This is a genomic window from Quatrionicoccus australiensis, assembly GCF_020510425.1.
Lineage (GTDB): Bacteria > Pseudomonadota > Gammaproteobacteria > Burkholderiales > Rhodocyclaceae > Azonexus > Azonexus australiensis_A.
Genome location: NZ_JAHBAH010000001.1, coordinates 3,241,830 through 3,356,718, shown reverse-complemented (window position 1 = coordinate 3,356,718; position 114,889 = coordinate 3,241,830). Strand labels below are relative to the sequence as shown.

Annotated in this window: 104 protein-coding genes (2 of these 104 only partly in view); 65 read left to right on the top strand and 39 right to left on the bottom strand. The window is 61.8% G+C overall.

Annotated features, from left to right (window positions below; all coding sequences use genetic code 11):
- Positions 1-276, top strand: partial view of an RDD family protein gene (locus KIG99_RS16110; protein ID WP_226461068.1) — the 3' portion only. Its footprint begins 141 nt before the window's first position; the window shows 276 of its 417 coding nt (coding positions 142-417); its start codon lies beyond the left edge, outside the window; it ends in the stop codon at positions 274-276.
- Here the strand turns inward: KIG99_RS16110 and lptG are convergent, their stop codons facing one another.
- Complete coding sequence (lptG, locus tag KIG99_RS16105; RefSeq protein WP_226461067.1) at positions 277-1,362, bottom strand: LPS export ABC transporter permease LptG; 1,086 nt, start codon at positions 1,360-1,362, stop codon at positions 277-279. It lies immediately after the preceding gene.
- Positions 1,362-2,444 carry an LPS export ABC transporter permease LptF gene (gene lptF / locus KIG99_RS16100; RefSeq protein ID WP_226461066.1) on the bottom strand — a complete coding sequence of 361 codons (1,083 nt, stop codon included), beginning with the start codon at positions 2,442-2,444 and terminating at the stop codon, positions 1,362-1,364. Before lptF ends, lptG begins: the two co-directional genes overlap by 1 nt.
- Before the next feature lie 71 nt (positions 2,445-2,515).
- Here lptF and KIG99_RS16095 point away from each other — a divergent pair, with 71 nt between their 5' ends.
- The 5 genes from KIG99_RS16095 to KIG99_RS16075 all read left to right on the top strand — a co-directional run bounded on the left by KIG99_RS16095 (position 2,516) and on the right by KIG99_RS16075 (position 8,389).
- Positions 2,516-4,012: a leucyl aminopeptidase gene (locus KIG99_RS16095; RefSeq protein ID WP_226461065.1), complete on the top strand. Its 1,497-nt coding sequence runs from the start codon at positions 2,516-2,518 to the stop codon at positions 4,010-4,012.
- Entirely contained in the window at positions 4,009-4,431 is a 423-nt protein-coding gene (locus KIG99_RS16090; RefSeq protein ID WP_226461064.1) for a DNA polymerase III subunit chi, read from the top strand. The genes KIG99_RS16095 and KIG99_RS16090 overlap by 4 nt, the downstream gene beginning before the upstream one ends.
- 8 nt (positions 4,432-4,439) lie before the next feature.
- The gene (locus KIG99_RS16085) at positions 4,440-4,853 is read left to right on the top strand and encodes a hypothetical protein (RefSeq protein WP_226461063.1); all 414 of its coding nucleotides are present in this window, start codon (positions 4,440-4,442) and stop codon (positions 4,851-4,853) included.
- A gap of 200 nt (positions 4,854-5,053) precedes the next feature.
- Positions 5,054-7,897 (top strand): valine--tRNA ligase, encoded by a 2,844-nt coding sequence (locus tag KIG99_RS16080; protein ID WP_226461062.1) that lies wholly within the window; start codon positions 5,054-5,056, stop codon positions 7,895-7,897.
- A gap of 15 nt (positions 7,898-7,912) precedes the next feature.
- The gene (locus tag KIG99_RS16075) at positions 7,913-8,389 is read left to right on the top strand and encodes a hypothetical protein (protein ID WP_226461061.1); all 477 of its coding nucleotides are present in this window, start codon (positions 7,913-7,915) and stop codon (positions 8,387-8,389) included.
- A 75-nt stretch (positions 8,390-8,464) separates the two neighbouring features.
- Here the strand turns inward: KIG99_RS16075 and pabB are convergent, their stop codons facing one another.
- The 3 genes from pabB to KIG99_RS16060 all read right to left on the bottom strand — a co-directional run bounded on the left by pabB (position 8,465) and on the right by KIG99_RS16060 (position 11,916).
- Positions 8,465-10,090 carry an aminodeoxychorismate synthase component I gene (pabB, locus tag KIG99_RS16070; protein ID WP_226461060.1) on the bottom strand — a complete coding sequence of 542 codons (1,626 nt, stop codon included), beginning with the start codon at positions 10,088-10,090 and terminating at the stop codon, positions 8,465-8,467.
- A gap of 110 nt (positions 10,091-10,200) precedes the next feature.
- Positions 10,201-10,428: a sulfurtransferase TusA family protein gene (locus KIG99_RS16065; RefSeq protein ID WP_226442937.1), complete on the bottom strand. Its 228-nt coding sequence runs from the start codon at positions 10,426-10,428 to the stop codon at positions 10,201-10,203.
- Positions 10,429-10,467: 39 nt separating this feature from the next.
- The gene (locus tag KIG99_RS16060; protein WP_226461059.1) at positions 10,468-11,916 is read right to left on the bottom strand and encodes a beta-barrel assembly-enhancing protease; all 1,449 of its coding nucleotides are present in this window, start codon (positions 11,914-11,916) and stop codon (positions 10,468-10,470) included.
- A gap of 55 nt (positions 11,917-11,971) precedes the next feature.
- Between KIG99_RS16060 and moaC the strand changes: the two genes are divergently transcribed.
- Genes moaC through soxZ form a run of 3 tightly spaced genes read left to right on the top strand, consistent with a single transcriptional unit; the run spans position 11,972 to position 13,269 of the window.
- On the top strand, positions 11,972-12,463 hold the full coding sequence (gene moaC / locus KIG99_RS16055; RefSeq protein WP_226461058.1) for a cyclic pyranopterin monophosphate synthase MoaC: 492 nt from the start codon (positions 11,972-11,974) through the stop codon (positions 12,461-12,463).
- A gap of 21 nt (positions 12,464-12,484) precedes the next feature.
- Complete coding sequence (gene soxY, locus KIG99_RS16050; RefSeq protein ID WP_226461057.1) at positions 12,485-12,955, top strand: thiosulfate oxidation carrier protein SoxY; 471 nt, start codon at positions 12,485-12,487, stop codon at positions 12,953-12,955.
- A 2-nt stretch (positions 12,956-12,957) separates the two neighbouring features.
- Positions 12,958-13,269, top strand: coding sequence for a thiosulfate oxidation carrier complex protein SoxZ (soxZ, locus tag KIG99_RS16045; protein ID WP_226461056.1), 312 nt, complete (start codon positions 12,958-12,960; stop codon positions 13,267-13,269).
- An 82-nt stretch (positions 13,270-13,351) separates the two neighbouring features.
- Here soxZ and KIG99_RS16040 read toward each other — a convergent pair whose 3' ends face one another.
- Positions 13,352-13,555, bottom strand: a complete 204-nt coding sequence (locus KIG99_RS16040; RefSeq protein ID WP_226442932.1) for a cold-shock protein — start codon at positions 13,553-13,555, stop codon at positions 13,352-13,354.
- A gap of 274 nt (positions 13,556-13,829) precedes the next feature.
- Between KIG99_RS16040 and clpS the strand changes: the two genes are divergently transcribed.
- The 4 genes from clpS to aceA all read left to right on the top strand — a co-directional run bounded on the left by clpS (position 13,830) and on the right by aceA (position 18,617).
- Entirely contained in the window at positions 13,830-14,138 is a 309-nt protein-coding gene (gene clpS, locus KIG99_RS16035; protein WP_226461055.1) for an ATP-dependent Clp protease adapter ClpS, read from the top strand.
- Positions 14,138-16,396 carry an ATP-dependent Clp protease ATP-binding subunit ClpA gene (gene clpA / locus KIG99_RS16030; RefSeq protein ID WP_226461054.1) on the top strand — a complete coding sequence of 753 codons (2,259 nt, stop codon included), beginning with the start codon at positions 14,138-14,140 and terminating at the stop codon, positions 16,394-16,396. The genes clpS and clpA overlap by 1 nt, the downstream gene beginning before the upstream one ends.
- A gap of 65 nt (positions 16,397-16,461) precedes the next feature.
- Entirely contained in the window at positions 16,462-16,953 is a 492-nt protein-coding gene (rraA, locus tag KIG99_RS16025) for a ribonuclease E activity regulator RraA (protein WP_226442929.1), read from the top strand.
- Between the two features lie 365 nt (positions 16,954-17,318).
- A complete protein-coding gene (gene aceA / locus KIG99_RS16020) occupies positions 17,319-18,617 on the top strand; it encodes an isocitrate lyase (protein WP_226461053.1) in 1,299 nt (432 codons plus the stop codon).
- A gap of 120 nt (positions 18,618-18,737) precedes the next feature.
- Here the strand turns inward: aceA and KIG99_RS16015 are convergent, their stop codons facing one another.
- The gene (locus KIG99_RS16015) at positions 18,738-19,640 is read right to left on the bottom strand and encodes a LysR family transcriptional regulator (protein WP_226461052.1); all 903 of its coding nucleotides are present in this window, start codon (positions 19,638-19,640) and stop codon (positions 18,738-18,740) included.
- 75 nt (positions 19,641-19,715) lie between these two features.
- On the opposite strand from KIG99_RS16015, the gene KIG99_RS16010 reads away from it, so the two are divergent.
- Complete coding sequence (locus KIG99_RS16010; RefSeq protein WP_226461051.1) at positions 19,716-20,423, top strand: haloacid dehalogenase type II; 708 nt, start codon at positions 19,716-19,718, stop codon at positions 20,421-20,423.
- A 49-nt stretch (positions 20,424-20,472) separates the two neighbouring features.
- The gene (gene aceB / locus KIG99_RS16005) at positions 20,473-22,071 is read left to right on the top strand and encodes a malate synthase A (protein WP_226461050.1); all 1,599 of its coding nucleotides are present in this window, start codon (positions 20,473-20,475) and stop codon (positions 22,069-22,071) included.
- A gap of 149 nt (positions 22,072-22,220) precedes the next feature.
- On the opposite strand, the gene KIG99_RS16000 is transcribed toward aceB, so the two are convergent.
- Both KIG99_RS16000 and KIG99_RS15995 read right to left on the bottom strand, forming a co-directional pair.
- A complete protein-coding gene (locus tag KIG99_RS16000) occupies positions 22,221-23,216 on the bottom strand; it encodes an aldo/keto reductase (RefSeq protein ID WP_226461049.1) in 996 nt (331 codons plus the stop codon).
- A 12-nt stretch (positions 23,217-23,228) separates the two neighbouring features.
- A complete protein-coding gene (locus KIG99_RS15995) occupies positions 23,229-23,996 on the bottom strand; it encodes an SDR family NAD(P)-dependent oxidoreductase (protein ID WP_226461048.1) in 768 nt (255 codons plus the stop codon).
- 111 nt (positions 23,997-24,107) lie between these two features.
- Between KIG99_RS15995 and KIG99_RS15990 the strand changes: the two genes are divergently transcribed.
- The 6 genes from KIG99_RS15990 (at position 24,108) to KIG99_RS15965 (ending at position 31,451) form a co-directional block, all read left to right on the top strand.
- Entirely contained in the window at positions 24,108-25,019 is a 912-nt protein-coding gene (locus tag KIG99_RS15990) for a LysR family transcriptional regulator (protein WP_226461047.1), read from the top strand.
- A 275-nt stretch (positions 25,020-25,294) separates the two neighbouring features.
- Positions 25,295-27,157 carry a diguanylate cyclase gene (locus KIG99_RS15985; RefSeq protein WP_226461046.1) on the top strand — a complete coding sequence of 621 codons (1,863 nt, stop codon included), beginning with the start codon at positions 25,295-25,297 and terminating at the stop codon, positions 27,155-27,157.
- Between the two features lie 137 nt (positions 27,158-27,294).
- A complete protein-coding gene (locus KIG99_RS15980; protein ID WP_226461045.1) occupies positions 27,295-27,654 on the top strand; it encodes a CidA/LrgA family protein in 360 nt (119 codons plus the stop codon).
- Complete coding sequence (locus KIG99_RS15975; RefSeq protein WP_226461044.1) at positions 27,651-28,376, top strand: LrgB family protein; 726 nt, start codon at positions 27,651-27,653, stop codon at positions 28,374-28,376. The genes KIG99_RS15980 and KIG99_RS15975 overlap by 4 nt, the downstream gene beginning before the upstream one ends.
- A gap of 122 nt (positions 28,377-28,498) precedes the next feature.
- On the top strand, positions 28,499-30,850 hold the full coding sequence (locus tag KIG99_RS15970; protein WP_226461043.1) for a PAS domain S-box protein: 2,352 nt from the start codon (positions 28,499-28,501) through the stop codon (positions 30,848-30,850).
- Positions 30,843-31,451 carry a response regulator transcription factor gene (locus KIG99_RS15965; protein WP_226461042.1) on the top strand — a complete coding sequence of 203 codons (609 nt, stop codon included), beginning with the start codon at positions 30,843-30,845 and terminating at the stop codon, positions 31,449-31,451. Before KIG99_RS15970 ends, KIG99_RS15965 begins: the two co-directional genes overlap by 8 nt.
- Positions 31,452-31,529: 78 nt before the next feature.
- On the opposite strand, the gene KIG99_RS15960 is transcribed toward KIG99_RS15965, so the two are convergent.
- Positions 31,530-31,862, bottom strand: a complete 333-nt coding sequence (locus tag KIG99_RS15960; RefSeq protein ID WP_226461041.1) for a hypothetical protein — start codon at positions 31,860-31,862, stop codon at positions 31,530-31,532.
- Positions 31,863-31,984: 122 nt separating this feature from the next.
- Between KIG99_RS15960 and KIG99_RS15955 the strand changes: the two genes are divergently transcribed.
- Entirely contained in the window at positions 31,985-33,301 is a 1,317-nt protein-coding gene (locus tag KIG99_RS15955; protein ID WP_226461040.1) for an MFS transporter, read from the top strand.
- Here the strand turns inward: KIG99_RS15955 and KIG99_RS15950 are convergent.
- The gene (locus KIG99_RS15950) at positions 33,295-34,236 is read right to left on the bottom strand and encodes an ankyrin repeat domain-containing protein (RefSeq protein ID WP_226461039.1); all 942 of its coding nucleotides are present in this window, start codon (positions 34,234-34,236) and stop codon (positions 33,295-33,297) included. The genes KIG99_RS15955 and KIG99_RS15950 overlap by 7 nt on opposite strands.
- On the opposite strand from KIG99_RS15950, the gene KIG99_RS15945 reads away from it, so the two are divergent.
- Positions 34,205-34,903 (top strand): energy transducer TonB, encoded by a 699-nt coding sequence (locus KIG99_RS15945; RefSeq protein WP_226461038.1) that lies wholly within the window; start codon positions 34,205-34,207, stop codon positions 34,901-34,903. The two genes, KIG99_RS15950 and KIG99_RS15945, sit on opposite strands and share 32 nt — an antisense overlap.
- Positions 34,904-35,023: 120 nt before the next feature.
- On the top strand, positions 35,024-36,652 hold the full coding sequence (locus tag KIG99_RS15940; RefSeq protein ID WP_226461037.1) for a methyl-accepting chemotaxis protein: 1,629 nt from the start codon (positions 35,024-35,026) through the stop codon (positions 36,650-36,652).
- Between the two features lie 32 nt (positions 36,653-36,684).
- On the opposite strand, the gene KIG99_RS15935 is transcribed toward KIG99_RS15940, so the two are convergent.
- Positions 36,685-37,884 carry a CaiB/BaiF CoA transferase family protein gene (locus KIG99_RS15935; RefSeq protein ID WP_226461036.1) on the bottom strand — a complete coding sequence of 400 codons (1,200 nt, stop codon included), beginning with the start codon at positions 37,882-37,884 and terminating at the stop codon, positions 36,685-36,687.
- Position 37,885: 1 nt separating this feature from the next.
- Complete coding sequence (gene murI / locus KIG99_RS15930; RefSeq protein WP_226461035.1) at positions 37,886-38,674, bottom strand: glutamate racemase; 789 nt, start codon at positions 38,672-38,674, stop codon at positions 37,886-37,888.
- 214 nt (positions 38,675-38,888) lie between these two features.
- On the opposite strand from murI, the gene KIG99_RS15925 reads away from it, so the two are divergent.
- Together KIG99_RS15925 and KIG99_RS15920 are read left to right on the top strand one after the other, a co-directional pair.
- Positions 38,889-39,107, top strand: coding sequence for a hypothetical protein (locus KIG99_RS15925; RefSeq protein WP_226442910.1), 219 nt, complete (start codon positions 38,889-38,891; stop codon positions 39,105-39,107).
- 70 nt (positions 39,108-39,177) lie between these two features.
- Complete coding sequence (locus KIG99_RS15920) at positions 39,178-40,833, top strand: B12-binding domain-containing radical SAM protein (protein ID WP_226461034.1); 1,656 nt, start codon at positions 39,178-39,180, stop codon at positions 40,831-40,833.
- Positions 40,834-40,945: 112 nt separating this feature from the next.
- On the opposite strand, the gene icd is transcribed toward KIG99_RS15920, so the two are convergent.
- Both icd and KIG99_RS15910 read right to left on the bottom strand, forming a co-directional pair.
- A complete protein-coding gene (gene icd / locus KIG99_RS15915) occupies positions 40,946-42,190 on the bottom strand; it encodes an NADP-dependent isocitrate dehydrogenase (protein WP_226461033.1) in 1,245 nt (414 codons plus the stop codon).
- Positions 42,191-42,359: 169 nt separating this feature from the next.
- Positions 42,360-44,597 carry an NADP-dependent isocitrate dehydrogenase gene (locus KIG99_RS15910; protein ID WP_226461032.1) on the bottom strand — a complete coding sequence of 746 codons (2,238 nt, stop codon included), beginning with the start codon at positions 44,595-44,597 and terminating at the stop codon, positions 42,360-42,362.
- 207 nt (positions 44,598-44,804) lie between these two features.
- On the opposite strand from KIG99_RS15910, the gene aceK reads away from it, so the two are divergent.
- The 3 genes from aceK to KIG99_RS15895 all read left to right on the top strand — a co-directional run bounded on the left by aceK (position 44,805) and on the right by KIG99_RS15895 (position 48,397).
- Positions 44,805-46,577 carry a bifunctional isocitrate dehydrogenase kinase/phosphatase gene (gene aceK, locus KIG99_RS15905; RefSeq protein ID WP_226461031.1) on the top strand — a complete coding sequence of 591 codons (1,773 nt, stop codon included), beginning with the start codon at positions 44,805-44,807 and terminating at the stop codon, positions 46,575-46,577.
- Between the two features lie 100 nt (positions 46,578-46,677).
- Positions 46,678-48,078 carry a class II fumarate hydratase gene (gene fumC / locus KIG99_RS15900; RefSeq protein WP_226461030.1) on the top strand — a complete coding sequence of 467 codons (1,401 nt, stop codon included), beginning with the start codon at positions 46,678-46,680 and terminating at the stop codon, positions 48,076-48,078.
- 79 nt (positions 48,079-48,157) lie between these two features.
- Positions 48,158-48,397: a DUF2789 domain-containing protein gene (locus KIG99_RS15895; RefSeq protein ID WP_226461029.1), complete on the top strand. Its 240-nt coding sequence runs from the start codon at positions 48,158-48,160 to the stop codon at positions 48,395-48,397.
- A gap of 15 nt (positions 48,398-48,412) precedes the next feature.
- On the opposite strand, the gene dut is transcribed toward KIG99_RS15895, so the two are convergent.
- Positions 48,413-48,862: a dUTP diphosphatase gene (gene dut, locus KIG99_RS15890; RefSeq protein WP_226442903.1), complete on the bottom strand. Its 450-nt coding sequence runs from the start codon at positions 48,860-48,862 to the stop codon at positions 48,413-48,415.
- The gene (gene coaBC, locus KIG99_RS15885) at positions 48,849-50,051 is read right to left on the bottom strand and encodes a bifunctional phosphopantothenoylcysteine decarboxylase/phosphopantothenate--cysteine ligase CoaBC (protein ID WP_226461028.1); all 1,203 of its coding nucleotides are present in this window, start codon (positions 50,049-50,051) and stop codon (positions 48,849-48,851) included. Before coaBC ends, dut begins: the two co-directional genes overlap by 14 nt.
- 46 nt (positions 50,052-50,097) lie before the next feature.
- Between coaBC and radC the strand changes: the two genes are divergently transcribed.
- The 3 genes from radC (at position 50,098) to rpmG (ending at position 51,281) form a co-directional block, all read left to right on the top strand.
- A complete protein-coding gene (radC, locus tag KIG99_RS15880; protein WP_226461027.1) occupies positions 50,098-50,778 on the top strand; it encodes a RadC family protein in 681 nt (226 codons plus the stop codon).
- A gap of 82 nt (positions 50,779-50,860) precedes the next feature.
- The gene (rpmB, locus tag KIG99_RS15875; RefSeq protein WP_226442900.1) at positions 50,861-51,094 is read left to right on the top strand and encodes a 50S ribosomal protein L28; all 234 of its coding nucleotides are present in this window, start codon (positions 50,861-50,863) and stop codon (positions 51,092-51,094) included.
- Positions 51,095-51,113: 19 nt separating this feature from the next.
- On the top strand, positions 51,114-51,281 hold the full coding sequence (rpmG, locus tag KIG99_RS15870; protein ID WP_226416658.1) for a 50S ribosomal protein L33: 168 nt from the start codon (positions 51,114-51,116) through the stop codon (positions 51,279-51,281).
- 52 nt (positions 51,282-51,333) lie between these two features.
- Here rpmG and KIG99_RS15865 read toward each other — a convergent pair whose 3' ends face one another.
- Complete coding sequence (locus tag KIG99_RS15865; protein WP_226461026.1) at positions 51,334-51,825, bottom strand: disulfide bond formation protein B; 492 nt, start codon at positions 51,823-51,825, stop codon at positions 51,334-51,336.
- Positions 51,826-51,944: 119 nt separating this feature from the next.
- Between KIG99_RS15865 and KIG99_RS15860 the strand changes: the two genes are divergently transcribed.
- From KIG99_RS15860 to KIG99_RS15840, 5 genes are all read left to right on the top strand, one after another.
- Positions 51,945-52,649, top strand: a complete 705-nt coding sequence (locus KIG99_RS15860) for a winged helix-turn-helix domain-containing protein (protein WP_226461025.1) — start codon at positions 51,945-51,947, stop codon at positions 52,647-52,649.
- Positions 52,636-54,072 carry an ATP-binding protein gene (locus KIG99_RS15855; protein ID WP_226461024.1) on the top strand — a complete coding sequence of 479 codons (1,437 nt, stop codon included), beginning with the start codon at positions 52,636-52,638 and terminating at the stop codon, positions 54,070-54,072. The genes KIG99_RS15860 and KIG99_RS15855 overlap by 14 nt, the downstream gene beginning before the upstream one ends.
- A gap of 109 nt (positions 54,073-54,181) precedes the next feature.
- Entirely contained in the window at positions 54,182-54,331 is a 150-nt protein-coding gene (locus KIG99_RS15850; RefSeq protein ID WP_226461023.1) for a hypothetical protein, read from the top strand.
- A complete protein-coding gene (locus tag KIG99_RS15845; protein WP_226461022.1) occupies positions 54,331-54,510 on the top strand; it encodes a hypothetical protein in 180 nt (59 codons plus the stop codon). The genes KIG99_RS15850 and KIG99_RS15845 overlap by 1 nt, the downstream gene beginning before the upstream one ends.
- A 195-nt stretch (positions 54,511-54,705) precedes the next feature.
- Positions 54,706-54,852 (top strand): hypothetical protein, encoded by a 147-nt coding sequence (locus tag KIG99_RS15840; RefSeq protein ID WP_226461021.1) that lies wholly within the window; start codon positions 54,706-54,708, stop codon positions 54,850-54,852.
- 39 nt (positions 54,853-54,891) lie between these two features.
- On the opposite strand, the gene KIG99_RS15835 is transcribed toward KIG99_RS15840, so the two are convergent.
- The 6 genes from KIG99_RS15835 to KIG99_RS15810 are packed head-to-tail and all read right to left on the bottom strand — an operon-like array spanning position 54,892 to position 60,453.
- Positions 54,892-56,160 carry a mechanosensitive ion channel family protein gene (locus tag KIG99_RS15835; protein ID WP_226461020.1) on the bottom strand — a complete coding sequence of 423 codons (1,269 nt, stop codon included), beginning with the start codon at positions 56,158-56,160 and terminating at the stop codon, positions 54,892-54,894.
- Positions 56,157-57,419, bottom strand: a complete 1,263-nt coding sequence (locus tag KIG99_RS15830; RefSeq protein WP_226461847.1) for an RsmB/NOP family class I SAM-dependent RNA methyltransferase — start codon at positions 57,417-57,419, stop codon at positions 56,157-56,159. The genes KIG99_RS15835 and KIG99_RS15830 overlap by 4 nt, the downstream gene beginning before the upstream one ends.
- 60 nt (positions 57,420-57,479) lie before the next feature.
- The gene (locus KIG99_RS15825) at positions 57,480-58,457 is read right to left on the bottom strand and encodes a DUF3108 domain-containing protein (RefSeq protein ID WP_226461019.1); all 978 of its coding nucleotides are present in this window, start codon (positions 58,455-58,457) and stop codon (positions 57,480-57,482) included.
- 6 nt (positions 58,458-58,463) lie between these two features.
- Complete coding sequence (gene purN / locus KIG99_RS15820) at positions 58,464-59,111, bottom strand: phosphoribosylglycinamide formyltransferase (RefSeq protein WP_226461018.1); 648 nt, start codon at positions 59,109-59,111, stop codon at positions 58,464-58,466.
- Entirely contained in the window at positions 59,108-59,812 is a 705-nt protein-coding gene (locus KIG99_RS15815; protein ID WP_226461017.1) for a hypothetical protein, read from the bottom strand. Before KIG99_RS15815 ends, purN begins: the two co-directional genes overlap by 4 nt.
- Entirely contained in the window at positions 59,812-60,453 is a 642-nt protein-coding gene (locus tag KIG99_RS15810; protein WP_226461016.1) for a DedA family protein, read from the bottom strand. The genes KIG99_RS15815 and KIG99_RS15810 overlap by 1 nt, the downstream gene beginning before the upstream one ends.
- Before the next feature lie 171 nt (positions 60,454-60,624).
- Here KIG99_RS15810 and KIG99_RS15805 point away from each other — a divergent pair, with 171 nt between their 5' ends.
- The 3 genes from KIG99_RS15805 to KIG99_RS15795 all read left to right on the top strand — a co-directional run bounded on the left by KIG99_RS15805 (position 60,625) and on the right by KIG99_RS15795 (position 63,645).
- Positions 60,625-61,431: an alpha/beta fold hydrolase gene (locus tag KIG99_RS15805; RefSeq protein ID WP_226461015.1), complete on the top strand. Its 807-nt coding sequence runs from the start codon at positions 60,625-60,627 to the stop codon at positions 61,429-61,431.
- Between the two features lie 151 nt (positions 61,432-61,582).
- On the top strand, positions 61,583-62,305 hold the full coding sequence (locus tag KIG99_RS15800) for a L,D-transpeptidase family protein (RefSeq protein ID WP_226461014.1): 723 nt from the start codon (positions 61,583-61,585) through the stop codon (positions 62,303-62,305).
- Between the two features lie 95 nt (positions 62,306-62,400).
- Positions 62,401-63,645 carry a nucleoside recognition domain-containing protein gene (locus KIG99_RS15795; protein ID WP_226461013.1) on the top strand — a complete coding sequence of 415 codons (1,245 nt, stop codon included), beginning with the start codon at positions 62,401-62,403 and terminating at the stop codon, positions 63,643-63,645.
- Positions 63,646-63,732: 87 nt separating this feature from the next.
- On the opposite strand, the gene KIG99_RS15790 is transcribed toward KIG99_RS15795, so the two are convergent.
- On the bottom strand, positions 63,733-70,719 hold the full coding sequence (locus KIG99_RS15790; protein ID WP_226461012.1) for a hemagglutinin repeat-containing protein: 6,987 nt from the start codon (positions 70,717-70,719) through the stop codon (positions 63,733-63,735).
- Between the two features lie 8 nt (positions 70,720-70,727).
- On the bottom strand, positions 70,728-72,458 hold the full coding sequence (locus KIG99_RS15785; protein WP_226461011.1) for a ShlB/FhaC/HecB family hemolysin secretion/activation protein: 1,731 nt from the start codon (positions 72,456-72,458) through the stop codon (positions 70,728-70,730).
- Positions 72,459-72,795: 337 nt separating this feature from the next.
- Here KIG99_RS15785 and KIG99_RS15780 point away from each other — a divergent pair, with 337 nt between their 5' ends.
- From KIG99_RS15780 to KIG99_RS15760, 5 genes are all read left to right on the top strand, one after another.
- On the top strand, positions 72,796-73,485 hold the full coding sequence (locus tag KIG99_RS15780; RefSeq protein ID WP_226461010.1) for a response regulator: 690 nt from the start codon (positions 72,796-72,798) through the stop codon (positions 73,483-73,485).
- Positions 73,478-75,406: a sensor histidine kinase gene (locus KIG99_RS15775; protein WP_226461009.1), complete on the top strand. Its 1,929-nt coding sequence runs from the start codon at positions 73,478-73,480 to the stop codon at positions 75,404-75,406. Before KIG99_RS15780 ends, KIG99_RS15775 begins: the two co-directional genes overlap by 8 nt.
- Positions 75,407-75,501: 95 nt before the next feature.
- On the top strand, positions 75,502-75,681 hold the full coding sequence (locus tag KIG99_RS15770; RefSeq protein ID WP_226461008.1) for a hypothetical protein: 180 nt from the start codon (positions 75,502-75,504) through the stop codon (positions 75,679-75,681).
- Positions 75,682-75,955: 274 nt separating this feature from the next.
- Entirely contained in the window at positions 75,956-76,831 is an 876-nt protein-coding gene (yghU, locus tag KIG99_RS15765; RefSeq protein WP_226461007.1) for a glutathione-dependent disulfide-bond oxidoreductase, read from the top strand.
- Between the two features lie 39 nt (positions 76,832-76,870).
- Positions 76,871-77,194, top strand: a complete 324-nt coding sequence (locus KIG99_RS15760; RefSeq protein ID WP_226461846.1) for an ADP-ribosylglycohydrolase family protein — start codon at positions 76,871-76,873, stop codon at positions 77,192-77,194.
- Here the strand turns inward: KIG99_RS15760 and KIG99_RS15755 are convergent.
- The 3 genes from KIG99_RS15755 to KIG99_RS15745 are packed head-to-tail and all read right to left on the bottom strand — an operon-like array spanning position 77,141 to position 81,247.
- A complete protein-coding gene (locus tag KIG99_RS15755) occupies positions 77,141-78,688 on the bottom strand; it encodes a DHA2 family efflux MFS transporter permease subunit (RefSeq protein ID WP_226461006.1) in 1,548 nt (515 codons plus the stop codon). The genes KIG99_RS15760 and KIG99_RS15755 overlap by 54 nt on opposite strands.
- A 9-nt stretch (positions 78,689-78,697) precedes the next feature.
- Positions 78,698-79,834, bottom strand: a complete 1,137-nt coding sequence (locus KIG99_RS15750) for an HlyD family secretion protein (RefSeq protein ID WP_319002399.1) — start codon at positions 79,832-79,834, stop codon at positions 78,698-78,700.
- A gap of 21 nt (positions 79,835-79,855) precedes the next feature.
- Complete coding sequence (locus tag KIG99_RS15745) at positions 79,856-81,247, bottom strand: efflux transporter outer membrane subunit (RefSeq protein ID WP_226461005.1); 1,392 nt, start codon at positions 81,245-81,247, stop codon at positions 79,856-79,858.
- Between the two features lie 155 nt (positions 81,248-81,402).
- On the opposite strand from KIG99_RS15745, the gene KIG99_RS15740 reads away from it, so the two are divergent.
- From KIG99_RS15740 to ybaL, 4 genes are all read left to right on the top strand, one after another.
- Complete coding sequence (locus KIG99_RS15740) at positions 81,403-82,011, top strand: TetR/AcrR family transcriptional regulator (protein WP_226461004.1); 609 nt, start codon at positions 81,403-81,405, stop codon at positions 82,009-82,011.
- A gap of 131 nt (positions 82,012-82,142) precedes the next feature.
- Positions 82,143-83,990: a DNA mismatch repair endonuclease MutL gene (gene mutL, locus KIG99_RS15735; RefSeq protein WP_226461003.1), complete on the top strand. Its 1,848-nt coding sequence runs from the start codon at positions 82,143-82,145 to the stop codon at positions 83,988-83,990.
- Between the two features lie 18 nt (positions 83,991-84,008).
- Positions 84,009-86,711 carry a bifunctional diguanylate cyclase/phosphodiesterase gene (locus tag KIG99_RS15730; RefSeq protein ID WP_226461002.1) on the top strand — a complete coding sequence of 901 codons (2,703 nt, stop codon included), beginning with the start codon at positions 84,009-84,011 and terminating at the stop codon, positions 86,709-86,711.
- 130 nt (positions 86,712-86,841) lie between these two features.
- On the top strand, positions 86,842-88,530 hold the full coding sequence (gene ybaL, locus KIG99_RS15725; RefSeq protein ID WP_226461001.1) for a YbaL family putative K(+) efflux transporter: 1,689 nt from the start codon (positions 86,842-86,844) through the stop codon (positions 88,528-88,530).
- A gap of 25 nt (positions 88,531-88,555) precedes the next feature.
- Here ybaL and KIG99_RS15720 read toward each other — a convergent pair whose 3' ends face one another.
- The 3 genes from KIG99_RS15720 to KIG99_RS15710 are packed head-to-tail and all read right to left on the bottom strand — an operon-like array spanning position 88,556 to position 90,540.
- Positions 88,556-89,053 carry a TPM domain-containing protein gene (locus KIG99_RS15720; RefSeq protein ID WP_226461000.1) on the bottom strand — a complete coding sequence of 166 codons (498 nt, stop codon included), beginning with the start codon at positions 89,051-89,053 and terminating at the stop codon, positions 88,556-88,558.
- Positions 89,054-89,926, bottom strand: a complete 873-nt coding sequence (locus tag KIG99_RS20685; protein ID WP_264180424.1) for a TPM domain-containing protein — start codon at positions 89,924-89,926, stop codon at positions 89,054-89,056.
- A gap of 8 nt (positions 89,927-89,934) precedes the next feature.
- Complete coding sequence (locus KIG99_RS15710) at positions 89,935-90,540, bottom strand: LemA family protein (protein WP_226460999.1); 606 nt, start codon at positions 90,538-90,540, stop codon at positions 89,935-89,937.
- Between the two features lie 162 nt (positions 90,541-90,702).
- On the opposite strand from KIG99_RS15710, the gene miaA reads away from it, so the two are divergent.
- Positions 90,703-91,647, top strand: a complete 945-nt coding sequence (gene miaA / locus KIG99_RS15705; protein WP_226460998.1) for a tRNA (adenosine(37)-N6)-dimethylallyltransferase MiaA — start codon at positions 90,703-90,705, stop codon at positions 91,645-91,647.
- Here miaA and KIG99_RS15700 read toward each other — a convergent pair.
- From KIG99_RS15700 to KIG99_RS15680, 5 genes are all read right to left on the bottom strand, one after another.
- A complete protein-coding gene (locus KIG99_RS15700; RefSeq protein WP_226460997.1) occupies positions 91,637-92,764 on the bottom strand; it encodes a response regulator in 1,128 nt (375 codons plus the stop codon). The two genes, miaA and KIG99_RS15700, sit on opposite strands and share 11 nt — an antisense overlap.
- Positions 92,765-92,850: 86 nt before the next feature.
- Positions 92,851-93,495 carry a septal ring lytic transglycosylase RlpA family protein gene (locus KIG99_RS15695; protein WP_226460996.1) on the bottom strand — a complete coding sequence of 215 codons (645 nt, stop codon included), beginning with the start codon at positions 93,493-93,495 and terminating at the stop codon, positions 92,851-92,853.
- Between the two features lie 28 nt (positions 93,496-93,523).
- Positions 93,524-94,564 (bottom strand): phosphoribosylformylglycinamidine cyclo-ligase, encoded by a 1,041-nt coding sequence (purM, locus tag KIG99_RS15690; protein ID WP_226460995.1) that lies wholly within the window; start codon positions 94,562-94,564, stop codon positions 93,524-93,526.
- Between the two features lie 205 nt (positions 94,565-94,769).
- A complete protein-coding gene (locus KIG99_RS15685) occupies positions 94,770-95,330 on the bottom strand; it encodes a cobalamin-dependent protein (RefSeq protein ID WP_226460994.1) in 561 nt (186 codons plus the stop codon).
- A 108-nt stretch (positions 95,331-95,438) separates the two neighbouring features.
- On the bottom strand, positions 95,439-96,875 hold the full coding sequence (locus KIG99_RS15680) for a sensor histidine kinase (protein ID WP_226460993.1): 1,437 nt from the start codon (positions 96,873-96,875) through the stop codon (positions 95,439-95,441).
- A 115-nt stretch (positions 96,876-96,990) separates the two neighbouring features.
- Here KIG99_RS15680 and creB point away from each other — a divergent pair, with 115 nt between their 5' ends.
- The 5 genes from creB to tyrS all read left to right on the top strand — a co-directional run bounded on the left by creB (position 96,991) and on the right by tyrS (position 104,411).
- Positions 96,991-97,698, top strand: a complete 708-nt coding sequence (gene creB, locus KIG99_RS15675) for a two-component system response regulator CreB (RefSeq protein ID WP_226460992.1) — start codon at positions 96,991-96,993, stop codon at positions 97,696-97,698.
- A 7-nt stretch (positions 97,699-97,705) separates the two neighbouring features.
- Entirely contained in the window at positions 97,706-99,133 is a 1,428-nt protein-coding gene (creC, locus tag KIG99_RS15670) for a two-component system sensor histidine kinase CreC (RefSeq protein WP_226460991.1), read from the top strand.
- Between the two features lie 174 nt (positions 99,134-99,307).
- Positions 99,308-100,564 carry an ABC transporter substrate-binding protein gene (locus KIG99_RS15665; protein WP_226460990.1) on the top strand — a complete coding sequence of 419 codons (1,257 nt, stop codon included), beginning with the start codon at positions 99,308-99,310 and terminating at the stop codon, positions 100,562-100,564.
- A 10-nt stretch (positions 100,565-100,574) separates the two neighbouring features.
- A complete protein-coding gene (locus KIG99_RS15660) occupies positions 100,575-102,959 on the top strand; it encodes a response regulator (RefSeq protein ID WP_226460989.1) in 2,385 nt (794 codons plus the stop codon).
- A 177-nt stretch (positions 102,960-103,136) separates the two neighbouring features.
- Positions 103,137-104,411: a tyrosine--tRNA ligase gene (gene tyrS / locus KIG99_RS15655; protein ID WP_226460988.1), complete on the top strand. Its 1,275-nt coding sequence runs from the start codon at positions 103,137-103,139 to the stop codon at positions 104,409-104,411.
- Positions 104,412-104,461: 50 nt separating this feature from the next.
- Here the strand turns inward: tyrS and KIG99_RS15650 are convergent, their stop codons facing one another.
- Positions 104,462-104,842, bottom strand: coding sequence for a VOC family protein (locus KIG99_RS15650; protein ID WP_226460987.1), 381 nt, complete (start codon positions 104,840-104,842; stop codon positions 104,462-104,464).
- 152 nt (positions 104,843-104,994) lie between these two features.
- On the opposite strand from KIG99_RS15650, the gene KIG99_RS15645 reads away from it, so the two are divergent.
- A complete protein-coding gene (locus KIG99_RS15645) occupies positions 104,995-105,339 on the top strand; it encodes a cupin domain-containing protein (protein WP_226460986.1) in 345 nt (114 codons plus the stop codon).
- 4 nt (positions 105,340-105,343) lie between these two features.
- On the opposite strand, the gene KIG99_RS20905 is transcribed toward KIG99_RS15645, so the two are convergent.
- Entirely contained in the window at positions 105,344-105,856 is a 513-nt protein-coding gene (locus tag KIG99_RS20905) for a diguanylate cyclase domain-containing protein (protein WP_404817909.1), read from the bottom strand.
- Between the two features lie 438 nt (positions 105,857-106,294).
- Here KIG99_RS20905 and KIG99_RS20900 point away from each other — a divergent pair, with 438 nt between their 5' ends.
- From KIG99_RS20900 to KIG99_RS15600, 9 genes are all read left to right on the top strand, one after another.
- On the top strand, positions 106,295-107,041 hold the full coding sequence (locus KIG99_RS20900) for a hypothetical protein (RefSeq protein ID WP_404817889.1): 747 nt from the start codon (positions 106,295-106,297) through the stop codon (positions 107,039-107,041).
- 165 nt (positions 107,042-107,206) lie between these two features.
- The gene (gene creD / locus KIG99_RS15635; RefSeq protein ID WP_226460984.1) at positions 107,207-108,538 is read left to right on the top strand and encodes a cell envelope integrity protein CreD; all 1,332 of its coding nucleotides are present in this window, start codon (positions 107,207-107,209) and stop codon (positions 108,536-108,538) included.
- A gap of 9 nt (positions 108,539-108,547) precedes the next feature.
- The gene (locus tag KIG99_RS15630; RefSeq protein WP_226460983.1) at positions 108,548-110,017 is read left to right on the top strand and encodes a glycoside hydrolase family 3 N-terminal domain-containing protein; all 1,470 of its coding nucleotides are present in this window, start codon (positions 108,548-108,550) and stop codon (positions 110,015-110,017) included.
- Positions 109,905-110,546 (top strand): DnaA regulatory inactivator Hda, encoded by a 642-nt coding sequence (hda, locus tag KIG99_RS15625; RefSeq protein WP_226461845.1) that lies wholly within the window; start codon positions 109,905-109,907, stop codon positions 110,544-110,546. The genes KIG99_RS15630 and hda overlap by 113 nt, the downstream gene beginning before the upstream one ends.
- Complete coding sequence (locus KIG99_RS15620) at positions 110,543-111,217, top strand: histidinol-phosphatase (RefSeq protein ID WP_226442858.1); 675 nt, start codon at positions 110,543-110,545, stop codon at positions 111,215-111,217. Before hda ends, KIG99_RS15620 begins: the two co-directional genes overlap by 4 nt.
- The gene (locus KIG99_RS15615) at positions 111,217-112,740 is read left to right on the top strand and encodes a mechanosensitive ion channel family protein (RefSeq protein WP_226460982.1); all 1,524 of its coding nucleotides are present in this window, start codon (positions 111,217-111,219) and stop codon (positions 112,738-112,740) included. The genes KIG99_RS15620 and KIG99_RS15615 overlap by 1 nt, the downstream gene beginning before the upstream one ends.
- A gap of 83 nt (positions 112,741-112,823) precedes the next feature.
- The gene (pcnB, locus tag KIG99_RS15610) at positions 112,824-114,161 is read left to right on the top strand and encodes a polynucleotide adenylyltransferase PcnB (RefSeq protein WP_226460981.1); all 1,338 of its coding nucleotides are present in this window, start codon (positions 112,824-112,826) and stop codon (positions 114,159-114,161) included.
- Complete coding sequence (folK, locus tag KIG99_RS15605; RefSeq protein ID WP_226460980.1) at positions 114,158-114,634, top strand: 2-amino-4-hydroxy-6-hydroxymethyldihydropteridine diphosphokinase; 477 nt, start codon at positions 114,158-114,160, stop codon at positions 114,632-114,634. Before pcnB ends, folK begins: the two co-directional genes overlap by 4 nt.
- Positions 114,635-114,702: 68 nt before the next feature.
- Positions 114,703-114,889: the 5' portion of a DMT family protein gene (locus KIG99_RS15600; RefSeq protein WP_404817908.1), read on the top strand. The gene runs 104 nt beyond the window's last position; only the first 187 of its 291 coding nucleotides appear in the window; its start codon is at positions 114,703-114,705; the stop codon falls past the right edge of the window.

Here is a 114,889-nt window from a genome sequence, read left to right as displayed (position 1 = left end):
GTACTCATGTTGCACATCTGGCTGTTGCTGATGTTTTATTTCGTCTGGTCCTGGCTGAATGGCAGCCAAACCTTGCCAATGAAGACCTGGAAGCTCGCCCTGAGCACGGCCGACGGCAGCAGCCTGCGCCCGACCCAGGCACTGCTCCGCTATCTGGCGGCCTGGCCCAGCATTGGCTTCTTCGGAATCGGCATCATCTGGGCCGTGTTCGACAAGGATCGCCAGTTCCTGCACGACCGGATCGCCGGCACCCGCATCATCTCGACAAACAGCTGATCAGCGCCGCTCCACCCACCAAAGCATCCCGGTTGCTGCCAGCAGGAACAAGGCTGACGGCGCCGTGGCGCTGGCAAACGGCGGCCAGGAGTTGATGGTGCCCAGGTTCGAAAAAAGACCATTCAGGGCGTAGAACAGCATGCCCATCATCACACCGGCGAAGATCTTCAGACTCACTCCACCCACCCGGCTGTGCGAATAGCCGAAAGGCAAGGCGAGCGCCACCATCACCAGGGTTGCCAGTGGATAAACCAGCTTCTTCCAGATGGCAATTTCGTAGCGCTCTGTCTTCTGGTGATTTTCCAGTAGATGCCGCGTGTAATTGATCAACCCGTACAAGGACATGCGTTCGGGTGCGACCATCAAAACCGACAACAAATCCGGGTTGACCGCTGAATTCCACTCGCCGCTGGGCAAACGCTCAACACGCGAGGTATCGCCCTCCAGTACCGTTCTCACGACTGTCTTTAGCAACCAGTGTCCGGGCGGTACAAAGCTGGCCTCCTCGGCATCGGTGACCGACTCCAGTGCGCCAGCATCGTCAAACTTGTAGATTCTGACTCCCTGCAGCCTGGCATCCGGTGTCGCCTGGCGAATATTGACGAAGCTGCGCCCGTCCTTGACCCACAAACCCGACTCGAATCCCTGCTGGGCAATGACTTCGCTCATGGCCCGCGCCTTCATTTCCTGGGCAACACGTTCGGAAAAAGGCACCAGGGCTTCACCCACGAGAAAGATCAGCAGGGCGAGCAAGCCGGCAACCCGGAACAGCGTCATCAGCAAATCCCGCGTCGCCAGCCCGGAAGCGCGCAGCACGGTAATTTCGGAATGGCGCGCCAGTGTAGACAAGGCGTAAAGCGTCCCGATCAAGGCGGCAATCGGGATCAACTCGTAAACCAGTCCGGGCAGACTGAGGGCGACAAAGAACATTGCCTGATAAAGCTGGTAGCCATTTTTGCCGATGCTGCGCAGTTCGTTGATCAGGTCAAAAAAGGCAAAAAGGGAAATAAAGGCAAGCAGCACGAGAAAGATCGCAGCAAAGATCTCGCGCATCAAATACCGCTGGTACAGATCAAGGCGGAACATCAGGCAATTCTCCGCTGCCAGGGCAGACGCAAGGCGATCCGCCGGTAAAAGAGCAAAAGCAGCGGCAATAGCATCAGCGCATGCACCGCCCAGACGCCAATCCAGAAGGAGAGCTTGCCCTGGGCCACCCAGGCCTGACTGACTGAGAGCAGGTTGCTGTAGGTTGCATAGATCAGAACCGCGATCAGCATGTTGGCCGAACGCCCGGCCCGCGGATTGACGTAGGAAAGCGGTATCGCCAGCAAGGCAAGGATCAGCGCCGAGAGTGGCATGCCAATTCGCCACAGCAATTCGCCGCGCGCCTGATTGCTGTCGTCAAAAATCAACTCGGTGATCGGCAGACGGGTTGGCGAACGCTCGGCGGGCGCCGCCTCTTTTTCTTCGGTGCGTACCCGGTAACGCTCGAATTCCATAACCTTGAACTCCGGGCTGCCCGGCTCGACCTCATAGCGACGGCCATGCTCGAGCACAACGAAACGATCGCCATTCGCTGCAACTTCCTGATGCCCCGAGTTCGACATCACGACCCCCAGCTTGCCCCCCTGAACCGAAGCAACGAAGACATTGCCGACCTGGCTTGCATCCTCGGCCAACGCCTCAACGAAGAAAACGCGCAAACCGTTTTTTGCCTCACGGAATGTTCCGGGCGAAACCTGGGAAACATCGCTGCGGGCAGCCATTTTCTGCCGGTATTCGGCGGTGTTGTAATTCGCCCAGGGCGACAGGAAACCTGAAAAGAGCGCAATCGCCAGGACGACCGGCAAGGAGAAGCGCAGCACAGGCCGCACCCAGGCAGTCAGCGGCAGACCACTGGAAAACCAGACAACCATCTCGGAGTCGCGATAGGCGCGCGTCAAAGTGAGCAGAATTGACACGAAAAGCATCAAAGTCAGCAACAGGGGCATCAGATTCAATATTGCCAACCCGAGCATCGAGGCGACCGCTTCAGGCACGATGCGTCCGCCGACTGCTTCTTTGAGCATGCGGAGCAACAATATGGAAGCCAGGATAGCCAGCAGGGCAACATTGATGCCCACGGCTGCCTGAGCGAACTCGCGGCGTACGGCGCGCTCGAATATCATGCTTTGACGAAACCAAAAAAATACGAGGATAATCCCTCGAATACTGATATTTCCCTGAACAGGAGCAGCCTGTGGAATTTAGCATAAAAAGCGGTAGCCCGGAAAAACAACGCAGCGCCTGCGTCGTTGTCGGCGTCTTTGAACCAAGAAAGCCGACGCTTTCAGCGGAATTGCTGGATAAAGCTGCCAACGGCTACATTTCCGACATCATCCGGCGCGGCGACATGGAAGGCAAAGCCGGCAGCACCCTGCTCCTGCACAACGTCCCCGGCACACTCTGCGACCGGGTCCTGCTGGTCGGTCTGGGCAAGGAAAAGGATTTCCGCGAAAAGGAATTCATCAACGCGGCCCGTCTTGCGATCAAGACACTGAATGAAACCGGCGCCTTCGACGCCACGATCTTCCTGACCGAACTTGCGGTCAAGAAACGCAGCATCGCCTGGCGCGTACGCCAGACGGCAATGATTGCGCAGGACGTCACCTACAAGTTCGACCAGTTCAAGAGCAAGAAGGACGAAGTCCGCCGCCCCTTGCGCAAACTGACCATCGGCGTCGAACGACGCAACGAACTGGGTCTGGCTGAAGAAGCCCTCAACCAGGGCCTGGCCATCGCCGAGGGGGTCACGCTAGCCAAGAATCTTGGCAACCTGCCGCCCAATGTCTGCCATCCGACCTACCTGGCTGAACAGGCGCGCAACATGGCCGCCGAATTCGCGCTCGATTGCGAAATTCTCGAACGTGCCGACATGGAAGCGCTTGGCATGCACTCGCTGCTGTCGGTTGCGCGCGGCTCGCATCAGCCCCCCAAACTGATCGTACTCCGCCACAAGGGTGGAAAAAGCAACGAAAAGCCGCTGGTTCTGGTCGGCAAGGGCGTCACCTTTGATACCGGCGGCATTTCACTGAAGCCGGGCGCCGACATGGATGAAATGAAGTACGACATGTGCGGCGCAGCCAGCGTTCTTGGTGCGATGCAAGCCGTCGCCCGGATGGCCCTGCCGATCAACCTGACCGTGATCGTCCCCGCCACCGAAAACATGCCTGGCGGCAACGCCAGCCGTCCCGGCGACATCGTCAGTTCAATGTCCGGCCAGACCATCGAGATTCTCAACACCGATGCCGAAGGTCGTCTGATCCTGTGCGACGCCCTGACCTACGCCGAACGCTTCGAACCCGACACCGTGATTGACGTCGCCACCCTGACCGGCGCCTGCGTCGTTGCCCTCGGCGATGTCGCCAGCGGCCTGTTCGCCAACAAGGACGGACTGGCCCGCGATCTGCTCGACGCCGGCGAGGAAGCTCACGACCGCGCCTGGCACATGCCGCTCTGGGATGACTACCAGGACCAGCTGAAAAGCCCGTTTGCCGACATGGCCAACATTGGCGGCCGTCTGGCCGGCGCCGTCACGGCCGCCTGCTTCCTGTCCCGCTTCACCAAGAAATTCGAGTGGGCCCACCTCGATATCGCCGGTACCGCATGGAAGTCCGGCAGCAACAAGGGCGCCACCGGCCGCTCGGTGCCGCTGCTCACGCATTACTTGTTGCAACGCGCCGGCAAACTCAATTGACCCAGGTCTTTTTCTATCACGGCGCTGCGGACAGGATCGCCGCTGCCTGCGCCCTGCTCGGCGGTGCCTATGCCAAGAAAAAGCCGATGCTGGTGTTTGCGCCGGAAAAAGAGGTCGCCGGCAGCGTCGACCGTATGCTGTGGACGCACCCGGCGCTCGGCTTTGTTCCGCACTGCCGTGCCGACTCGCCGTTGGCGGCGGAAACGCCGATCCTGATCGCTGACTCGCTGGAAACCATCGCCCAGGACGAACGCCTGATGAATCTCAGCCAGGCCATTCCGCCCGGATTCTCGCGCTTTGCCAGCCTGATTGAAGTGGTCGGCCAGGATGATGCCGACCGCGAAGCTGCCCGCGACCGCGTCAAGTTCTACAAGGACCGCGGCTACGAAGTGCGTTACTTCGATCTCAGCGAGCGCTAGGAGAACCGGTGCCCAGCCCCATCATTGCCCGCGCCGACGCCCTGATGCAGAAGCGTCGCCAGAACCTCGCCGGCGCGGACGAGGTTCCCGTCCTGATTGATGCCCTCGACGACGAGGACATCCCCATCCTGCTTCTGGTCGATACACCAGCGCCGGTGGCAGAGCTGGCAAGCAGCCTTGCCGAAACCCGGGAAAACCGGCCGGACCAGCCCGATGACGTCGCCCCCCCACCAACAGCAGCGCCACCGGAACTGATGGCAACAGCGGATCAAGACGCAAGCCACGACGAACACCTCGTGCGCGAACTGACCCGGCGCATCGAAGCCCGCCTGAGCGCCGAACTGCCGGCCATCATCGCCGCCACCGTGCGCGACTTCCTGGCCGAACAAAAAACAGCCGAAGAGCCGCCAAAATCCACATAAACAAGGCTTGCCATCAAACCCAATGGCAATCCGATGGCACTGGCATGCCTGCAAAGCCGCCCCGCGCACGCAATGGCTTCCCGCCACCTTGCACGACACCCAGCGCCAGCACTGCTGGCAATACTGCCGACCAACACCACAGGATCGGTGAGGCGGTCGACCGGGTATAATTGCCGGTTTTCCCCTACGCCGACACCCCCATGGAACTCGCCAAAGCCTTTGAACCAGCCGATATCGAACGCCGCTGGTACCCCGAATGGGAATCCCGCAACTACTTCGCTGCCGGCGTAGACAGCAGCAAGGCCCCGGACGAAAATTTCTGCATCCTGCTGCCGCCGCCCAACGTCACCGGCACGCTGCACATGGGCCATGGCTTCAACCAGACGATCATGGACGCGCTGACCCGCTACTACCGGATGCGCGGCCACAACACGCTGTGGCAGCCGGGCACCGACCACGCCGGTATCGCGACGCAGATCGTCGTCGAACGCCAGCTGGATGCGCAAGGCATCAGCCGCCACGACCTCGGCCGCGAAAAGTTCCTGGAAAAGGTCTGGGAATGGAAGGAATACTCCGGCAACACCATCACCAAGCAGATGCGCCGCATGGGCACCAGCCCGGACTGGAAGCGCGAGCGCTTCACGATGGATGCCGGCCTCAACAAGGTCGTCACCGAAACCTTCGTCCGACTCTTTAACGAAGGCCTGATCTACCGCGGCAAGCGCCTGGTGAACTGGGATCCGAAGCTGAATACCGCCGTGTCCGACCTCGAAGTCGTGCAGGAGGAAGAAGACGGCTTCATGTGGCACATCCGCTACCCGCTCGCCGATGGCAGCGACAGCCTGGTGGTCGCCACCACCCGTCCGGAAACCATGCTCGGCGACACCGCCGTGATGGTGCATCCGGAAGACGAACGCTACAAGCACATGATCGGCAAGATGGTGAAACTGCCGCTGACCGGGCGCGAAATCCCGATCATCGCGGATTCCTACGTCGATCTCGAATTCGGCACGGGCTGCGTCAAGGTCACGCCGGCGCATGACTTCAACGACTATGCCGTCGGTCAGCGCCACGGTTTGCCGATGATTTCCATCCTGACCCTGGATGCAAAGATCAACGATGAAGCCCCGGAAAAATACCGCGGCCTCGACCGCTTCGACGCCCGCAAGGCCGTTGTTGCCGACCTCGAAGAACAAGGCATTCTGGTCAAAACCGACAAGCACAAACTCAAAGTGCCACGCGGCGACCGGACCAATGTCGTCATCGAGCCGATGCTTACCGACCAGTGGTTCGTTGCCATGTCCAAGCCCGGCGAAGACGGCAAGTCGATCACCGAGAAGGCGCTCGACGTCGTGCATTCCGGCGAGATCAAGTTCTACCCGGAAAACTGGGTCAATACCTACAACCAGTGGCTGAACAATATCCAGGACTGGTGTATTTCCCGCCAACTGTGGTGGGGCCACCAGATTCCCGCCTGGTACGGCGACGACGGCCAGATTTTTGTCGCCCACAACGAGGAAGAAGCCCGCACCGAAGCCGCCAAGCAAGGCTACAGCGGCGCCCTCAAGCGTGACGACGACGTCCTCGACACCTGGTTCTCCTCCGCCCTGTGGCCGTTCTCGACCCTGGACTGGACCGGCGACGCGGCACTCGACGCGGCCAACCCGATTTTGCAGCAATATCTGCCGTCGACCGTGCTGGTCACCGGTTTCGACATCATCTTCTTCTGGGTGGCGCGCATGGTCATGATGACCAAGCAGATCACCGGCCAGATTCCGTTCAAGCATGTTTACGTGCATGGTCTGATCCGCGACGGCGAAGGTCAGAAGATGTCGAAATCCAAGGGCAACGTGCTCGACCCGATCGACCTGATCGATGGCATCGACCTCGAAAAGCTGATCGAAAAGCGCACCACCGGCCTGATGAACCCGAAGCAGGCGGAAAGCATCGCCAAGAAGACGAAGAAGGAATTCCCGGAAGGCATCGCCGCCTTCGGCACCGACGCGCTGCGCTTCACCTTTGCCTCGCTCGCCTCGCCGGGTCGCGACATCAAGTTCGACCTCGGCCGTTGCGACGGCTACCGCAATTTCTGCAACAAGCTGTGGAACGCGACGCGCTTCGTGCTGATGAATGTCGAAGGCCATGACCTGGCGCTCGACCACCAGCAGTTGCAAGGCGGCGCCTGCAACGTGCCGAGCGGTGAACCGCGCCTCAAGTTCAGTTTTGCCGACCGCTGGATCGTCAGCCAGCTGCAGCGCGTCGAACAGGAAGTCGAGCGTCACTTCACCGACTACCGTTTCGACCTGATCGCCCAGGCCATCTACAAGTTCGTCTGGGACGAGTTCTGCGACTGGTACCTGGAAATCGCCAAGGTCGAGATCCAGACCGGCGACGAAGCGCAGCAGCGCGGCGCCCGCCGGACCCTGATCCGTACGCTGGAAGCCGTGCTGCGCCTGGCGCATCCGCTGATTCCGTTCATCACCGAAGAACTGTGGCAGACCGTGGCGCCGATCGCCGGGCGCAAGACGCACGACTCGATCATGCTCGCCGCCTACCCGCGCGCCGACCTCGCCCGCCTCGACCCGGCCTCCGAAGCCAAGGTCGAGCGCCTCAAGGCCCTGGCCTACGCCTGCCGCAACCTGCGCGGCGAGATGAACGTCTCGCCCGCCTTGCGCATGCCGCTGCTGGTTGCCGGTGGCGGCGACGAGATGGCCGACTTCGCGCCCATCCTGCAAGCTCTGGGTAAGCTGTCCGAGGTACAACTGGTGGACGACATGCCGGCTGATGCCATGGCGCCGGTCGCCGTGGTCGGCGAAACCCGGCTCATGCTCAAGGTCGAGATCGACGTCGCCGCCGAAAAGGTTCGCCTGGCCAAGGAAATCGAGAAGCTGGAAAAGCAGATTTCGATCGCCCAGGGCAAGCTGGACAACGAAGGCTTCGTCGCGCGCGCCCCGGCTGCCGTGATCGATCAGGAAAAGCAGCGGGTTGCCGACTTCACGGCGACGCTGGAAAAACTCAAGCCGCAGCTCGCCAAGCTCGGCTAAACGCAAAGGAAATCCATGTCCGAAGACAAACGCGGCCTTCTCGCCAAGTTCTTTTTCACCGTGATGCTGTTCAGCGCCGTCGTCTGGATCTGGGCGGTCGGCATCATCATGGCCTGGCCATGGGACAAGGACGGTGCCTGGAAGCCGGAATTCCGCGTTGCCGCCGTTTGTGCAGAGAATGAAATCTGCAGCATTCCCTACGGTGAACTCGCCCAGGCCAAGGAAAAAGGCCTGTACAGCACGCTGGCGATTCCCGGCGATGCTGGCGAAGTCATGGAAAAGGACGGCTGGATCCAGTGGAAGAAGGTCAATGACCTGATCGAGCTGAAATTCTCGTCCTGGCACTTCCAGACCGTGATCCGCTACAAGCTGGAAAACGAGGTGCCGGTTCTCGTCGAAGCGCAGGACGTCACGGTCAAGGCGCTGTATTACGCCCTGGCCGGCGCCGGCTTGACCCTGCTCGGCTTCTGGCTGCGCAAGTTCCGCAAGTAAGTTGCGAAGAGGTTTTCCGGCCGCCCGGCCGGAAAACCCGTCGGCCAGCGGTCGACACCTCAAAAAACCCGAAAATCAGACCAGCTCGACCGGCATCAGGCCGCGCAGGGCATTGCCCAGCCAGAAGCCATCCTTGAGATCGGCCGGATAAAGCACCGCCTCGCAAGCCTTGCCCCTGGCCAGCAACTCGGCTCGCAAGACGCCGGGCAAGGCACCGCTCGCCAGCGGTGGCGTCAGCAACATGCCGTCGCGCTCGACAAAGACATTGCTGCGTGCGCCCTCCGCCACTTCGCCGTGTTCGTTGAGAAAAACCATGTCGAAAACCGGTGAGCTGGCCGGCAGGCCGGCCAGCGCCGCGTCGTAAAGCTGGCGCGCCGTCGTCTTGTGGCGGCGCAGGGGATCGTTCGATTCGATACGTTCAGTCGCCAGCGCAGCCTGGCGCAGCACCGGTGGCGCCGCATCGAGCGGAAAGGACTGGACGACCATTGCGCCCGCCTTGTCCAGCGTCAGGCGCACCCGCCAGGTGCCGCTGCGCGGCTGCGCGCCGAGCTCCCGGAACAGCACCTGCTCGTCCAATGGAAAACCCAGCCACTCGGCAGAACGGCGCAGACGGGCGAGATGACCGGTCCACATCGGATAAATGCCGTTTTCCCGGCGCAGGGTTTCAATCAGTTGCAGGCCAGGATCGCAATCGCGCAGGAAGCCCGCCTTCAGCTGGCATTCGCGCCATTCGGCAGCCGGCTCGGAGTCGGCGACAATGCCGCTGCCGATGCCGAGCTTGCCACTACCATCGGCCGCCAGTTCGAGCGTGCGGATTGCCACGTTGAGGCGGAAGTCGCCATCCGGCGCCAACCAGCCGAGCGCACCGGTGTACAGGCCGCGCGGCCCGTTTTCCAGTTCATTCGCGATCTGCATGGCGCGGATTTTCGGCGCGCCGGTAATCGAACCGCAGGGAAACAGCGCCGGCAGAATTTCAGCGAAACTACGCCCGGCGACGTCGGCCGAGACTTCCGAGACCATCTGCCAGACGCTCGGGTAATCCTCGATCTCGAACAGCTTGTCGACGCGGACGCTGCCATTGCTTGCGACGCGACCGAGGTCGTTGCGCAGCAGATCGACGATCATCAGGTTCTCGGCACAATCCTTGGCCGAGTTGCGCAGCGTCTCGGGCGGCGCACTGCGCGGCGCCGTGCCCTTCATCGGCCGGGTCAGCAGGCGGTCGCCGCGCCGCTCGAGAAACAGCTCGGGCGACAGGCTGACCACGGCTTGCGTCGCATCGCCAATGAAGCCGCCGTAACGCACCGGCTGGCGCTGGCGCAGGCGGGCATAAAGCGCCAGCGGCGAGCCGAACCAGTCGAAATGCAGCGGAAAGGTGAAATTGACCTGGTAGCAGTCGCCGTCGGAAATGTAGCGTTTTATCCGGTCGACCGCTGCGCAATACTGTTTTTCATCAAATGCCGGCCGGCAGCCACCGATCCCGGCTGCAGTCTCTTCCTGTTGCGCCAGTAACCAGGCATCGGCTTCTGCGGCATCCAGCCGGCGACACTCGGCGAAGCGCCAGAAGCGGGCGAGCGGACGTTCCAGCCCCGATTGCCAGCCAGGCGGCGCTGAACGGGGTTCGAGCACATGCCCGAGCTCGTAGTCGAGCGCCATCACCGTCCAGCCCGGCTCGGCCTGCAGGCGGGCCAATACGGCGCTCAAACTGCGCGCATCGTGCGCGCTCAGGCAATCGATCGGGTCGGAGAAAAGCCAAGCGGCGGGTTCGCCCGAGGGCGCCCGCCGATCTTCAAAAAATGCGTGGAACGGGGTGCTTATTTGCGCTTCAGGAAAAACTCGAAGACGCGATTTTCTTCGCTCTGCGCCAGCAACTCGTTACCGGTCTGCTTGGCAAAAGCGGGAAAATCCTTGAGCGAGCCGGCATCGGTGGACAGCACGCGCAAGACCTGGCCGGTTTCCATCTCGGCCAGCGCCTTCTTGGTGCGCAGGATGGGCAGCGGGCAATTCAAGCCTTTTACATCGAGATCGCGATCAAATTCCATGGTCGATAGGCCAGTTAAACAAGACGAGGGATTTTACCCTTAATTGCGTTTTTCCTTGAGTTCCTCAAGGCGACGCTGTTTCAACTCGCGCAGACGGGTGTCGATAACCGACATTTCGTAGAAATTGCCGTCGCCGGCCTGCTGCGCGAACAGCAACTGATTCACCGCTGTCTCCGTCTGGCCCTGCAGCGCAAAAGCCTCGGCCAGCGCGAGGTGCTGCTGGGCCCGCCGACCGAGACCGGCATAGCTCTCGGCGCGCAGGCGATGCAGGCGAATATCCTGGGCATAGTTCTGCAACTGGTTTTCGGCAAAGCGCAAGGAATCGGCAAAGCGCCGCGCCTTGACCAGCGCGTCGCCATAGCCGTAAACCAGCGCCAGATTCATCGGGAAGCGCACCATCGCATCGCGATAGATCTTCAGACCGCCGTCGATATCACCGGTCGCGATGCGCGTTTCGGCAAACTGCCGCTCCAGCATGGGCGAGGAAAGCCTTCCCTGGCGTGCAGCCCGCAGTTCGCGCTCGGCCCCGACCCAGTCGCGGGCGCGGAACAGCGCGCAGGACAGGCCGTAGCGCGTTGCCGCCTCGGAGGTGTATTTACCTTCCCGCAACAAGGTCTCGAAATCCTTGACCGCCTCCGCCGGAATCCCCTGCAAGGCACGCAGACGGGCCCTCACCAGCAGGAAGTCGGCACTGTCGGCAACCTGCCGGTAACTCGCCGTCTGCTCGCGGTTTTGCATGTCGGTGAGACGTTCACCGGTGAGCGGGTGGGTGCGCAGATAAGCCGTCGCATTGTTCTCGTAGAGGCGGACAGCCTGCTGCAAGCGGACAAAGAAATCCGACATGCCGCGCACTTCGTAACCCGACTTGCGCATGATCTCGAAGCCCTGGCGATCGGCCTCGCGCTCGAAGTCGCGCGAATAGGCGAGTTGCGCCGACAGGCTGCCGGCCTGTGCGGTGACGATCGCCGCCCCCGCCACCTGGCCGTTCGAGCGCGCCGCCAGCAGCGCCAAGCCCATCGCCACCATGGAGGCAATCCCCAACTGCTTCGACTGGTAGAGCTGGCGCGCGATGTGGCGTTGCGTGACGTGCGATATTTCATGCGCCAGCACGCCGGCCAGCTCCGACTCGCTCTGCGCCGACAGGATCAAGCCGCTATGCACGCCGATGAAACCGCCCGGCATCGCAAAGGCGTTGATGCTCGGATCGTTGATCCCGAAGAAATAGAAACCCATGCCGGGATCGTTGCTGAAGGCAACCAGGCGACCGCCCAGCTGGTTGAGATAGGCTTCGACATCCGGATCATCAAGGTAAGCCGCTTCCCGCCAGCGAATCTCGTGCATGATCTGCTGCCCGATTTTTTTCTCCGTCGACAGCGACAATTCGTTGCTCGCGACATCGCCGAGCTCCGGCAGATCGTCGGCCCGCAAGGGCTGGACAACCAGGGAAAAGGCCAGGAGGCCGGCGGCAAAACGCTGCAAAACAGGCATGGTGCTATGATAACGCAGCCGTTCCGGGCCTTTCCGGGCGGAATCGTAACCAATCGTGACCATCGTGACCCAGAACCCCCTTACCCATTTCGACAGCACCGGCCAGGCCCACATGGTCGACGTCGGCAGCAAGGCCGAAACCGCCCGCGTTGCCCGTGCCGGCGGCAGCATTTTCATGCAGCCGGCGACGCTGGCACTGATCCGCGACGGCTCGGCCAAGAAAGGCGATGTTATCGGCATTGCCCGCATCGCCGCCATCCAGGCATCGAAACGCACCGGCGACCTGATCCCGCTCTGCCATCCGATCGCCCTGACCCGCGTTGCGGTCGACTTCGTCGTCGATGAAGCCCAAAACGCCGTGCATTGCGAAGTCATTGCCGAATGCCACGGCAAGACCGGCGTCGAAATGGAAGCCCTGACCGCCGCCAGTGTCGGCCTGCTCACCATCTACGACATGTGCAAGGCGGTCGACCGCGGCATGCGCATCGAAAACCTCCGACTGCTCGAAAAATCCGGCGGCAAGTCGGGACATTGGCTGGCCGAATAACCCCTTTTCCCGGAAAACGACATGCAAGAACTCCGCCGCACATGGCTCAAGGGCGGCAGCGCCATGCTGCTCTCACCTTTGCTCGGCAGCAGCCTGCTCCTGCCGCAGGCCGCTCGCGCCGCCGAATGGAATCGCCCGGCTTTCACCGCACGCACCATCAACGAGGCCTTGAAGGCCTACGGCGCTCCCGCCACCGGCGAGGCACGCGACATCCAGATCACCGCCCCGGAAATTTCCGAAAATGGCGCCAAGGTCGATATCGAGATCAGCAGCAACCTCGCCAACACGCGCAGCCTGGCCGTTTTCGCCGACAAGAATCCGCTGCCATTGTGCGCCGCACTTGATTTCTCCGGCCCGGTCCTGCCCTACGCCAAGCTGCAACTGAAGCTGGCCGAAAGCACCCGGATCCGCGTCGTCGCCAAAACGGCCGATGGAAAAACTCACGTCGCCTGGCGCGACATCAAGGTCACCCTCGGTGGCTGCGGAGCATGACGATGGCTGAGCAGATCAAGATCCGCGCACTACTTCAGGGCGAAATTGCCGACATCCGCATCCTGATGCAGCATCCGATGGAAACCGGACAGCGCCGCAACGAGCAGGGGCAACTGCTGCCCAGTCATTTCATCCAGAACTTTACGGTCAACCTCAATGGCAAGCCGATTATCGACGGTCAGCTCAACACCTCGATAGCGAAGAATCCACTCTTCACGTTCCGCAGTCGCGGCATCAAGGCCGGTGACAAGCTGAGCGTGGCATGGACAGACAATCTGGGCGAAAAGCGACAGGACGAAGTCACCGTTGGCTGATTGCCGACAATTTCGGAGCTACCCAAATGAAAAAAGCCCGTCTGAATTCAGACGGGCTTTATAAATTACGGCTATCCGTTGCTCAGACGCTCTGGATATTGGATGCCTGCTTGCCCTTGGGGCCTTGCACGACATCGAAGGAAACTTTTTGGCCTTCCTTCAGGGTCTTGAAACCATTCATGTTGATGGCGGAGAAATGTGCGAAGAGGTCTTCGCTGCCATCATCAGGAGTGATAAAACCAAAGCCCTTGGAATCATTGAACCACTTGACAGTACCGATTGCCATGTTTGCAACTTTCATACAAAAAACGAACAAATTTACGGGTCTCCCCGACTCCCTGTTTGAACTCAGTGACCCGGTGCATTGCGGCAACCTTGACACAGTTTGAAGCCAAACACGATTGCTTTCTACGCGAGTTGAAATATGCCGTCAACAAGTATCGATGCGGCAGCGCAGCAAAATTCAGGCAAGAGAATTGCTTTGTTTTATCATCAGGAAGGATGTCTCCTGATCATTTTTCCCGGTTGCACATTGGACCGAACTGTTTAGAATCGAACGCATGGCTACGAAGTTTAAGGAAGACGGGCTGCTTGAAGCACAACGCACCAAGCCGCAACCGCCGAAAATGTACAAGGTGATGTTGTTGAACGACGATTTCACGCCGATGGATTTCGTCATTACCGTTCTTCAACGTTTTTTTTCTCTCGATACTGAACAAGCGACGCGAATCATGCTCAAAGTTCATAACGAAGGTCGCGGTGTCTGCGGAATCTTTTCGCGGGATATTGCTGCGACCAAGGTTGAACAGGTGAGCGCATTTGCCCGCCAGCATCAACATCCGCTTGCTTGCATCATGGAGGAAAACTGATGATTGCCCAGGAACTCGAAGTCAGCCTGCACATGGCCTTTGTCGAGGCGCGTCAAAAACGCCACGAGTTCATTACCGTCGAGCACCTGCTGCTCGCGCTGATCGACAATCCGTCGGCCGCCGATGCGCTGCGTTCCTGCGGCGCCAAGCCTGATGCATTGCGCAAGGACCTGACCAACTTCATCATCGAGCACACGCCGACCGTTTCCGGCGAGGATGACATCGATACCCAGCCGACCCTCGGCTTCCAGCGGGTCATCCAGCGCGCCATCCTGCATGTGCAATCGTCCGGCAAGAAGGAAGTCAATGGCGCCAACGTGCTGGTCGCCATATACGGCGAGAAGGATTCGCACGCCGTTTATTTCCTGCAGAAGCAGGGCATCACGCGCCTTGATGTGGTGAATTACATCTCGCACGGCATCAGCAAGGTGCCGCAGCCCAAGACCACGACCGAGGGCGAAGCCGAGCACGATGGCGAACAGCAGCAGGCCGGCCCACTCGAGCAATACACGATCAACCTGAATGCGCTGGCGCTGCAGGGCAAGATCGACCCGCTGATCGGCCGCGACAAGGAGCTGGAGCGCGTCATCCAGACGCTGTGCCGCCGGCGCAAGAACAATCCGCTGCTGGTTGGCGAAGCCGGCGTCGGCAAGACGGCGATCGCCGAAGGCCTGGCGCGCAAGATCGTCGAATGCGAGGTGCCGGAAATCCTCGCCAAGGCCAATGTTTACTCGCTGGACATGGGTTCGCTGCTGGCCGGCACCAAGTATCGCGGCGATTTCGAGCAACGCCTGAAAGGTGTCCTCAAGGCGCTGCAGGAAAATCCGCACGCGATCCTGTTCATTGACGAAATCCATACCCTGATCGGCGCGGGCGCCGCTTCGGGCGGCACGCTCGATGCCTCCAACCTGTTGAAACCGGCGCTGTCCTCCGGCCAGTTGAAGTGCATCGGTGCGACGACCTACACCGAGTTCCGCGGCATTTTCGAGAAAGATGGCGCGCTGTCCCGCCGCTTCCAGAAAATCGACGTCAACGAACCCTCGGTCGCCGAAACCATCGAAATCCTCAAGGGCCTCAAGGCCCGCTTCGAGGCCCACCACGGCATCAAGTACTCGGCCACGGCGCTGACCTCGGCGGTCGAGCTGTCGGCGCGCTACATCACCGACCGGCACCTGCCGGACAAGGCGATCGACGTCATCGACGAAGCCGGTGCCGCACAGCGCATCCTGCCCAAATCGAAGCAGAAGAAGGTCATCAACAAGACCGACATCGAGGAAATCATCGCCAAGATCGCCCGCATCCCGTCGCAGCATGTCACGCTCGACGATCGCGGCGCGCTGAAGAACCTCGATCGCGACCTGAAGGCGGTCGTCTTCGGCCAGGACAAGGCGATTGATGCGCTGGCCAAGGCGATCAAGATGGCCCGCTCCGGCCTTGGCAATCCGGGCAAGCCGATCGGCTCCTTCCTGTTCAGCGGCCCGACCGGCGTCGGCAAGACCGAAGTCGCCAAGCAACTGGCTTACTGCCTTGGCATCGAGCTGACCCGCTTCGACATGTCCGAGTACATGGAGCGGCACGCCGTTTCCCGCCTGATCGGCGCACCGCCGGGCTATGTCGGCTTCGAACAGGGCGGACTGCTCACTGAGGCCGTCACCAAGAAGCCTTACTGCGTGCTGCTGCTCGACGAAATCGAGAAAGCGCATCCGGACATCTACAACATCCTGTTGCAGGTCATGGATCACGGCACGCTGACCGACAACAACGGACGCAAGGCCGACTTCCGCAACGTGGTCATCATCATGACGACCAATGCCGGCGCCGCCGACCTGCAGAAATCGAGCATGGGCTTCACCAACTCGAAGCAGACCGGCGACGAAATGGCCGAGATCAAGCGCCAGTTCACGCCGGAATTCCGCAACCGTCTGGATGCGACGATTTCCTTCGGGCCGCTTGAGCGCGAGGTCATCCTGCGTGTGGTCGACAAGTTCCTGATGCAGCTTGAAGAACAGTTGCACGAGAAGAAGGTTGACGCCCACTTCACCGACAAGGTCAAGGAAATGCTCGCCGACAAGGGCTTCGACCCGCTGATGGGCGCCCGTCCGATGGCACGCTTGATCCAGGACACCATCCGCTCGGCGCTGGCCGATGAGCTGTTGTTCGGCAAGCTGGCCAGTGGCGGTCACGTAACGGTCGACCTCGATAAAGAAGGCAAAATCAGGCTCGACTTCGAGGAAGAAAAGAGCGAAGCCGTCGTCTGACGATTGCCAGCTCCCCCGAAAGCCGTGCAAGATTGCACGGCTTTTTTATTTCCGGAGACAAAACCATGAGTTTCAAGACCCCCGACCTGTGCGATGAATTCGAAGGCGAAATCGGCAAGAGCCTGCGCATCGTGGCCCCGATGTTCCAGCGCTACGGCGCCCGCACTGCATTTTGTGGCGAGATCGTCACCCTGAAAATTTTCGAGGACAACTCGCTGGTCCGCACCGCCTTTGCCGAGGATGGCAAGGGCAAGGTCCTGGTCATCGACGGCGGCGGCTCGCTGCGCTGCGCCCTGGTCGGCGACCAGCTCGCCATCCTGGCGCAGAAAAACGGCTGGGAAGGCGTCGTGGTTTACGGCTGCATCCGCGACTCGGGCGACATCAACGGCATCGATATCGGCGTGCGCGCCCTCAACACGCATCCGCAAAAGAGCATCAAGAAAAACGTCGGCGATCGCGACATCGCGGTCACCTTCGGCGGCGTCACCTTCAACCCGGGTGAATGGCTCTATGCCGACGAAGACGGCGTGCTGGTCAGCAGTCGCCCGCTCAACTGAGCAGGCAATCAATAACGGCGCCGCGCGGCGCCGTTTTTACGTCTGCGCAACGCGAAGAAAGAAGGAGGTGCAAGCTCGTCCTACGATAAGATGAACAACAATCGGCCCAAGCCAGACGCTTTGCCCCCACCGCAATGCGGCACTGCGACAGGTTTTCATTTCACAAAAACAAATAGCTTTTCATATCGTGAAATAGAAGACTCAACCAACTGATTTTAAACAATAAAAAATTGTCTTATGTCTTATATAAGACTGTTGCTGCCCTGCAAGAAAAAACCTATACTTCTTCCATCGATCGGCGCTTCGGCAAGTTCTCCAGAGCGACATCGAGTCACCCAACAACAGCCAACTTTCGAGGAACAGACATGAGCACTCGCGAACAGCAAATCGCCGAACTGGAAAAAGACTGGGCAACCAACCCCCGCTGGAAGGGCATCAAGCGCGGCTACACCGCTGCTGACGTCGTCCGTCTGCGTGGCTCCTTCCAGGTTGAACACACCCTGGCCCGTCGCGGTGCCGAAAAGCTGTGGGATCTGGTCAACAACACCCCCTACGTCAACTGTCTGGGCGCCCTGACCGGCGGTCAAGCAGTTCAGCAAGCCAAGGCTGGCATCAAGGCCATCTACCTGTCTGGCTGGCAAGTTGCTGCCGACAACAACGAATACGCCGCCATGTACCCGGACCAGTCGCTGTATCCGGTTGACTCCGTGCCGAAGGTTGTCGAGCGCATCAACAATGCCTTCAACCGTGCTGACGAAATCCAGTGGTCCAAGAACATCAACGCTGGTGATGCCGGCCACGTCGAATACCACCTGCCGATCGTCGCTGACGCTGAAGCCGGTTTCGGCGGCGTGCTCAACGCCTACGAACTGATGAAGGCCATGATCCGCGCTGGCGCTGCCGGCGTGCATTGGGAAGACCAGCTGGCTTCCGTCAAGAAGTGCGGCCACATGGGCGGCAAGGTTCTGGTTCCGACCACCGAAGCCATCCAGAAGCTGATCGCTGCCCGTATGGCTGCCGACGTCTATGGCGTGCCGACCCTGGTCATCGCCCGTACCGATGCCGAAGCCGCTGACCTGCTGACCTCCGACTACGACGAGAACGACAAGCCGTTCCTGACTGGCGAGCGCACTGCCGAAGGCTTCTACAAGACCAAGAAGGGTCTGGACCAGGCCATCTCCCGCGCCATCGCTTACGCCGACTACGCCGACCTGGTGTGGTGCGAAACCGGTACGCCGGATCTGGAATTTGCCCGCAAGTTCGCCGAAGCCGTGCATAAGGTTCATCCGGGCAAGATGCTGGCCTACAACTGTTCGCCTTCCTTCAACTGGAAGAAGAACCTCGACGACGCCACCATTGCCAAGTTCCAGAAGGAACTGGGCGCCATGGGCTACAAGTACCAGTTCATCACCCTGGCTGGCATCCACAACATGTGGTACCACATGTTCGACCTGGCTCAGGACTACGCCAAGCGCGGCATGTCGGCTTACGTCGAGAAGGTTCAGGAGCCGGAATTCGCTGCCCGCGACCGTGGCTACACCTTCGTGTCGCACCAGCAGGAAGTCGGTACCGGTTACTTCGACGATGTCACCACCGTGATCCAGGGTGGCAAGTCTTCCGTGACCGCCCTGACCGGCTCGACCGAAGAAGAACAGTTCCACTAAGAACTCACCGCTTTGAATTGCCGCCCGACCGGGTGGCAAAGGAAGGCCGACCCTCACGAGGGGTCGGCCTTTTTCATTTTGCCTGCTGCCGGACGGTCGACCGTTACAGCGAGCCGTTTTTCAGCGCAACTCCCAGTAGCTTGCGCGGCTATAGGTTTCCTTCAGCAAATCGATAAACAAGCGCACCCGCAAGGGCAAATGCCGGCGCTGCGGGAACACTGCGTAGATACCCATAGGCGGCGCCTGCCAGGCGTCGAGTACCGAAGTCAGCCGGCCTTCCTTCAGATCCTGCCCGACCTCCCACAGCGAACGCCAGGCCAGCCCCTGGCCGGCCAGCGCCCATTCATGCAGGACGGCACCATCATTGCATTCGAAAACACCGCCCACCTTCAGCGTATCGACCACGCCGCTTTGCGGATCGCGGAACACCCAGCCGCGCTGCTGGCCGAGCGACAAACAATTGTGTTGCGCCAGATCAGCCGGTTCGCGCGGCACGCCATGCGCCACCAGATAAGCGGGGCTGGCGACCACCATGCGTCGCATCTCGCCGAGCCGCACGCTGATCAGGCTGGAGTCGGTGAGTTCGCCGATGCGGATTGCACAGTCAATATTTTCATTGAGCAAATCAACCAGACGGTCGCTGAGATTCAGATTGACCCGCACCTCGGGATTGGCCTGCATGAACTCACCAACCAGCGGCGCGACATGCCGGCGACCAAAGCCGGAGGGTGCCGACACGCGCAACTGACCACTGGCTTGCACGCTACCCAGCGATACTGCGGCCTCGGCATTGGCCAGATCGTTCAAAACCTTCTGGCAATCCTCAAGGAAGGCCTGCCCTTCGAAGGTCAGTGTCAGCTTACGCGTCGTACGAATCAGCAATTTGACACCGAGCCGCGCCTCCAGCGCATCCAGGCGGCGGCCGATGATGGCCGGCGTCACATTTTCGCTGCGCGCCGCCGCCGACAGGCTGCCACGCGTCGAAACGTTTACAAATGCCGAAATCTGTTTGAAAGTATCCATGGATTCATTACTTTTAGTAAAAGAATAAACGCCTAGTTCGCCACTTATCTTATCTTATTAGTAACAATAAACTCCATGTCCATGATGTCTTCACCAGCCACCTCTCCGATCAAAGCCATTGCCTTCGACGCCTACGCGACGCTGTTCGACGTCTATTGCATGGAAGCGCTGGCCGAGGAATATTTTCCCGGCCAGGGCACTGATTTGACCGTGCAGTGGCGGCTCAAACAGATCGAGTACACGCGGGTGCGCAGCATGAGCGGCCAGTTCAAGACTTTCTGGGAGGTCACCCGCGATGCCCTGGTGTACGCGGCACGCCGCCTGGATATCGCAATGAGCGATACGCAGCGCCAGCATCTGATGAACCAGTACGCCTGCCTGCGCCCCTTCCCGGAAAACCTGGCGACGCTCGATGCCCTCAAGGCGATGGGTTTTCCGCTCGCCATCCTGTCGAACGGTACGCATTCGATGCTCGACATCGCCATCAAGTACAACGACATGAACCACCTGTTCAGCCACATTCTCTCCGCCGACAGCGTGCAGAAATTCAAGACCTCGCCCGAGGTCTACCAACTGGCGGTCGACGCATTCAAAGTGCCGAAAAACGAGATTCTCTTCGTTTCGGCCAACGCCTGGGATGCCTGCGCCGCCACCTGGTTCGGCCTCACGACCTTCTGGGTCAATCGCAACAACCAGCCCGAGGAAGTCCTCGACATTGCCCCGACCGCCAACGGTCGCCAGCTTTCCGACGTACTGGCCTACGTCGGCGGCCTGCAGGGCTGAACGATTTCACTTTCAACCTTCAACCTTCAACCTTAACCAAGGAGTTTCCATGAGCCTCAACCTGCCCCAAGGCGTGCAAATCACCGGTGCTATCAAGCCGGGTTACGAATCCGTCCTCACCTTCGAAGCCCTCGAACTGGTCGCCAAGCTGCACCGCGCCTTCGAAGCCCGTCGCCAGGAACTGCTCAAGGCCCGCGTTGCCCGCCAGGCCCGCATCGACGCCGGCGAAATGCCGGACTTCCTGCCGGAAACCAAGGCCATTCGCGAAGGCGACTGGAAGATTGCCCCGCTGCCCAAGGCGCTGGAGTGCCGTCGCACCGAAATCACCGGCCCGGTCGAAGCCAAGATGATCATCAACGCCTTCAACTCCGGCGCTGACTCCTACATGACCGACTTCGAGGATTCCAACTCGCCGAACTGGGACAACCAGATCCAGGGCCAGATCAACCTGTACAAGGCAATCCGCCGCGAACTCTCGTTCAAGAACGAGAACGGCAAGGAATACAAGCTCAATGACAAGATCGCCACCCTGCAGATCCGTCCGCGCGGCTGGCACCTCGACGAAAAGCATGTGCTGGTTGACGGTCAACGCGTCGGCGGCGGCATTTTCGACTTCGCCGTGGTCTTCTTCCACAACGCCAAGGAACAGATCGCCCGCGGCGCCGGCCCGTTCTACTACCTGCCGAAGATGGAAAGCCACCTCGAAGCCCGCCTGTGGAACGACATCTTCGTCATGGCCCAGGATCACATCGGCCTGCCGCAAGGCACCATCAAGGCCACCGTGCTGATCGAAACCATCCTCGCCACCTTCGAGATGGAAGAAATCCTCTACGAACTGCGCAACCACTCGTCCGGCCTCAACGCCGGCCGCTGGGACTACATCTTCTCGTGTATCAAGAAGTTCAAGAAGAACAAGGACTTCTGCCTGGCCCAGCGCAGCGCCATCACCATGGAAGTGCCCTTCATGCGCGGCTACGCCCTGGCTCTGGTCCAGGCCTGCCACAAGCGCGGCGCCCCGGCCATGGGCGGCATGTCGGCCCTGATCCCGATCAAGAACGACCCGGTGGCCAATGAAAAGGCCCTGGCCGGCATCCGCCACGACAAGACCCGCGACGCAAACGACGGCTTCGACGGCGGCTGGGTGGCTCACCCGGGCCTGGTGCCGATCGCCATGGAAGAGTTCGTCAAGGTCCTCGGCGACAAGCCGAACCAGTGGGAAAAACAGGTTTCCGGCAACTTCGGCCCGGCCCAGTGGCTGGACTTCCAACCGGAACAGCCGATCACCGAAGCCGGCCTGCGCAACAACATCAACGTCGGCATCCACTACCTCGGCTCCTGGCTGGCCGGCAACGGCTGCGTGCCCATCCACAACCTGATGGAAGATGCGGCCACCGCTGAAATCTCCCGCTCGCAGGTCTGGCAGTGGGTGGTTTCGCCGAAGGGCATTCTCGACGATGGCCGCAAGGTCACCGAAGAGATGGTCCGTCCGATGATCGCCGAGGAACTGGCCAAGGTGAAGGCAACGGTTTCCGCCCAGGGCGAAGACACCGCGACCTACGACCAGGCTGCCGTGATCTTCGACAAGATGTCCCTGACCCCGGACTACCCGGAATTCCTGACCCTCCCGCTGTACGAAGCGATGGAATAAGCAGCACCCGGAAAAAGGCGCAAAGACGCCCGACTCCGACAGAGAAGCTGGAAAAAAAGCGCCGGGGAGACCCGGCGCTTTTTGTCGACCCGGACACGCTTAAAAGCCAACTCCGTTCGCGACTTGGTGAGAGTAAACCGAGCCGCTTCCTATGATTCAAGCCCCACCATACCGGCATCCGGATAACGCTGGCCGGCGACCTGTAGCGGATCGAAAAGCAGATCAAGCCCGGCGATTTCCGACGAGCTCAAAGTCAGGTTGGCGGCAGCTGCATTTTGTTCGAGGTAGGCGATACGCCTTGTGCCTGGAATGGGGATGACGTGGGAGTGTTTGGAGAGAAGCCATGCCAGGGCGACCTGGGCATTGCTCAGGCCACGCGCCGAGGCGAAGGCAGCAAGTTGTTCAACAAGCAGCCGGTTGGCATGTTCGGCTTCGCCCTGAAAACGCGGATTGCTTTTGCGGAAATCATTGTCGGCCAGTTCCTCCGGCTTGACCGTACCGGTCAGAAAAGCACGACCAAGCGGGCTGTAAGCGACAAAAGTCGTGCCCAGCTCGGCGCAGGTGGCTAGCATGTCGCGCTCGGGTTCGCGCGTCCATAAGGAATATTCGCTTTGCACGGCGGCAATAGGATGCACTGCGCTGGCTTGCCGCAGCGTCCTGGCCGAGACTTCGGAAAGGCCGATCTGGCAGACTTTCCCGGCCGCGACCAACTGGGCCATGGCACCCACCGTTTCCTCAATCGGCACTTCCGGGTTGCGGCGATGGCAGTAATAGAGGTCGATCTGCTCGACGCCGAGACGTTGCAGCGAGGCCTCGCAGGCTTGCCGGATGTAGGCCGGGCTGTTGTCGATGCGCCGTTCGTACTTGCCCTGCTCGCGGACAATGCCGAACTTGCTGGCAATCACCACCTGCTGCCGGCGCGCCGGACCACCCTTCTTGAGAAACCGGCCAATCAGGCTTTCGTTGTGACCGAAACCGTAGGTGTCGGCAGTGTCAAAAAAGTTGATACCGAGTTCAAGGGCGCGCGCCAGCGTCGCCAGCGACTGCCGGTCATCGCTGGCCCCATAGAACTCGCTCATCCCCATGCAGCCAAGGCCGATGGCGGAGACCGGCTGCTGTTGCAGACCAAGAAGACGTGTTTGCATGTTGATGGCCCTTTACTGAACCGTATAGCCGCCGTCGATGGCGAAGCCCTGACCGTTGATATAGCTGGCCGCCGAAGAGAGCAAGAAGAGCACGGGGTTGGCGATTTCCTCGGGCTGACCGGGACGCCCGGCCGGGCTGGTCTTGAGCGAGGCTTCCAGATTATCCAGACCACCGAAACCGATTTCGGCCATCGGCGTAACGATCGGGCCGGGATTGACCGCGTTGACCCGGATGCCCTGCTGGAAACCTTCGAGCGCCGCACTGCGGGTCAGCCCAAGGACGGCGTGCTTGCTGGCCGTGTATGGCGAAAAATTGGCGAAGCCGATCTGGGCGACGACGGAGGCGGTATTGACGATGGACCCGCCGCCGGTTTTCAGCATCGCTGCCATTTCGTACTTGAGCGCCCAGAACACGCCATATACGTTCGCCTGCATGACTTCGGCGAAATCGGCGCTGGTCAATTCATGGATGGGCGCCACCTTGCCAAGTACACCGGCGTTGTTGAAGGCGCCGTCCAGCCTACCAAAGTGGGCGACGGTCGTCGCCACGGCATTCTGGATATCGGCTTCGACAGTGACATCAGTCCGGATGGCGATGGCGTCGCCACCGGCAGCACGAATCTGCATCACCAGGTTTTCAAGCGCATCCAGACGGCGGGCGGCCAGCGCCACCTTGGCCCCGGCCCGACCAAGCGCCAGGGCGGTGGCGGCGCCGATGCCGGACGAAGCGCCAGTGACGAGGATGGTTTTGCCCGACAGGTCGGCCAGAATATTTTGCATGTTGTTCTCCGTTGCAGGGTTGGGGATATGACAGAAAGCAGCCTACTCCCGGGCCAACCGTGCAACAATCCGCATACTGTTTGATGAGCTATTGAGCTATTCTCATCAATCATGACCCCCGCCAGCCTTGCCGATCTCCAGTCATTTGCCGCCGTGGCCCGCTTGCGCAGCTTTCGCAAGGCGGCCACCGAACTCGGCGTTTCACCGTCGGCCCTCAGCCATGCCTTGCGCAGTCTGGAGGCCCGACTCGGCGTCCGCCTGCTCAACCGGACAACGCGCAGCGTGGCGCCGACCGAGGCCGGCGAGCGCCTGCTCGACCGCCTCTCGCCGGCCCTGCAGGACATCCACGGCGCGCTGGACGAAGTCAATGCCTTTCGCGACTCGCCACTCGGCACGCTGCGCATCAACGCGCCGCGCGCTGCTTGCGAGCTGGTCCTGGCGCCGATGCTCGGACGCTTTCTGGAGGCCAACCCCGGCATGCGCATCGAATTGGTGGCTGAGGATGCCTTCGTCGATATCGTCGCCACCGGCTTCGATGCGGGCGTTCGCTTCGGCGAAAGTCTGCAGCAGGATATGGTCGCCGTACCGCTCGGCCCGGCCCAGCGTTTTGTCGTGGTTGCCTCACCCGATTATCTGGCGGCGCACGGCACACCCGTTTGCCCGCGTGAATTACCTCAGCACCGCTGCATACGCATCCGTTTCCCCAACGGCAGTTTTTATCGCTGGGAATTCGCCCGCGGCAGCGAGCAGTTTGAAATCGAGGTCGACGGGCCGGTTGCCGTCGGCCAAATGCCGCTGATGATCGCGGCCGCAGAACAAGGCCTCGGGCTGGCCTATGTTTATGCCCAGTATGCGGCGGTGCCGCTAGCCGACGGCCGGCTGAAAACAGTGCTTGACGACTGGTGCCCGGAAATTCCCGGCTTTTACCTGTACTACCCGAGCCGCAAGCTGATGCCGGCCGGCTTGAAAGCCTTTGTCGAGATGCTGCAAGATCGCTCTGCCCCTGCCCGCTCAGTCCCTTGATCCATTCCGCCCCCTCGCCCTACGACGGCAAGGGTAGACATCCATGGGCCCGAGGAATATTCGCGACACAGATAGCAAATCGCCACGACCAAGCGAAAAATACCAAAAAACAGGTAATGCACTGCAAGAAAGCCTCGATTACCCCGAAAAGGGATTTGACCTTGGTCAAATGATCCGCTATCTAGCCTTTGTTTTCAGCACATTAGCTTGGTCCGGGCAAAGCCGATCGGACATAATGGCGCTCTTCAAAAACAGTGTTTCCGGAGAGCAATCCCGTGAATCTGAACGCCAAGGTCACCCTCTTTTTCATCAGCATCGCCGCAGCCTTGCTGGCCGTGCTGGTGGCCATCAGTCTCTACGCTTTTCGCAGTTTTTCGATTGCCTCGGCAACCGATCATATCCGTACGGCTGGCGAAATCGTGCGCGTGCATCTGACCGAGTCGATGATCAACGGGGTCATCGACAAGCGCGAAAGCTTCCTTAAGCGCATGCTGGAAGTCCAGGGGCTGAAATCGGCCCGGGTCATCCGCTCACCCGAAGTCGAAAAGCAGTTCGGCAAGGGCTTGAGCGTCGAATCGGTGGCGGATGACAGCGAGCGCCAGGTGCTCAGGGAAGGCAAACCGCGATTCGAAGTCATCGATACCGGTGAAGAAACCGTGTTTCGCGGCACGATTCCCTACATTGCCTCCGCCAGCGGCACACCCAATTGCCTGCAGTGCCATCAGGTCGAGGAAGGTGCGGTGCTGGGTGCTGTCAGCATGACCATGTCGATCGACGGATTGCGCCAGAAGGCCCTGTTCACGGTGGCCGGCATTGCCGGTGCCGTCGCTTTCTTCGTACTGCTCGTCATCGTCCTGCTGCGCCGCCTGCTGCGCCCGATTTCCGACACCGCCAACGCCGTCGAGGATGCCGTGCAGCATGCGCTGCGTGGCGACTTCAAGGTGCATGTCGAGAAAAAGACCAACGACGAGATCGGCCAGATCGCGACCGACATGAACCGTCTGCTGACCTTCCTTGACGACGGCCTGAACCGGATCGGCAGCAATGTCGCCCGCCTCACCGACCGCACACCGGCCGCCGGTGAAAACCTGCTGACCGCAACCATCGACATGGTCGAAGGCCTGACCAAGGCCGCGCACTTCAAGCAGGCGATCGAGGAAGACGAAGTCAAGGTCGAGATTTACCAGCGCTTGTCGACCACGCTGCAACAGGAGTTCGCGCTGCACGAATTCTCGCTTTACGAAGTCAGCAGCAACAAGAAACAGATGCGCAGCATCATGGTCGATGGCGCGATGGCCGACACCTGCCGCTGGTGCGACCCGGAAATCATGATCCGCCCGGAAGCCTGCCGCGTCCGCCGTACCGGCCATATCGTCGATGGCATCAGCAATCCGGATATCTGCTACTCCTTCCGGCCGCCGGCCGAACTCGGCGAACGCCGCCATGTCTGCTTCCCGATCATCCAGTCAGGTTCGGTGGGCAGCGTCGTCCAGTTGCTGACGACGCCGGGCGAGCAGGAAAAGCTCCTGGCGCAGGTGCCCTATATCAACGTCTATCTGCGCGAAACCGCGCCGGTGCTGGAAACCAAGCGCCTGATGGAAAGCCTGCGCGACTCGACCCTGCGCGACCCGATGACCGGCCTCAACAACCGCCGCTTCCTCGAGGAATACGTCGAAACCCTGGTCGCCAGCGTGCAGCGCAAGCGCACCCACGTCGCCATCCTGATGCTCGATCTCGACTACTTCAAGATGGTCAACGACACCTACGGCCACGATGCCGGCGATGCCGTACTGAAGTCGCTCTCGAATGTGCTCAAGCAGTCGGTGCGCGCCTCCGACCTGGTCATCCGTTACGGCGGCGAAGAGTTCCTGATCATTCTGGTCGATAGCGAAAGCACCGCCGCCGAACGCGTTGCCGAGAATATCCGGGCGGCTGTCGAAGCGCTCAAGGTACAGGTGTCGGGGATCGTGTTGCAAAAGACCATCTCGATCGGCATTTCCGACTTCCCGACCGACAGCGATACCTTCTGGCAGGCCGTCAAGTTCGCCGACGTGGCGCTCTACCAGGCCAAGGAACAGGGCCGCAACCGGGTGATCCGCTTCAACCCGGAAATGTGGTCGGACACCAAGGAATATTGAGCCGTAGCGGTCGACCGGCAAAAAAAGGGCAAATTGCCGGTCGATACCTCCAGTCAATAATAAATAGACGAATCGCCGGCTATTACTGACCGGAAAGAGCAAATACACTGCAATCCTTGCCAACGAAGGATTGCCGCATGCTCGCCGCCCTCACCCAACTATTGATCTTCCAGCTCGCCGGCGAAGTGATCGCCCGTGGTCTGGATCTACCCGTGCCCGGCCCGGTGCTTGGCATGCTGCTGCTCTTCATCTCGCTGTTGCTGCGCGATGGCCCCGGCCACGAGTTGCAGACCACCAGCCAGAACCTGCTGCAACACCTGTCGCTGCTCTTCGTGCCGGCCGGCACCGGCGTCATGCTGCACATGCACCGCATTGCCGACGAATGGCCGGCCCTGCTCGTGTCGCTGCTGTTCAGCACGCTGGCGACGCTGGTCGTCACCGCTCTGGTCATGAAGCTCTGTCAGCGCCCGGCGAAAGCCGATGGGGAAAGCGCATGACGCCGCGTCTCAACGAAATCTGGGTCTATCTCGCCGCCTCGCCGCTGCTCGGCCTGACCGTGACCCTGCTCGCCTACCAGGCTGCTTTCTGGCTCTACCGGCGCTCGGGCAGCCATCCGCTGGCCAATCCGGTGCTGATCGCGGTGAGCATTTTGGTGCTTTTATTGACGTTGACCGGTACGAGTTACCAGACCTACTTTTCTGGTGCCCAGTTCGTGCATTTCCTGCTCGGCCCGGCCACCGTGGCGCTCGCCATTCCCCTCTACACGCAGTTCCGCCGCGTACGCGCGATGCTGTTGCCGGTCGTCGCCGGACTGCTCGCCGGCAGCCTGACCGCCATCCTCTCGGCCGTCGCGATCGGCCGCCTGCTTGGTGCCAGCCTGCCGACGCAGCTGTCGCTCGCGCCCAAGTCGGTGACGACGCCGATCGCCATGGGCATCGCCGAGCGCATCGGCGGCATTCCGTCATTGACCGCCGTGCTGGTCATCGTCACCGGCATCATCGGCGCGGTGGGCGCCCGTTACGTGTTCGATGCGATGAAGCTGCGCGACCCGGCCATCCGCGGCTTCGCGATCGGCATCGCCTCGCACGGCATCGGCACAGCCCGCGCCTTCCAGGTCAATGAGCAGAGCGGCGCCTTTGCGGCGCTGGCGATGGGCCTGAACGGTGCGCTGACCGCGCTGTTGCTGCCCTTCATCGCACCCTGGCTGGGCGCCGTTTGATGCTTTTCCCGGCGGTCGACCGCCGGTAAAGCACAAAAACGCCGGCCGCCTGTTTTTGCCGCCCTGTCCAGTTAGGGTAAGTACCTATGGTCGGCAAGGCAGGCGCAGCGAAGAATCAGACCATGTTCATACGACCTCCACCCAGCCAGCCGAAACAACCCTGGCTGTGGTTCGCCCCCTACGTCGCGATCGGCATTTTTGCCGTCGCCATGCTCGTTCTCACCGCCCTGCTCCAATGGCGGGAACAGGATACAGCCCGCTCGGCGCTCGAAGGCGACATGCACTGGGCCGAGCGCACCATCGAAAGCCGCCTGCACGCGCACCAGGACTTTCTCGGCGAACTTGGCCGCGAACAGGAGTTCAAGCAGCTCACCTACGAATCCTTCCAGGTTCGCGCCACGCGCTACGTCCAGGAAAACCCGGAAATCCTCGCCATCGTCTGGGTCGATACCGACGGCAAGGTGGAATGGGTGTCGCCCAACGAGTCGAACGTCACCTTCGTCGGCGAACAACTGACCGGGCAGCGCCTGGCCACCCTGCAGGAAGCCCTGCGCGTGCGCCGCACGATCTTTTCGCCCGACTATACCGATGCCTACCAGCAACACAGCAACGACCTGATCCAGCCGGTGCAGCGCAGCAGCAGCGACATCGGAGCCTTCGTCGCACTGCAGTCGCTGGAAACCCTGCTGCGCGCCACCTTGCCCACGGTGTTCACCGCCCGTTACAGCCTGAGCGTGGTCGATGCGCAGAATCGCGAGGTTTTCAGCAACTCCTCGATCAAGCCGACCGACCGCCAGATCTCGGGCACGATCAGCCTCGACCTGCCGGGCAACCGCCTTGGCCTCAACATCGTCGCCTATCGCGGCGGCGGCGCCTGGCTGCCTGTCCTGCCCGCGGCCCTGATCGTCATCCTGACCCTGATCGCTGCCGGCACCCTGGTCCAGCTGCGCCGACATGCCCAACGCCGCGCCGAGACGGAAGAAAAGCTGCGCGATGCCTACGCCTTCCGCCAGGCCATGTCGCAATCGCTGATCACCGGCATGCGCGCCATCGACCTGTCGGGACGCATCACCTTCGTCAACGCGGCGTTCTGCCGCATGACCGGCTTCGACGAAGCCGAACTGGTCGGCATTGCCCCGCCCTACCCCTACTGGCCGCCCGAAGAGTTCGACCGCCTGCAGCACAACATCGATACCGCCCTGGCAGGCCAGGCGCCAGCCAGTGGCTTCGAGATGCGCATCATGCGCAAGAACGGCGAGCGTTTCGACGTCCGCCTGTACTTCTCGCCGCTGATCGACACCAACGGCCAGCAGATCGGCTGGATGGCGTCGATGAACGACATCACCGAACCGAAGCGCGTGCGCGTCGAGCTGGAGCGGGCACATGAGCGCTTCGTCACCGTCATCGACGGTCTCGACACGGCGGTGCATGTGGCGGCGGTCGATAGCGGCGAAATCCTGTTCGCCAACCGCGCCTTCCAGAACATTTTCGGCTTCGACACGGTCGGCCGCGATTCGGCGCTGGTCACCGCCGCCTGCCGGCCACCGCCGGAAGCCCTGCATGCCGACCCGACCGAACTGTCGGTCGACGAACTGCCCTGCGAGATTTTCGATGGCGAAATCCAGCACGCCTTGTCCGGCCACTGGTATCACCTGCACGAACGCGCCATCCGCTGGGTGGACGGACGCACCGTGCGCGTCCAGATCGCCGCCGACATCACCGACCGCAAACTGATCGACGAAGTCAATCTGCAGCAGCAAAAGCGCCTCGAACAGACCTCGCGCCTGATCACCATGGGCGAGATGGCCTCGTCGCTGGCACATGAACTGAACCAGCCATTGTCGGCCATTGCCAATTACTGTGCCGGCTGCGTCAAGCGCATGCAGGCCGGCAACTACCGCTTCGAAGACCTGCTCGCCGCGATGCAGAAAGCCTCCGACCAGGCCGAGCGCGCCGGCAAGATCATCCGCCGCATGCGCGACATGGTGAAGAAGAGTGATCCCAACCGGCAACCGGTGGCACTCGCCGACATCGTGGACGAAGCACGCGCCTTTGCCGACATCGAGGCGCAGCGAACCGGCACGCAAATCAGCGTCGAATTGCCGGAAAACTTGCCGCGCATCGTCGTCGACCGCATCATGATCGAACAGGTGCTGCTCAACCTGGTGAAAAACGGTATTGAAGCCATGCACGACATTCCCTTCGACCGGCGCCGGCTGTTCATCAAGGCCTGCCTCGCCGACGAAAGAATGCTCGAAATCGCCGTGCGCGACCAGGGTCACGGACTGGCCGAGGAAGACATCGAAAAGATCTTCGCGCCCTTCTACACAACCAAGGCGGAAGGCATGGGCATCGGGCTGGCGATCTGCCGCTCGATCATCGAGTTTCACCAGGGGCGGCTGTGGGTTGAACCGCAGCGCGAGGGCGGCACCGTGTTCCGTTTCACCGTACCGATAGAGGAAGAAAATGAGTGAGCTGACGCAAACCATCTACGTCGTCGATGACGACGAGGCCATGCGCGACTCGATGAACTGGCTGCTCGAGGGCGAAGGCTACCGCGTCGCCTGCTTCGACTCCGGCGAGAGCTTTCTCTCCGCCCGCCGCGACGACATGTCGGGCTGCATCGTGCTCGACGTGCGCATGCCGGAAATGAGCGGCCTCGAACTGCATGAAAAACTCGATGCGCTCGGCTCGCAACTGCCGATCATCTTCGTCACCGGCCACGGCGACGTGCCCATGGCAGTTGGCGCCCTGCAACGCGGCGCCTGCGATTTCATCGAAAAGCCCTTCCACAACGAAGACCTGCTGTCGCGCATCCGCCGCGCCCTCGAACTCGATGCCGAACTCGCCGCCCGTCGCCACCGCGACGGCGCCATCACCCATCGTCTCGAACAGCTGACCCTGCGCGAAAAGGAAGTCATGCAACTGGTCGTCGCCGGCAAACTGAACAAGCAGATCGCCGACCAGCTCAGCATCAGCATGAAGACCGTAGAAGCCCACCGCGCCCGCGTCATGGAAAAAATGGGGGTGCGCACCCTGGCCGAACTGGTCAAGGCGGTGATGAGCCTGAAATAGGCCGAAAAATGCTGGTCGACCGATAAAAAAATGCCGCTTCGTGAAGCGGCATTTTTTCGGGCAGAACCGGGCAACAACTCAGAGGGGAATCAGGTCATCCCCACCGGAACCCATGGTGCCTTCGTAGTTGGTCAACTCGCGCACTTCCTTGCGGCGCAGCAGCTTTTCCTGGACCTTGGGCGGCAGATCGGTGAACAGGATGATTTCCTTGGAAATCAGCAACTCGATCGTATCCTCGATGACGCGCACGAAGTCGCGGTCAAGCTCGGTGAGCTGGCTTTCCCGCCAACGCTCGTGAATGAACTGCAGAACCTCCGGATTATCCGCAGTCAATTCCTCCTGAGCATTGCCGACCGGCATCGGATGCAATTCGCAAATTAGTCCTTTGCCGTCCCTGGCCACATAAAGCATGCCTACCCCTCCACATAATGATTTTCGCAGTCTGCATCAGCTTCGTCTGCTTTGCAATTGGACCAAAGGCCGAAGCGGGCGATAATCTCTGGCTTTCCTGCATACCGTTCACCACCAGCCCCATGACCCCAAGCGAAACACCGCAAACGATCCAGAAAAAAGTGGTCATTGCCGCCTGCTTTGGCACCTTTCTCGAATGGTATGACTTCCTGACCTTTGCCTCGCTGGCAACCTATTTCAGCGTCCTTTTCTTTCCCTCCGACGACCCCGTCGCGGCGCTGCTGGCCAGTCTCGCCACTTTCGGCATCGGCATGATCGTCCGCCCGCTTGGCGCCGCGCTGTTCGGTTCGCTCGGCGACCGCCACGGACGGCGCACCATTTTCCTCGCCACCATTGTCCTCATGGGCCTGTCGACCATCCTTGTCGGACTGTTGCCAACATACGAACAGATCGGCCTGCTCGCGCCAGCGCTGCTCCTCATCCTGCGCATGCTGCAAGGATTGTCAGTCGGTGGCGAAATCGGCGGCGCTGCCGTCTATCTCACCGAACATGCGCCAGAAGGCCGGCGCGGCCTCTACACCAGCGTATTGCAACTGATGGGGCCGCTGGGCATGATGGCCTCGACGCTGCAGATCGTCGTGCTGCAACACTTTCTCAGCGACGCCGACTTCAAAACCTGGGGCTGGCGCATTCCCTTCCTGCTCTCGGCGCTGCTGCTTGCCATCTCGATCAAGAGCCGCCTCAACCTGCACGAATCGCCGGTCTTCCGGCATCTGCGCGAGAAAAACGGACTGGCCAAGACACCGTTGCGCGAATGTTTCCGCGATCGCCATACGCTCGGCCGCATGGCCTTGCTGTTTTTCTGCATTTCGGCCGGCGGTTCGCTGATTTTCTTCTCGGCCCAGGTGTACACCACGGTCTTCCTGAAAACCATCGTCAAGCTGCCCGGCGCCCAGGCCAGCAGTTTGGTAATGATTGCCACCCTGGCACTCTTCCCGGCCACCCTGTTCTGCGGCTGGCTTTCCGACCGCATTGGCCGCCGCCCGGTGCTGCTGACTGGCCTGATCAGCGGCGCCATGGCCATCTTCCCTGTATTCCAGGGCTTGCTGTACTACGGCAGCCTACCGACCCCGGACAGCACCATGATCACACTGCTCCTGCTTGTCCTCGTCGTCCCCCTGGCCTGCATCACCGGGCCGCAGACGGCGACCCTGCCCGAACTCTTCCCGGCGCGCACCCGCTACACCGCCGTCGCACTGCCACACAACCTGTCGGCCGGCTGGATCGGCGGCATGTCGCCGCTCATGGTGACCTGGCTCAGCGTGCATTTCGCCAACCCGCTGGCCGGCCTGTGGTACCCCACCGGCCTGCTCATCCTGGCCAGCATCATCGGGCTGCTGTTCCTGCCCGAGGTTAGAAACCAGCCACTCGATCAGTAATTCCTGACATTCCCCTTGGGCGGCATTTTCGGCGTACCAAAATAGGTTGCCGGCGGCGCCTTGAAACCCACGGCTTTACCCTTGTCGTCGTAGATCAACTGCGTCGATTGCTGTTGCGGCTGTTTGCGGCTGGCCGTTACCTCTAGCGTAGCCGCGCGCACCGGCGGTGCCTGGCGGTCCAGTTCGCTGCGCACGATACGCACCCGCTCGGCGGCAATACGCCGGTCTATGGTTTCGGTCGACATGCCGCGCTCGACCAGTTTTTCGCGCATCGAAACCAGCGTATCGAGTTCTTTCGATGTCCGCAGCGAACGCTTGGGCTCGCCCCATTTCTCTTTCGGCTGGCTGACGGCGATATTGAATTCTTCGGGATTGGTCAGCATGCGCGCCACATTCAGGTGATTGAAGCGCATCGCCCATTCCAGGGCCCCATCGCCCCAGTCGTTGCGCGGCGAACGGTCTGCCCCCTTTTCGATCAGCTTGCGGGCCAGGCTTTCGCGCCCTTCGTAAATCGCCATCATCAGGACGCTCGAACCGTTGGTGCTTTTGGCATCAATGTCGGCGCCATTCTCGATCAGGTAATCGGCGAGTTCGGTGTGGCCGGAAAACACCGCGTAATGCAGCGCCGACCACTGCCGCTGCGGCGCATTGATGCGCGCGCCACGTTCGAGCAGCCATTTCACCACGTCCAGCTTGCCCCGCCAGGCGGCAAGAACCAGCGCCGACTCGCCATTGTCGTTCAGCCGATTGATATCGGCGCCATTGGCGAGGAACAGGCGCATCAACTCGAAATTGCCTTCCCAGGCACCGATCATCAGGCCGGAACCAACCCGACTGCCCATGAAGTCGGGGGGCAGCCCGGCATCCAGCCAGCGCTGCGCCTGAGCCAGATCACCCAGTTCCATGTTATTGGTAAAGGCGATCGGTGTCGGCAATGTGCTTGCCTGCTGTGCCATTGCCGGAAAAACCGGGCTCATCGCGATTATCATAGCCAGCAGATTACTTCTGACTGCCCGCACCATTGTCTGCTTCATCAAATTACCTTCCTCACCGGCCAGGCCGCATTTTCGCATGACCCGGACCACTTTCCGGCTTGCCCTGGCGTTGGCCCTGTCGCTGCTGTTGCACATTTCGCCTTTTGTCGGCGGTCTCGTCCGGACACCACCCACCACAGCCCCGACGCCACCAATCCAGGCGGCACTGCGCCCCGCGGCACACGTTGCAAGCGCGGCTCCGCTCGAACTGGAAAAAAAGCACAACACCCCGCCTGTTGCACAAAAAGAAAAAACGCCACCCCAAAAAACATCAGATACAATAAAATCAACAAAAACATGGACGCAAGAAGTTCGCAGACAATTCAGCAAACAACTTGAAGACGGCCTTTTCTATCCCGCGGAAGCAATCGCGCGCGGGATAGAAGGCGAGGTGGTGGTTTTGATGCTGCTGGATGAACAGGGCCAGGTCAGTGCAGCGCGGGTTGAACAAGGGAGTGGCCAGGCAATTCTCGATGCTGCTGCCTTGCGAGCGGTACGCTCGCTGCACTCGCTGCCGGCCGATGCACCACGCGAAACCTTGTTACCGGTTCGCTTCAGACTGAAATAGAAAATTGGCCTGACCAATACTGGATTACTAGTACTTCAGACGTGTATGATTTTGATCAGAATCGGCATTTGCTGATGCAGTCAAAAAATTATCGATGCAGCAGTTCTGGGGGGAAACACCATGAATGCCTTTGGCTCTTTGCGCGTTGCGACACGCATTCGGATTCTGGTTGGACTGGCTCTGGCCGGTTTGCTGATACTTTGTTTCACCGCTCTTTTTCAGGTCAAGTCGAGCATGCTCGAAGACCGCAAGCAAAAGACCCGCAATCTGGTCGAAATCGGCATCGGAACCCTGGCTCATTATCAAAAGCTGGCAGTCGAGGGCAAGATGACGGAAGAAGATGCCAAGAAGGCCGCCAAGGAAACTCTGCGGGACTTGCGCTACGGCAACGGCGATTACATTTTCATCGTCGATACCTCGCACAAATATGTCCTCTTCCCCACCAAGCCGGAATTCGAAGGCCTGGACAAAAGCGACATGAAGGATGCCAACGGCAAATTCCTGATTCAGGACCTGGTCAGTGCCGCCAAAGCTGGCGGCGGCTTTGTCGAATATTGGTTCCCCAAGCCGGGGCAGCAGAAAGCCGAGCCCAAGATGTCCTATGCTGCACTGTTTACCCCTTGGAACTGGGTGCTGGGCACCGGCATTTATATTGACGACGTCGATAGTGAATACCGAAGCAATGCCGTTCTGCTCGGCGCCATCTCCGCTGCCCTGCTCGTCCTGCTCGGACTGGTCGGCTGGCAGGTCGGCGCCAGCGTATTGCGCCAGTTGGGTGGCGAACCACAGGATGCCACCGCCGTCATGCAGCGCGTTTCCGGTGGCGACCTGACCGCCAGTCTGGACTCGGCCCCGGCCGGCAGCCTGTTGCGCGCCCTGGGTGACATGGTGACCTCGCTACGCCAACTGGTAACCGAGATCAACAATGATGCCAACCGCCTGGTCAACAATGCTGAAGAAATTGCCAGCGCCTCGGACGAGGTGGCGCGTGCCGCCGAACAGCAGTCGGACGCGACATCGGCAATGGCCGCCGCAATCGAGGAGCTGACTGTCAGTTCCAATCACATCTCCGACAGTGCCCGCGAAACCGCTCGTAATACGACGGAGGCAGTCACCCTTTCCGGCCAGGGGACAGAGCGGGTGCAACAAGCCTCGCAGGCAATCCAGAAGATTTCCGACACGGTATCCGATGCCTCCGGCCGCATTCGTGCCCTGGAAGAGCGCGCCAAGCAGGTGTCGTCGATTGCCAACGTGATCAAGGACATCGCCGGCCAGACCAACCTGCTCGCCCTGAATGCCGCCATCGAAGCCGCCCGCGCCGGCGAACAGGGGCGCGGCTTTGCCGTGGTCGCTGACGAAGTCCGCAAGCTCGCCGAACGAACCTCGTCGGCAACGACCGAGATCGAGCAGATGATCATCGGCATCCAGAGCGATACCGTTGGCGCCGTCGAAGCCATGAGTTCAGCCCTGCCGGAAGTCCAGGAAGGCGTACTGCTCGCCAGCTCCGCCTCCGAGTCGCTGCAGGCGATCGAGATGGGTGCCCGCCGCACGCTGGAGCGGGTGGGTGAAGTGGCCGATGCGACGCAGGAACAAAGTGCAGCCAGCACCTCGATTGCACAACGCGTCGAGCAGATCGCCAACATGGTCGAAGAAACCACCGACACCATCCGCGGCACGGCCGCCACGGCGCATCAGCTACAGGGCATTGCCAACAGCCTGAAACAGCTGATCGGACGCTTCCGGGTGTAAGGCGCCTTGACGGTCAACAGCAATGGGGCGGCTCAAACCGCCCCATTTGCTTTCAGCTCGGCAATTTTCCCGGGTGCATAACCCAGCGCGGCAAGGACCTCAGCCGTGTGTGCGCCCAGCTCCGGCCCCAGCCACTCGGTTGAGCCCGGCGTAGCAGACAGCTTGGGCACGATGCCGGGCATGCGGAACTCCTTGCCATCCGGCAGGCGGGCCGACTCCAGCATCTGGCGGGCGAGGAATTGCGGGTCGGCAAACATGTCGACCGCTGAATAGACCCGCGACGACGGCACCTCGGCAGCAGCAAGAGTCGCCAGCACATCGGGCTCGTCGCGCTGTACGCACCAGGCGTCGATCAGCCCATAAATCTCGTCACGCCGCGCATCGCGCCCGGCATTGTCGGCCAGGTCGGGATCATCGGCCAGATCGGGACGGCCGATCGCGCGCATGAAACGCTTGAAGATCGCATCGCCATTGGCGCCGATGGTGACGTGCTTGCCGTCCTTCGTCGTATGCGTATTCGACGGCGTGATGCCGGGCATGATGTTGCCGGTGCGCTCGCGCACAAAGCCGAAGACGTCGAATTCCGGCACCAGCGACTCCATCATCGCGAACACCGCCTCGTACAGCGCGACATCGACCACCTGCCCGGCGCCGCCATTGACTTCCTTGTGGCGCAGGGCCATCAGCGCCCCAATGGCGCCCCACAGCGCAGCAATCGAATCGCCGATCGAAATCCCGGTACGCACCGGCGGCCGGTCGGCAAAACCGGTGATGTAACGCAAGCCGCCCATCGACTCGCCGACCGCGCCGAAACCCGGTTGATCCTTGTACGGCCCGGTCTGCCCGAAACCGGACAGGCGCACCATGACCAGCTCCGGATTGTCGGCCTTGAGCTGCTCCCAGCCCAGGCCCAGCTTTTCCAGCACGCCGGGGCGAAAATTCTCGACCAGGATGTCGGCGCCGGCAATCAGCTTGCGCACGAACTCGCGCCCCTCCGGATGCTTCAGGTTGGCCGTGACCGACTTCTTGTTGCGCGCCTGGACGTACCACCACAGCGAAGTGCCTTCGTAGAGCTTGCGCCACTTGCGCAGCGGATCGCCACCGTCGGGCGACTCGACCTTGATCACTTCGGCACCAAACTCGGCCATGATGCGCGTGCAGAACGGCCCGGCGATCAGCGTACCAAGTTCGACAACGCGCAAGCCGGCCAGCGGCTTCTGCATTTCGCTCATTTCACGGCTCCCAGTGTTCGACGGGCAAATGTTGCCCCCACAGACGGTCGACCGTTGCGCCCACCGACGCCGGCGCACCGCTGGTCGCAACCGTCAGATGCCCGCCCCCGCCGCCGAGCAGATTGCCGGCAGCAAGCAGTCTTTCCAGCTGACGCGCCACCGCTTCGCCGGTATCGAGCAGGCGCGTCCCGGCCGGCAGGCGCCGGGCAATCGCCTCGGCCACCCAGGGGTAATGCGTACAGCCCAGCGCCACGACGTCGGCCCCGGCTGCCGCCAGCGGCAACACGAACTCGTCGAGCAGTGCCGCCACCTCGGGGCTATGCGCGCCGCGCATCTCGATCGCCTCGGCCAGCCCGGGACAAGCCTGGGCCAACACCTGATGGCCGGCAGCATGATTACCGACCAGGCGCTGGAAACGCTCGCTGTGCAAAGTGCGCGTCGTCGCCAGAACGCCGATCACGCCACTCCGGGTCAGTGCCACCGCCGGCTTGACGCCCGGCTCCAGCGCCACCACCGGCAGTTTGATCGCCGCCCGGATCGCCTCGGCTGCCGCCGCCGTGGCCGTATTGCAGGCAATCACCAGCGCCTTGGCGCCGCGCTTTTCCAGCGCCCGTGCAATCAGTACGCCACGCTCCTTGAGGAAAGACTCGGGGCGGTCGCCATAGGGCAGGAAGCGGGTGTCGGCGAAATAGAAATAGTCTTCATGCGGCAGTCGACCGCGCAGCGCGCGCAGGACGGTCAGGCCGCCTAGGCCTGAATCAAAAACAGCGATGGGTTGGGTACGTTCCAATCTGTTGCCGCCCGTGCCGGGACGGTCCTTATCAAACGGATTGCAAGTTTAGCCCAGCACTGCGTGAAGTGCTTGTCGTCACCACTGCACGCCCGGCCTGGCACACACGAGGATTTGCCATTGTCATTGACCCACCTGCAGCGCAGTGCTAGTGTTTGTTTACCCATTTGTCATGGGCTTTGATTTTCAAGCGTGTCATTCAGGAGGATTCAACATGGCCACAACCAGCAAGATTCCCGTCCAGCTTCAAGACACTTTTCATTTCCGACCGCGTTGGTGGTGGGACCCGGTCCCCGACTGGGTCATCGACCATCTCACCCCGGATGCGATCCGTGAACTCGGCGCCCTGCAGATCGAGGCACAGCGCACCGTCCTCAAGGCACAACTCGAGGCACTCGACAAATCACTCGTCGTGCTGAACCGGAAAAAATAGGCAATTCATTACAACGCGGCGGACGGCGCCCCTGCCCGCCGCGTATCCCGCCGCTCGCGAGGAGAGAACGATGCGAAATTTTCCGCTTCCCGTCACGACGGCTCCCCGGGCAGACTCCCTGCATTCCGCCCACACGCAGCAACCGGTCCTGCTGATCGGTTTCCTGAACCAGGGCAATCTCGGTCTGGGTTATCTTGCGGCAACATTGCGCCAGGCCGGGTATCGCGTCGATATCCTCGATATCGAACAGGATGTCGCCAGCCTGTGCCAGGCGGCCCAGGCACTGCGCCCCCTGTTGATCGGCTTCTCGCTGATCTTCCAGTTTTACCTGCCGCGCTTCGCCGCTCTCGCCGAACGCCTGCGCGACCATGACCAGACCTGCCACTTCACGATAGGCGGGCATTTCCCCAGCCTGAACCCGACTCTCACGCTGGAGCACATCCCCCACCTAGACAGCGTAGTGCGTTTCGAGGGCGAACAGACCTTGCTCGAACTGACCAGCCGTCTCGACAAACAACAACCCTGGCACAACATCGACGGCATCGCCTACCGACAAGATGAGAGAGTCCGGATGAATCCGCTGCGTCCCCTGCTCCCCGACCTCGACCGCCTGCCCTATCCAGATCGCGAATACGAAGCCGAAACCATCCTCGGTCAGCGCGCGATGCCACTCATTGCCAGCCGCGGCTGTGCGCGGACCTGTTCGTTCTGCTCCATTCACACCTTCTACCGCCAGGCGCCCGGCAAGGTCGTACGTACCCGGCAACCGGTACATGTCGTCGAGGAAATGCACCACCTGCACCACACCCGGGGAATCAACATCTTCCTTTTCCAGGATGACGACTTTCCCCTCTATGGCAAGGCATGGCAGCGCTGGGCTCGCCAGTTCGTGGCCGAGTTGTGGCGAAGTGGGCTGGCCGGACGGATCGCCTGGAAAATCAACTGCCGCGCCGATGCGGTCGACGCGGCGCTATTCACGGAAATGCGTGCAGCCGGCCTCTACCTCGTCTATATGGGACTCGAATCAGGCAGCGAACACGGCCTGCAGACGCTCCACAAGCAAATCGATGTCGAACAGAACAGGCGGGCAGTCGCGCTGCTCAAGCAAATCGGCATGATGTTCGAGTTCGGCTTCATGCTCTTCGACCCATCCAGTACCTTGCCCGGCATTCGCGACAACATCAGTTTTCTCAAGGATATCGTTGGCGATGGCAGTGCAGCGGCCGTTTTCTGCCGCATGATCCCTTACGAGGGAACGCCGATCAAAGCAACCCTTGAAGCGGAAGGACGCATCCGCGGCGACATCTGCAACCCCGACTACGACTTCCTTGAACCATGTATCGAAAGCTTGTACAAGGAAGTGCACGAGTTGACCAGCATGGCCGGCTGGGTGCATGGACAACGCTCGCTCGCGCCCAACATCAACTGGGCCTGGAACGAGCTGGCCATCATCAGGCGCCTGTTTCCTTCCGTACGACACAGCCGGCGCTATGAAACGAACCTGCGCTCGATCACTCGTGCCGCCAACCAATTGTTGTTCACGTTGCTGGAAGATGCGTGCCAGGGCCACGAATTCGGCAGAACATCGGGCTGGAGCGAGGCCGATCTTGGCGAACGCTGCGATCGCCTGCTCGAACACCTTCTGCATACGCGCAACCGTTTCATCGCCAGCCAGCAGCACGAACTGAGCAAAGAGCTGCACCGGACGGGCCTACTCGTTGCCTGACCGGGCGCTGCAAACAAGCCCCCAAAAAAACAAAACCCCCGAAAAAGCGGGGGTTCGTCAGCAGTCTGAAGGCCCCGAACGGGGGCTTCCTGCAATAGCCGCTTCGCAGCGGCTATGACATCCGCTCGATCATCGCATCACCAAACTCGGAGCATGACAACTCATCCGCCCCATCCATCATGCGGGCAAAATCGTAGGTCACCTTCCTGTCGCCGATGGCTGATTCCATGGCTTTGATCACCAGGTTGGCGGCTTCCTTCCAGCCGAGATGGCGCAGCATCATTTCCGCCGAGAGGATCAGCGAACCGGGATTGACCTTGTCCAGACCGGCATACTTCGGCGCCGTACCGTGCGTTGCTTCGAAACAGGCGTACTGGTCGGAAATATTGGCGCCCGGCGCAATGCCGATACCACCGACCTGGGCCGCCAGCGCGTCGGAGATGTAGTCGCCATTCAGGTTGGTCGTTGCGATTACGTCGTACTCGGCCGGACGCAGCAGAACCTGCTGCAGGAAGGCATCGGCGATGGAATCCTTGATGACGATTTCGCGCCCGGTATGCGGGTTGGTGACCTTGCACCATGGCCCGCCGTCGATCGGCTCGGCTCCGAATTCGTTTTTCGCGAGTTCATAGGCGACATCACGGAAAAGGCCTTCCGTGTACTTCATGATGTTGCCCTTGTGCACGATGGTCACCGACTTGCGATCATTGGCAATGGCGTACTTGATCGCGGCGCGCACCAGGCGGGAACTGCCTTCGACTGAAATCGGCTTGATGCCGATACCTGACGAGAAGGGGAAACGGATCTTCTTGACGCCCATTTCGTCCTGCAGGAACTTGATGACCTTCCTGACCTCCTCCGACGTGCATGACCACTCGACGCCAGCATAGATGTCTTCGGTGTTCTCGCGGAAGATCACCATGTTGGTCTGTTCCGGATGCTTCAGCGGCGAGGGCACGCCCTTGAAGTAGCGCACCGGCCGCACGCATTGATAGAGGTCAAGCTCCTGGCGCAGCGCGACATTGAGCGAGCGGATGCCACCGCCGACCGGCGTTGTCATCGGCCCTTTTATCGAGACGACATACTCTTTCAGCGCGGCGAAGGTTTCCTCGGGAAACCATTCATCCGGGCCATACAGGCGGGTCGATTTCTCGCCGGCATAGACTTCCATCCAGTGAATCTTCTTTTTGCCGCCGTAGGCCTTGTCGACCGCTGCATCAATGACCTTGATCATGACCGGCGTGACGTCGATGCCTACCCCGTCACCTTCGATGAAAGGAATGATCGGATTGTCCGGGATCGCCTGCCCCGCAACGATTTTTTCACCACCTTGCGGAATCCTGATGTGGGATGTCATGACCACTCCTTGAATTGTTTTCGGCTGCGTTGATCCGGGAAGAAGCTTCCCGCTGCTGGCTTCGCCATGGCAGATCGTGCCGGCGATTATGAAACAAAAAGGGGAGAAATGGCAGCCATTTCTCCCCTTGCTTCAAGTCAGGAACAAGCCCCGGTCGGGGCCTGCCAGCTTAAATACGTGCAGCTTTCAGCGCGGCGTTCAGCGTCGGACTCGGACGCATCACGGCCTTGCACTTCTCGGCATCGGCCTTGTAGTAACCACCGATATCAACCGGTTTGCCCTGCACCGACTTCATTTCGGCAACGATCTGACCTTCGTTGTCGGTCAAGGTCTTGGCCAGCTTGACGAAATGATCGGCCAGCTCCTTGTCCTCGGTCTGCGCAGCCAGTTCCTGCGCCCAGTACATGGCGAGGTAGAACTGCGAACCGCGGTTGTCGAGCTCACCGGTCTTCGGCGACGGCGACTTGTTGTTGTCGAGCAGCTTGCCGGTAGCAGCGTCGAGCGTCTTGGCGAGCAGGATGGCGCGCTTGTTGCCGTCCTTGATGCCTTGCTCTTCCAGGGAAACAGCCAGGGCCAGGAACTCGCCGAGCGAATCCCAGCGCAGGTGGTTTTCCTGGGTCAGCTGCTGCACGTGCTTCGGCGCCGAACCGCCGGCACCGGTTTCGTACATGCCGCCGCCGTTCATCAGCGGTACGATGGACAGCATCTTGGCCGAGGTGCCCAGTTCCATGATAGGGAACAGGTCGGTCAGGTAGTCGCGCAGGATGTTGCCGGTCACCGAGATGGTGTCCAGGCCGCGGGCAACACGCTCCAGCGTGAAGCGCATGGCGCGGACCTGCGACATGATCTGGATGTCGAGGCCAGTGGTGTCGTGATCCTTGAGGTATTTCTGAACCTTCTTGATCAGTTCGTTTTCGTGCGGACGATAGGCATCCAGCCAGAAGATGGCCGGCATGCCGGACTGGCGGGCACGGGTGACGGCGAGCTTGACCCAGTCGCGGATCGGCGCGTCCTTGACCTGGCACATGCGCCAGATGTCGCCGGCTTCGACGTTTTGCGTCAGCAGCACTTCGCCGGTGGCGTTATCGACGATGTTGGCGATGCCGTCTTCGGCGATTTCGAAGGTCTTGTCGTGCGAGCCGTATTCCTCGGCCTGCTGGGCCATCAGGCCGACGTTCGGCACGGTGCCCATGGTCTTCGGATCGAAGTTGCCATGCCATTTGACGAAGTTGATCATCTCCTGGTAAATGCGGGCGAAGGTCGATTCCGGCATGACGCACTTGCTGTCGTACTGCTTGCCGTCAGCGCCCCACATCTTGCCGCCCTGACGGATCATGGCCGGCATGGAGGCGTCGACGATGATGTCGTTCGGCGAGTGGAAGTTGGTGATGCCCTTGGCCGAGTCGACCATGGCCAGACGCGGACGGTGCTCCTGGCAGGCGTGCAGGTCGCGGATGATCTCGTCGCGCTTGGATTCCGGCAGGGTCTTGATCTTTTCGTACAGATCGACCATGCCGTTATTGACGTTGATGCCCAGTTCGTCAAAGGTCTTGCCGTGCTTGGCGAAGGCGTCCTTGTAGTAGATCTTGACGCAGTGGCCGAAGACGATCGGGTGCGAGACCTTCATCATCGTCGCCTTGACGTGCAGCGAATACAGGATGCCGGATTCGCGGCAATCTTCCAGCGTTTGCTCGTAGAAGTCGCAGAGCGCCTTCTTGCTCATGAACATCGAGTCGATGATCTCGCCTTCGAGCAGGGAGAGCTTCGGCTTGAGAACGGTGGTCTTGCCGCCCTTGGCGATCAGCTCCATGCGTACTTCGCGCGGCTTGTCGAGGGTCAGCGACTTTTCGCCGTGGTAGAAGTCACCGTGTTCCATGTGGGAAACGTGGGTCTGCGACCATTGTTTCCATTCGCCCATCGAGTGCGGGCGCTTCCGGGCGTAATTCTTGACGGCCATCGGCGCGCGGCGATCGGAATTGCCTTCGCGCAGGACCGGATTGACGGCAGAGCCGAGGCACTTGCCGAAACGGGCCTTGAGCGCCTTTTCTTCGTCGGTGTTGGCCATTTCCGGGTAATCGGGGATGGCGTAGCCCTTTTCCTGCAATTCCTTGACGCAGGCCTTGAGCTGGGCGACGGATGCCGAGATGTTCGGCAGCTTGATGATATTGGTATCTGGCAGCAGGCACTTCTTGCCCAGTTCGCCCAGGGTGTTGGGAACCTTCTGCTCTTCGGTCAGGCATTCCGGAAATTCGGCCAGAACGCGGGCGGACACGGAGATGTCGGCCTTCTCGATTTCGACCCCGGCCGGGGCGGCAAACGTGCGAACGATCGGCAGAAAGGCACAGGTCGCCAGCAGCGGCGCCTCGTCCGTAAGCGTGTAAATGATCTTTGACTTCCCTGCAGCCATGCTACCCCCTCGTATTAGGTTAGATTTACCGGGACGAATGTACGCCGTCCCCCTTTCGCCATACTTACAGCGACAAAACGAAGAGTATCCTTTGCCTGCCGCATGGCAGTCAACGTTGACACCGCCCAAACGGCTTGCCAGCGTGCCCGGCAAGCCGTCAGCGCGCATGCCAAATGCTAGAATTTCGGGCAAAGTCAGGAGACAAAAATGAAAATTGCGGTCGGCCTCTACGGCACCAACGCCCACCAGATCGCGCTCGCCCTGATCCAGGGCTTCAACAAGCATTACTCGCTGTTTCGCGCGACCAGCCAGGAAGCCAAGGTCCGCTTTGAAAAAGCCGACTGGCCCGGCGTACAGCTCGCCGTCAAGGAGCGCATCCGCTTCTACGACGACCGCGTCGATGAATGCGTCGAGCGCCTGCGCGACGAGTTCGACGCCAGCCACATCGACCAGCCAACCTGGCAGCAGATCAAGCTGCTCTACATCGGGTTGCTGCTCAACCACAAGCAGCCGGAACTGGCCGAGACCTTCTTCAACTCGGTGACGACCAAGATTCTCGACCGCAACTACTATCACAACGATTTCATTTTCGTCCGCCCGACGCTGTCGACCGAAAACATCGAGGCCGACACCGACCCGACCTACCGCAGCTACTACGCCAAGGCGGACGGCCTGCGCGGCGCGGTCGCCAGCATCATTGCCGACTTCAACTGGCACCGGCCGTTTGCCGATCTCGAGCGCGACGTCAATCGCGTCTATCAGGCGATCAGCCGTTTCCTGCAGGGCATGCCGCAACGCGAGGTGAATTTCCAGATTCAGGTGCTCGCTTCCGCTTTCTACCGCAACAAGGCCGCCTACATCATCGGCAAGGCGATCAACGGCGCCGCCGAGTACCCCTTCACCATTCCCGTCCTGCACGACGAGAACGGCCGGCTCTTCATCGATACCGTGCTGCTCGACGCCTGGCGCATCGGCCTGCTCTTTTCGCTGTCGCGCGCCTATTTCATGGTCGACATGGAAGTGCCGTCCGGCTACGTCCAGTTCCTGCGCTCCATCCTGCCCAACAAGCCGCGCTCCGAGCTGTACATCATGCTCGGCCTCGGCAAGCAGGGCAAAACCATGTTCTTCCGCGACCTGATCTACCATCTGCGCCACTCGGAAGACAAGTTCATCATGGCGCCCGGCATCCGCGGCCTGGTCATGCTGGTGTTCACGCTGCCCTCCTACCCCTACGTCTTCAAGCTGATCAAGGATGTCTTCGGCAGCTCGAAGAACATGGACCGCGCCACCGTGAAAAAGAAATTCCTGCTCGTCAAGCAGGTCGACCGGGTCGGACGCATGGCCGACACGCTGGAGTTTTCCAACGTGCTGCTGCCGCTCAAGCGCTTCGACGACGAAGTGCTGGCCGAATTGCAGAAACTGGCGCCGAACTGTTTCGAGGTGGATGGCGACCAGCTGATCATCAAGCACCTCTACATCGAACGCCGCATGGAGCCGCTCAACATCCATCTCGACCGCATGGAGCGCAGCAACAACATCGACGGCCTCGAGCACGCGATCCGTGAATACGGCAACGCCATCCGCGAACTGGCCCAGGCCAACATCTTCCCCGGCGACATGCTGTGGAAGAACTTCGGCGTCACCCGCTACGGCCGCGTCGTCTTCTACGACTACGACGAGATCGAGTACATGACCGACTGCAACTTCCGCAAAATCCCGCCGGCACCCGACTTCGAGACCGAGATGTCGGGCGAGGTCTGGTATCCGGTGGCGAAGAACGACATCTTCCCCGAGGAATTCGCCACCTTCCTGCTCGCCTCGCCGACCCTGCGCAAGATCTTCCACAAGCACCACAAGGACCTGCTCTCAGCAAAATTCTGGCAGGAAGCGCAGGAGAAGATCCGCGCCGGCCACGTCGAGGACTTTTTCCCCTACCCGGAAGAACTGCGCTTCTGCAACACCCCGCCGGAAGCTGACTAGGCGAAAAACGGCCGTTCCAGACGGTCGACCGGTAAAAAAGCACGATTTCTGAACCTCCGGCCGGCAATCTCCTCTTAGCAAAGAGAAAGCGAGGTCAGCCATGCGCAACACCCGCACCGAACACGACGCCTTCGGCGCCATTGAGGTTCCCGCCGAGCATCTGTGGGGCGCCCAGACGCAGCGTTCGCTGCAGCATTTCGCCATCTCCCGCGAACGCATGCCGGAGGAACTGATCCGCGCCCTCGCCCTGCTCAAGGCCGCGGCCGCCCGCGTCAATGGCGAACTCGGCCTGCTGCCGCCGGCACTAGCCGCCGCCATCGCCGCCGCTGGCGATGCCGTGGCACGGGGCGAATACGCCGCCGAATTCCCTCTCTCCGTCTGGCAAACCGGCTCCGGCACGCAGACCAACATGAACGTCAACGAAGTGCTCGCCCGCCTTGCCGGAGAGCAACTCGGGCAGGCGGTTCACCCCAACGACGCCGTCAATCTCGGACAATCCTCGAACGACATGTTCCCAAGCGCCATGCATGTCGCCGCGGCGACCGGCATCGTGCAGCAACTGCTGCCGGCGCTGGCTGCCCTGCGCCGCACGCTGGATGCCAAGGCCGGCGAATTCGCCAGCATCATCAAGATCGGCCGCACGCATTTGCAGGACGCAACGCCGCTGACCCTGGGCCAGGAATTTTCCGGCTACGTCGCGCAACTCGACCAGGCGCAGAGCGTGCTCGATGCGCTACTGCCGGCGCTTTATCCGCTCGCCGTGGGCGGCACGGCAGTCGGCACCGGCCTCAATACGCACCCGCAATTCGGGGCGCGCGTTGCGGCCGACGTGGCACAGTGCAGCGGCCTGCCCTTCACCAGCGCCGGCAACAAGTTCGCCGCTCTGGCCGGGCACGATGCGATGGTCGCCGTACATGGCGGCCTCAAGGTACTGGCCGTGGCACTCACCAAGATCGCCAACGACATCCGCTGGCTGGCCAGCGGTCCACGTGCCGGACTGGGCGAAATTGCCCTGCCCGAAAACGAGCCCGGCAGCTCGATCATGCCCGGCAAGGTGAACCCGACGCAAAGCGAGGCGCTCGCCATGGCCTGCATCCAGGTCATGGCCAACGATGTGGCGATCGGCATGGGCGGCGCCGCCGGCAATTTCGAACTGAATGTCTGCAAGCCGCTGATCGCCCACAACTTTCTCTTCAGCGTCCGCCTGCTCGCCGACGGCATGCGCAGCTTCGAGCAGCACTGCGCGCGCGGCATCACGGCCAACCGAGAACGCATTGCCGAGCTGCTGCAACGCTCGTTGATGCTGGTCACGGCGCTGACGCCGCATATCGGTTACGACCGGGCGGCGGAGATCGCCAAGAAGGCGCAGCGCGACGCGTCAACGCTGGAAGAAGCGGCGCTGGCACTCGGCTACCTGACGGCCGCCGAGTACGCACAATGGGTGCGCCCGGAAAACATGCTGCAGCCCGCGTCGACCGCTAGGCCGCCAGTTTCGTCATGAACTTTGCCGGCGGACCGGACTCCAACCCGCAGCAGGCCAGATTCGGCCGCCACCGCAAACAATCAAGTTGAGGTCAGCCATGGAAACCCACAGCCACAGCATGCGCAATCTGTTCGCCCAGTTGGGATTGCCGTCGGAAGATGCGGACATCGCGCGCTTCATCGAAACGCACGGCCCGCTGCCCGAACCGGCCCGCCTCGCCGATGCGCCGTTCTGGAGCCCGGCCCAGGCCACCTTCCTGCGCGAGGAAATCCTGGTCGATGCCGACTGGGCGGAAGTCATCGACCACCTGAACGCGGCGCTGCACCCGGCGCACTAAAGCAGAAAATTTCGCTCAGGCGTGGCCGGTACTGCCGAAACCGCCCTCGCCGCGCTTGCTGGCGTCGAACTCGTCAACAATATTGAAGCCGACCTGCAGCACCGGCACGATGATCATCTGCGCGATGCGATCGAGCGGATTGAGCGTGAATTCGGTCTGACCGCGATTCCACACCGACACCATCAACTCGCCCTGGTAATCGCTGTCGATCAGCCCGGTCAGGTTGCCGAGCACGATGCCGTGCTTGTGACCGAGGCCTGAGCGCGGCAGGATCATCGCCGCCAGGCCGGGATCGGCGAGGTGGATGGCCATGCCGGTCGGCACCAGCGTCGTCTGGCCGGGCGCCACGGTGAGCGGTTCGGCAATGCAGGCGCGCAGGTCGAGGCCGGCCGAGCCGGGCGTTGCGTAGTGCGGCGGCGTGTCGCGCAGGCGGTTGTCGAGAATCTTGACGTCAATCGTGTGCATCGGTGTTTCCTGTCATGTGGGCAATGTGTTCAATAAGTTGACGGGCCAGCACCGATTTCGGCGCCGGCGTCAGCGGATGGACACCGGCATCGTCGAACAGGACAAGCCGGTTGTCATCGCCGCCAAAGCCGTCCTGGATCAGGTTGCCGGCAATCAGCGGGATATTCTTCTTTTTGCGCTTGGCCTGCGCATACTCTTCAAGATTGCGGCTCTCCGCCGCGAAGCCGACGCAGAACGGCGCCGCCGGCAAGGCAGCGACTTCGGCCAAGATGTCCGGGTTTTCGACCAGTTCAATCGGCGGAATGCCGCCCGTATCCTTCTTCAACTTGTGTTCGGCAGCATTCGCCACACGGTAGTCGGCCACCGCGGCAACGCCGATGAAGATGTCGGCAGTGCCGACCGCGCCCATCACCGCCGCGTGCATTTCGAGCGCGCTGCGCACATTGATACGGTCGACGCCCTGTGGCGCGGCAAAAGCGACCGGCCCGGAAACCAGCGTCACCTGCGCCCCGGCCTGGCGCGCAGCACGCGCCAGCGCATAGCCCATGCGCCCGGAGGACAGGTTGGTGATGCCGCGCACCGGGTCGATCGCCTCGAAGGTCGGCCCGGCGGTGATCACCACCTTGCGCCCGGCCAGCACCTTGGGCGTGAAGAAGGCGATCACCTCTTCAAGAATCTCTTCCGGCTCCAGCATGCGACCGGCCCCGACTTCGCCGCAGGCCTGCTCGCCGCTGGCCGGACCGAGCAACTGCACGCCATCGGCGGCGAGTTGCGCGACATTGCGCTGCGTCGCCGGGTTCTGCCACATCTGCAGATTCATCGCCGGTGCCACGAGCAGCGGGCAAGCCCGCGCCAGCACCATGGTAGACAACAGGTCATCGGCAAAACCGTTGGCGATGCGCGCCAAGAAATCTGCCGAAGCAGGCGCCACCAGGATCAGGTCGGCCGCACGCGACAGATCGATATGCGCCATGGCGTTCGGCATACGCTGATCCCACTGGTCGGTAAACACGGGCTTGCCGGACAGGGCCTGAAAAGTGGTCGGCGTCACGAAGTGCGTCGCGCCCTCGGTCATCGCCACCTGCACGTCGGCGCCCTGCTTGCCCAGCAGACGAACCAGTTCCGCCGCCTTGTAGGCAGCGATACCACCGGTCACGCCAAGAACTATGCGTTTTGCATTTAATTCCATTGTCTTGCCATTAGAATGAGAGCCTTTCCATTTTACTGGAATTAGCATGTCGATCACCGACTGGCCCCTCGCCGAACGTCCGCGCGAACGTTTGTTGCGGCATGGCCCGCAAGCGCTCTCCGATGCCGAACTGCTCGCCATCTATTTAAGAGTCGGCGTGCGCGGCAAAAGCGCGGTCGATCTGGCGCGCGATTTATTGAAGCGTTTCGACGGCCATTTGAGCCGCCTGGCCGAAGCCTCGCTGAAGGAACTGGCCAGCGTCTCGGGCATCGGCCAGGCCAAGGCGGCGCAGCTCAAAGCCAGTTTCGAACTGAGCCGGCGCGCCCTTTCCCAGGAACTGGCGCAGCGCGACACCTTGTCCGCCCCCGGCGCGGTCCGCGACTGGTTGCGCCTCAAGCTGGCCGACCAACCGCACGAAATATTCATGGCACTGTGGCTCGATGCGCAGAATCGTCTACTAATAGCAGAGGAATTGTTCACCGGTTCGCTGACCCAGACTTCGGTCTATCCCCGCGAAGTGGTCAAGATTGCCCTCGCCCATAATGCCGCCGCCGTCATCCTCGCCCACAACCATCCATCGGGCGTCGCCGAGCCGTCGCGCGCCGACGAAATGCTCACCCGCTCCCTCAAGGAGGCGCTTGCCATGGTCGATGTCAGGCTGCTCGACCACTTCATTGTGGCCGGCAATCAGCAGCCACTCTCCTTCGCCGAGCGCGGCCTTTTATAGAAAAAGCAAAAAGTACTTGAAATTACCGTGGCTTATTCGTAAAATCGCGGGCTTTCTTCTAGCGAATTCTGGAGCACCAATCATGGCGCGAGTCTGCCAAGTAACGGGTAAAGCCCCGATGGTTGGGAACAAAGTTTCCCACGCCAACAATAGAACGAAGCGTCGCTTCCTGCCGAATCTGCAGTATCGCCGCTTCTGGGTCGAGAGCGAAAACCGCTTCGTCCGCCTGCGCGTTTCCAACGCCGGTCTGCGTCTGATCGACAAGAATGGTATCGATACCGTTCTGGCCGACCTGCGTGCCCGCGGCGAAGTCTGATTAAGGAAGGATAAGTAAAATGGCTAAAGGCGGACGCGAAAAAATCAAGCTGGAATCTACAGCTGGTACCGGACACTTCTACACCACCTCCAAGAACAAGCGCACGACGCCTGGCAAACTGGAGTTCAACAAGTATGACCCGAAGGCCCGTAAGCACGTTGCTTACAAGGAAGTGAAGCTGAAGTAATTCGGCATCCTCCAGCTTTCGACAAACCCGCCTTTCGGCGGGTTTTGTTTTTTCAGGCCCGGCGCCGGAAGAGCAAGGCAGCGTAAGCCGCGATACCGGCAAACATCAGCACTGACCAGTTGGCCATCGACAGGCCGAGGAACACCCATTCCTTGCTGGAACAGAAACCGGTCGCCAGGAAAAGCGGCGAATACTGCATGCCGAGCCAATCGACAAAGCGTTCGATCAGGTTCGGATCGACATAGCTGCATTCGCTGGCCAGTTCGGGAAAAGCCTGCATCCAGGTCTGGTAGCCGGCAACGCCGACACCCAGAAGGGCAATCACGGCAATCAGGGCCGTCCATAGCGGACGAGCAGCCGGCAAAGCGAAGCCGAACAAGGCGAGCGTACCAATCACCAGATAAAGCAGGCGCTGAAAGATGCACAGCGGGCACGGCGCCAGATGCAGCAGATTCTGTAATTCCATACCGACCGCGACGAGGCCGAAACAACCCAGCGACAAGGCGGCAAACCAGGCCCGGACGGGCACTTTGGACCAAGGCATAACAAGGCTTCCAGTAAAGTTGATGCGAGCCCGGATTCTAACCCGGCAAAAAAGCCCTTGGCAGTGCGGTTGACCGCATGGAGGTGGACCACCGGCCGCCCCGCCGTTAAGATTGGCGAATGAATACACGCATCCTCCTAGTCGAAGACGACGAACGGCTGGCCGAACTGACCGCCGAATACCTGACCAAGAACGATCTCCAGGTCTCCATCGAACCGCGCGGCGACACCGCCGAAACCCGCATCCTGGCCGAACAGCCGGACTTGGTGATTCTCGACGTCATGCTGCCCGGCAAGGACGGCTTCGAAGTCTGCCGCGCCGTGCGCCAGCAGTACCGCGGCGTGATCCTGATGCTCACCGCGCGCGACGAGGACTTCGACCAGATTCTCGGCCTCGAGATGGGCGCCGACGACTACATCGCCAAGCCGGTGCAGCCACGTGTCCTGCTGGCCCGCATCAAGGCCTTGCTCCGGCGCCGGCCAGCCACCAGCGAAAGCAGCAGCGACGAATCCGAAACCATGGTCTTCGGCCAGTTCCGGATCAGTCAATCCACCCGCACCGCTTCGCTGGGCGGCACCACCATCGACCTGACCACCGCCGAATTCGACCTGCTCTGGCTGCTTGCCTCGCATGCCGGCAACGTGCTGTCGCGCGACGACCTGCTGCAGGAACTACGCGGCATCGGCTTTGACGGCCTCGACCGCTCGATCGATGCCCGCATCTCGCGCCTGCGCAAGAAGCTCAATGACGATCCGGAAAATCCGACCCGGATCAAGACCGTACGCGGCAAGGGCTACCTGTTCAGCAAACATGACTGGAACTGAGACCCCGGGCAACGGCAAGGACAGCAGCGAAAACAGCCAGGGGCTTGCCCGCTCGCTATTCCGGGTCTCGCTGCCACGCTGGCGGGGCGGCCGTTACAGCCTGTCCAAGCTGTTCTTCAACTTCTACCTGCTGGCGATGGGCTCCTTTGTCGCCATCGCGTTCACGGCCGATTTCATCATTTCCACCGCGCAACGCGGCATCACCGACGATTACGCCCGCCGCTTCATGCGCGGCACGATCACGCTGATCGAGGACGAACTCTTTCGCCATCCGCGCGCGACCTGGCAGCGCAACATCAAAGAACTCGACGAAAAGTTCTCGTACAAGCTCGACATCGTTGAGCGCATGTCGCTCGACCGCCGCCTGACCCCATCCCAGGTCAGCAAGCTCGACGCCGGTGACATCGCCATCGACCACGACGGCGACATCATGTATCACCGCCTCGGCAACAGCAGCCAGGTGCTCGTGGTCGGCCCGCTGGCTGCCAACCGCAACCCCGAACTGGCGGAACGCCTGCCGCTCGAATTGCGCCTGCGCCTGCTGACCTGGAGCCTGATCGGCGTCATTTTCGGCATCGCGCTATGGTTCTGGGTGCGCCCGATCTGGCGCGACCTCGAGTCACTGCGCCAGACCGCACGCGATCTCGGCGACGGCAATTTCGACGCCCGCTCGCCGCCGGCCATCAGCCAACTCATCGCGCCGCTTTCCGACACCATGAACAGCATGGCCGAGCGCGTCCAGCAACTGCTCGCGACGCACCGCGAACTGTCCTGCGGCATTTCGCACGAATTGCGCACGCCGATCGCGCGCATGCGCTTCGCGCTCGAAATGCTCACCGAGACCGACGAAACGGCCGAGCGCGAACGCCTGTGGGGGATGATGGAGGCCGACCTCGACGAACTCGATCACCTCATCGACACCAGCCTGACCTATGCCCGCTTCGAACGCGAAGCACCGCAGCCGCATTTCTCCAGCGTGCAGTTCGGCGCCTGGCTGACCGACGAAGTCGATAGCGTCCGCCTGCTTGGCCGCCAACTGCAGATTACGGTCGACACCGAAAAACTGCCAGAAAAGCTCAACGTCGACCTCGACCGGAAAGCCATGCCCTACGCGCTGCGCAACCTGCTGCGCAATGCCTTCAAGTACGCCAGCCGGCAAATTGTGGTCAGCGCCGAAGTCGATGGCGAGCGCATCCTGATCCACGTGGACGACGATGGCATCGGCATTCCGCCGGAAGAGCGCGACCACGTCTTCTCCGCCTTCACCCGCCTCGACCGCTCGCGTGACCGCTCGACCGGCGGTTACGGCCTGGGTCTGGCGATTGCCCGACGCGTGCTTGAACTGCATGGCGGCACGGCTACCGCCGAGGCGGCGCCACTCGGCGGCGCCCGCTTCACGCTGGCCTGGAAAGCCCACCAGTAGGCGATCTCCCGCCGCCTGTTACAAAGTGTCATGGAGCATCAAGCCACGTCACATCGTGGCCACGCTTGCGCAACAGACGCCATGGCTTGCCTTCCCTAGAATGCAAGCCATGGATCAGCAGCAAGACCCGCAAGAGGAGAACCCCGAAATGCTCGACACGAACATCAAAGAATTCATCGCCGCCGCCCGCCAGCACTTCTTTGGCCTGGTAAACGCACCTGCACAACAAAACCTGAGCTCCGCCTGCCGGGTGCATTGATGGCCTTGGGCAACGGCCTGCCAGTCAGCGAAACACTCGGCGTGTTTGTCGGTGTTGCCGGCTATGACTGGCTTACCGAAGGCCAGGCGGAACCGCTGAAAGCGATTGCCGCCGCCATCACCGCCGGCGTAATCATTGCCGCAGCCCGCCACTACCTGAAGCACCGCACGAAACACTGAACCGCTTTACCTCCCTCTCGAATCCCCCATTCGAGAAACTCCCTGTTACCCCGCCCACGTGGCGGGGTTTTTTTTGCCTCTCCGGCAGCCAGTCAGCCAGTCAGCCAGCGTTACAAAGGCGCCAAAAAACAGGACAAACAGGCTGCCGGTGGCTTGCTAGAGTGATTTCGTCTGCAATCCACGAAGGAGACAAGCATGCAAAAGACGAAAAGCAAGGTCGGCAAGTTTCTCAAGCTGGACAAGCTCGGCCAGCGCATCGCCCATGCCACGCGGGCGATCAACAAGCAGCGCAAGGAAAGAGCCTTGCGCGCCTTCGAACGCAGCCTGCAGCCGTTGATCTGAAACGGCTGCGGCCAGGCACGGCGGCCACCGGTCTACCGGTCAGGCCGCCGTTTTTTCGTTGACGATACGCACGTCGCGCTGCGGGAAGGGAATCTCGACGCCGTGGGCGCGGAAGGACTTCCAGATCGCCAGGTTGATGTCGGAAACGACATTGCCCTTGCCGCCTTCCGGATCCTGAATCCAGAAGCCGAGTTCGAGATTGATGCTGCTATCGGCAAACTGGGTCAGGAAAACCTTGGGCGGCGGCTCGCTCTGCACGCGCGCCTGTGCGCTGGCTGCATCGACCATCAGACGCATCGCCAGTTCGATATCGCTGTCGTAGGCAACCCCCACCGTTGTCGTCAGGCGCAAGCTGCTGTCGGAATAGGTCTGGTTCTGCACGACACTGCCGATCAGCGTTTCGTTGGGCACGATGAACTCGGTACCGCCCGGATGCTTGAGCACGGTGTAGCGCGTCGTGATCTGGGTGACCTGACCGCCCTCGCTGCCGACCTGGATGATGTTGCCGATGCGGATCGAACGGTCGAGCAGGATGATGAAGCCGGAAACGTAGTTGCTGGCGATTTTCTGCAGGCCGAAACCAAGCCCGACACCGAGCGCTCCGGTAAACACCGAAAGCGCCGTCATGTCGATGCCGACCAGCGACAGGCTGGAGACAATGGCCAGCACGGTCAGCAGCGCCTTGGCGACGCGGATGCCGACGATGCGCAGGCTGGAGTCCAGCGTATCGATGCGCATCAAGCGGGCTTCGATGATGCCGGCCACCCAGAGGGCGAGAACGACGGTCAGGAAGACGGTGATCAGGCCGTGCAGGATCATCCACAGATCGACACGCTGCTTGCCGATCGCGAAATCGACCTGCTCCAGCGCGTCGACCACATAGGGTGCGAGATCGGTGATGTAGAGCGCCAGCCAGCTCCACACCACAGCCGCGATGATGCGCTCCCAGGCCGTCAGCCAGGTGGCGCGCGGGAAGGCCTGGCGCAGCACGAAGATGACGCTGCGCACCAGGGCCATCGAACCGAGCAGCGGCAAGGCAAGCTTGAGCAGATTGACGTGAAAGAAAGGCTTCAATGCCAGGCGCGCCGCGCCGACCAGGATCATGCCGGTGAGCGGAAAAACCAGGCGTGAACCGGCATCACTCAGGCGCCCGGCCCCTTCGGTGTGACGACTGCGCCACCAGTGCGCAATCACGTAGGCAACGACCAGACAGCCGATCAGCGCGAGCACCTGCCAGATGAAATTGGGCTCGTTGATATCCGACCAAAGATCATTGAACAGCTGCAGCGCCGGATTTTTCTGCATCATGCTTTCCGGTCGAGAACGGCGGCGAAGAAGCCGTCGGTGTTGTGCTGGTTGGGCAACAGGCGCAGCAGGTCGCCGGAGAACTCGATACCATGCTTGGCCAGCACGGTCGACGCCGGCGTCAGCGTGAATTCCGGATGCTTGGCCAGGAAGTCCGCGACGATCGCATCGTTCTCAGCGGTCAACAGGCTGCAGGTGGCATAAACCAGACGCCCGCCCGGACGCACCAGGCGCGCTGCCGAATCGAGAATGGCGGCCTGCTTGACGGTCAGTTCAGCGACCGATTCCTCGCTCTGCCGCCATTTCAGGTCGGGATTGCGGCGCAGGGTGCCGAGACCGGAACACGGCGCATCGACCAGCACGCGGTCGGCCTTGCCGGACAGGCGCTTGATCTTCTGGTCGCGCTCATGCTCGATGCGGGCCGGATGCACGTTGGACAGGCCGGAGCGCGCCAGGCGCGGCTTGAGCTTGACGAGGCGCTTGTCGGACACGTCGAAGGCGTAGAGACGGCCGGTGTTCTTCATCAGCGCGCCGAGCAGCAGCGTCTTGCCGCCGGCACCGGCGCAGAAGTCGACGACCATCTCGCCGCGGCGCGGTTCGAGCAGGTAGCCGAGCAACTGACTACCCTCGTCCTGGACTTCGAAAGCGCCTTCGAGGAACAGCGCATGCTTGGCCAGCGCCGGCTTTTCGCGCAGACGGATGGCGGTCGGCGAGAGCGGCCCGGCGGCGGCGCCGATACCTTCTTCGGCAAAGCGCGCGAGCACCGCATCGCGATTGGTCTTCAGCGTATTGACGCGCAGGTCGAGCGGTGCCGGCTGGTTCAGCGCGTGTGCCAGCTTTTCCGTTTCCTCGGCCCCGAACTGGGCTTCGAGCTTGTTGTACAGCCAGTCCGGCAGGTCGCAGCGCACCGCCGGCGAAAATTCGCTGTCCGGCATGGCGCGGGCGGCAGCCAGCCATTCTTCCTCGTTGGCGCGCAGCACCGGCGCCAGTTCGCGCTGGTTCCAGCCGCGCGTCACGGCGAGCGCGACGAGCAATAGGTGACGATCCGACAACTGGCCGGCGCAGCGTGCTTCCAGGCTGCGGCCGCGGCGCAGCACGGCGAAGACCGTCTCGGCAACGAAGGCGCGGTCGGCATGACCCAGTTCGCGATGATCGCGGAAGTAGCGCGAGACAACGGCATCGGCCGGATGTTCGAAGCGCAGCAACTGGCCGATCACAGCTTCGGCATGGGCAAACAGGGCGGGCGTAAAGCGAGCTTTCATCATTTTCCTAATTCGACGGCCGGCATTCGCTGAACCCGGCCGCGCCGGGCAACGAAAGACTCATGGGAGTGCCACCTTGGCCTTCATTGCAATTTCTGTAGCGACCTGCTCGAAGCTGTCGCCCTTTTTATCCGTAAAGCGAATTTTAACCGGCAAGCGCGAGTCATCGAGCGCTATCCAGATTTCCGTCATCGTATTACCGGCCACGGCGCGCAAATGCAGGGTACGGAATTGCCCGACCGGCACCTCGATCAACTCTTCGCCGAGCGAGTCGAGTTCGTAGCGGTCGTACTTGCGGCCGGTGACGACACCGATGCTGCTGCCCTCCTCCGGGCGCGGCAGATAGGCCAGCTGGTAGATCAGCGACAGCAGGTCCTGCGTCCCCGGCACGATGCTGGCAACGCCGCCATCGCGACTGAGGCGAACCTGACCGGTCGACCAGTCGAAATCGGCATTTTCCTCGTCGCCACGTTGCTTGCGGGTGCGATAGCTTTCCGGCTGCAAACCACCGGCGACCAGTCGTCCCTGACTTTCCATATCAACCCGCACCGGCTTGATCAACGCCGCCAGGCCGCTGGTTTCGGTAAAGGCCGTCAGACGGTAATGTCCTTCGCCGTCAAACTCCCAGCGATGCTCGGCGCGTCCGACCTGCATGCCGATCGAGGTCTTGTAGATGGCATAGCGGATCGCGCCACTGGCCGGCAGCAGCGGCTCGGTCGGCAGCGGCGACGTCGACACTTCGGGCGCTTGCTCCTCCGGCGGCGTCTCCACCACCGGCATCAGCTCGGGCGCTGGCGGCAAGCTCACGGCATCCGGTGCGGCACGGGTCAGCGGTACTTTCTTGAGCGGCCGCGGCTTTTTCTCACGCGCCGCTTGCACCGGATCCGGCACGGCGGGCGGCGGCAAGGGCATGCGCAGCTCGGCATGCAGCACCAGCGGCTCGGGCTCACTGCCGGGAAGTTCAAGATCGGCGCCGAACAAGGCCAGGGCGTGCAGCGCCAAGGAACCGGCAAATGCGACGACCAGGACAAAGGGCATTGCGGCTCAGCGAATCTCGGGCGAAATCAGCACGCCGCTGCCAGCCAGGGCGGTCGACAAACGTACACGGCCGTTTTCCAGGCGCAGGCGGTCTTCGGCAAACCAGCGCACGGCCTGCGGATAGATCTTGTGCTCCTGCACCAGGATGCGCGCCGCCAGGGCATCTTCGTCGTCCGCATCGAGGACCGGCACGGCGGCCTGGATGATGACCGGACCGTGATCGAGGGTCGGCGTGACGAAATGCACGGTGCAGCCGTGGATGCGCACGCCCTCTTCCAGCGCCCGCTGATGCGTATGCAGGCCGGGGAAGGACGGCAGCAGCGAAGGATGGATATTCATCAGCCGGCCTTCGTAATGGCGCACGAAACCCTCGCTGAGAATACGCATGAAGCCGGCCAGCACCACCAGATCCGGCGCAAAGCCATCGATGCATTCGGCCAGCGCGGCGTCGAAAGCCTCGCGCCCGGCAAAGGCCTTGTGGTCGAGATAGTGCGTGGCGATACCGGCTTTTTTCGCCGTCTCCAGCCCCTGGGCATCCGGCCGGTTGCTGATCACGGCTGCGATGTTGACCGGCAGATTGCCGGCATCGCGGGCGGCGATCAGGGCTTCCATGTTGCTGCCGCGGCCGGAAATCAGGATGACGATATTCTTCATTTCAAAAAACTCACCGGTAAAAAGATCGTGCCGACCACCGTCTGGGTCAGCCGGGAAAAATTGCGGCCATTGCGGTCGGCAACGACCTTGGCCATGAAATCGAGAATGCCCATCAGACGCCCGAACTCGCGCTCGAAGGAAAGGTTGCGGTTGGCCGCATCAAGCTCGTTCGACAACAGATAAGGCTCACCCGCCGGATTTCTGTCGTGGCCGAGCTTCCAGATCGCCACCTCCATGTTGCGGGCGCAGTTGTAGAGCTTGATCTCGTTCAGGCCGTCGAGGATGTAGAACTCTTCCTTGTGCTCGAAGGCGGCATCGGCCATGCTCAACAGCCCGAACATCAGCGCCGCGACCCGGTCGCCACTGAACGTCTCGCTGAAAGCCAGCGCCGCCGCCGGCCCTTCGCGCGCCCCGGCCAGTTCCGGCCAACTGCGCTGGTTGCGCAGGCTGAGGCGCTCGAGCGCCGCCTCGCGACTGGCCAGCCCCGCCTTTTTCCATTCCTTGGGATTGCGCTTGTAGAGCTTGTCGGCAATCAGCATCAAGCCGCCCATGACCTCGGCACGCCCGGTATCGGCGATCCGGTCGACCTCGGTTTTGATCAGATATTTGGCGTCGACCGTCGTCTCGGTCCGGCCATCCTTGCCCAGGCGCGTCGAACAGGCCGACAGGCTGAGCACCAGCAGGATGACCAGCCAGCGCATCAGGCTTCCCGGGTTTTCAGGTAACCGATACCGATCGGCACCAGGGAAGACACGACAATGCCGATGATGATCAGCGACAGGTTGGCCTTGACCCAGGCGATATTGCCCAGCCAGTAACCGGCAGCACACAGCGTAACAACCCAGCCGATCGCGCCGATCAGGTTGAAAAGGGTAAATCTGGCGTAGGACATCGCACCGATACCGGCCACGAAGGGCGCAAAGGTCCGGAACAGCGGCAGGAAACGCGACAGCACCAATGTCTTGCCGCCATGCTTTTCATAAAAGGCATGCGTCTTGATCAGCGCGTTGCGGTTGAAGAAGCGCGAGTTCTCCCAATGGAACACCTTGGGCCCGAAAAAGCGGCCGATCTGGTAATTGAGCATGTTGCCGAGTATCGCCGCCGCCGACAGCACGCCGATCAGCACGAAGATATCCATGCCGCCCTCGCCCAGCGCCGCCAGCGCCCCGGCCACGAACAGCAGCGAATCGCCGGGCAGGAAAGGCGTCACGACAAAACCGGTTTCGGCAAAGACGATGAAAAACAAAATGCCATAGATCCACAAGCCGTATTGCTGCACCAGCAAGGCGAGATGCTTGTCGAGGTGGAGCACGATATCGATGAACTGCGCGAGAAATTCCATGCGGATACGCCGGATGAGGATGAAGGCTGCGATTTTACCCCAAGGGGGAGCAACTTCCGTTTGCGCTCACGGCCAGCCAAAGCCCCGGCTTATTCTTGACGCAACGCTGAACTTAATTCGGGACGGCATTGCCTAAATCGCAACCCCGCAAAATGCCAATTGGCTTTAACCATGCCCATCGACCCAATCAAGCGAAACCATGTCACGCTGACCGGCAACCTGACCGCAAAACGCGCCATTGTCTTCGTGCATGGCCTGGGCACCGACCAACATGCCTGGCGAGAAGTGGCTGCACCGTTCATGAGCGACTTCAGGATTGTCTTGCTGGACAATGTTGGCGCCGGCAACTCCGATCCGCAGGCGTTTTCCCAGCACCACTATCTGAACCTGAACCAGTATGCAACCGACCTGATTGAAGTCTGTGTTGCATTGAAATTACGCGATGCCATTCTGGTCGGACACTCGGCCGGCGGAATGGTTTGCGCACTGGCCGCCATCAACCGCCCCGAACTCGTATCCAGGGTGGTGATGATCGGCTCGTCTCCCCACTATCTCGATGATGAAACCTATCGCGGTGGTTTCACGTTGAAGGATATCGATGCAATCTATGACCGGGTTGCCGCCAACAGCAAAACCTGGGCGGATGCTTTTGCGCCAGCCATGATGGGAAATCCGGACCGACCGGAACTGACCAATCAGTTTGCCGACTCGCTCAAGTCCATCCCGGCCGATCGCATGCTCACCGTACTCTGTTCCATCCTGCAATCCGATTACCGGAATGAAATCGGCAAGCTGGCGCAACCTACGCTCATTATTCAGACGATGCACGATAACGCGGTCCCTTTGGCAATTGCCGAGTATCTGAACATGAAAATACCGGGTAGCCAGTTGCAGCTTATTGATGCGGATGGTCATTTGCCGCACATCAGCGCCCCGACCAAAGTAATCGAGGCTCTCAGCGCGTTTATCCACGAGTAGGCCGTATTCTCGCCACGGCAGCGGCAAAATGCCGGTGCATGCATGAAAGGCGGCAATATCGGCGCACCAGCTGCTGCGTGACGCCCCCGCCATGGCATGGGTAGAATCCAGCACGCCGGCAAACACCGGCGCCCCAAATTTGACAGCGCCCATGGATACTCCAGCCCCCGACCACGCCACACCGCCGACGCCTTCGCCTCTGGCAAACTCAAGCCAGTTGCTGGTCGTCGTAGCACAGGACTGGACCCGCTCGACAGGCGAATTGCAGCGCTATGCCCGACCAGGCCAGTACGCCGCCTGGCAAGCACTTGGCGCCCGCATCCCGGTCAGCCTTGGACGGAGCGGGATGGCCTGGGGAATTGGCCTGCATGACGCGGTCGACCGTCCGGGACCGCACAAGCGGGAAGGCGATGGCTGCGCACCGGCCGGGATTTTCGCGATCAGCGAACTGTTCGGCTATGCCGGCCCGGAAACCGCTTTCGCCCGCAGCGCCCGGTTACCCTATCGTGCGGCAACCCCTGACCTGAAATGCGTGGACGATCCGGCATCGGCGCATTACAACCGGTTTGTCGACCTGGCTGAAAATTCGGCATGTGACTGGGCCTCGCATGAAGACATGCGACGCGCCGATGAACGCTACGCGATCGGTGCGGTGATCGCCCACAACAGCCCCGAACCGCTCGCCGGGGCCGGCTCCTGCATTTTCCTGCACGTCTGGCAAGCGGCCGGCGTGCCGACCGCCGGCTGCACAGCCGGCGCACTGGCCGAGATCAGCGAAATCTGCGCCTGGCTCGACGGCGCCGCGGCGCCGCTGCTCGTCCAGCTGCCGGCAGCCGAATACGCGCATTTCCGCGCCGCCTGGGCGCTACCCTGAGGCGCTTGCGATGACAGGCGGCGGCCGGACCGCTAGACTGCGTGCTTTCCATTTCCCGGCTGGCCGCATTCCCCCGGAATAAGGCCGCAACGAACTTGCTCAATCGCGTCTGGATTTCCTTCATTCTGGTCGGTTTCGCCGCGGCGCTGCTGCAATTGCTCCAGGGCGACCTGGATGTCTTTTCGCGCGTCCTCGCCGGCCTGTTCGACAGCGCCCGGACCGGCTTCGAAGTCTCGCTCGGCCTGGTCGGCGTCATGAGCCTGTGGCTGGGCATCATGAAAATCGGCGAGCGCGGCGGCCTGATCCAGCTGTTCGGCCGACTCATCGCACCGCTGTTCCGCCGCATCTTCCCCGACATCCCGCCCGGCCACCCGGCCAGCGGCAGCATCGTCATGAATGTCTCGGCCAACATCCTCGGCCTCGACAACGCAGCGACGCCGCTCGGCCTCAAGGCCATGCGCGAACTGCAGGAAATCAATCCGCAGCCGGACACGGCAAGCAACCCGATGATCATGTTCCTGGTGCTCAACACGGCCGGCATCACGCTGATCCCGACCTCGGTGATCGCCATTCGCCAGAGCCTGGCGCTCAAGCAGGGCCTGATCGGCTTCAACGCCGCCGACATCTTCCTGCCCACCCTGCTCGCCACCTTCCTCTCGTTTTGCGCCGGGCTGGTCGCGGTGGCGCTGTGGCAACGCATCAACCTCTTCTGCCGCCCTGTGCTTGCCTTCTTCGCCGGCTTCGCGGCCCTGCTCGGCGGCCTCTACGCCTGGCTGGGCGGCCTGCCGCCCGAGCAAATGGCACAGGCCATCGGCCTGCTCGGCAGCGGCATCATCGTCGCCATCATCGTGCTCTTCGTCGGCGTCGCCGCCTGGCAGGGCATCGATGCCTACGAGAGTTTCGTCGACGGCGCCAAGGAGGGCTTCGGCGTTGCCGTGCAGATCATTCCCTACCTGATCGCGATGCTGGTCGCCATCTCGGTCTTTCGCAGCACCGGCTGCATGGACTACCTGATCGGCGGCATCCGCAGCCTGGTCCTGGCGCTGGGCCTCAATGCCGACTTCGTTCCCGCCCTGCCGGTCGGCCTGATGAAGACGCTCTCCGGCAGCGGCGCCCGCGGCCTGATGGTGGACGTCATGACGACCTACGGCGTCGATTCATTCCCGGGCAAACTCGCCGCCATCATCCAGGGCTCGACCGAAACCACCTTCTACGTACTCGCCGTCTATTTCGGCAGCGTCGGCATCACGAAAACCCGCTACGCACTGGCCTGCGGGCTGATTGCGGATGCGGTCGGGCTGGTCGGGGCCATTCTCATCGGCTACGCCTTTTACCACTGAGTCGACAAGGACCGCTCCCCAAGGCCAGACAAGGAAATATTTTGTCTTGGCAACCAAAGCGGCATGGCATGTGGGTGCCAGATACTGCTACCTGGACAGTCCTATCGATTGCAATAGCTCACGTTGCTGATCAGGGCTGATATTGGCACCTGCCAGCCCGCTGGTGGCTGCCGACTTCCCATCCGACAGGGTCTTGTTCAGCAACTCATCGAGATTCGCACCGGACGGCATGGGAACACCAGCCTTGGCAAGTATGTCGCGTTTGACACTGTCCGGAACCGCTGCCTGAGAACCATACTGCGCCAGCGGTCCGGCCAGGCTGGTGGTGACTTGCACAGCGGCGTCGACACTCGGCTGGGCCAACACCTTGGCGACCAGCGGCAACTGGATCACCTTCGCGGCCGCCCCCTGACGGATATCAACACCGGTCGTCGTGTGCTCCGAGCTATCAGAGACAACTACAACCGCTAACGGAAAGCTTGAACTGTTCTTCTTCTGCGTCGCCGATTTTTTGGCTGATTTCGCCGCTTCGAGAGCTTTTCCTCCGTAGCTCTTGAGTTGGTCCAGCACCGAAGGTTTGCTCTCGCCGGTGGTTGGCGCTTCCGTCACGGCATCAGTGCCGCCCGAACGGCTGGACGTAGTTGCCGCCTCCTTGGCAGAGCCAGTGTCTCCGGCATTACGCTTGGTACCCACTTGCACCATGGCATAGACCTTCAGCCCGGAAGAACTGCTTTCGTTGACCGCATCCGTCTTGACGACGCCACCGGCAGCGTTGATGTTCGCTTTGCCACCGACGTCGGCCTGCGTTCCCTGCATCGTCGTCACGCCACCAGAAGTGATGTTCAGGTTGCCCCCCACGGCGATACCGGATCCGGCCTGATTGGTGGAGTCAGCTTTCGCCAAAGCGACACCGACGTTGGCGCCTGCACGACGAGAGGTCTTGTCCTGGCTGGCTGACACCCCGACAGAGATCGACTGACTGTTCGATGAACTGGTGCTGGTCGCGGCCTGCATATTGACATCGCCCACCGCCGAAATCGATGCGTCTTTACCCGCACTGATGTCCGTGCCTTCAAACCCGATATTTTTGCCGGCGCTAATTGTCAGATTATTCCCCGCCGCAATGCTGCCGATCACCGCATCAGAACTGGTCGCGCGAGCATTGTCATCGGTCACCCCGACGGATGCGCCTTTGCTGCCGCTCTTGCTGGCGCTCACCCCAACAGTCAGACTTTTGCCGGATGACGATGAATCGCTGGTGTCCTTGGCGGCCGTCATGTTGACGCTGCCACCGGCAACGATGCTGGCATCCTTGGCCGCTTGCAGGGTCGCGCCCTCGAAACTGGCATCGCCCGTCGTTTTGATGGTCAGGTTGCCCCCGGTGACAATGGCACTGGTCTGCGCCTGGCTGGCGGTGCTTTGCTCCTGATTGGTGGCATACGTCCCCGCCAGCGAACCACCTGGTTTACCCGACACACCAACCTCGCCCCGAGCGGCAACGGTAACGGTATTGCCGTTGTTGCTGCTGCTCTGGGTATCGGCAGCGGCAGCCACGACAAGATCGTGCGCAGCGATGCTCGTGTCACCTTGGCTGAGCAAATTGGTGCCCTGCAGCGTCGTCGTGCCGCTCGAAGTACTGCTGATGCTGCCACCGGCGATGACATTGCCGACTACGGCCGTGGTCGTGCCACTGCGCGATGTAGTGTCATTACGGGTATAGGTGCCATCGACGCCGACTGACGGTCCGCTGGCCAGGCCAATCAGCCCTCTCGGATCGCCGCTTTTCAGATCCTTGATCGCCTTGACCGGCTCGAAATCGACGCTCACGCCGAGTGTACCGGTATGGCTTACCTCGGTCGCAAGATGACTGCTCGTGTCTGTCGAGGCCACCATATTGATGACCTTGGCATCTTGCTTGAAGTCCCCTGCGGCGGTGATCTGTGTGCCTTGGTCATTGATTGTATCGCTTGCCGTGCGGGTCATGCTGCCGCCGGATTTGAAACTGCTGACCGTTCCTTTATCGCCGGTGTCTGCGGTGGTCGTTTGCGCATTGCTCACCGTAGCCAGGGTGACGCCACCGCCACCGCCTGAATACGCGTTGTCGGCGACGGCCTTGCGGGCCAGTGCTGACGGATCGGTCGGCAAGGAAACACTCAGTCCCGTGGTATTGCTCTCCGAGGTGTAGCTGCTGGTATTGCGTGCCGCCACCATGTTGATGTCGGTGGCCGTGACCTTGATGTCGCCACCCGCATTAACTTGCGTGCCTTCAAAGGTGGCGATGTTTTGCGCCGTGACCTTGGTTGCACCGCCAGAGGAGAAGGTCGACACCCGCGCGGTGCTATTCGACTCTTCGGAATGGGTGGTCGTCGTCGTCATATTGACGCCAACCGACACGCCTTGCGCGCCGTAGGCTTGCGCGCCAAGCTTGGCAACATCGGCAGCCGAAGGCTTGTCGCCCTTGACCATGTCGATGCCCTTGCTGATTGCACTGACGTCAACGCCGACCGAAAGGCCCACCGTCGTTGTCTTGGTATCGATCGTCTGATCAAAAGTATTCTGCCCGGCCAGCACCTGGACATCCTTGCCCTTGACATCCAGATCACCGGCTGCCGCAATGTCCGAGCCGCGCACCGTGAGCGTCTCGCCCGCCGCAAGACGAGTATCGCCACCAGAGGTGATCGAGGAGGCCACACTGGTGCCAGTCGTCGTCTTCACCGTCTCGGTTTTGGTAGTGTTGTTCACACTGACACTGCTGCCACTGGCACCCACACCTGTGCTGGTCGACGAATAGGTGGTGGTGAGTTGATTCACATCCTGACGGTCAATGACGTTCAGGTTATTGGTCGCATCAACTGCCACATTGCCGCCAGCGTTGATCTTGCTGCCCGCTACGGTCACATCGTTGCCGCTTTTGATACTTAGATTGCCGCCTGTATCGAGACTGGAGCCGATCTGCTTGGTGTTGATCTCGTTCCTGGACCAACTGCTGCTACTGAAGGTGCCACTGCTGGAGCCAGCACTGGTCACTGCAGTCTTGTCCTGAATCGTATCGAACACCACGTCGTTACCCGCAGTGATGCTGGCGTCGCCACCGGCTTTGACCGTTGCGCCGATAACCTTGACATCCTTGCTCGCGTCGATATTCAGGTTACCCGTCGCGGCTATGGTCGCAGTAGCGCCAATCACTGTTTGACCGGTGATGTCATTGCCGAAAAACTCCGCGCTGGTCTGGTTAACGATATTGCCGGCGGTTGACTTGAGACTGACATCGCCTCCCTGAATCTTGCCGCTGGTATTGGCAATGTCCCCGCTGGTGGTCACTGCCAGCGTATTGCTGGCCTGGATGGTGCCACCCGTATTGCTCAGATTTTGCGCGTTGACCGATACGTCATGCGCGGCGATGACGCTGCCGCTTAGTACAGCATTCCGCGTGGCGGCAGAGAGATAGACGACCGGCGCAAGCACGCTCTGGCCATTCACCACCGTGCTGACCATCCATACCATGTCCTTGCCGACCCGACTGGCCTGGTCTGCGGTCAAGGCCGTACCGAAGGTCAAGCCCAAACCGGCATTCTGGCTGGCGGCATTGTCCATCAGCCCCTTCATCTGGGTCTCTTCGCTGGCGTAGCCGTTCAATACGAAATTGTTGGTCTGCGCGATCAGCTGATTGCGCACCAGTTGGGTTTCGTAATTGGCATCGCCTAGCCTCTTCTGGATCGCATCCGGATCGAACCCCAGGATCTGCGCCAGATAGTTCGACCCGACGCCGCTGCCTGCACCGTAAATCGGGTTGGTCTCGACCAGGTAATCAGAGTCAGGTTTTTGGGAGACGATATACAGACCATTCGGATTGGTCGGCAAGGTCAAATTCAAGCCCTGAAAAACAACGCTGGCATTATTTGTCAAACTGCCAGTTACCGACTGAGTTGTCGGTGCGTTGGTTGGCACATATTGGGCTGCGGCATGCAAGCTAATGCCGGGACCGGCATAGCTGAAAGTACCGCTGGCATAAATGCCCGCGCTCGATGGGGCCTGGCCCGGCAACGCGATATAACCCGCCTGCATGGCATAGCCAGTCTTCATGAAAGCGATCTGCTCGGGATTATCCGGGTCGTCGGTATTTAAATACCTCTCGGTATGCCAATAAGTACTGGGCTCTCTGGCATTGTGATTATCCAATCCCTGCTTGTAGATATCTTCTGCGTCTGCCAAATCGGCAAGCGGGATGTAATTGATGTAGTCGTCCCCGGAACGGATCCACAGCAGACGATAATAGGTCAGCCGCTTCAAGCCGATGTCGTTGTTCTCAAAATTCGACGATCCAGTCGCGCCGTTAATGCTGACATTATGTCCCGAGATGACGGACATGGTATTGACCGCAGTGGTGCTGTAATTAAGCGTGATGTCCCCCGTCGATAGCAACTGCGCGGGACTGCCCAGTGCAGATGAATAGGACTGATCTGATGTGAAGGTGTATTGGTATAAACGGCTATGGGCACAGTCACTGCCAACGCTGTTGCAGGAAAAATTGCCACTATCGCCAACCAGACTGATCGCGCCGGTGTACACCAGGGGAGCATCGATGATGGCGGGCAGGACATCTCCGGCCTGGTTAACGAAGCTGCCGGTGGTGATCGTCAGATTGCCTGCGCTCTTGATGTAGTTGGCGTTGAAGAAGCTACCAGTGGTGCCCGTATCAAAAGTGATCGCGCCGGTGCTGCCTGCCGCCTGACCGGTCGCTTCGATATTGCCAGTTTCCGTATTGCGAATCTCGTGCCCATCTGCGTTCAGGATCATGTTGCTGTTGGTATAGAACCAGCCACGATTGCTGACATTACCGGTCGACGTGATGCTCAGATCGCCCTTGTCTGACGAAATGCCGCTGGTGCTCGATGCGCTGATGCCGCCTGCCGTGATCGCCAAAGCCTGGTCGGCATGCAACACGCCATCGTTGCTGACCAGCCCGGTAAAATCAAGTTTAACGTCGCCGCCACCAGCCACCGTACTCAGCACGCTGGCGGACGATCCGGCATTGTTGAAGACATTGCCAGCCATGACGACACTGCGACCGACTATTGCGCCTGTATTATCCAGCTCAATAACGCGTCTTCCTGTACTGCCGACCGTCAATACCCCAGCGCTTTGCAACAACCCACTGTTGCTAACATTAAAGAAGCCGTAGTTCGATGTCAGGCTGACATCACCTGCGCCCAGTATTTTCCCCGTATTGGTGATGCTTGACATGGCAACCGGGCTGCCGACCACGATACCCAGCGTACCGTCACTTTGTAGCACACCATCGTTACTCACCCCCGTTGTTGCCCTTAGACTCATGCTGCCTGTGCCTTGAACCACAGCGTTGGACCGATTGGTCAAATCCTGCATCAACGCAATCAGGCGGTCATCAGCGATCAGCGTACCGCTGTTGATTACCGCTTCGCTGCTGCCATCGTTCTGGTCTGCGATATTCAGCGTGGTGCCCGCATGCAATGTGCCGCTGTTGCTGAGCGTGCCATTGATGCGCGCGCTGACGCTGCCGGTATTCGACGAGATCGTGCCGGCGTTATCAAGGCCGGTGGCCGCGGACAACATCAGGTTGCCGGCCGTACTTTCTATGCCTTGCGCAGCACCTGCTACATTGCTGATCCTGCCCGAAGTGGATGCCAGACTTATGTCGCCTACAGCACGAACAGCTGCGGTTGCCAGCGAGAGGTCTTGCGCCGCCGTTAATGCCAGCGTGGTGCCCGCATATAGCGTCGCACCATTATTGCCGATCGCCAGACTATCAACATTTGCTGACAGCGAACCGCCCGCTCCCCAGACACTGCCATCAATGTTGGCCGCGCCTGAGGTCGTGAGCGAGGTGTCGCCAACAGCAAAACGGGTATCGCCCGCCGATGAAAAATCAAGCAGCGTCGCGCCCGTTAGCGCCAGGTCATTGGCCGCGTAGAGTGCCCCACCGGTCAATGCCACCTGACCATTGGCAGCCGACAGCGAAAGGTCACGCCCGGCGGTGATGGTGGCGCCATTCAAAGACAGGTCCTGGTTGCCGCTGCCGGAGGTAGTAGTGAGGCTGATATCGCGTGCCGCGCTCAAGGCCGCCCGCATTTCGAGCTTTCCGGCGCTGGAGATGGAGAAATCATCGCCGCTCACCGCCGCCTCACCCAGCATGCGGACGCCGACCCCGCCTTCGGTAGCGATGATGCGGATTCGCCCCGCATACATGCCCCCCAACACGGAGGAATCGAACGCGTAGGATGGCGCCGGACCGTTGCCGGCAACGGAGCCGGTCACCTTGCGATCGGTATAGTTCCAGACGTTGTTGCCGGTGGTCACCCCAAGACTGCCGGTGGCGGAAACATTGATCTTGCCGAACACGCTGACCGAACGGGCGACGATATCAAAGACCTGTTGCGCACTGGCCACCGCCCCCAGCCCCTCGATCAGCACATCGCCACGATTGACTGAAAATCCGGTCAAGCTGCCGTCAGCGGCGATATTCGAGGTACCTGTGGCGAGAGTGGCGCGATCGGTGTTGATGAATCCACAACCATTACAGGTGATGCCATTCGGATTGACCACGATGACATCGGCCTTGCCGCCCAGCACCTCGGTGAAACCGGCAAGCACGCTGCGACTGGTCGACACCACCTCGTTCAGGATAACCTTGGCTTCACTGGCCAGATTGGGGTTGAACGCCACCTGGCCAGCCAATTCCGATTGGCGCATGAGCTGGCTGCTGTTGCCGTTGTTGAGCACCAGGCCATTTTTTTCAACGTTGTAATTCGTGTAGGTGTTGTGCGAGAGTCCAGCCGCGTTGGCTTTCTCGATATTGACCACGGGGACGCCATTGGCAGAAATATAGGCAGTTGCTCCGCCATTGACGGGCACTACCGTCGTCGCCGGCTCGATGGCCATTGCCATGGAACCCGCAAAACCGGATGCAATTAAAGCCACCTGCAGCACCTTTCGTGCGGCACGAGTTCCCCCCTTGCCACAACTGCGTCCCGTTTCGGGAACAGCCACCCAAGTTCCGGTGCACTCACTCCAGATAATGCGATAGATATGATTCATCTTTTTTCCTAAAGTGCGTATGCAACCCTGAACCAGGTCTGGCTGGATTCTTTGTGCATGGAGTCGGGAGCGGTCAACGGCCAGGCATTGAACAAATCGAAGCTGGCGCCGCGCCAATTGAGCGATATACCGACAACCGCACCACTGAGCCGACCTTGCGGAATATTCGGTGCGATATTTTTTACCTGACCGTTGTCATAGCCCGCATAGATACGGCTGCTCACGGTCTCACTTCCAATACTCACCGGCTGGCGTACCGACATTTCGTTACGCCAGTAGTAGCCATCGTCACCGGTCAGCACATTGTTGACAAAGCCGCGCACGGTATACAAACCGCCAATCTGGATTTGCTCCGATGCGTACAGCACGTCGTTCGACTTTTGTCCGGATAGCTGGCTGGTAAAACTTAAATCCCGGTGGAAAAGACTAAAAGGCAGCGAGTAATTGAACCCGTATTTCAATTTGCTGAATTGGGCGCGCGGTGTCGAATCCGGCAGATTATCGAGATCTTTCATTGCTCCCATCGACTCCAGCCCCTGGGCATAGCCCAAATCGAATGAAAGTACGCCGCCGGCAAACCGTGTATTGAAGTTGCCATCGATATCCAGAACGGTCAGCTTCCGACTGCTGACACTCAAATATTGATCATCGAGATAATTTCTGGACGACTTGGTCGTCAGGGTCGCTGCCAGCAAGGCGCGGGTAGCTTGAGTGCGGTACACAACCCGGTCCAGACGCAGGTTGCTGCTATTGGTATTGCCCTTCGATACCAGGCTTAGTCCGCTGGGAAGAAGAATGGTGCTGGCATATTCGGAACGGCTACTGCCCAGCGACAAGGTGGTATAGCCGAATGGAATACTGAAATTGAAGCTATCGCTTCCCGAATATTTTCGACTCCGATCGCCCGGCGTCGACTCACGATGGGTTATGGAAAGAAAATCGTCGAAACCGAGCAGGTTATCCGCACTGCCCGTTATCCCCGTTTGGGTTTTCCCCGTCGATTCCTGCCCCTGGTTGTCTACCGAGGCATAAAGGTGAAACCTCGAGGCCGGTTGATTGCGTACGACTACCGCACTCTCGCCCGGCTTTTCACCGGGCCGGATATCGAGCCTGGCGTTATTTGAGGCGAGCCGGTTGATCTGCTCGATACCCTGTTCCAAATCACGCAAGTTGAGTACGGCACCGACAACGCCCGGAAAAACATTCCCGACCGATATGCTGTTGCTATCGCCATCCTCGATACTGATTTTCTCGACCTTGCCTTCAACGACAAGAATTTCGAGAACGCCGTTGCTCAGGTCCTGCGCCGGCAAATAAGCGCGAACGGCAATGAAACCCTGATCAATATAGTATTTTGTTATCTCGGTCAGAATGCTTTCAATGTTGCCAGTATTGAGACAGCGGCCGGCAAACTCATCGGCAATTTTTTTTCTCAAACGCACCGGGAGATGCGGCGCATCGCGGATCGTTATCGTCGTTATTTCGTGGCATGGCACACCGATGCGCGGCACTTCTATTTTTGGCAGCAAGGACCGGGTATCCATGCCATTCACGCTATCGCTCTGGCGCCGCGCCTCTTCCCGATCACGCTGAATACGATCCTGCTCTTGACGCTGGATGATCTCGGCTTGCCGTTCGGCAGCTCTGATGTCGGCCGCGGTTTGTGCCGATGCCGCATGCGGCAGAAACGTCGAAAAAAGCAAAAGCGCACAAAAACAAATGCGAGCAGTCTTTGTCATTGGATATTTCCAGGTAAATCCATTTGGCCATCACCCCAACGATCAAACAGACACATCAAACCGAATATCCGGCAGGTCAACGCTATAAAGACCATCCGCCGTCTTGTTGTCACCCAGGAAAGCGCCATGCTGTCGGACGCCTTTTGCCGCATAACCGATTGCATGGGCGCCCACGAAACCAGAGAACAAGTTAATGTTCGCCGCCACGATAATTGGCAGCGAAATCCTTGTCTGTCCCCTGTTGTAGGGACAAGCAGGCAATCGCGGCATGCGGCAAGTGTGGGACACTAGGCGATCCGCCTCGCATCCCGCCAAAGGACAGGACAGTTCCGAGACCATGCCGACAACGATCAACAGCTCTCTCATTCGGGTGGCCTTCGTCGAGGACGACGTCGAATTTCAACTCGTCTTGCGCAACACCATCGAGAATGCCCCCGACATGCAGCTGGTATCGGCGGCAAGCACCCGCAGCGCCGGCCTGATGGCACTCAACGGGACGCCAGTCGACGTATTGCTGGTCGACCTGGGATTGCCCGACGGTTCCGGTATCGATGTCATTCGGGCGGCGCATGCCAAGTGGCCCGACTGCGCCATCATGGTCAGCACCGCCTTTGGCGATGAAATGCATGTCATGCAGTCTCTGGAGGCCGGCGCCGCCGGCTACCTGCTTAAAGACAGCGCCGCGAAAAGCATGGTCAGCGAAATCCGCAGCTTGCATCAGGGCGGCAGTCCGATCAGTCCGCTCATCGCCCGCCAGATACTGATGCGCTTTCGCGAACATGAAAACAAACCGCTCGTTGCTCCCCTGCTTCCCCAGGAAAGATCGCGCGCGGCACTGTCGGGCCGGGAACAGGAGGTGCTCGAATTCATCACCAAGGGCTTCACCTCCGAAGAAATTGCCGGCCTGATGTCGATCTCGCGCCACACCGTCTTGACCTTCATCCGGCGCATTTACAGGAAGCTGGAAGTCAACTCCAAAACCGAAGCGATTTTCGAGGCTCGCAACCAGGGGCTGCTGAGTGATTGAGGCGTTACGACTGGCCTTCAGCTGGGGGGTGATGTGTCTGGCACTGTGGCATCCGGTGGTGCGGGCTGAAGCCCCCTTGCACTTCACAACCGCCCAAATACTGCTCGTTCAGGGCCACGGTTATACGCTTCCGCCCTATGAAGCCAATGTCTCGAAACTACCGGGAACCTGGCAAACCGTCTCCCTGCCCCACGCAGTCACTCGACACCTGATGCCAGACGCAGATAGCGGCGATACACTTGGCCCGCCTACCGTTGTCACTTGGTACCGTTTTCAGATGCCTTTCTTGGCGCCCGCCGTCAATCCGCGATATCTCTACATTCCGCGCTGGAAGACTGACGGTCAGATTACGGTGTATAGCGACAAGCGCTTACTCTATCAATCACATGCCAGCACCCTCTGGAATGGCTGGAATATTCCCCTGTGGGTCCCCTTGGACAATACGGCCGACTCCCTATCGCCGAGTATGGTTTTAGTGAGGGTAGAGAGCCCCAGATACGCGGGTGGCGGCATTTCATCGCTGTGGCTGGGGGACAATGACAGCCTGAGCTGGCGTTACCGACTGAGATACTTCACTCAGGTTCAACTGCCCTCCGCGAGCAGTGCCGCATTTTTGGCAGTTGGCCTGTTTTCCTTGTTCGTGTGGTTCAAACTACGTGCAGAAACAGAGTATTTGCTATTTTTCTGCATCTCGGTCGCATCGTTTTTACGTACGATGCATTTCTATGTCGGAGAAGACACGCTGGCAATATCCGACGAATGGTTCACCTGGATCACGGTTAACTCTCTCTACTGGATGGTGCTGATCACTCACTTTTTTCTGAGTTATCTGCATCATCGGCCCGTCCTCTGGCTGAACCGCACCGTTTGCGGCATCACGGCAGCTATCTGCATTTTGACTTTGCCGCTTTTTGCGGAATTTTTCGACGCCTACATGCTTTCCCCATTGACCTATATCGCATTGCTGTTCATGGGATCGCTGGTCGCAGGCATCGGGTTTTATCAGTCTCGCCGAGCCCGTTCGCGTGACGGCATTCTGCTCAGCACCTGGGCACTGGCTGGCATGCTGTTAGGCGGCTACGACTGGCTGATGCAAAACAATTACATCGACATTGAAAGCATCTACCTCGGCCCCTTCAGCAACATCGTTGCGTTTCTGCTTTTCATGCACATCATCTTTCGCCGCTACATCGCGGCGAATACAGAGGTCAAACAGGTCAATGCCAGCCTGCAATTGCGTTTGCAAGAGCGCGAGGACGAACTATTGGAAAGCCATCGGCGACTGCGCGACATCGCTCACCGCCAAACACTCATCGATGAGCGTCAGCGGCTGATGCAGGATATGCACGACGGAATGGGTTCGTCATTGCGCACTGCACTTCTGGCGGTGGAAAAAGGCCGGATCGACGCCCCCATGGTGGCCGAAGTGCTGAAGGACTGCATCGATGACCTGAAACTGGCCATCGACTCCATGGAACCCGTCCAGGCCGACTTGCTGCTCTTGCTGGCAACCCTGCGCTTTCGTTTGGGGCCACGTCTGGAAAGCGCTGGCATCGTCTTGCGCTGGGAAATTGAGAATGTTCCCGCGCTGGACTGGATTGACCCGCGAAATGCACTGCACATCCTGCGCATTTTGCAGGAGGCGTTTACCAACATCATCAAGCATACGCAGGCCACTGAAATACGCGTCATCACCGGCATAGAGAATGACTGCATCTTGGTCAAGATCATCGACAATGGCTCGGGATTTTCAGTCGAGCAAGGGATAGACAGCACTGGCAAGGGGCTGGGAAATCAGATTCGAAGGGCTGAATCCATCGGCGCCAAGATTCGCTGGACTTCGAGTGATGCAGGAACCAGTCTGGTTTTATATCTACCGATCAAACGAGATACCCAAGAATGTTTCCGGGCGCAGGAGTAGCGTATTGCTACTCCACATGTCAGCTCACTAGTCAGCAATTCTCCCGGTCAACAGACCTGGTTTGGCGGAATCCATCAACCCCCTCGGCTTCCACGGTGAAGCGCTGGCTTCGGTGGCTTCGGTTGTCCTTATCGCTCTTATTCACTGCGACCCTTTTGGCTTTGATCGTCGCCAAACTGCGGATCTACGCCATCCAGGCCATGTCCGATGGCGGCGTGTTGAGAATTACCGTCGAAGACTGGGACGAGGCCGATGCCGGTCGGCATCCAGCTTAATGTCGAGAACTCCGGACCGGGCATCAGCAAGGCCGGGCTCGAGCGCTACGGCGCTCACCTGACGACAACCAGCCCCCCGACGCCGGCACCCGCTTCACTGTCTGGCTGCGATGCGAGCCGTTGGGCTGATGGCTACGGTCAACTGGAAAAAATGGCCACAATTGAAATTACTCCCCCCTCTCCTGACAAGGGGAGGTGTTTCGTTTTGCCAATGAACTGTTTCCCGCCCCCCGCTGTCCCAAGTTGCGACAACAACCCGCCCAAGAAAGCCCCCATGTCCGACCCGACCACCTACACCCCGCCCAAGATCTGGACCTGGGATAAAGCCAATGGCGGCCGCTTTGCCAACATCAACCGGCCGATTGCCGGGGCAACCCATGAGCATGCACTGCCGCGCGGCAAACACCCGCTGCAGCTCTATTCGCTGGCGACGCCCAACGGCGTCAAGGTCACGCTCATGCTCGAAGAATTGCTGGCACTCGGCCACGCCGGCGCCGAATACGACGCCTGGCTGATCCGCATCACCGAAGGCGATCAGTTCGGCAGCGGTTTCGTCGAGGTGAACCCCAACTCCAAGATCCCCGCCCTGCTCGACTGTAGCGGCCGCGAACCGGTCCGGGTCTTCGAATCCGGATCGATCCTGCTCTACCTGGCCGAAAAATTTGGCGCCTTTGTCCCGACCGACCCGGCCCGCCGCGCCGAATGCCTGTCCTGGCTGTTCTGGCAGATGGGCAGCGGCCCTTTCCTCGGCGGCGGCTTCGGCCATTTCTATGCCTACGCGCCGAGCAAAATCGAATACGCCATCGACCGCTTCGCCATGGAAGTCAAACGCCAGATGGATGTCCTCAACCACAGGCTGGCCGACAACCCCTACGTCGGCGGCGCCGACTACAGCATCGCCGACATGGCCATCTGGCCCTGGTACGGCGCGCTGGCCAAAGGGCAGCTCTACGAGGCCGGCGAATTTCTGCAGGTCGATCAATACACCCACGTCATTCGCTGGGCTGACGAAATCGCCCTGCGCCCGGCCGCCAAACGCGGCCGCATGGTCAACCGGGTGACCGGGCCGCTCGCAGAGCAACTGCACGAGCGCCACGACGCCAGCGATTTCGCCACCCGGACGCAAGACAAACTGCAAGCCCAGCCATGATGCCCGTCCCCCCCTTGAAGATCGGGCCATGGGCGCCCGATCGGCGCCTTCATCGGCGACGCCCTTGCTCTCGACCCGCACTGGTACGACGATCCGGATCAACTCCATGCCGATTATGACCAGTGGATCAGCGACTACACCACACCCAAACCCGGGCGCTACCACGCCGGCATGAAAGCCGGGCAGCTTTCACAATCGGGCATCCTGCTGCGCCTCACCCTCCAATCTCTCGTCAATAGCGGCAACCTGCAGGCACCGCAAGCCGGCCAGCCCGAAACGCCAACCGCCGGTCAACTGAGGTTTCAAGGTTCAATGCCCACTGGAAGCCGCCGGATCGATTTTTCGTTGCGGCGTAGGGGCTAGCCAGATGGCAAATGCGGCGATGATGAAACTGACCGCAACAATGGTCATCACCTGGTTGGTGGCCAGCATCACCGCTTGCGCGTTGATCAGCCGGTCGATGTTTTGCAAGGTGCTCTCGCCAGTGTTGCCCATGCCTTCGAAAAACCTTTGCAGCATCTGGTCGGAATCGCTCAAAGCAATCAATTCGGCGTGATCGACCGTCGTTTGATCCTCCCACAGGGTGGTGATCAGCGAGGTGGCGAAGGCGCCTGAAAGGGTGCGCAGGAAGTTCATCAATCCAGCGGCCGAAGCCATTTCTGCTTCTTCCACACTGGCCATCGCCAGCCCGGTCAGCGGAATGAAGAAGAAAGGCATGCCCAGGCCCATCGCCATCAGTGGCATGGCGACTTCCCAGTAGCCCATGTCCGTCGTTGCGATGGTGCGCCAGAGACAGACGATGCCCAGCCAAAGAACGCCCCAGAATACCAGTTTTCGCGGATCGCCCCTGGCCGAGAGTCCCGCTGCAAGCGGCGCGACGAAGACCGCAAAAATCCCGGTCCACGCCGTCGCCATCCCCGCCGTAGTAGATGTGTAGCCCATGTAGGTCTGCAGCCATTGCGGCGTGAGCACATTGGCGCCAAAAAATGCAGCGAAGGCCAGACTGATCGTCAGCACACTGGCCGAGAAGCCGCGGTGACGGAAGACGCGCAGATCGACTACCGGGTGTTCTTCATGCAGTTCCCAAATCATGAAGGTTACGAAACCGATTGCCGCGACGATGCCGAGGACGACAATCTCCGTAGAAGCAAACCAGTCCAGGTTTTTTCCTTCGTCGAGCAGCAATTGCAGCGAACCGACCCAGACAATCAACAAGGCAAGTCCGATCCGGTCGATCGGATTGCGGACCAGGGGTTCTTCATAGCGCTTGAGCAATCTCCAGGCAATGAAGGCACAGGCAAAGGCAATCGGCAGATTGATATTGAAAATCCACGGCCAGGAATACTCGTCGCAAATGTACCCCCCGAGCATCGGGCCGAGCACGGGCGCGACCAGGGTCGTCATCGACCAGATGCCGACGGCTGCCGTGGCTTTCTCTTTCGGAAATATCCGCAGCAGCAGCGTTTGCGAGAGCGGCATCAACGGGCCACCGGCAAAGCCCTGGCAAATCCGGGCAAAGACCAGCATGCCGAGCGAGTTGGCCAGGCCGCAAAGTGCAGAAAAGCCGCCAAACAGAGCCATGGCCACGGTAAAAACCCGAACGGCCCCGAAGCGGGCAGCAAGCCAGCCGGTCAGCGGTACGGTGATCGCCTCGGCGACGGCGTAGGAAGTAATCACCCAGGTGCCCTGGCTGGTCGTGGCACCCAGACCGCCGGCAATGGTCGGCACGGAAACATTGGCGATGGTCATATCGAGCACGGCAACAAAATTGGCCGCCGCCAGGATGATGGCCGCGAACCAGAGCATGCCGCCGCTCAGCGGCTGCTCTGTCGAAGGCGATGTGGTCGTCCGACTCATTTTATTTCCTCAGTTGGCCAACTTACTGGTGTCGATCCTGACGGCCATCGACAGACCGGCCTTCAAGGGATTGGCTTGCAATTCGTCGGCGTTCAAGCGAATGCGGATGGGCAGGCGCTGCACCACCTTGATCCAGTTGCCAGTGGCGTTTTGCGCCGGAATTGCGGCAAAGGCGGCGCCGGAGCCGGCGGAAAACCCTTCGACTACGCCGTGATAGGTTACCGCGCTGCCATAAATGTCGGCCGTGACCGTGGCGATCTGCCCGATGCGGACATTTTCCAGTTGTCCTTCCTTGAAATTCGCATCGACGTGCATTTCCTGGATCGGCACCACCGAAAGCAGCGTCGTACCCGCCTGGACGCGCTGGCCCAGTTGCACCTGGCGCTTGGCGACAACGCCATCGACCGGGGAGCGAATGACGGTGCGCTCCAGGTCGATAGCGGCCTGGTCGCGTTTGGCGCGCGCCAGGGCGATTTCCGGATTGGTTTCTTCATCGGCGCCGGCAATCAGAACCGCATTGGCCTCCTTCGAGCCGAGCGTCGCCGAACGATTCGCCTGGGCCTGGCTGGCACTCGCCTTGGCGGCGGCAAGATTGGCCTTGGCCGTGGCATAGGTGCTTTGCGCACGGGTCAGTTCGTCACCGGAAACCGAACCGGAGGCGATCAAGGCTTCGCGGCGCTTGAGGTCGATACTGGCGCGTTCGAAATCGGCTGCGGCAGACTCAAGCTGCGCGGCAGCGCGCTTTTCCTCGGCGTCGCGGGCGGCAACCTGGGCGCCCAGACCGAGGTCGTTGGCGACATAGCCTTTGACCCGGCGGATGGCGCGTCCCAGTTCGGCTTCAGCCTGGGCGAGGCTCAACTTGGCGTCGGTCGGGTCAATGACCACGAGGATGTCGCCTTTCTTGACCGGCTGCGTATCCTTGACCCGGACTTCGGCAATGGTTCCGGAAACGGAGGGCGTGACCTGGGCGACTTCGACGGCGGCATAGGCATTGTCTGTGGATACGAAATGCGAGCCGTAAAAGATCCAGTAAGCGGCGAGCAGCAAGGCGATGACGGCGAGCGAGCCGCCGAATCCGAGCAGCAGCTTGTTCCGGCGTTGGGTGATGGCGCTGCGCTCTTGAGTTTGTGCAGTAAGTTCTGACATATCGGTAATCTCCGGGAGAAATCAGTTGTTCGTCTGGTAGCCGCCGCCGAGCGCGCGCATCAACGCAATATCGAGACTGGCCGAACGCGCTCTCAGGTCGGTCAGGGCGCGCAGATTGGTCAAAAGGCTGTCCTCGGCGGAAAGCACTTCCAGGTAGCTGGAAAGTCCGCCTTCATAGCGATTGCGTGCCACCTGGTAGGCTTCGCCGGCCGCAGCGACGGCTTGCTCGCTCTTGTTCAGACGGGCGCCGAGAGCTTTCTGGCTGACCGCCGAATCGGCGACGTTCTGCAGTGCTTGCGTCACCGTCTTGTTGTAACTGGCGACCGCTTCCTCATACCTCGCACGGGCACCGCGCAGCTCGCCTTGCAGACGCCCGGCATTGAAAATGGGCAGGGAAATCGCCGGGCCGACACTGCCGATGTTCGAACCGCCCTTGCTGAGCAGGTCGAGCCCCAGGGATTGCACGCCGATGAAGGCCGCCAGGTTGATGTTCGGATAGAAACCGGCCTTCTTTTCGTCGATGCGCTTGGCACTAGCTTCAACCTGCAGGCGCGCGGCGACGATGTCGGGCCGGCGTCCGAGCAGATTGACCGCGAGTTCGCCCGGCAGGGCAAAGTGGTGAGCGAATTCGAATTGCGGCCGCGCGATCTCGAGAGCGCGGTCCGGGCCGGCACCGAGCAAGGCAGCGAGACGATTCCGCTGCAAACCGATCTGCTCGTCGACCTGTAGCAGATCACCTTCGGCAGCGGCCTGTCTGGCCTCGGCTTCACGCAGGCTGCCGCGTGTTTCGAGACCGTTGGCGAAACGCTGGGCGAACAGTTCAGCCGTTCTGGTGCGCACCTTGACGGCTTCGGCCAGCGTATCGCGCGTGGCGAACAGGTGGGCCAGTTCAGCGTAGTCGCTGGCGATACTGCTCGCCAGCGTCAACCGCGCCTGCGCCAGATCTGCCTGGCTGGCCTGCAGTTCCGATGTCGCTGCGGCCAGGGCTGCCCGATTCTTGCCCCAGAAGTCGATTTCCCAGCTGAAATCGATCGTTGCCCGACCGTAATCCTGCCAGCCGTCCGGCGTCATGCTGCGCGGCGTCAGATAGTTGTAGCTCTGCTTCTGTTCGGTGACCGAGCCGTTGGCCGAAATCTGCGGATAGAGGGCCGCGTTGGAAACCTGCCGACTGGACTCGGCGGCATGCAGGCGAGCGGCGGCAACCGCCATGTCCGGCGAGTTGGCGAGACCTTCCTGGATCAGCGTATCCAGTTGCGAATCGGCATAGCGTTGCCACCATTGCTCATCGGGCCAGGCAACCACCGGCGCCGACAAGGAAGACGCACTCTGGTACTGATCGATTCCCCTGGCTGCCTGCAGCGGCTGCGCCGAAGGAAAACCGGCGCAACCGGCCAGCGCGGCAGAAACAGCCACGGCGAGACATGCTCTTGATACAAATACCCGGCGCATTGCAGGAATTGCTTGAGAAGACATAGGAACCTCATAACTAGACTGTACAGTTCAGTTTAATTATGAAGTCTTGCCGAGTCAAGCTATACTGGACACACAAGTCCAGTTAAAGGAATGTCATGAGAAGCAAAAGTGAGGAAAAGCGCCAGAACATTCTGAATGCCGCTTCAGAAGTCTTCCGGGAGACCGGCTTCGAAGGCGCCTCAATGTCGGATATTTGCACCAAGGCCGGTTACTCCCGGGCAACCCTGTACAGCTATTTCCCCTCGAAGGAAGCCTTGTTTCTGGAAATAATGCTCGCCGGAGGCCAATCCCAGGCGGATGCGATCACCTCCGCACTGGATCCGGCCACGCCCAATGTGGAAGAGTCTCTCGTTCATTTTGGCAAGGCCTTGCTGACCTTCATCTACTCCCCGGAAATTCTCGCCTTGCGTCGCCTGGCGATCGCCGAGGCGACACGCTCAGACTTCGGGCACCTGTTCTATACGCGCAGCCGCAAGCAAGGCGAGATCGTCCTGACGGCGTTTCTGAAACAGGCGATGGATGCCGGAAAGCTGCGCCAAGCGGACCCGGCAGTCGCGGTGGCGCATTTGAGTGGCCTGCTCGAGTCCGAACTGGAAGAAATGTTCTACCGTTCCGAGATAACCCCCCTGGAGCCGTTGTATATCGACCGCATTACCCATAGCGCAATTGATGTTTTCATGGCCGCCTACGGGGCCAGGGGCTAGAACTGCTTGATGTCGCTTGCAACAACGCTGATCCGGGATTATTGCCAATCAGAGGCGCCTTCCCGATACCTCGCCGCCGATTTTTACGTTATCCACAAGCCGGCAACAGCCAATCTGGGATAATCGCGGCCATGCCGACCATTGCCCGCCTCCCCGACCTCCTGATCAGCCAGATTGCCGCTGGCGAAGTCGTTGAACGTCCCGCCTCGGTTCTCAAGGAACTGCTCGAAAACAGCCTGGATGCCGGCAGCAAGGCGATTCAGGTGCATCTTGAGGAAGGCGGCGTCAAGCTGATCCGCATCACCGACGACGGTTGCGGCATTGCGAAAGATGAACTGGCGCTGGCCCTGACCCGGCATGCGACCTCGAAGATCGTTTCGCTCGACGACCTGGAATGCGTCAACACCCTCGGCTTCCGTGGCGAGGCGCTGGCTTCGGTAGCGTCGGTCGCCCGCCTGGCGATTTCCAGCCGCGAACGCGGCGCCGGCCATGCCTGGAAGCTGCGCGGCGAGCCGGGTGCCGAGCCCGAGCCGGCGGCATTGATGGCCGGCACCGTGGTCGAGATGCGCGACCTGTATTACAACACCCCGGCCCGCCGCAAATTTTTGAAGGCCGAGGGCACCGAATTCGCGCATTGCGCCGATGCCGTGCGCCGCCTGGCGCTGACCCGGCCCGATGTCGCCTTCAGCCTGTCGCACAACGGGCGCAGCCTGTTCCAGCTGGCGCCGGCCGACAGCGCGCGGCGCATTGCCGACATTCTCGGCGACGACTTCCTGGGTGCCGCGCGTACGGTCGACGCCGCCGGCGGGCCGATTTCCATCGCCGGTTTCGCGATCGACCCGACCCGCGCCAGCGATGCCAAGGACGGCCAGTACGTCTTCGTGAATGGCCGTTTCGTGCGCGACAAGATCATCGGCCACGCGCTGCGCGAGGCCTACCGCGACGTGCTGCACGGCAGCCGCCAGCCGGCCGTCTGCCTGTTCGTGAACATCGATCCGGCGCTGGTCGACGTCAATGTGCATCCGGCCAAGACCGAGGTGCGTTTCCGCGATTCCCGCGCCATGCACCAGTTCGTCTTCCATGCCATCCAGCGCACGCTGGCCGCGCCGGTGCAGGCCGAGGCGACGCCGCCGCTGGTCGAGCGGCAGTATTCCGTAGCGGTCGACGCGGCAAAAACGGCCAATTTCACGCCGGCGAATTATCCGCCGCCGCTGCGCCACCAGACCACGCTCGGCGTCGCCGAACCCGCTGCCGCGGCCTATCTCGCCTTCGCCAAGGCGACGCAGAATATCGGCCAGGCCCAGCACTCATCGGCCAACCCGGCGACGGCGCCGCATTTTGCCCCTTCGCCCACGGTCGACCGCTCCACGGGCGAGATTTCCCAGGGCAACGACGGCCCGCCGCTCGGCTACGCGCTGGCGCAACTGCACGGCATCTACATCCTGGCCCAGAACGCGCGCGGCCTGGTGCTGGTCGACATGCACGCGGCGCATGAACGCATCCTCTACGAAAAGCTGAAAACCGCTTTCGACAACCGCCAGATCGCCACCCAGGCGCTGTTGATCCCGGCCGTCTTCTCGGCCGACGCGCTCGACATCGCCGCCGTCGAGGAACATGCCGAGGCGCTCGCCGACCTCGGTTTCGCGATCGCCCCACTCGGCCCCAACCAGTTGGGCGTGCGCAGCGTGCCCGCGCTGCTGCAATCTGGCGACCCGGCGGCGCTGGCGCGTTCGCTGATCGGCGAGTTGCGCGAGCATGGCATCACCCAGCTCGCCACCGCCCGGCGCAACGAACTGCTCGCCACCATGGCCTGCCACGGCGCGGTGCGCGCCCGACGCCAGCTGGCGCTGCCCGAGATGAACGCCCTGCTGCGCCAGATGGAGGAAACCGAACGTGCCGGCCAGTGCAACCACGGCCGACCGACTTGGACGGAACTTGCGCTGGATCAACTCGACACACTGTTTCTGCGCGGACAATAAGCGCCCTTTTGATCGCCAATGACCCATATGGAGCGCGAAAACCCCGCAACGCCGCCATTGGCGAAAAACTGCGCAGAAATCTGGCGCAGCGTCGCGATTATTGCGCTCGGCCTGATCGCCCTGGCCACCTATGTCGGCCTCGGCCTGATCGGCCTGAAACAGTCTTACGACCGGGAAAACGAGTTTGCCCGGCGCAGCCAGGAAAACCTCGCCAAAGTACTCGAAAGCCACGCTCGCAGTAGCATCGACAAGATAGACACAGTATTGCTTGCCAGCCAGCAACGACTGCAGGGCGCTTTTACCGGCGAGGTGAAGGATGCCGCCACCATCAACGCGGCGCTGGCCCGCTACCTGGGGCTGATCGACGAATCGCAAAGCCTGCGCATCGCCGATCGCAAGGGCAACTTCATCTACGACGCCTCGGGCGATATCGCCAAAGCCAGTATCGCGGACCGCAATTACTTCCTGCACAACAAGTCCGACAACAGCGGCCGGCTGGTGATTTCCGAACCGATTTTCGCCCGCATCACGCAAAACTGGGTGATCACGCTCAGCCGGCGCATCAACGACCCGCGCGGCGAGTTCGCCGGCCTCGTCCAAGCCGCCGTGCGTGCCGAGCACTTCGAAGCTTTCTATAGCAGCCTCAACCTCGGCCCCAGCCACAGCGTCACGCTGATCGACGACCAGATGCGCCTGATCGCCCGTTACCCCGCCACGCCCGACAAGCTCGGCAAGGTCATCGAAAGCGAAACGCTGCGCCAGTTGGTTAACGGCGGACGCGGACTGGACGGCCTGTACACCACGCACTCCAGCGTCGATGGCGTCGAACGCCTGTATGCGCTGCGCAAGGTGGGCGACTACCCGCTTTACGTACTGATCGGGCACACCACCACCGACTACCTCGCCAACTGGTACCAGCAGGTCATCTGGGGCGTGATCAGCACGGTCATCCTGAGCCTTGTTCTGGCGGGCTGGATTGCTGTCTGGTTACGCACCTACGGCAATGCCCGCCGTCTCGCACAAGGCATGGCGCGCGCCTACGAAACCACCATGCGGCGCACCCGCGCCCTGCTCGACAGCCTGCCCGACCCAGCCTGGCTGAGCGATCGCCAGCAGCGCATGATTGCCGTCAACGAAGCCTACTGCGCGGTGAGCGGCCGCACGGAAGGCGAAATCCTTGGCCGGACTGCCGACGAGATCTGGCCGGAAGAAGCCGCCATTGCCCTCGTCGAGCAGGACGCCGAAGCCATGCACAGCCGCCTGCAGCAACGCCGCGAAGGCAGCCAGCAGGTCGCCGACGGCAATCGCCGCCATTTCGAATACATCTCGACCCCGGTGCTTGACGAGGAAGGCCGCCTGGCCGGCGTGGCCGGTGTCGCACGCGACATCACGCAACTGCACGACAACCAGGAGCGCATCCGCCACCTGGCCGAACACGACATCCTGACCGACCTGCCCAATCGCGCCATGCTCGGCGAACACCTGTCCCAGGCGCTGGCCGACGTACTCGGCGAGCAGGCCCAACTGGCCCTGCTCTTCCTCGACCTCGACCAGTTCAAATACATCAACGACACCCTTGGCCACGACACTGGCGACCAGTTGCTGTTGCAGGTCGCCCAGCGCATGCGCGACTGCCTGGATGGACGCGACACGATCAGCCGCCAGGGCGGCGACGAGTTCGCCGTCCTGCTGCAGGGCTTCCACAACCTGTCGCGCGTCGCGATCATCGCGCAGCGCCTGATCAACGGCATCAACCAGCCCTTCCTGGTAAATGGCCAGGAACTGCGGGTCGGCGCCAGCATCGGCATCAGCATCTACCCGCAGGATGGCTCCGACATCGGCGGCCTGCTCAAGAACGCCGACACGGCGATGTACCAGGCCAAGGCGGCGGGCGGCAACGCCTACCGCTTCTTCACGCCAGAAATGAATGCCCGCATCTCCGAGCGCGTCACGCTGGAAAACAGCCTGCGCCGCGCCGTGGACAACCAGGAATTCCGCCTGCATTACCAGCCCCAGGTCGATGGCAGCAGCGGCCGCCTGATCGGCATGGAGGCACTGGTCCGCTGGCAGCACCCGGAGCTTGGCGAGATTCCTCCGGTACGCTTCATTCCGGTTGCCGAGGAAAGCAGTCTGATCAACGCGATCGGCGAGTGGGTGCTGCACGAGGCCTGCCGTCAGAATGCCGAATGGATCAGACAAGGCATCCCTCCGGTCGTTGTCGCCGTCAATCTGTCGGCCGTGCAATTGCGTCAGGCCAGCCTGGCCGAGCAGGTCGCCGGCGTACTCGTCGAAACCGGCCTCGATCCGTGCTGGCTGGAACTGGAAATCACGGAGAGCGCCTTCATCCGCGATACCGAACGCATCATCGAAACCCTGGCCCGCCTGAAAAAGCTCGGCGTCAAGCTATCGGTCGACGACTTCGGCACCGGCTATTCCAGCCTCGGCTACCTGAAACGCCTGCCCTTCGACCGGATCAAGATCGACCAGTCCTTCGTCCGCGACCTGCCGCACAATGAAGATGATGTCGCCATCACGCGGGCGATCATCGGCATTGCCGAAAGCCTGCACAAGGAAGTCATCGCCGAAGGCGTCGAGCAGGAGGAACAGCGCCGCTTCCTGCTCACCGAAGGCTGCGTGCTGATGCAGGGCTACCATTTCGGCCGACCGATGCCGGCTGACGCGATGACCGCCCTGCTGCGCCGGGACGCGCCGCTCGGCTGACCAAGCTTGACGAAGTTTGACCGAGTTTGACCGGCCGGTCTGGCAGGGGAAAAACCGGCTAGCATAGCGACTGCCCGTCGCTCGCCGTCGACGCCTTCCACCCAGCCTCACGCATGGAACCCGCCCCGGCATGGAACACGATATTTCCCTGATCACTACCCTCGCTGCCGGTTTCGGCGTCGCGCTGATCCTCGGCTTTATCGCCGAACGCATCAAGCTGCCGGCCCTGGTCGGCTACCTCGTCGCCGGCATCATCATCGGCCCGGCCACACCGGGCTTCGTTGCCGATATCCACACCGCCTCGCAACTCGCCGAAGTCGGCGTGATGCTGCTGATGTTCGGCGTCGGCCTGCATTTCTCGCTCGACGACCTGCTCGCCGTGAAGCGCATCGCGTTGCCCGGCGCTGTCGTCCAGATGAGCCTGGCGACGCTGCTCGGCATGGGCATCGCCTGGGGCTGGGGCTGGAGCCTTGGCGCCGGGCTGATCTTCGGCCTGTCGCTGTCCTGCGCCAGCACCGTCGTCCTGCTCAAGGCACTCGAAGCGCGCGGCATCCTTGATTCGATGAACGGCCGTATCGCGGTCGGCTGGCTGGTCGTCGAAGACCTCGCCACCGTGCTCATCCTCGTCCTGCTGCCGCCACTCGCCGGCGTGCTCGGCGGCGATGCCGGCTCCGGCGACGGCGCGCCGCTCTGGCAGACCATCGGCCAGACCCTGCTCCAGGTTTCCGCCTTCATCGCCCTGATGCTGATCGTCGGCCGCCGTGTGTTGCCCTGGCTGCTCTGGCAGGTGGCGCGCACCGGTTCGCGCGAACTGTTCACGCTGGCGGTGATCGCCGTCGCGATCGGCATCGCCTACGGCGCCTCGGCGCTCTTTCACGTTTCCTTCGCGCTCGGCGCCTTCTTCGCCGGCATGGTCATGCGCGAGTCGGAATTCAGCCACCGTGCGGCCGAGGAATCGCTGCCGCTGCGCGATGCCTTCTCGGTGCTCTTCTTCGTGTCGGTCGGCATGCTTTTCGTGCCGAACATCCTGGTCGAACAACCGCTGCAGGTGCTGGCTGTCGTCGCCATCATCGTCATCGGCAAGTCGCTGGCCGCGATGGCGCTGGTCCTGCTCTTCCGCTACCCGCTCAACACGGCGCTGACGGTGGCCGCGAGCCTGGCGCAGATCGGCGAATTTTCTTTCATCCTGGCCGCGCTGGGCATTTCGCTGAAATTGATGCCGGCCGAAGGCATGAGCCTGATCCTGGCCGGGGCGCTGATTTCAATCGCGCTGAATCCGCTCGTCTTTGCCGTCGTCAAGCCGCTCGGCCGCTCGGCACTGGCTCGCCGCCTGGAAGGGCGCGACGATCCCTACGCCGAACTGCCGATGAGCACCGAACGCAAGTTCCTCGAAGGCCAGGTCGTGCTGATCGGCTTCGGCCGCGTCGGCAAGCGCATCGCCGCCCGCCTCGACGAACGCGGCATTCCCTATGTCATCGTCGAGCAGAACCGCGAGCAGGTCGAAAGCCTGCGCCAGCAGGGTTACGCCGCGGTTTCCGGCAATGCCGCCGAACCGGGCGTGCTGATCCAGGCGCATATCGCGCATGCCGCGATGCTGGTCGTCGCCGTGCCGGATACACTCAACATCCGGCAGATGGCAGACACCGCGCGCAGCCTGAATCCGGCCATCGAGATCGTGCTGCGCACGCACAGCGAAGAGGAGTCGCGCCTGCTGCGCACGGAAAACCTGGGCACCGTGTTTTTCGGCGAGGAAGAACTGGCGCGCGGCATGAGCCAGCACGTCCTGCAGCGCTTTGCGCCGGCCGCCGGGCGCGACTGATCCGGCTGCGGCCTGATCAGCCCGCTCAGAGCAGCAGCGGGCGATCCGGCAATTCGTTGGGATTTTCACTGTCGACCGGAAAATGCTCGGCCAGCAACTGGCCGGCACGGGCAATCGCGGCGAGCGCGCCGGCACGGTAGTCGCCGCTCCGGAACGCCGCTTCCATGCACCGGCAGATGGCATCCCACTCGGCCTGCGCGACCTTGGCGGCAATGCCGCGATCGGCGAGGATCTCGACCTGGCGGTCGACCAGCTGGACATAAATGAGCACGCCGCTGTTCTCTGCCGTATCCCAGACGCCAAGCCGCGCGAACAGGTCGGCGGCGCGTTGCCGGGCAGTGCGCCCGCGGCGCAGGTCGGCCCAGGGCAGCGGCCCTTCGACGACGAAACGCAGTTCGCCGCGCTGACCGGCTTCGGCAAGCTCGACGGCCGCGCCGATCTCGGCCACCAGCCTGGCATTGAAGCGGCGAGCCGCCAGCCAGGGCGGCGCCAGCAGATGCTTGAACAGACGCGCGAAATTCATTTACCAGCTCCCCGAGGCACCACCGCCCCCGCCTGAACCACCGCCACCGGAAAAGCCGCCACCACCAAAACCGCCTCCGCCGCCGCGTCCACCGCTGAGGATGCCGCTCAGCACGAGATCCAGCCCGAACACGGCGAGAAAGATGCCGGCCAGCGCGCCGCCGATGATGCCGCCCAGACCGCCGAGCACCAGCCAGCCGATGCCGCCGGTGACCGCGCCGACGACGCCGCAGCCAAGCAGATTGCCGAGCAGGTGACGCAGCAGGGTGCCGCCGAGCACGACGCCGATCAGTACGCCGAAAAAGACGAATTCCGGGATATTTCCGAGGTCGACCGTACCGCCGCCAGCCAGACCGGAAGGCGCCGGCAGTTCCTCGCCCCCGACCACCTTGAGGATGGCATCGACGCCGGCCGCCACACCGCCCGGCAGGTCGCCGGCCTTGAACAAGGGCGTGATCGTTTCGGCGATGATGCGCTTCGCCGTCGCGTCGTTGAGCGCGCCTTCCAGACCGTAGCCGACCTCGATGCGCAGCTTGCGGTCATCCCTGGCAACGATCAGCAGAACACCGTCGTCCACGCCCTTGCGCCCGATTTTCCAGGCTTCGAGCAGGCGGATGCCGAACTGCTCTATCGTCTCCGGTTGCGTCGTCGGCAGCAGCACGACGACGACCTGGGCGCCCTTCTGCGCTTCGAAGGCCGCGAGCTTTTCTTCCAGCGCCGCCTTCTGCGCGGCAGCCAGCGTACCGGTCAGATCGGTGACACGCGCCGTCAGCGCCGGGAGCGGCACCAGTCCGTCCGCCGCCGGCGCCGCCCACAACAGGCTGGCGCAGAGGCAGAGAAAGAGGCCGAACAGGCCGCGCCGCAAGGCTTGCATGCGAAAGATTACTTGGCCGCCTTCGGCGCGTTGAAATCGATCTTCGGCGCGTCGCTGATCGCTTTTTCATCCTCGACCGTGAAGTTGGCCTTGGCCTTCCAGCCCATCGCCATGGCGGTCAGGTTGTTGGGGAAGGTGCGCACCGAAATGTTGTAGTCCTGCACTGCCTTGATGTAGCGGTTGCGGGCGACGGTGATGCGGTTTTCGGTGCCTTCGAGTTGTGGCGTCAATTCGCGAAATACCGTATCAGCCTTCAATTGCGGATAGTTTTCGGCGACAACCAGCAAGCGTGACAAGGCACTCGTCAGTTCACCCTGCGCCTTCTGGAACTTGGCGAAGGCAGCTTCGTCATTGATCAACTCGGGCGTTGCCTGGATGCCGCCGATACTGGCGCGTGCTTCGGTGACACGGGTGAGCACTTCCTTTTCGTGGGCGGCATAGCCCTGAACAACAGCGACCAGATTGGGCACCAGGTCGGCGCGCCGCTTGTACTGGTTGAGCACCTCGGACCAACTGGCGGTAACCGCCTCGTCGTTGATCTGGATCTGGTTGTAGCCGCAGCCGGAGAGCAGCGAGACGATGACGGAAAGCAGGGCGAGCAGGCGTAGCTTCATGGCGGGAATCTCCCAGTGTTAAGACAAGTGGCGCCAATATGAGGCCGTTGCCGCGAAAGCTCAAGAGCATGTTGAGGAACATGGCATTTTTGCCCTTTTCGCGGCGTCGACCGCTGGCCGGCAAAAGCGGCGACCGCAGCCGGCGTGGTAGCATTCGCCGCCATGAATTCACCCCGCCTGCCTCCCGCCATCCTGATCATGGGCCCGACCGCCTCGGGCAAGACGGCTGCCGCCATGGCGCTGACCGAGCGTTTCCCGGTCGAGCTGATCAGCGTCGATTCGGCGCAGGTCTTCCGCGACATGGATGTCGGTACCGCCAAGCCGGACAAGGCAACGCTGGCGCGCTACCCGCACCGCCTGATCGACATCATCTCGCCGGAAGAAAGCTACTCGACGGCGCGTTTCCGCCAGGATGCGCTCGCCGCGATGGCCGAGATCACGGCCGCCGGCAAGGTGCCGGTGCTGGTCGGCGGCACCATGCTCTACTTCCGCTCGCTGCTCCAGGGGCTGGCCGAACTGCCGCAGGCCGATGCCGCACTGCGTGCCGGAATCGATGCTGAAGCCGCCAAACATGGCTGGCCGGCGATACATGCCAAATTGGCCGTTCTCGACCCGTCGACCGCTGGCCGCCTGCATCCGGGCGACAGCCAGCGCCTGCAGCGGGCGCTTGAAGTCTGTCTGCTCAGCGGCCGGCCGATGTCCGAACTGCTCGCCGAGAGCGAACAGCAGAAGCCGCCCTACGACTTTCTCCAGATCGCGCTGCTGCCCTCCGAGCGCGCCGTGCTGCACAAGCGCATCGAACGCCGCTTCGACGAAATGCTGCTCGCCGGGCTGGACGAGGAGGTCCACCAGCTGCGGCAAAAATACCAATTGAGTCTTGAGCTGCCATCGATGCGCTGCGTCGGCTATCGCCAGGCCTGGGAAGTGCAGGATGGCCTGCTGCCGGCCAGGGAGCTGCGCGAGCGCGGCATCTTCGCCACCCGCCAGCTCGCCAAGCGGCAGATCACCTGGCTCGGCAACTCCTTTGCCGCGGAAGGCTTCGATTGTCTCGATCCGGCGCTGAGCGAGCGGATCGCCGCCCGCGTCGGAGCATTCCTCAGGCTTTGACCAGTCCTTCCAGGCTGTGTGCCAGTTCCTCGAGCTGGCCGACAATGACCAGGCTCGCATCCTGCGTGCCGACCATGCGCTGCATGAAGTCGCCGGCCATCGCCGTCATCTGCTCTTCCTGCCCCTCGGTCAGGCCAAGGTGCACGTAGGACTTCATCAGCGCCTCCTGGAACTCGATCATGACCTGGGTCAGCTCGTAGCAATTACGCCGGTAATTCCCCTGCACCGCATCCAGCGTGGCATGCACGCGCGGCAGCGCAGCCTCGATGCCGCTGCGCCGGCGCTGCGCCGACAGCTCGGCCTCGATCGCCTTGAGCCGCGCATCGGCGCCTTCGGCGAGCAGCGCGCCGTTGTCGCGGATGCGACCGCAACGGTCGGCATCGTCGAGCGGCATGTTGTTGACCATCAGCGTGACGCGGCCGTAATTGAAAACGCAGCGCGACTTGAACTGGAAGATCCGGCCGGCCTGGCTGACGTGATTGAGCACCGAAGTTTCGAGCGGCAGATCGCGGCCGTTTTCGCTGAGCGAGAACACCTCGCCGCCCAGCCGCACCTGCACGGCCCCCTGCAGATCGTACTGATGCATCGATTCGAGCATCGCCTCGGCCAGTTCCGCAGCGCTCTCGCAGGCAAACGACTTGCTCAAAAACTGCAGCACGACCCCCAGCTCGCCCATGCTGACCATCGCCGACATCGCCGTGCGCTGGGCGTAGCCGGCCTGTTCGTGCAACTGCCGCCGGCTGTTGATCAACTGGGCTGCGATGCGCAGCTTGCGCAACAACTCGTTCGGATCGAACGGCTTGCTGATGAAATCCTCGCCGCCGGCGTCGTAACAAAGCAGGCGCGCCTCGATATCGTCGCTGCCGGAAACGAACAGCACCGGGATGTCCTGCGTATCCCAGTCATCCTTCAACTGCCGGCAGAGTTGGCAACCGTCGATGCCGGGCAACGAAACGTCGAGCAGGAAAATGTCGGGCTTCTGCTCGCTCAGGCGGGCGAGACAGGCCTCCGCCGAGGCAAAGGTTTCAAGCTGGAAATCATCCTCAAGGGTCGCCATGAAGATTTCGGTCAGTACCGGATCGTCATCGACGACAAATAGCCGCAAGCCTGTGCTCATCTCGTTCTCCCTGTATTTATTGATTGTCTGCCGATCAATGGCCGGCTTCAAGGACTCGGAAGGAAAAAACCGGAGAAAGTTCCCGGCTACTCGCGCGGCTCGCCGGCAAAATCCGGCAGACGCGGCGGCTGAGCGCAGGACGGGCATTCGCTCACCGGCTCGAACGCCGCCTGACAGGCACCCAGCCCCTGCTCGCGCCAATCAGGTCGCAGAGCGGCAACACGCACTAGCACGACCCCGGCGCGGATCATGTCGAGATATTCGGCGACACCGCGCGAGACATCGATGATGCGCTTGCGATGCTTGGCATGCATGCGGTCATTGACCTTGACGATGGCACACAGGTTGCTGTCCAGACGGCGTACGGCAACCATGGTGCCGAGCGGAAAGTGATTGCTCGCCGCCGTGAAATCCTTGACCTTGAAAATCTCGCCGGTCGCCGTGCGGCGGCCATGGAAACCGTAGGCATAGAAACTGGCTGCGCCATGCAGGCCGGTCGCCGCATCGTCCTTCATTTCCGCAGTCAGCACTTCCGGTGCGGCATTGCTCTCAGCGCGCTGTTTGAGGTTATTGCGTCCCAGCGTACGCGTGCCGCGTACCACGCTGCGGGCCGGCTTTTTTCCGGCCTGCCGGGCGGAAGCACGGGCCGAAACCTCGACCTTTTTGACAGATGGATTCTTGCTCGTCGCCGCGTCGGCCAACGAGACATTCAGCAGAAGCAGGCCGCCCACCAAGGTGGCGGCGGCCCACCGCAGCCGATCAGACCACGAGGGTCTGCGCTTCGTCACCCTGACGAGCCCTGATCTTGCCGATGTTATAGACGGCTTCGCCCTGCGCCTTGAGTTCGGCGATGGCGGCATCCGCATCGGCGGCCGCCACGACGATGACCAGGCCGATACCGCAGTTGAAGACGCGGTGCATTTCGTTCTCGGCGACATTGCCTTCGGCCTGCATCCAGTCGAACAGCTTGGGACGCGGCCAGGCGGCCTTGCTCAGTTCGGCGACAACATTTTCCGGCAGGACGCGCGGCACGTTTTCGAGCAGGCCGCCGCCGGTGATGTGGGCCATGCCCTTGATCGCAACCTTTTCCATGGTCGCCAGCACCTGCTTGACGTAGATGCGGGTCGGCGCCATGACGACGTCGGCCAGAGTGCGCTCACCGTCGAACTTGGCGTTCATGTCCGGGTTCGAACGCTCGATGATCTTGCGCACCAGCGAGTAGCCGTTGGAGTGGGCGCCGGAGGACGCCAGGCCGAGCACGACGTCGCCCGGGGCGATGTCCTTGCCGTCGATGGCCTTGGACTTTTCGACAACGCCGACCGCGAAACCGGCCAGGTCGTATTCGCCGGCCGGGTACATGCCCGGCATTTCGGCAGTTTCGCCACCGATCAGCGCGCAGCCGGCCAGTTCGCAACCCTTGGCGATGCCGCCGACGACGGCCGCGGCGGTATCGACATCGAGCTTGCCGCAGGCGAAGTAGTCGAGGAAGAACAGCGACTCGGCGCCGAGCACCAGGATGTCATTGACGCTCATCGCGACCAGATCCTGACCGACCGTATCGTGGCGGTTCAGGTCGAAGGCCAGGCGCAGCTTGGTGCCGACGCCGTCGGTACCGGACACCAGGACCGGCTCCTTGTAGCGCTTGGGCACTTCGAACAGCGCGCCGAAGCCGCCGATGCCGCCGAGCACGCCTTCGCGCAGGGTCTTCTTGGCGAGCGGCTTGATACGTTCGACGAGAGCGTCACCGGCATCGATATCGACGCCGGCATCACGGTAGGAGAGGGAAGTAGTCTGGGTCATGGTCTGGTGAACTCGCCGTTTGCGGCGGATGGCCGCTGGAAAAAACGGCGATTTTACCCGAAACCGACCTGCTTCCTAAGCGCTTCTGTCGATGCCCGCCATCATTGCCGAGCGCGCGAGACGCAGGATTTTCTGCACAATCGGCGGCGCAGGCCGCGCTGCCGGGATCGCCGTCGGGCGAGCGCCATAACCCGCCCCACGAAAATCAGCCAGCCGCACACCAGCCGACGCGGCAGGCATCGAGATCGGCGACCGGTTTGGCTTGCCGCGTTGCCCGCAGCTGCGCACCGTCCCGGTAGGCGCAACCGGGCACGGTGGCGAACAGGCCGTGCGTGACAATGGCGCGCGCCACGAGCACCGCTGTCCGTTCGCCCTCGCTGCGCACGATGACATCGATGGCCGGGCATTCGGCAAGGATTTCCCGCCAGTGACAGGTCGGGAAAACACCGCCATAGACGATCGTCACCGCCGGCAGCGCTGCCTTGATCCGCACGGCCAGGGCGACGCAGATCGGATGCGCCGTCGACGAACCGGCATGACCGAGCATGACGATGCGCGGCGCCGCGGCGACGATGCGCCGGACGATTTCATCCGGCGCCAGCGGCTCGTCATCGGCATCGAGCACTTCGACGGCAAAACCGGCATCGAACAGCGGTCCACCGATGGCGAGCAGCCCAAACGGCGGCAGGTGATCGTCGGGAATGCGGCTACCGATGGCGGTGTGCGGCGGGTTGAGCAGGAGAATCTTGGGGATGATGGCAGACATGGCAGGCTCCTTGAACGAAGAGCTGCCAGCATTTGCCCGTCCGGTGAAGACATGACGAAGCGAGGGTGAAGTCGGCCCAGGCCCGCGGCGGGTGACGCGCCTGAAAGCTCAGGGCGTCGGCGCTGCTGCCTGATGTCGCGGCAGGCAGATCCGGAAAGTGCTGCCCCGCCCCGCCTCGCTCGTCGCCGTAATCGTCCCGCCATGCATGGCAACAATCGCATAGGCAACCGACAGACCGAGCCCCATGCCGGCTCCGGGCGGCTTGGTGGTGAAGAAGGGCTCGAAGATGCGGCTCAGGTTTTCGCCAGCAATCCCGCAACCGGTATCGGCAATCTCGAGCCAGACCTGGCGTTCGTCGGTACCGGCGCCAATATTGATTTCGCCCTCGCCGGCAATCGCATCGCGCGCGTTGTGCAGCAGGTTCTTGAGCGCCTCGCCCAGTTCCGACGGACGACACTCGACCTGCAGGGCATCCTCGACACTGCGCCGAATCCGGACGCGCCCGCCCGCCGCCGCATCGGCTGCCGCCAGCGCGGCGTCGAGCAGCCCGACCAGGCCGACCGTCTGCATCGCACTGCCCTGGGCATGCGCCAGCACACGCAGGCTGCCGACCATGGTGGCGAGGCGACGGGTACCGCGCAGCGATTCGTCGAGCAGATCGACGACATCGTCACGCAGAAACTCGAGGTCGGCTGCCTTTTTGGCCGCACCGAGTGCCGCCATCCGGGCCCCCTCGGGCGGCAAATCATGCTCGGCCTGCGCGTAGATTTCGAGCAGGCCAAGCATGGTATGCACGTAGCGCCCCATCGCTTCCAGGTTGGACTGGATGAAGCCGATCGGATTGCTGATTTCATGCGCCAGGCCGGCCGAAAGCTGGAAAATCGCAGCCAGTTTCTCGGCCTGCAGCAGGCGTTCGCGCGTTTCGTCGAGCTTGTGCTCAAGCAGGCGGCGGTTGGTTTCCGAGCGGAAGCGCTCAGTCACGTCGAGAAAGCTGATCACCCGCTTGACGCCGGCCCAGACCGCCGGCTGCGGCTGCGAGCGCCACTCGATGACGCGCCCGTCCACGCATTCCAGGGTCTCGCGCCAGTCGGCCTCGGGCGACTGGCAGAGCTGCGCCAGACTGCGACTGAATGCCGCCGGATCGGCCAGTTGCGCGAGCAGTGCCGCCATCACCTCTTCGTGCCGCCAGAAAGCGATGACCTCGTCGGGAATCGCGAACAGGCTGACCAGCCGGCTGTTGAAACGAATGATGCGATCTTCGGTATCGAGCGCCAGGATACCTTCGTCGGACGATTCGAGGATGGTGCCGAGCAGTTGCAGCAGGTTCTCGGTATGTTCCTCGGCATCCAGGCGTTCCGCTGCCTGACGGGCGCTGTCGGCCTGGATGACCTGACAGGCGGTGAGCGCGTCGACCAGGGCCGCTTCGAGCAGCGCCGGCGCAACCGGCGCCGCATCCGCTGCCGCTTCCAGGTAACGCGCCAGCGCTGCCGGCCGGGTCGCCGGATCGGCAAAGGACTGAACGACCAATTCATGGATCTGCTTCATGTTGCCTCCTCCAGAAACAACAATCTGAGCGCGCCGCCGGCAAGCGGCCCGTTCGGAAAAGCATAGCATGCGACGCCGGACGGCAAACGCGATATTTGGCAAAGATGGCAACGGGATGAATTATCATGACGCCATGAAAATCCTGATCGTCGACGACGAGCCCGCCATTTCCGAAACCCTGGCCTACGCGCTGCGCGCCGACGGCTTCACGGCTGACAGCTGCACGCTGGGCAGCGCGGCGCTGAGCATGCTGCAGGATGGCGCACACGACCTGGTCGTGCTCGATGTCGGCCTGCCCGACCTGAACGGTTTCGACGTCTGCCGCCAGTTGCGCCGCTTCTCCGACATTCCCGTGCTCTTCCTGACCGCGCGCGCCGACGAGGTGGACCGCATCGTCGGCCTTGAGCTGGGCGGCGACGATTACGTCGCCAAACCGTTCAGCCCGCGCGAAGTCGTCTCGCGCATCCGCGCCATCCTGCGCCGCCTGCGGCCGGAAGCAAAAACGGGCATTTCCGACGGTCGACCGGAAAAAAGTGCCCGTTTTGCCGTCGACCGGGACGGCCTGCGCATTGCCTTCCACGGCCAGTGGCTGAGCCTGACGCGCTACGAATACCTGCTGCTGGCGCTGCTGCTTGAGCGGCCGGGCCGCATCCTGAACCGTGCCCAGATCATGGAAAGCGTCTGGCAGGACAGCGGCGAGAGTTTCGAGCGCACCGTGGACACCCACATCAAGACCCTGCGCGGCAAGCTGCGCGCCGTGCATGCCGCCGACGACTGCATCCAGACCCACCGCGGCCTCGGTTACAGCGTGACGACCGGCTGAGCCCGCGGTGAACGTCTCCGTCCGCCTGTTTTTCGGTTACTTCCTGGTCGTTGGCCTGGCCGCCTGGTTCGTGCTCACCGTCATCAACCGCGAAACCGAGCCAGGCATCCGCCAGGCGACCGAGGAAACCCTGGTCGACACGGCGCACGTGCTGGCCGAAATGGCCGCCCTCGAACTGTCGACCGGACGCATCAACCAGGGCAGCTTCGCCGCCTCCCTGCGCGCCGCCACCCGGCGCAGCCCGCGTGCCGACATCGCCGGCGTGCACAAGGAAAGCATCGATTTCCGGGTCTATGTCACCGATGCCCACGGCATCGTCGTCTACGACTCCGAACACGCCGCGCTCGGCGAGGATTACTCGCAATGGCGCGACATCGCCCGCGTCCTGCGCGGCGAATACGGCGCGCGCAGCACGCTGGACGACCCGGACGACCCGCAGTCCTCGGTGATGTACGTCGCCGCCCCCATCTTCTGGCAGGGCGAACGCATCGGCGTGCTCTCGGTCGCCAAGCCGATGTCCTCGCTGGCCCCCTACATCAGCCGCGCCACGGCGCGCGTCAAGCAATCCGGCTTCTGGCTGCTTGCCGCCACCGCCGCGATCGGCCTCTTCTTCTCGGGCTGGCTGAGCTGGTCCATCCACCGCCTGCGCGCCTACGCCCGCGCTGTCGCCGACGGCCGCAAGGCCGAACCGCCGACCGGCGGCGGCCACCAGTTCTCCGAACTCGCCCGCGCACTCGGTCAGATGCGCGAAAAACTCGAAGGCAAGCAATACGTCGAGCGCTACGTGCAGAACCTCGCGCACGAAATGAAAAGCCCGCTCACCGCGGTGATCGGCGCCGCCGAAATCCTCGAGGACGAACTGCCCGCCGCCGACCGCCGCAAATTCGCCGACAGCATCGGCGAACAGGCCCGTCGCCTGCAGGCCATCATCGAGCGCATGCTGATGCTCGCCCGCGTCGAACAACTGCAGGCCCCCGAAGCCGGCGCCACGGTCGACCTCGTCAAAATGCTCAAAACCACGATCGAACTGCGCCGCCAGTTCCTCGACGCGCGCCGGCTCGCTTGCCAACTCGATGCCCCTGCAGCGGTCGACGTGCGCGGCGATGCCTTTTTGCTGCAACAGGCCGTCCTCAACCTGCTCGACAACGCCATCGAATTCTCACCCGACGGCGGCACGATCGAAATCACGCTCGAGGTTGGCGAAGACGAGGCCGAAATCCGCATCCGCGACCACGGCACCGGCGCCCCCGACTACGCCTTGCCGCAACTGTTCGAGCGCTTCTACTCCCTGCCCCGCCCGGCCACCGGCAAGAAAAGCACCGGCCTCGGCCTGGCGCTGGTGCGTGAAGTGGCGCGGCTGCATGGCGGCGAGGCGGGATTTGCGAACCATCCGGCGGGTGGCGGGGTGGCGTGGATACGCATGCAGCAGGAGTGAGCCGGAAGAACGGGAAACAGCGTCTTCCGCTGCAAATGAGCCGCAATGGAAAACCGATGCCTGAGCGCCCGCCCTATCATCCCAACAACATTGAGACTTCCATCACATTTATAGTTTTGCCCATTTCAATCCGGGTTGTTATATTGTGAGCCTGTTACGAATACAGCTATTCCAATGAAAAATTCAAAGAGACATTTTTTGCAGTTGGCGCTGGCCTGCTCTTTGTTTTCCCTGGGAACGCCGACCCTCGCAGCGCCGCCAGGCTCGCCCATCATCATTGCCCATACTGCGCCAACCACCGGGCGTTTTTCCCTGCATGCCGAAGCCGATCGGCGTGGTGCCGAAATGGCAATCGACGAATTCAATACGCGTGGCGGCCTGCTCGGTCGGGAAATCCTTCTAGTCTCGCGCGACCCCAGCCTTGACCCCAAGCGCGCCGCCCTGGTGGCCGAAGAACTGATTACCCAAACCCGGGTTGGTTTCATGGTCGGCGCGGTCGCCTCCGGCGTTGCCGCCAGCATGTCCGCCATCTGCCAGAAATACGGCGTGATCTACATCAACACCAATTCCTCGGCCCCGTCCGAATCGGTCGAGAACGCCCACCGGACAAAATTCGTCTTCGATGCACACGGTGCCAATTTCAACCGCGCCCTGCTGAAATATGCCTTGGCCAACCGCAAATCCAAGCGCGTCCTGTTACTGACCGAGGAAAACGAGTTCGGGCGCAGCAATGCCGCCGCGATGCGCCCCTATATCGCCGAATACGGTGGCACGGTCGTCGGCGAGGTTATCGCACCGGAGGCGCTGCCCGACCCCGTCGAGATCCTGAAGAAAGTCGCCGCCACGCCGGCCGATGTCGTCGCCGTCAGCATCAGCGGCAACAACCAGATCAAGCTGTTTTCCCAGATCGATCCGAAAGTACTCGACAAACAGTTCTGGATCGTCGGTGAAGTCGACTGGGAAGAGCTTTATCCGGCCCCGGGAACGCCACGCCCGCTTTTTGGCACGACCTGGGCCTGGAATCTGAAGACGCCGGGGACGGCCGATTTCGTGGCGCGCTACCGCAAACGCTATGGGCATACCAAGCTCGACTACCCGGGCGATGTCACCCACGCCGCCTATCTCGCCACCAAGGCCCTGCTCGTCGCCATTGAACAGGCGGGCAGCACCGACAACCATGCCGTGATCCAGCAACTCGAGAACTACAAGGCGAGCGCACGGGAGCGCATGCAGGATGCCGCTGCATTCATCGACCCGAACAGCCATCATGTCCAGCAAAGCATTTACATCGCCCGCTGGAATTCCACGGCCGACCGCCCCGAAAAGGGCATCGAGATCGTCGGGCACATAGCGCCGGAGCAGGTTCGCCATGAAGCCGAGCGGACGACGCGCCTGGAATCCCTAGTAGACACACCGCATTACGCAAAATAAAGGCTGCATCATGTTCCGGCTCGGCTTGATCTCGCGTATCGCATGTCTCGTTATCGGTGTCGAAGTCGCTGCCTTCGGGGCGCTCGGAGCGTTCTACATCGATCGCTTCAATACCGCGCTGGACACCAATATCCACTCGCGTCTCCGCCTCGTCGGCCAGATGATCGCCGGCGACGAACTGGCAGTCAGTACCATTGCGCGGGCTTCATTCATGAGCGAACTGCTCGGCGCCCCCTACCTGAATGGCATAGTCATTGGCGGCAACGGGCGCATCATCGTTGCCAGCAACGCCTCGCTGCTCGGCCAGGAGGTGGCGAGCGCGCCGGATGTCGACCCGCAATGGCTGCGCGACACGGGGCCGGACGAGCAGTTTGTCGTCGGCCCGGACACCCTCAGCAGCATCAGTCGCATACACGGCGCCGCCAATGATGCCCACCTGTATACGGCAATCATCACGATCAGCACCGCGGAGCTGACTGCCCAGAAGCGCTCCGTGGCGCTCTGGGGCCAAATCGGCTCTCTGCTCTTCATCCTGCTCAGTTCGGCGGCCATCGTGCTGATTGCCCAGCACCTCATCACCCGGCGCGTCCGGCTGTCACTCGATGTTCTGAAAAAAGTCGAAAATGGCGCAATCGAAGCGCGAATCCCGGTGTCGTCAGACGATGAACTCGGACAGATGCAGCATGGCATCAATTCGATGACCGCCAAACTCGGCGAATTGTTGCGCCAGCATCAAGGCAACGCCGACGAACTGAAAAAACAGAAAGAACTGCTGCAGTCCGTCATACAGCACACGCCGCTGCGCATTTTCTGGAAGGACAAGGACTGTCGCTACCTGGGTTGCAACGACCTGTTCGCGCACGATGCCGGCTTGAGCTCACCGGACGAGCTGATCGGCAAATCCGATTTCGAATTGAGCTGGCGCGACCAGGCCGAGCTCTACCGCGCCGACGACCAGAGCGTCATGCGTTCGGGCATTGCGAAAATCGACTTCGAAGAGCCGCAAACCACGCCTGACGGCAGCACCATCTGGTTGAGCACATCCAAGGTTCCGCTGCAAACCGGCAATGACGAGGTGATCGGCATTCTCGGCATTTACACCGACATCACCGAACGCAAGAACACCACGCAGGAACTGGCGAATCACCGCCTCCATCTCGAGCGGCTGGTCGAGGAACGTACCCAGGAACTCTCCCTGGCCAAGGATGCCGCCGAAAGCGCGAACATGGCGAAGAGTGCCTTCCTCGCCAACATGAGCCATGAAATCCGCACGCCCTTGAATGCCATTACCGGCATGGCGCACTTCATTCGCCGCGGCGGATTGTCGCCCAGACAGTCAGAACAACTTGAAAAACTCGAAGGCGCCAGCCACCATCTGCTCAACATCATCAACGCCATTCTCGAACTGTCCAAGATCGAGGCCGGCAAGTTCACGCTCGAAGAAGCCCCTCTCAAGCTCGAAAGCATTCTCGGCAACGTCCTCTCCTTGCTGCACGACAAGGCACAAGCCAAGCGCATCAAGCTGCTCAGCGAAACCGGGTCGCTGCCGTCCAACCTGCAAGGGGACGCCACCCGGCTGCAACAAGCCTTGCTCAACTACGCCACCAATGCCGTCAAATTCACCGAAACGGGCAGCGTCACGCTGCGCGCGCACCTGGTCGAAGAAGACGCTACGAGCGCCGTCGTCCGCTTCGAGGTCGAGGATGCCGGCATAGGGATCGCACCGGAGGTTCTGTCCAAGCTGTTCTCGGCGTTCGAACAGGCCGACAACAGCACCACGCGCAAATATGGCGGCACCGGCCTAGGCCTTGCGATCACCAAGAAACTCGCCGAAATGATGGGTGGCGACTCCGGCGTGAAGAGCACGCTGGGCCGGGGAAGTACATTCTGGTTCACGGTCCGGCTGAGAAAAGGCGAGGGCCAGGCGAGCGAAACCCGCTTCGCTCCGGTCAGCGATGCCGAGTTCCAACTCAAAGCACACTTTACCGGGCGACGGGTACTGCTGGCGGAGGACGAGCCGATCAACCGGGAAATCACCCTTGAGCTTCTGCAAGATGCCGGCTTGACGGTGGATCTTGCCGAGGATGGCTGCGAGGCGCTCAAACTGGCCAGCAACAACAGATACGACCTGATTCTTATGGACATGCAGATGCCAGGCATGGACGGTCTGGAAGCCACCCGGGAAATTCGCCGGCTTCCCGTCTTGGGCGATGTGCTGATCCTCGCCATGACAGCGAATGCCTTTGTCGAAGACAAACAACGCTGCATCGACGCCGGGATGAACGACTTCATCTCCAAGCCGGTGGATCCCGAACTGCTGTTCAACGTGCTGCTCAAATGGCTGAATCAGGGTTCATTGGCGCACGACAAGCTCGCAGCGACGCCGCTTGGCTGAATCATCTGCCAGCAAGGCGAGGGGTTGAGCCGCACGGGTACGCTCAGACGACAGGGCCAATCCGCAAGCCCGCTTACTCTCTGCGGTCGACCGCTCCGCCTCTGCTAAAATCGCGGGTCCGAATTTTTCGGCGCCCGCGACTTTCAGCGAGCGCCTGTCCCAGTGGAGAGTTTTGCCATGTACCAGTCCCCCCTCATCCAGGATCTGCACGAGCGCGGCCTGATCGCCCAGATCACCGACGCCGAGACGCTCGACAAGCTGCTGACTGAGGAATCGGTAACGCTCTATTGCGGCTTCGACCCGACGGCGGACAGCCTGCACCTCGGCCACCTGGTCCCGGTGCTGATTTTGAAGCGCTTCCAGGAAGCCGGCCACAAGCCGATCGCCCTGGTCGGCGGCGCCACCGGCATGATCGGCGACCCGAGCTTCAAGGCCACCGAGCGCAAGCTCAACACGCCCGACGTGATTGCTTCCTGGGTCGGCAACATCCGCGAACAGGTCAAGCCCTTCCTCAAATTCGAAGGCGCCAACCCGGCGATCATGGCCAACAATTACGACTGGTTCGGCGGCATGAACTGCCTCGAATTCCTGCGCGATATCGGCAAGCATTTCTCGGTCAACGCCATGATCAAGAAGGAATCCGTGCAGCAGCGCCTGACCCGCGAAGACCAGGGCATCTCCTACACCGAGTTCTCCTACAGCCTGCTCCAGGGTTACGACTTCGCCGAGCTCTACAAGCGCCACGGCTGCGTGCTGCAGATCGGCGGCTCCGACCAGTGGGGCAATATCGTCGCCGGCACCGACCTGACCCGCCGCCTGCACCAGAAGCAGGTCTACGGCCTGACCCTGCCGCTGATCACCAAGGCCGACGGCACCAAGTTCGGCAAGACCGAATCGGGCGCCATCTGGCTCGACCCGAAAAAGACCTCGCCCTACGCCTTCTACCAGTTCTGGCTCAACACCAGCGACGCCGACGTCTACAAATTCCTCAAATTCTTCACCTTTTTGCCGGTCGACCGTATCGCCGAAATTGAAGCCACCGACAAGGCGAGCGGCACCAAGCCGGAAGCGCAGCGCATCCTGGCCGAGGAGGCGACCCGCCTGGTGCATGGCGAAGTCGCGCTGATGGCCGCCCGCCGCATCACCGAATGCCTGTTCAGCGGTCAACTCGCTGATTTGACCGAAAACGACCTCGAACAACTGGCCCAGGATGGCATGCCCGGCGTCCAGATCGACAAGGCCAATGCCGGCCTGATCGACGCGCTGGTCGCCGCCGGTCTCGCCAAGTCGAAGTCGGAAGCACGCACCTTCATCCAGAGCGGCAGCGTCAGCATCAACGGCAACAAGGTCGAGGCGCTCGACCACGCGGTCAGCGGCGACGAACTGCTCTACGGCCGCTTCACCATCCTGCGCCGCGGCAAGAAGAACTACGGCCTGATCAGCTGGCAATAAGCCGGCCGGCCCGGAACAACAACGGCGACCCGCGGGTCGCCGTTTTCATGTCAGCCCATCGGCGTGCAGAGTTCGACGAGGAAGCCGTCGGGATCGGCGACGTAGGCCACGGTCTGGCCCCAGGGCATCTGCTCCGGCGCCTGCACCGCCTTAGCACCGGCCTGCACTGCCTGAGCATAGGCGGCCGGCACATCCGGCGTGCTCAGCGCAATTTCGAAACACGGCGCCTCCGGGCGCGCCAACTGCGGATTCTTGCCCAGCGAGCGCATCAGCTGGCGCGACGAGAAAGCCAGCGTCGTGGTGCCGGTGGCCAGTTCGCCGAAATCGCCCGATTCGTGCAGGAACTTGCGTTCAAGGCCAAAAGCCGTGCTGTAGAAAGCGAGGCTTGCTGCGACATTTTCAACGTAGAGGATGGTGTAGGCGAGTTGCATGGCGCTGCTTCCGTGGTTACCTAATAGACGGCAAGCATAATGGCTGGCCGGGCGGCTGTCTTGGGCAAAAAGGCGGTTTGGCAGCGGTCGACCGCTAAAAACGGGGCAAAATCATGCTGAATGATTCAAAACCGACCCAGAGCCCGCCAACCATGACTGCCAACACCCCACCCGAACTCAATCTCGCCGGCGTCGTCGCCTGCCACTGGCAAGACGTCCCGGCGCGCAGCATCCATCCCGGTTTCACGACCCGCCTGCTGTGGACCAGCGACAACGGCCGCAAGGCCCTGCTGTTCGAAATCGCGCCCGGTGCCGTCTATCCCGAGCTCGACATCCACGCACCCGGCGCCGAGGAAATCTTCGTCATTTCCGGCACCTTCTGCGACGGCCACCACAGCTATCCGGCCGGCAGCTTCATCCACAATCCGGCCGGTAGCGCGCACATCCCGCAGTCGAGCGAGGGTTGCGTGCTGTTCGTGTTCTTTCCCGAGGGCTGAGACCTTAAAGCACCCGATGCGCAAAGCGGCTGCAGTTGCGGCCGGCGCGTTTGGCGTCGTACATCGCGGCGTCGGCCTGGGCGATCAGCGATTCGATGTCTTCGGCGTCGTCGGGCAGGCAGGCGATGCCAATGCTGGCGCCGATCGAATAGCTCGCACCGTCAATCAGGTAAGGCTCGGAGAGACGGGCGATGACCTTGTCGGCCATGCGGGTCAGGCATTCACGATCACGGACGTCGGTCAGCAGCACGACGAATTCGTCGCCGCCGAAACGCGCCACCATGTCGGCCTGACGAAAGCCTTCGCCGAGGCGAACGGCAACCTGCTGCAAGACCATGTCACCGGCTTCGTGGCCGTGCCGGTCGTTGATCGGCTTGAAGCCGTCGAGGTCGATGAACATCAGGGCCAGACGGCTCTTCTGGCGCATGCTCAGGGCCACGGTCTGCTGCGCCCGCTTGAGGAAGGAAAGACGGTTGGGCAGACTGGTCAGCGCGTCGTGATGGGCCAACTCCGTCATGCGCAACTCCTTCTCCCGGACTCGCGCGACCAGGAAGTTGAAGCCATCGACCATGTCGCCGACTTCGTCATGGCGCACGCGCACCAGCGGCGCCAGCGGGGCTTCGCCGCTGGCCATGAGATGCATCTGGCGAGCCGCATCGCGCAGGGGCCGAAAGAGCCGGAACAGAATGGCGCCGAAAATCAGGATGACGACCACGCCGGCGATAGTGCCGATTTTCAGCAACAGGCGGCGCGCCGCGTCGACCGAGCTGAAGGCTTCCGCCGTCGGCATGCGGGCGACAACGAACCAGTCGGTGGCATGCACACTGGCAACGCCAACCAGTTCCTCGACGCCGACCGCATTGACCGTTCGGCCAACACCACGCCAGCCGGCCATCGCCCGGTCGTGTAGTGTATTGATGCCGGGTGCCGGCGTCGGCTTGAGACGCATGTCCGGTTGCAGCGCCGTAACAAAAAGCTGGTCCCGTGGCGAAACCAGAAGAAAGCCACCGGTCGAGCCTATCTTGTTGCCCTGGATCAGGTTGAGAAAACCGGGCGCATCGAGCGCCGTGGCACCGGCAATGATCGCCAGCACATGCCCCTGCGCATCGTGCACGGGCACCGCCATGGCAATGATTCCCTGATGCGAGAGGCGACCGACGGTCGGCTTGCCGATGGCAAATCCGCCTTGGTCGCGAGCGCTCAGGAACCAGTCCAGCATCGAAAAGTTGAGTTGTCGCCGACCCGGCAAAACCGGGTAATCGGCCAGTGCGCTCAAGCCATTGGGCGGCAACACGAGAAGCCCGTGCGAGAAATGCGGTGCCAGCGCATGCCGCTCGGCCAGCCAGGCTTCGAGCGCGACCGGCTTGCCGAGCAGGGCGGGCGGCAGTTGCCGGGCAAGCGTTTCGAGAAAAATCTTGCGCTGACCGATTTTTTCGTCGATGTCCTTGGCCACGTAGCTCGCGTCGGACAGCAGATGCGCCGAGACGGTCGCTTCAATGCTGTCGTGCATGCTGCTGGACAGCAGCGAAAAACGAAGCACGGTGCCGACGACGGTGATCAGCATGCCGACCAGGACGGCGCGAACGACAAGACTGTTGGCGAGACGGCGTACTTGCATGTTGGGGAGCTTTCCTGGCTGCGCTTGGGCGCATTATTTTCAACAATGTTACCAAAGATGATCCGCACGAACAGCCTTGATTGATGCAGCTTTTCGCCTCGCATCCAAAATTGGCGAATCCAGGCGGTCGACCGTTGCGTCACATTTAGAACCCGACTTCACATTCGCTTCACCGGCCTTCACCCCGGCTTCGTCAACGGTTCACGCCGGCCGTCGAGACTGGCGCCACTTTCAACAAGGGAGCCTGTCATGGACAAGAAACTGCTGTACAAGATGCTGGCCATCGGCCTGATGACCATCCTGCTGCTCATTCCGCTCGGCCTGATCGAAGACCAGATCCGGGCGCGCAGCAATCGCCAGAACGAGGTGCAGCAAAACATCGCCAACAGCGCGGCCGGCGCCCAGACGCTGAGCGGCCCGGTGATCGCCCTGCGCTACCACGAGGCGGTCGAGCCGGAAGTCAGCAAGGACCCGGAAAGCGGCCGCCTGATCCGGACCCCGCGCTATGTCGTGAAAACCCGCCTGCTGCCGCCGGAAACCCTGAACATCAGCGGCGAGGCCAAGGTCGAGGCGCGCAACCGCGGCATCTACCAGGCCCGCCTCTTCCACCTCAACCTGCAGGCTGCCGGCCGTTTCGTCATTGCTCCGCTCGGCGGCGAGGCCGGCGCGATCAGCAATGTCGAGGCGACGCTGATCCTCGGCCTGAGCGATCCGCGCGGCGTGGACAGCGACCCGGAAGTCAGCATCAACGGCCAGCGCCGCCGCTTTGCCTCGCCCAGCGGCAAGACGAAGAGCGACGCCGAACTGCCCATGCCGCAACTGAGCATCGCGCTCGGCAGCATCGACCCCGCCCAGGGCGCCACCTTCAATTTCAGCTTTCCATTGCAGTTGACCGGTACGGAACGCTTTGCCATCGCACCAAGCGGTGAAGCGAACAGCATCCAGCTCAAGTCGGACTGGCGGCATCCCAATTTCGGCGGCCGCTTCCTGCCGCGCGAACGCCAGATCGGCGCCGACGGTTTCAGCGCGCACTGGGAGATCTCGCACCTGGCGCGCAATTTCGCCAACACGCTGAATCCGGCCAGCGGCGAGGTGCTCAGCGTCGACTTCGTCGATCCGGTCAATGTCTATCTGCAGGCCGAACGCGCCATCAAGTACGGCATCCTCTTCGTCGCGCTGACCTTCGCCGGCTTCTTCCTGACCGAGATCCTGCGCCGCTCGCCGATCCACCCCATGCAATACCTGCTGGTCGGCCTCGCCCTGGCGATCTTCTTCCTGCTCCTGATCGCACTTTCCGAGCACCTGCCCTTCGTCGTCTCCTACGGACTGTCGTCCGCCGCCTGCATCGTACTGATCGGCACCTATCTTGCCGGCGCGCTCGGCGGCGCACGCCAGGGCTTCGCCTTCGCCGGCGGCCTGACCGGGCTGTACGGCGTGCTCTACGGCGTCCTGCTCTCGGAAGACAACGCGCTGCTGATGGGCGCCATCCTGCTCTTCCTGGCACTCGCCACCACCATGCTCGCCACCCGCCGCCTCGACTGGTACCGGATCGGCGCCAGCCTCAGCCCGACCGCCGAGTAAGGCAAATCGATGCTCCGGCAACTCTGTTACCTGCTCCGCCCGGCCCTCGGCTGGGCGGCAGTTTGCCTGCTGCTCGGCATCGCCTGGCATCTCAAGCATCCATTACTCCATGTCTGGCGCGCCGGGGAAACGCCCGTTTTGCTGCTGCTCGGCATGACCGGCGCCGGATTTGCCCTGCGCCGGCCCGGGTACAACCGCCGCCTGCTCGGCATTGCGCTGCTCGCGCTGGTCGGGCTCACCCTGTACCGCGAACTGGAGTTCCAGTTGCAGCGCACCAGCGTGCTCGGCGCCGATGCCGACATGCGCCGACTGGGCAGGCATTTCATCGTCGGCTTCGAGCACTTCAGCGATCTCGAGCCGCTCGCCGCGCGCGGCCTGATCGGCGGCATCTATCTGACCCGGCGCAATGTGCGCCACAGTTCGCCCGGCCAGGTCGCCGCTGCTATCGCCCGCTTGCAGCGGCTGCGCCAGCAGAACGGCCTGCCGCCGCTGATCGTCGCCGCCGACCAGGAAGGTGGCAGCGTGGCTCACCTCTCGCCGATGCTGGCCAACCTGCCGCCGCTATCCAGTCTGCTTGAGCGGGAAGGCGGCAGCCTGCATGAACGGGCCCGCCGCTATGGCGAGGAACAGGGCGCCGGCCTGGCGCGGCTCGGCGTCAATCTCAACTTCGGCCCGGTCGTCGATCTACGCCCGGCGCGGCCCGTCGCCGACGACATGCTGACCAACATCGGCGCCCGTGCCATCTCGGCCGATCCGCTGCTGGTCAGCGAAGTGGCTGACGGCTACATCACCGGCCTGAGCAACAACGGCGTGCGCGCGACGCTGAAGCATTTCCCCGGTCTCGGCCAGGTACGCCAGGACACCCATCTGAAGGCCGCCCGCCTCACCGCCACACCAACCGCGCTGGCGGCCGACTGGCTGCCCTTCCGCGCCCTCGGCGGGCAGCCGGCGACCGCAATCATGCTCGGCCACGTAACGCTGGACAGCATCGACCCGGCGCACGCCGCCTCGCACTCGGCCGCCGTTGTTGCCGGCCTGCTGCGCCGCGACTGGGGCTACGCCGGCATCCTGATCACCGACGATCTCAACATGGGCGCCGTCTATCAACGCGGCATCGGCCGGGTGGCCAGCGAAGCGCTCGCCGCCGGCGTCGATCTGGTCCTCGTTTCCTACGACCCGGACCAGTATTTCCGCGCCCTCTACGGCGCGGCACAGGCGTTCAAGGCCGGCAAAATCGGGCAAAAAACGCTGTCGACCGCCCGGCAACGCCTGGAAAACTTCAACACACCCCGGCAAGCACCGGCGATTGCCGGCAGCGATGCTAAAATCGCCACCCCTGTTTCCTACCCGCCCCAAGATGCGCCAGCTGATTCTCGACCTGTTGCCGGAAAGCCCGCCTTCGCTCGACAACTTCGTCGCCGGCGGCAATGCGGAAACGGTCGCCGCCCTGACCGGCTGGCTGGCCGGCGAACGGCGTGACACCTCGTTCTGCCTGTGGGGCGAATCCGGCTGCGGCCGCTCGCACCTGCTGCAGGCGAGCACCTTCGCGCTGGTCGATGCGGCGCTCGACCCGGCCCTGGCCAGCGCCCCGGCCGCCGAACAGCTCGCTGTCGACAACGTCGATGCCTTGAACGAGGTTGGTCAGATCGCCCTGTTCAATCATTTCAATCGCCTGAAAATGAGTGGTGGCATGCTGTTGACCGCTGCGCCGCAGCCACCGGTCCACCTCGCCCTGCGCGAGGATTTGCGCACCCGCCTCGGCTCCGGCCTGATCTACCGCCTGCTGCCGTTGTCCGACGCCGAAAAGGCCGCCGCCATCGCCGCCCAGGCGAAGGAACGCGCCCTCAAGCTGACGCCGGAAGTGATCGCCTACCTGATGCGCCACGCACCGCGCGACATGCGCACGCTGTCGATGCTGGTCGTCGCCCTCGATCAATACACCCTCGAACAGAAACGGCCGGTCACCCTGCCGCTGCTGCGCGAACTGCTCAACATGGAAAACGCATGAACCTCGCCCTTTTCGATCTAGATAACACCCTCCTCTCCGGCGACTCCGATTTCGAATGGGCGCAGTTCCTGATCAGCAAGGGCGTCGTCGACCGCGAAGTGCAGGAAGCCAAGAACGTCCAGTTCTACGAGCAATACAAGGCCGGCACGCTCGACATCCATGAATTCCTCGCCTTCCAGCTCGCCCCGCTCGCCCGCCACAGCCGCGCCGAACTCGATGCCTGGCACGCCGAGTACATGGAAAAGCACATCCGCCCGATCATGAGCAGCGAGGGCCTCGATGTCGTGCGCCAGCACCTCGACAACGGCGACCTGTGCGCCATCGTCACCGCCACCAACACCTTCGTCACCGGCGCGATTGCCCGCGCCTTCGGCATTCCGCACCTGATCGGCACGATCCCGGCGGTCGACGTGCAAACCGGGGCGTTTACCGGCGCGCCGAGCGGCGTGCCGTCCTTCCGTGAGGGCAAGATCGTGCGCGTCGAAGCCTGGCTCGAATCGCTCGGCCTGTGGTGGGGCAGTTTCGAGGACAGCTTCTTCTACAGCGATTCGCACAACGACCTGCCGCTGATGGGCAAGGTCAAGACGCCGGTCGCGGTCGACGCCGACGAAAAACTGCAGGCCCACGCCGACGCGCATGACTGGATCTCGATCAGCCTGCGCAACGCCTGATGCTGAACATTCCTTTTCTCAGTCGCGAAGCCCCGCTCACCTTCCTCGCCCTCGGCTTCCTGCTGCTCCTGATCTGGCAGCCGCTGAAGCCGCTGCGCCGCTCGCTGATCAACACCAGCGTCTTTTTCGCCGCCTGCCTGCTCGGCGACCTGCTCGCCGGCCTCCTCCTTGCCGACCAGGCAATGACCGCCGCCGCCCGCTGGCTGCGCCAGATGAGCATCTTCGGCGAAGGCCTCGCCGTCATCCGCTTTGCCGGCCTTGCCCTGTTCAATGTCGCCCTGCCGCGCGTGCGCATCCACATCGCCGGTATCCTGGCCGACATCCTGGTCATCATTGGCTACATCGGCTGGGGCTTCTTCCGCCTCAACCAGTCCGGCGTCGAGCTGACCCACCTGTTCGCCACCTCCGCCATCCTGACCGCGGTACTCGCCATCTCGATGCAGGACACCCTGGGCAACCTGCTCGGCGGCCTCGCGCTGCAGATGGACAACTCGCTGGAAATCGGCGACTGGATCAAGGTCGACGATCTGTCCGGCCAGGTCACCGACATCCAGTGGCGCTACACCGCCCTGCTCACCCGCAACGGTGAAAAGGTCATCGTTCCCAACAGCCAGCTGATGAAGGGGCGCTACTACATCATCTGCGACAAGAACAGCGAGCACCCGGCCTGGCGGCGCAGCATCGACTTCAACATCGATCTCGCGGTGCAGCCCGGCCGCCTGATACCGCTGATCGAGGCCGACATCGCCGCGGCGACGATCAGCAACGTTGCCCTGACCCCGGCGCCAAGCTGCGTGCTGATAAATTTCGGCCCCGGCTACGCCCACTACACCTTGCGCTACTGGCTGCACAACCCGCTGCCCGACGATCTCACCGACTCGGATGTGCGCACTCACGTCCTCGCCACGCTGCAGCGCAACGGCATCCGCCTCGCCACCGACGACCACACCATCCACCTCGTCGAGGAAGGCGCCGCGCATCGCGAAGAAGTACAGGGCCGCGAACTGAAGCGCCGTCTGCAGGCGATCAACTCGATCGAGCTGTTTGCCCGCCTCGACGACAGCGAAAAACGTCATCTCGCCGAACACCTGACCAACGCCCCATTCGCCCGCGGCGACGTCCTCACCCGCCAGGGCGCCATCGCCCACTGGCTGTACATCATCGTCAATGGCGAGGCCGAAGCCTGGTGGCAACCGCCGGAAGGCCCCCGCCGCCTGCTGGAAAAACGCGGCCCAGGCAGCGTCTTCGGCGAAATCGGCCTGATGACTGGCGCACCGCGCCGGGCCACAGTGATCGCGACCGGCACCGTCGAAGCCTATCGCCTCGACAAGGAAGGCTTCCAGGAAATCATCCAGCAGCGCCCGGAGCTGGCTGACAGCTTGTCCGGCATTCTCGAAGCCCGTCTGCAGCGCTTTGCCGAGCTCGAACAGGGTTACCACCAGGGACGCAACGAAGCACAGCAGAAAGTTCCGGGCAGTGCCGCAATCGGCAGGAAAATCCGTGAGTTCTTTGGCCTCGACTGATGCCAATTCGATGAAAAATCATCACTTTGCGGTAGAATTCCTTCTTTTCTGCAGCGCAGCAAGCGCTCAATGATCGGTAATAAGTGATCCGCAAATTCATTTCCCGCGTTCTAGGCGGCAAAAAACCCCGGGCCGGCCACCATGAGCCGGCCGTCATCCCCGTCTCCACCCACGGCATCACCCGCGACCGGATCAGCTCCGGCAGCCGGCGCGTCTGCGAAACCCTGCAGGAACACGGGCACAAGGCCTATGTCGTCGGCGGCGCCGTACGCGACCTGCTGATCGGCGCCGAGCCCAAGGATTTCGACATCGCCACCGATGCCACGCCGGAAGAAGTGCGCCGCCACTTCCGCCGCGCCCGCATCATCGGCCGCCGCTTCCAGATCGTGCATGTGATGATGGGCCAGGAAACCCTCGAGGTGACCACCTTCCGCGGCACCCTGGACGAGAAGACGAAGACCGACGAACACGGCCGCGTGCTGCACGACAATGTTTTCGGCAGCCACGCCGAGGATGCCGCCCGCCGCGACTTCACCGCCAATGCGCTGTATTACGACCCGGCCACCGAAGCGGTCATCGACTATCACCACGGCGTCGGCGATCTCAAGCAGAAAACCCTGCGCATGATCGGCGAGCCGCGCACCCGCTATCGCGAAGATCCGGTGCGCATGCTGCGTGCCGTGCGTCTCGCCGCCAAGCTCGGTCTGTCGATCGACCCGGAAGCCAAGAAGCCGATCCGCGAGATGGCCGTGCTACTCGAAAACGTGCCGGCCGCCCGCCTCTTCGACGAAATGCTCAAGCTGCTGACCTCGGGCCATTCCGTCAAGTGCATCACCCAGTTGCGTGACGAAGGCCTGCATCACGGCCTGCTGCCGCTGCTCGACGTCATTCTCGACCAGCCGATGGGCGAGAAATTCATCATGCTCTCGCTCGCCAACACCGATGCGCGCGTACGCAAGGGCAAGGGCATCTCGCCCGGCTTCCTGTTCGCGACGCTGCTCTGGCACGAAGTCCTGGCGCACTGGGAAAAGCTCAAGAACAAGGGCGAAGCGAAGATTCCGGCGCTCTATCAGGCGATGGACACGGTGCTCGACGTGCAAGGCGAAAAGCTCGCCATCACGCGCCGCATCGCCGGCGACATCAAGGACATCTGGGCCCTGCAGCCGCGCTTCGAACAGCGTGCCGGCAAGCGCCCTTACGCCCTGCTCGAGCAGCCGCGCTTCCGCGCCGGCTACGACTTCCTCGTGCTGCGCGCCGAATCCGGCGAACTCGACATCGAAGTCGCCGACTGGTGGACACGCTTCCAGGCGGTCGACGGCGACGAAAGGGCAGAAATGCTCCTGCCGGAACAGGCTGCCGACAAGAAACGCCGCCGCCGGCGCAAGAAGCCCGCTGCCGGCGCCTCCGACAGCGCCGAATGAGCCTCGCCTACGTCGCGCTGGGTGCCAACCTCGGCGACCCGGCGAGCACTGTCCGCGCTGCCTTCGGCGCCTTGGCCAACCTGCCGGAAAGCCGCGTCGTGCATACCTCGTCGCTGTACCGTACGGCACCGGTCGGCCTCGCCGACCAACCCGACTTCATCAACGCCGTCGCCGCGCTGGAAACGACGCTGGCGCCGGAAAGCCTGCTCGACGCGCTGCTCGACCTGGAAAACCGCTTCGGCCGCCAGCGCGCCGAGAAGAACGGCCCGCGCACGCTCGATCTCGACCTGCTGCTCTACAACGACCAGTTCCTCGACCTGCCGCGCCTGCAGCTACCGCATCCGCGCCTGCACCTGCGCGCCTTCGTCCTGCAGCCGCTGGCTGAAATCGCGCCCGACCTGCTCATCCCCGGCCGCGGCAGCATCGCTGCCTGGCTGCCGGCCGTCGCCAACCAGGGCATCGTCCGCCTGTGAACTTCCCTGGTTTCAACCTGCCGGTTCTCTGGCAGACGGTGATCCTGCTCGCGCTGTCGAATGTCTTCATGACCTTCGCCTGGTATTCGCACCTGAAGAACCTCAATGACAAGCCGTGGTGGATTGCCGCGCTGTTTTCCTGGGGCATCGCACTGTTCGAATACCTGATCCAGGTACCGGCCAACCGCATCGGCCACACCGAGATGAACCTCGGCCAGCTCAAGATCCTGCAGGAAGTCATCACCCTCGCCGTTT

Excerpts from the sequence above, each read along its gene's own strand:
- lptG (WP_226461067.1), bottom strand. The coding sequence starts at position 1,362 with ATGTTCCGCCTTGATCTGTACCAGCGGTATTTGATGCGCGAGATCTTT.
- lptF (WP_226461066.1), bottom strand. The coding sequence starts at position 2,444 with ATGATATTCGAGCGCGCCGTACGCCGCGAGTTCGCTCAGGCAGCCGTG.
- KIG99_RS16080 (WP_226461062.1), top strand. The coding sequence starts at position 5,054 with ATGGAACTCGCCAAAGCCTTTGAACCAGCCGATATCGAACGCCGCTGG.
- KIG99_RS16075 (WP_226461061.1), top strand. The coding sequence starts at position 7,913 with ATGTCCGAAGACAAACGCGGCCTTCTCGCCAAGTTCTTTTTCACCGTG.
- KIG99_RS16065 (WP_226442937.1), bottom strand. The coding sequence starts at position 10,428 with ATGGAATTTGATCGCGATCTCGATGTAAAAGGCTTGAATTGCCCGCTG.
- KIG99_RS16060 (WP_226461059.1), bottom strand. The coding sequence starts at position 11,916 with ATGCCTGTTTTGCAGCGTTTTGCCGCCGGCCTCCTGGCCTTTTCCCTG.
- soxY (WP_226461057.1), top strand. The coding sequence starts at position 12,485 with ATGCAAGAACTCCGCCGCACATGGCTCAAGGGCGGCAGCGCCATGCTG.
- soxZ (WP_226461056.1), top strand. The coding sequence starts at position 12,958 with ATGGCTGAGCAGATCAAGATCCGCGCACTACTTCAGGGCGAAATTGCC.
- KIG99_RS16040 (WP_226442932.1), bottom strand. The coding sequence starts at position 13,555 with ATGGCAATCGGTACTGTCAAGTGGTTCAATGATTCCAAGGGCTTTGGT.
- clpS (WP_226461055.1), top strand. The coding sequence starts at position 13,830 with ATGGCTACGAAGTTTAAGGAAGACGGGCTGCTTGAAGCACAACGCACC.
- clpA (WP_226461054.1), top strand. The coding sequence starts at position 14,138 with ATGATTGCCCAGGAACTCGAAGTCAGCCTGCACATGGCCTTTGTCGAG.
- rraA (WP_226442929.1), top strand. The coding sequence starts at position 16,462 with ATGAGTTTCAAGACCCCCGACCTGTGCGATGAATTCGAAGGCGAAATC.
- aceA (WP_226461053.1), top strand. The coding sequence starts at position 17,319 with ATGAGCACTCGCGAACAGCAAATCGCCGAACTGGAAAAAGACTGGGCA.
- KIG99_RS16015 (WP_226461052.1), bottom strand. The coding sequence starts at position 19,640 with ATGGATACTTTCAAACAGATTTCGGCATTTGTAAACGTTTCGACGCGT.
- KIG99_RS16010 (WP_226461051.1), top strand. The coding sequence starts at position 19,716 with ATGTCCATGATGTCTTCACCAGCCACCTCTCCGATCAAAGCCATTGCC.
- aceB (WP_226461050.1), top strand. The coding sequence starts at position 20,473 with ATGAGCCTCAACCTGCCCCAAGGCGTGCAAATCACCGGTGCTATCAAG.
- KIG99_RS16000 (WP_226461049.1), bottom strand. The coding sequence starts at position 23,216 with ATGCAAACACGTCTTCTTGGTCTGCAACAGCAGCCGGTCTCCGCCATC.
- KIG99_RS15995 (WP_226461048.1), bottom strand. The coding sequence starts at position 23,996 with ATGCAAAATATTCTGGCCGACCTGTCGGGCAAAACCATCCTCGTCACT.
- KIG99_RS15990 (WP_226461047.1), top strand. The coding sequence starts at position 24,108 with ATGACCCCCGCCAGCCTTGCCGATCTCCAGTCATTTGCCGCCGTGGCC.
- KIG99_RS15980 (WP_226461045.1), top strand. The coding sequence starts at position 27,295 with ATGCTCGCCGCCCTCACCCAACTATTGATCTTCCAGCTCGCCGGCGAA.
- KIG99_RS15975 (WP_226461044.1), top strand. The coding sequence starts at position 27,651 with ATGACGCCGCGTCTCAACGAAATCTGGGTCTATCTCGCCGCCTCGCCG.
- KIG99_RS15970 (WP_226461043.1), top strand. The coding sequence starts at position 28,499 with ATGTTCATACGACCTCCACCCAGCCAGCCGAAACAACCCTGGCTGTGG.
- KIG99_RS15965 (WP_226461042.1), top strand. The coding sequence starts at position 30,843 with ATGAGTGAGCTGACGCAAACCATCTACGTCGTCGATGACGACGAGGCC.
- KIG99_RS15960 (WP_226461041.1), bottom strand. The coding sequence starts at position 31,862 with ATGCTTTATGTGGCCAGGGACGGCAAAGGACTAATTTGCGAATTGCAT.
- KIG99_RS15955 (WP_226461040.1), top strand. The coding sequence starts at position 31,985 with ATGACCCCAAGCGAAACACCGCAAACGATCCAGAAAAAAGTGGTCATT.
- KIG99_RS15945 (WP_226461038.1), top strand. The coding sequence starts at position 34,205 with ATGTTATTGGTAAAGGCGATCGGTGTCGGCAATGTGCTTGCCTGCTGT.
- KIG99_RS15940 (WP_226461037.1), top strand. The coding sequence starts at position 35,024 with ATGAATGCCTTTGGCTCTTTGCGCGTTGCGACACGCATTCGGATTCTG.
- KIG99_RS15935 (WP_226461036.1), bottom strand. The coding sequence starts at position 37,884 with ATGAGCGAAATGCAGAAGCCGCTGGCCGGCTTGCGCGTTGTCGAACTT.
- KIG99_RS15925 (WP_226442910.1), top strand. The coding sequence starts at position 38,889 with ATGGCCACAACCAGCAAGATTCCCGTCCAGCTTCAAGACACTTTTCAT.
- KIG99_RS15920 (WP_226461034.1), top strand. The coding sequence starts at position 39,178 with ATGCGAAATTTTCCGCTTCCCGTCACGACGGCTCCCCGGGCAGACTCC.
- icd (WP_226461033.1), bottom strand. The coding sequence starts at position 42,190 with ATGACATCCCACATCAGGATTCCGCAAGGTGGTGAAAAAATCGTTGCG.
- KIG99_RS15910 (WP_226461032.1), bottom strand. The coding sequence starts at position 44,597 with ATGGCTGCAGGGAAGTCAAAGATCATTTACACGCTTACGGACGAGGCG.
- aceK (WP_226461031.1), top strand. The coding sequence starts at position 44,805 with ATGAAAATTGCGGTCGGCCTCTACGGCACCAACGCCCACCAGATCGCG.
- fumC (WP_226461030.1), top strand. The coding sequence starts at position 46,678 with ATGCGCAACACCCGCACCGAACACGACGCCTTCGGCGCCATTGAGGTT.
- KIG99_RS15895 (WP_226461029.1), top strand. The coding sequence starts at position 48,158 with ATGGAAACCCACAGCCACAGCATGCGCAATCTGTTCGCCCAGTTGGGA.
- dut (WP_226442903.1), bottom strand. The coding sequence starts at position 48,862 with ATGCACACGATTGACGTCAAGATTCTCGACAACCGCCTGCGCGACACG.
- coaBC (WP_226461028.1), bottom strand. The coding sequence starts at position 50,051 with ATGGAATTAAATGCAAAACGCATAGTTCTTGGCGTGACCGGTGGTATC.
- radC (WP_226461027.1), top strand. The coding sequence starts at position 50,098 with ATGTCGATCACCGACTGGCCCCTCGCCGAACGTCCGCGCGAACGTTTG.
- rpmB (WP_226442900.1), top strand. The coding sequence starts at position 50,861 with ATGGCGCGAGTCTGCCAAGTAACGGGTAAAGCCCCGATGGTTGGGAAC.
- rpmG (WP_226416658.1), top strand. The coding sequence starts at position 51,114 with ATGGCTAAAGGCGGACGCGAAAAAATCAAGCTGGAATCTACAGCTGGT.
- KIG99_RS15865 (WP_226461026.1), bottom strand. The coding sequence starts at position 51,825 with ATGCCTTGGTCCAAAGTGCCCGTCCGGGCCTGGTTTGCCGCCTTGTCG.
- KIG99_RS15860 (WP_226461025.1), top strand. The coding sequence starts at position 51,945 with ATGAATACACGCATCCTCCTAGTCGAAGACGACGAACGGCTGGCCGAA.
- KIG99_RS15855 (WP_226461024.1), top strand. The coding sequence starts at position 52,636 with ATGACTGGAACTGAGACCCCGGGCAACGGCAAGGACAGCAGCGAAAAC.
- KIG99_RS15850 (WP_226461023.1), top strand. The coding sequence starts at position 54,182 with ATGGATCAGCAGCAAGACCCGCAAGAGGAGAACCCCGAAATGCTCGAC.
- KIG99_RS15845 (WP_226461022.1), top strand. The coding sequence starts at position 54,331 with ATGGCCTTGGGCAACGGCCTGCCAGTCAGCGAAACACTCGGCGTGTTT.
- KIG99_RS15840 (WP_226461021.1), top strand. The coding sequence starts at position 54,706 with ATGCAAAAGACGAAAAGCAAGGTCGGCAAGTTTCTCAAGCTGGACAAG.
- KIG99_RS15835 (WP_226461020.1), bottom strand. The coding sequence starts at position 56,160 with ATGATGCAGAAAAATCCGGCGCTGCAGCTGTTCAATGATCTTTGGTCG.
- KIG99_RS15830 (WP_226461847.1), bottom strand. The coding sequence starts at position 57,419 with ATGAAAGCTCGCTTTACGCCCGCCCTGTTTGCCCATGCCGAAGCTGTG.
- KIG99_RS15825 (WP_226461019.1), bottom strand. The coding sequence starts at position 58,457 with ATGCCCTTTGTCCTGGTCGTCGCATTTGCCGGTTCCTTGGCGCTGCAC.
- purN (WP_226461018.1), bottom strand. The coding sequence starts at position 59,111 with ATGAAGAATATCGTCATCCTGATTTCCGGCCGCGGCAGCAACATGGAA.
- KIG99_RS15815 (WP_226461017.1), bottom strand. The coding sequence starts at position 59,812 with ATGCGCTGGCTGGTCATCCTGCTGGTGCTCAGCCTGTCGGCCTGTTCG.
- KIG99_RS15810 (WP_226461016.1), bottom strand. The coding sequence starts at position 60,453 with ATGGAATTTCTCGCGCAGTTCATCGATATCGTGCTCCACCTCGACAAG.
- KIG99_RS15805 (WP_226461015.1), top strand. The coding sequence starts at position 60,625 with ATGCCCATCGACCCAATCAAGCGAAACCATGTCACGCTGACCGGCAAC.
- KIG99_RS15800 (WP_226461014.1), top strand. The coding sequence starts at position 61,583 with ATGGATACTCCAGCCCCCGACCACGCCACACCGCCGACGCCTTCGCCT.
- KIG99_RS15790 (WP_226461012.1), bottom strand. The coding sequence starts at position 70,719 with ATGAATCATATCTATCGCATTATCTGGAGTGAGTGCACCGGAACTTGG.
- KIG99_RS15785 (WP_226461011.1), bottom strand. The coding sequence starts at position 72,458 with ATGACAAAGACTGCTCGCATTTGTTTTTGTGCGCTTTTGCTTTTTTCG.
- KIG99_RS15780 (WP_226461010.1), top strand. The coding sequence starts at position 72,796 with ATGCCGACAACGATCAACAGCTCTCTCATTCGGGTGGCCTTCGTCGAG.
- yghU (WP_226461007.1), top strand. The coding sequence starts at position 75,956 with ATGTCCGACCCGACCACCTACACCCCGCCCAAGATCTGGACCTGGGAT.
- KIG99_RS15755 (WP_226461006.1), bottom strand. The coding sequence starts at position 78,688 with ATGAGTCGGACGACCACATCGCCTTCGACAGAGCAGCCGCTGAGCGGC.
- KIG99_RS15750 (WP_319002399.1), bottom strand. The coding sequence starts at position 79,834 with ATGTCAGAACTTACTGCACAAACTCAAGAGCGCAGCGCCATCACCCAA.
- KIG99_RS15740 (WP_226461004.1), top strand. The coding sequence starts at position 81,403 with ATGAGAAGCAAAAGTGAGGAAAAGCGCCAGAACATTCTGAATGCCGCT.
- mutL (WP_226461003.1), top strand. The coding sequence starts at position 82,143 with ATGCCGACCATTGCCCGCCTCCCCGACCTCCTGATCAGCCAGATTGCC.
- KIG99_RS15730 (WP_226461002.1), top strand. The coding sequence starts at position 84,009 with ATGACCCATATGGAGCGCGAAAACCCCGCAACGCCGCCATTGGCGAAA.
- ybaL (WP_226461001.1), top strand. The coding sequence starts at position 86,842 with ATGGAACACGATATTTCCCTGATCACTACCCTCGCTGCCGGTTTCGGC.
- KIG99_RS15720 (WP_226461000.1), bottom strand. The coding sequence starts at position 89,053 with ATGAATTTCGCGCGTCTGTTCAAGCATCTGCTGGCGCCGCCCTGGCTG.
- KIG99_RS20685 (WP_264180424.1), bottom strand. The coding sequence starts at position 89,926 with ATGCAAGCCTTGCGGCGCGGCCTGTTCGGCCTCTTTCTCTGCCTCTGC.
- KIG99_RS15710 (WP_226460999.1), bottom strand. The coding sequence starts at position 90,540 with ATGAAGCTACGCCTGCTCGCCCTGCTTTCCGTCATCGTCTCGCTGCTC.
- miaA (WP_226460998.1), top strand. The coding sequence starts at position 90,703 with ATGAATTCACCCCGCCTGCCTCCCGCCATCCTGATCATGGGCCCGACC.
- KIG99_RS15700 (WP_226460997.1), bottom strand. The coding sequence starts at position 92,764 with ATGAGCACAGGCTTGCGGCTATTTGTCGTCGATGACGATCCGGTACTG.
- purM (WP_226460995.1), bottom strand. The coding sequence starts at position 94,564 with ATGACCCAGACTACTTCCCTCTCCTACCGTGATGCCGGCGTCGATATC.
- KIG99_RS15685 (WP_226460994.1), bottom strand. The coding sequence starts at position 95,330 with ATGTCTGCCATCATCCCCAAGATTCTCCTGCTCAACCCGCCGCACACC.
- KIG99_RS15680 (WP_226460993.1), bottom strand. The coding sequence starts at position 96,875 with ATGAAGCAGATCCATGAATTGGTCGTTCAGTCCTTTGCCGATCCGGCG.
- creB (WP_226460992.1), top strand. The coding sequence starts at position 96,991 with ATGAATTATCATGACGCCATGAAAATCCTGATCGTCGACGACGAGCCC.
- KIG99_RS15665 (WP_226460990.1), top strand. The coding sequence starts at position 99,308 with ATGAAAAATTCAAAGAGACATTTTTTGCAGTTGGCGCTGGCCTGCTCT.
- KIG99_RS15660 (WP_226460989.1), top strand. The coding sequence starts at position 100,575 with ATGTTCCGGCTCGGCTTGATCTCGCGTATCGCATGTCTCGTTATCGGT.
- tyrS (WP_226460988.1), top strand. The coding sequence starts at position 103,137 with ATGTACCAGTCCCCCCTCATCCAGGATCTGCACGAGCGCGGCCTGATC.
- KIG99_RS15650 (WP_226460987.1), bottom strand. The coding sequence starts at position 104,842 with ATGCAACTCGCCTACACCATCCTCTACGTTGAAAATGTCGCAGCAAGC.
- KIG99_RS15645 (WP_226460986.1), top strand. The coding sequence starts at position 104,995 with ATGACTGCCAACACCCCACCCGAACTCAATCTCGCCGGCGTCGTCGCC.
- KIG99_RS20905 (WP_404817909.1), bottom strand. The coding sequence starts at position 105,856 with ATGACGGAGTTGGCCCATCACGACGCGCTGACCAGTCTGCCCAACCGT.
- creD (WP_226460984.1), top strand. The coding sequence starts at position 107,207 with ATGGACAAGAAACTGCTGTACAAGATGCTGGCCATCGGCCTGATGACC.
- KIG99_RS15630 (WP_226460983.1), top strand. The coding sequence starts at position 108,548 with ATGCTCCGGCAACTCTGTTACCTGCTCCGCCCGGCCCTCGGCTGGGCG.
- KIG99_RS15620 (WP_226442858.1), top strand. The coding sequence starts at position 110,543 with ATGAACCTCGCCCTTTTCGATCTAGATAACACCCTCCTCTCCGGCGAC.
- KIG99_RS15615 (WP_226460982.1), top strand. The coding sequence starts at position 111,217 with ATGCTGAACATTCCTTTTCTCAGTCGCGAAGCCCCGCTCACCTTCCTC.
- folK (WP_226460980.1), top strand. The coding sequence starts at position 114,158 with ATGAGCCTCGCCTACGTCGCGCTGGGTGCCAACCTCGGCGACCCGGCG.